This window comes from Bradyrhizobium sp. NBAIM08 (assembly GCF_020193935.1).
Taxonomy (GTDB): domain Bacteria; phylum Pseudomonadota; class Alphaproteobacteria; order Rhizobiales; family Xanthobacteraceae; genus Bradyrhizobium; species Bradyrhizobium yuanmingense.
Genome location: NZ_JADYVR010000001.1, coordinates 282,717 through 396,114 on the forward strand (window position 1 = coordinate 282,717; position 113,398 = coordinate 396,114).

The following is a 113,398-nucleotide window of genomic DNA, read 5'->3' on the forward strand; positions in this document are numbered from 1 at the left end:
CAGTCCGATCCGGCATCCCCCAGCTCGCCGTCGACCGAGAAGCAGAAGGATCTCGGCCGCGTGCTCGCTGCCGAGCTGAAGGCCATGGGCGTTGTGGACGCGCATCTCGACGATTACGGCTACGTCTACGGAACGATCCCGGCCAACACCGACAAGAAGGTGCCGGTGATCTGCTTCTGCTCGCACATGGACACCTCGCCCGACGTCACCGGCAAGGACGTCAAGCCGCAAATCGTGAAGAACTATCGCGGCGGCGACATCACGCTGCCCGGCGACACCAGCCAGGTGATCCGCTTCAATGAGCACCCTTCGCTGAAGAACCAGATCGGCAACGACATCATCACCACCGACGGCACGACGCTATTAGGCGCCGACAACAAGGCCGGCGTCGCCGAGATCATGGATGCCGCGCATTTCTTCATCAACAATCCCGACGTGAAGCACGGCACCATCAAGATCCTGTTCACGCCGGACGAGGAGATCGGCCGCGGCGTCGATAATGTCGACCTGAACAAGCTGGGCGCCGATTTCGGTTACACCATGGACGGCGAGAGCGCCGGCTGCGTCGAGGACGAGACCTTCTCGGCCGACGGCGCCACCATCACCATCAACGGCGTCAGCGCCCATCCCGGCTACGCCAAGGGCAAGATGGAGCACGCGATCAAGATCGCCGCCGCCATCGTCGAGCGTCTGCCGAAGGAGGGCTGCTCGCCCGAGACCACCTCGGGCAAGCAGGGTTTTGTGCATCCGATCGGCATCGACGGCGCGCTCGAACAGGCGACGCTCTCCTTCATCGTCCGCGACTTCACCGAGGAAGGGCTGAAGGAGAAGGAGGCGCTGCTCGAGGGCATCGTCAAGGACGTGATGAAGGACTACCCGCGCTCGACCTACACGTTCGAGGTCAAGGAGCAGTACCGCAACATGAAGCAGGTGATCGATCGTCACCCGCACGTGCTCGAATACGCCATCGAGGCGATCCGCCGCGCCGGCCTGCGCCCGATGCGCACCGCGATCCGCGGCGGCACCGACGGCTCGCGCCTGTCCTTCATGGGCCTGCCCTGCCCCAACATCTTTGCCGGCGAGCACGCGTTCCATTCGCGGCTCGAATGGGTCAGCCGGCAGGACATGGAGAAGGCGGTGCAGACCATCGTGCATCTGGCGATGATCTGGGAAGAGAAGGCCTGACGCTTCCTGAAGAGTCGAATATGGCCGGGCTTGCGCCCGGCCATTTCCATTTGGTTGAGGGGCCTACGGCACCGGCATTGCGCGCGGGTTGCGGTGGAAGCGGTTGGCGCTCGCCATCCAGTTCGGCAACGGCTCTCCATCGCGATGGCGTCCGCCGGCAACCGCCGCGGCCCAGGCCACTGCGGCGCCGATCAGGGTCGCGGCTGCGACCGAGAACGCCACGATGATCGAGTTGCGCCGCGCGCGGTTGATCGCCGTCTTCGCGTCTGCGATCAGGGCGTCAACGCGCTTTTCGGCGTCGGGGGCCGCCAGTCCCGTGACCGCGGCGACCTGCTGCACGAGGTACGTCCGGTCATCGGCGGCGACGCCGCTGTGGCTGGACGACGTCATCAGGATACGTCCGGCTTCGGCGCGCGCTTCCCTTAGGTCGGTGTTCGGAGCGCGGCGCGGCGCGCGGAACAGCTTGTCGAGCTCATAGCTCAACAGGGGCTCGGCGGCCGAGGTGTTGCTCGCCGAGCTGCGCATCGGGGAACGGTCGATCGCGGCAGCGCCGAGAAGGGCCAGCAGCGCGGCGCCGGCCAGGACTGCCAGCGCCCAGGCGGTCAACCCGTGAAGCCCGTCCCGCCGCTCGCCGTCATCCTCGATCGTTGCGAGCGCTGGCTCGGACCGGGTGGTCCGGCCGGCGACGTAACCGCCAAATCCAAAACTGACGATCGCCTGGATGATCAGATAGAGCCCGGAGAGTAGCGCCAGCGCCGCCGACGCATCGCGCCAGCTCGGCGAGGCCGAACTGACACCGAGGCCGACCGCGACACCAAAACCGATCAGGATGAACGACATTGCACTCGCAGCAAGCGCGCCCGCGAACACCGAGCTCCACTGGATGGTTCGAGGCGCCTCAACTGCCAAGCCGCCTTCCATGACCTCTTCCCGCATCAGAGTCTCGACCGTCATCGCGGCGCTCTCAGCGCAGGCCGAAGAACGACAGGATCGCCATGATGACGACGATCAAGCCGATCAGATAAATCAGTCCGTCCATTGTCCGTCCTCCTCAGTCTCTTCTCTCGCTAATCGCGAGGTATGAGGAACGTTCCAAATTGGACAGATCGTATGGAACGAACTTGGAGGATGCGGGTTGTCTGTCCAAGTCCTAGGGATAGAGATTGTGAGCACATGAGGCCTCAGCCGGCTCGTCCGGCTGGGGCCTTTCCGCGTTGCGGCCGGCAGGTTTCCTCCTGTCGTATGTTAACGACGCCGGATCCGGGATCATCAATGATGCGATCGGGGCGGAACCTCCGGATCAGGAGAGGCGCGGTGGACCGCAGAACGGCGTGCCTGCATCAGGCGAATGCATTCCGGGAGAAGGCCCTCGCCGATCCCGAGCACCACGACCAATGGATCGACGAAGCCATCAAATGGCTGGAACGGGCTATGGAGGCGAGCTGTCGGGCGGTCATCACCATGGAAGGTGACAATGGCAGCGACGCTCCGGCCCCCGCGTTCGAAACCATGGCGCCGCATCGGCGCGTCATTATCCGCCAGTGAGAGGCGCTGGCAGCGCATGCACTGCTGCGGCAATTGTTCCAGGGACGTAACAATGTTGCGGGTCGACACTGTTCCCGCACCCATGCTAGGCCGGGCACAGTCCGCAACCAGAGTGAACTCGTGCTCGCAAACCGTCAGCCCTCAGGATCCCGCCGCTCGCGTTTTCCGCGCGGGCTGCTGTCCGTGCTGATCGCGGCGGTCTATCTGCTCGCGGGCGCTCTGCACGGCGCGCACGACATCGACGTCACCACGCCCCGCGGCGGTTCGGAGATCGCCGCGGTCCTCGATGGCGCTACCGGCCATGGCGACCACAAGACCATCGGCGGACATCATTGCCACGGCTGCTTTTCGCTGACCGTGGCACAGCCGGCACCATCGACCGCGGCGATCGCGCTCGTGTCGGCACCGAGCCCGCAACAGGCCCCCCGCCTCGCCGGAATTGTGCCCGATACCGACTCTCCCCCTCCCAGACCTATTGCCTGAACGGATTGGTCGGGCGCGGCGCGCCCATTAGGTTCATCCTTCACAGGTCGATTTTATGTTTTGCAGGGGAATGGCCGCGCGCCTCGCGTGCGCGGCAGCGTGTCTGATTGCAGCATCGGCGCTTGCACCGGCTCACGCCCAGACTTTAACGATGCGAAGCGCGCTGTCGCGCGCGCTGGCGGCGAGCCCGCGCCTGACGGCAGCCGAGCGCGACGTCGGCATCGCCACGGGCCAGCGTATCCAGGCGGGCGCCCTGCTCAATCCGGAACTGTCCTACGAACAGGACGATTCATTCGGCTCCGGCAGATATCGCGGAACGCGCTCGGCGGAGACCACGCTCCAGATCAGCCAGGCCTTCGAGCTGTTCGGCAAGCGCGAGGCGCGGATTGCCGCAGGCGCAGCCGGCGTCGAGGTCGCCGCGATCCAGCGCAAGGCGATCAGGCTGGAGGTGCTGTCGGAGACCGCGATCGCCTTTCTCAGCGTGCTCGGCGCGCAGCGGCGCATCCAGATCCTCGACGAGCAGATCGCCGCGATCGACCGCCTGACGCCGCTTCTGCGCCGCCGTGTCGAGGCCGGTGCCTCCTCGCCGGCCGAGACCGGCCGCGCCGAGGTCGCCTCCGCCCTGGTGAAGGCGGACCGCGAGCGCTTCAAGGCGACGCTGGCGAGCGCCCGGCGCGAGCTTGCGGTGCTGATGGGCGATCCCGCCGCCAAATTCGGCGAGGTGTCCGGCCGGCTCGACACCACCGGGCGGCCGCCGGCGTTCCAGGCCGTGGTTGCCGCCATCGACGCCAATCCGCAGCTGGTGCGCTGGACCGCAGTCTACGCCCAGCGCAATGCCGAGCTGCTACTGGCGCGGCTCAGGCCCTATCCGGACGTGCGGATCGCGGCTGGCTGGCGCCACTTCAACGAAACGGGCGACGATGCGGCGCGGCTGACCGTCTCCGTGCCGATCCCCGTCTTCGACCAGAACCAGGGTAACATCCTCTCGGCCCAGGAAAGCCTCGCCAAGACCAAAGCCGAGCGCGAGGCCAACCGCAACGCGCTGATCGTGATCGCCGGCCGCGCCTATGACTCGCTGCAGGGATCGCTGCGCGAGCTCGCGGTGCTGCGCGAGACCGCAATTCCCAAGGCCGTCGAAGCGTCCGAGGCGATTTCGCAAGGCTATGGCCAGGGCCGCTTCACCCTGCTCGAAGTGCTGGACGCGCAGGCCAGCGTCACCCAGGCGCGGCTGCGCGAGCACGAGGCGCTGCAGAATTTCCACGCCGGCGTGGCCATCATCGAAGGCCTTGTCGGCAATCCCTTTACGCTGGCCCGGGAGAGCGCGCGATGAAGACGTCCTCCACCATCCTTGTAGCCATCGTCGCCGCCGCGCTAGGCGCTTACGGCTATTCCCTGCTCGCAGCGGACAAGCTCGCACACACCGATGATGGCGAGCACGCCGAGCATTCCGAACACAAGAAGCCGAGCGACCATGTCGAGCAGGACGAGCACGGCGCCGACCGCATCCGCATCTCCGACGTCAAGCTGGCGGCCGCGGGCGTCACGCTGGCGGAAGCCGCCAGCGCCACGCTGACCGACACGCTCGCCTTCAACGGCATCCTGCGCGCCAACCAGGAAGCCGTGGTGCAGGTGACGCCGCGCTTTCCGGGCCTCGCCAAATCCATCCAGAAGCGGATCGGCGACAAGGTCGGCAAGGACGACCTGCTCGCCGCGATCGAGAGCAACCAGAGCCTCACCGTCTACGAGCTGAAGGCGCCGATTGCCGGCACCATCATCGAGCGGCAGATCTCGCTCGGCGAATACGCCTCCGAGCAGAAGCCGGCCTTCGTGGTCGCCGACCTCTCCACCATCTGGGTCGACCTGTCGATCTACCGGCAGGACCTCCGCCGCGTCCGCCTCAACGACGAGGTCCTGATCGATCCCGACGACGGCCGCGGCGAGATCAAGGGCACGATCTCCTACATCGCACCGATCGGCTCAAGCGAGACCCAGACCGCGCTGGCGCGCGTGGTGCTGCCAAATCCGGACGGACGGCTGCGGCCCGGCCTGTTCGTCACGGCGCGGCTGATCCTCGCGGCGCGCAATGTCGCGGTTGCCGTGCGCCGCAGCGCGATCCAGACGCTGGAGAACAAGACCATCGTGTTCGTGCGCGAGGACGGCGACAAGATCGAGGCGCGCCCGGTCGAAACAGGCGATTCCGATCCGCGCCATGTCGAGATCAAGGCCGGCCTTTCGGCAGGCGAGCATTACGTCGCGGAGAACAGCTTCGTGGTGAAGGCGGAGATGGGCAAGGGTGAGGCCGAGCATGATTGAGCGCCTCATCGCCCTCTCGCTGCAGCAGCGCTGGCTGGTCCTCCTGCTCGCGCTCGGCGCCGTCGCCTTCGGCGCCTGGAATTTCCAGCGCCTGCCGATCGACGCCGTGCCCGATATCACCAACGTCCAGGTGCAGATCAACACCCGCGCTCCCGGCTATTCGCCGCTCGAGACCGAGCAGCGCATCACCTTCCCGGTCGAGACTGCGATGGGCGGCCTGCCCAAGCTCGACTACACCCGCTCGCTGTCGCGCTACGGACTCAGCCAGGTCACGGTCGTCTTCAAGGACGGCACCGACATCTACTTCGCCCGGCAGCTCGTCGGCGAGCGCATCCAGCAGGTGAAAGACCAGCTGCCGGCGGGTGTCGAGGTCGCGATGAGTCCCATCTCGACCGGCCTCGGCGAAATCTTCATGTACACCGTCGAGGCCAAGGCGGGCGCGAAGACGCAGGGCGACCGCGACTATTCGCTGACCGACTTGCGCACCGTGCAGGACTGGATCATCCGACCGCAGCTTCGCAACGTGCCGGGCGTGATCGAAGTCAACACGATCGGCGGCTTCGAGCGGCAATTCCACGTGCTGCCGGATCCCGGCAAGCTGATGGCCTACCGGCTCGGCTTCCGCGACGTGATGACCGCGCTCGCCGCCAACAACGCCAATGTCGGGGCCGGCTATATCGAGCGCAACGGCGAGCAATATTTGGTTCGCTCGCCGGGCCAGGTCGGCACTGTCAGCGAAATCCAGGACATCGTCATCGGCTCGCGCGGCGGCAATCCGGTCAGGATCAGGGACGTCGCTGCTGTCACCGAGGGGCGCGATTTGCGCACGGGCGCTGCGACCTGGAACGGCGAGGAGACCGTGCTCGGCACCGCCATGCTGCTGATCGGCGAGAACAGCCGGACCGTGGCCCGCCGCGTCGCAGCCCGTCTGGAGGACATCGCCAAATCGCTGCCCGAGGGCGTCGTGACGCGGACCGTCTACGACCGCACCGATCTCGTCGAAGCCACCATCCGCACCGTCCGGAACAACCTGCTGGAAGGCGCGGCGCTGGTGGTCGCCGTGCTGTTCCTGATCCTCGGCAACTTCCGCGCCGCGCTGGTCACGGCCTGCGTCATTCCGCTATCCATGGCGTTGACGATCACCGGCATGGTCGAGACCAAGGTCAGCGCCAACCTGATGAGCTTGGGGGCGATCGACTTCGGCATCATCGTCGACGGCGCCGTGATCATCGTCGAGAACTGCCTGCGCATGCTGGCGGTGGCTCAGCGCGAGAAAGGCGGGCTGCTGACGACGCCCGAACGGCTGCGCGCGATCCTGCGCGGGTCGAGCGAGGTCATCAAGCCGAGCCTGTTCGGAACGCTGATCATCGCCGTGGTCTATTTGCCCGTGCTGACGCTGACCGGCGTCGAGGGCAAGATGTTCACGCCGATGGCGCTGACGGTGCTGATGGCGCTGGGCGCGGCCGTGCTGTTCTCCATCACCTTCGTGCCGGCGGCCGTCGCCATCTTCGTCACCGGCAAGGTGTCCGAGCACGAAAACCTCTTCATGCGCGCGGCGAAGCGCGCCTACCTCCCCCTGCTCCGCTTTGCCATCGATAACCGGCTCGCCGTCGCCCTGTCCGCCGTGCTCATCGTGACCGCGAGCGGCCTCGCCGCCTCGCGCATGGGCGGCGAGTTCATTCCGAGTCTCGACGAAGGCGACGTCGCGCTGGCCTCGATCCGGATTCCAGGTACCAGCCTCACGCAGTCGCTGGACCTGCAGAAGGCGCTGGAAAAGCGCATCATGCAGATTCCGGAGGTGAAGGAGTTCTTCACCCGCATCGGCACCGCGGAGATCGCCACCGACCCGATGTCGCCGGCGCAGACCGATGGCTACGTCATGCTGAAGCCGCGCGCCGAATGGCCCGATCCGGGCAAGTCGAAATCGGAGGTGGTCGAGGCCATCGAGCATGCTGCAGACGAGATTCCCGGCAGCGCCTACGAAATCTCCCAGCCGATCCAGTTCCGCGTCAACGAGCTGATCTCGGGCGTCCGCACCGATGTCGGCGTCAAGATCTTCGGCGACGACCTCGACATCCTGCAAGGCGCCGCCAAGCAGGTGGAGGCCGCGATCCGCGGCATCCGCGGCGCCAGCGACGTCAAGATCGAGCAGGTCTCGGGCTTGCCGATCCTCACCGTCCGCCTCGATCGCCAGGCGCTTGCCCGCTACGGCCTCAGCGTCGCCGAGGTGCAGGGCATCGTCGAGATCGCGGTCGGCGGCAAGTCGGCCGGCAAGCTGTTCGAAGGCGATCGCCGCTTCGACATCGTGGTGCGCCTGCCGGAGCACCTGCGCGGCAATCTCGAGGCGATCCGGGCGATCCCGATCCCACTGCCGCCCGCCGAGGAGGCGGCAACCGGCAGCGCCGTTCGAACGGCGCTGGCCAGCTCTCCCCTCGCCCAGATGCGCTACGTGCCGTTGTCGTCGGTCGCCACCGTCGATGCGACGCCGGGGCCGAACCAGATCAGCCGCGAGAACGGCAAGCGGCGCATCGTCGTCACGGCCAATGTCCGTGCGCGCGACCTCGGCTCTTTCGTCGCGGAGGCCGAGGCGGCCGTTGCCGAGAAAGTCAAGCTGCCGCCGGGTTACTGGATCGGCTGGGGCGGCCAGTTCGAGCAGTTGGTCTCGGCCACCAAGCGGCTGACGATCGTGGTTCCGGTGGCGCTGCTCTTGGTGTTCCTGCTGCTGTTCATGGGCATGGGATCGGCGGCGGATGCGGCGCTGGTGTTCTCCGGCGTGCCGCTGGCGCTGACCGGCGGCGTCGCGGCGCTGCTGCTGCGCGACATTCCGCTATCCATCAGCGCCGGCGTCGGCTTCATCGCGCTATCCGGCGTTGCCGTGCTCAATGGCCTCGTCATCATCGCCTTCATCGAGCGTCTGCGCAGCGAGGGACGCTCGGTCGCGGAGGCCGTGCGCGAAGGCGCGCTGACACGGCTGCGCCCGGTGCTGATGACGGCGCTCGTCGCCTCGCTCGGCTTCGTGCCGATGGCGCTCGCCACCGGCGCCGGCGCCGAGGTGCAGCGGCCGCTCGCAACCGTGGTGATCGGCGGCATTCTCTCCTCGACCGTGCTGACGCTGCTGGTGCTGCCGGCGCTGTACGTGCTCTTCCGCCGTGACGTGGCAGATGAAACGCCTACAATGGCCCCTGATTTGGCGGCGTCTGCGGAGCGCTAGAATTGGGCAGCCACGACCACCACGGTCATCACGACCATGATCATGCGGGCCACTCGCATGCGCATGGCCAAACACACGATCATGGTCATGGACACGGCCATGTCCATGCACCCGCCAATTTCGGCAAGGCGTTCGCGCTCGGCATTACGCTCAACATCGCGCTCGTCGTCGCCGAGGCGGTTTACGGCTATGTCGGCAACTCCACCGCCCTGCTCGCCGATGCCGGCCATAACCTGTCGGACGTGCTCGGCCTCGTCATCGCCTGGGGCGCCTCGATCGCAGCCCGCCGCGCGCCCAAAGGCCGCTTTACCTACGGCTTTCGCGCCTCCACCATCCTGGCGGCGCTGGCCAATGCGGTGTTCCTGCTGGTCGCGACCGGCGCGATCGGCTGGGAGGCGATCCTGCGCCTGCGCGAGCCGGAGCCGGTCGCAGGCGTCACCGTGATGGTGGTCGCCGGCATCGGCATCCTCATCAACGGTTTCACCGCCCTGCTGTTCGCTGGCGGACGCAAGGACGACATCAACATCGAAGGCGCGTATCTGCACATGGCCGCCGACGCCGCGGTCTCGCTCGGCGTCGTGGTCTCGGCCGCGCTGATCATCTGGACCGGCTGGCTCTGGCTCGATCCCATCACCAGCCTCATCATCTGCGCCACCATCCTCTGGAGCACGACCAGCCTCTTGCGCGGCTCCATCGACATGTCGATGGCGGCCGCGCCCAAGGGTACCGACCTCGCCGCAATCAGGGCGTTCCTGCTGGCGCGACCGGGCGTCTCGGCGATTCACGATCTCCACGTCTGGCCAATCTCGACCACCGAGACGGCGCTGACCTGCCACCTCGTTATGCCCGCAGGCAGCGACGACGCATTCCTGATGCAGACGACGGAGCTCCTCAAGACATCCTTCCGCATCGGCCACACCACGCTCCAGGTCGAGACGCATCCCGACAACGGCTGCGCGCTCGCGCCGGATGATGTGGTGTGAGGCGACTCTGCCTCCGCATCGTCATTGCGAGGAGCCGTTGCGACGAAGCAATCTAGATTGTCTCCGCGGAGGGATTCTGGATTGCTTCGCTTCGCTCGCAATGACGGTGGAGAGCGCTGCGCCCTACCCCGCCTTCGCCGTCACGATCCAGATCGCGCCCTGGAGCGCCACGCTCTGCTCCTTCAGGAACGGCGCGAGCGCCTCGCGGATCGAAGCCTTGGCAGCTTCATAAGTCTCGGGCGGATGGCCCTGGAGTGCGCGGCTGGCGGGACCGATCTGGAGAGAGCCGTCGACGGCGGCCTCGAGCCCGCCGCCGATAGCAATGTCCATCGCCAGATTGTGCGGCTCCATCGCGACGTCCGCGAATCCTGCGCCTTTCAGGATGCGCATGACGCGCTCTTCCGAAGCAAAGGCGAACGGGCCCGGCTCCTCCGGCCCAACCGGCGGCATCTTGGGCACGTGCTTGTAGACCGCCATCAGCGGCGTCATCGCCCACGGATTTTCCTTCGGCTCCCGCCAGCAGGCGAAGGCGAGCCGGCCGGCCGGCTTCAGCGCGCGACGCAGATTGGCGAAGGACGCGATCGGATCGGCAAAGAACATCACGCCGAAGCGTGAAGCGAGCAGATCGAAGCTCGCCGGTTCGAACGGATAAACGGTCGCATCCGCCAGCACGAAGTCGAGCGGCAGGCCCTTCGGCGCGAGCGCCCGCGCCTGCGCCAGCATCGGCTCGGAGACGTCGAGGCCAAGCGCGAAGCCATCGGGCGCCACCGCCTTTGCGAAGGCAAACGTCGTCGCGCCGGAGCCGCAGCCGACATCCAGAACGCGCTCGCCCGGCTTCGGCTTGGCGCGGTCGATCAACACGTCGGCAATAGGGCCGAGCAGCTTCTCCTGCGCCGCGTGGCGATCGGCCCAGCGCTGCCCGCTCGGCCCGTTCCAATAGGCGATCTGGTCGGCGTTCTCTGCGTGCCCGGCGGGTCGTTCCATTCAAGGCTCCATCATCTATTCTTGCTCTATCATAGAAGCTTGTTCGGTCGAAAAGCGGACGCCCTAACGTCAGGCACGTGTGAGAGCGCTTTGGAGGTCGCGCGACGGATTGCCGCGTCGGCGCGTACCGGCCCGTCCGGGCCGCGTCCGATCAGAGACTGACTTTCGGAAAACTGTTGATGTCCGCAGCACTGGACTGCACGCGTCGAACCGTCAGAACCCTCTGCTAGCAAAGAGGTTCTTCTGGACGCCATCCGGTCCCTTCGAAGGGCCAAGGCGCGCACCCTCTGCTCCCACGAGACCGACACCAGAAACGCGGTGTCGCGAAAAGCCCGGCTCGCGGCTGGATATGCACAGGCGAGCCGCACACTTTCCGCGATTGTAGCCTTCCTGCAACAGCATTCTGAATCAAACTTCGTATGTTTGTCCCGAGGAGTCGATTGTGGCTTGGCGAGGGGTCGCTTGGCCGCGGTCTGGTGGAATGGGAATGTTTGGAATGAAGCAGGTTGCGCCCGCCCTCGTGGCATTGGTGACGTTTTCCGGATCAGCATTGGCAGCCGACCTTCCGCGCAAATACGCCAAGCCACCGGCTGTCGCCGCAGCTTTCGTCAACTGGACCGGCTGCTATGTCGCGGGCGGCGGCGGCTACGGCATGTGGAATCAGGAAAATTCGACTTTTGTCGACGGTCCGCTCCGCTTTCAGAATGCCGATACGATCACCACCGGTGGCCGCGGGTACTTCGGGACGGTACAGGCGGGATGCGACTATCAGTTTGCGGCGGCCAGCGAGCGCTTCGTGATCGGCGCCTTCGGTGATTATGATTTCGCCAGTCTAACCGGGCGGCTCACTCCCTCCGGCTTCTCGATGGTTGGCGACGAGAAAATGAGCTCGGCCTGGGCGGTCGGCGGCCGTCTCGGCTGGCTGGCGACGCCTAGCCTGCTGACCTATGTCTCGGCGGGTTACACCGAAGCGACCTTCGACCGCACGAACTTCAATCTGAACTTTCCGCCCTTCGGAGTTGCGGCCGGCCTCTATCAGGACAAGCGAACCTACGATGGCTGGTTCATCGGCTCCGGCGCCGAATATGCGCTGGGCTTCCTGCCGGGTCTCTTCTGGAAAACGGAATACCGCTTCTCCGACTTCAATGTCGGCACAAATCCGATCCGGGATACGGCGAGCGGATTGCCGATCGGCTTTTCCGAGGATTCGAAGAAGTACGTCCACACTGTCCGCAGCGAGTTGGTCTACCGCTTCAATTCGAGCGGCCCCGCCGCCGATGTGACGTCCCCTGCCTATCTGAAGGCGCCTCCGGCCCCCACGCCGCTCACGAATTGGACCGGCTGCCACGTCGGCGGCGGCGGAGGCTATGGGCTCTGGAATCAGGACAACACGACCTACATCGATGGCCCCACCAGAACCCGCTTCAGCGATACAGCAACGACCGGAGGCCGCGGCTTCTTCGGGACTGTGCAGGGCGGCTGCGACTACCAGTTTGCGGCAGCGGGCGCGGCCTTCGTCGTCGGCGCATTCGGTGACTACGATATCGGCAGCCTCAAGGGCCAGCTCAGCCCGCCTCGCTTCGGGATCGTGGGTGAAGAGAAGATGAGCTCGGCCTGGGCGGGCGGCGGCCGGCTCGGCTGGCTGGCGACCCCGAGCCTCCTGACCTATTTCTCAGTCGGCTATACCGAAGCCAGCTTTGACCGTACCGATTTCACCCTCAACGCTGCGCCGTTCGGAAGACCAAGCGGCGTGTTCATGGACAAGCGTACCTACAGGGGCTGGTTCATCGGCGCCGGCGAAGAACACGCGCTGAAGATCGTGCCGGGCTTGTTCTGGAAGACCGAATATCGGTTCTCTGAATTCGACACCGCAACGAACGCCGTCCGCGACACGGCAACGGGTCTGTCCGTTGGAGCGTCGATCGATTCCGAGAAATGGGTTCACGCCGTTCGCAGCCAGCTGGTCTATCGCTTCAACTGGGGCGGAGGCCCCGTCGTGGCGAAGTACTGATCACCCCACTGCTGGTCGTCGCTAAGGCAAAGCTCCGGTTCGTCCGGGGCTTTTGCTTTCTGCATTCGGTCAATATGAAAGTCTGGAACAGAGTTGCGCTTTGGGCTCCGGACCCGACGCAAGCGTCTCATCCGCGCGCATTGCGGCCGCATTGTTTCACCGAACGGCCACATCGGAATCAGATGCCAACCAGATTTCCGCGCTAGGTTCGGGCTTCCTCAAACTGGAAAAGGCATGACCATGCGCAGCTTCACGGCATCCGTCCTCGTTGCAGCTCTCTCGCTGGGAACACCTGCCCTGGTGCAGGCACAGGGCGCATCGTCGCAATCCGACACGGAGCAATCGTCCACGCAATCCAGCACTGTGATCCGGAGCATACAGGTTGTGGACGTCAAGGAACTGCAGCCGGCCGTGCGCGCGAAGGTCGATGAACTCGTGGCGCATACGAGCGAGACGGACATCCAGTCGCTTCGGCAGTCCATCGACGCCACACCGCAGGCCGCCTCCGTGCTCAAGGCCAAGGGCTTGAGCTCGGCACAAGTCGTCGCGATCAACATCGTCGACGGTGTCCTGACGATGTTCACCAAGACAGCCTGACACCCGCAGCATGATCGCTGGCTCCTCGGCCTTACGTCGAGATCGCGCTGCGAGAAAGATTGCCCTGCAGCGGACCTGCTGCAGGGTTGGCCGTGTCCGGCATGAAAGCTCTCACCGGGCCGGCAATTGCAGCCGGGTCGGGCGCGCTCGGCCCTTGCTTCGGCCCCCGCCGGGGCGCTAAAGAGGCGCCATTGGGCGGTTAGCTCAGCTGGTTAGAGCATCTCGTTTACACCGAGAGGGTCCGCGGTTCGAATCCGTGACCGCCCACCAGCCTTCGCTCGCTTCGCGAGCTACGGCTCGGCAAGCCAGCACAGCAAGGTCGTAAGCGCGAAGCGATCGAAGGTTGCCGCGCCGAAGCCCAACGGCGAAGGCGGGCTCGGCCAGCCAACTTCAATCCTGCGGCCGCCCCGGCAGCAGCGGCACGGCGTCGATCCACACCGCTGCCGATTGGCACCAGATCTGTCTCACCGGCCGCAGCGCATCCCGCTGGCGGATCGAGCCCCAACGGATGCCCCAATCGTCGGCCTGGTCGCCCTCGCCGCTGGTGAACAGCGGGGAACCGCAATCGGCACAGAAATGCTGAAAGCGCATCCGGCCGTTGTCGCCGCGCTTGCCGTAGATCTTGGGCGAGCCACGGGTCAGGCGGACATCGGCCTTGGTGCAGATGGCCGTCACGCGGAACGGCGAGCCGGTCAGCGTCTGGCAATCGGTGCAGTGACAGACCGAGACTGCCTCCGGATCGACCTCGGCCTCGAACGCGACCTTCCCGCAATGGCATTGCCCATCGACGTGCATTGCCTCCTCCCCTTCCCCAAACAAAAACGGCGCCCGAAGGCGCCGTTTTATCATCATTTTTCGAGCTGCGATCTCAGTGAGCGGTCAGGCCGCCGGCGGCTTCATCGCCGTCCGGCTTCACCGTCACCTTGGTGTCCTCTTCCCAGACGATCGGCGTAGGCTTCTTCACCAGCGCCTTGGCGACGACGTCATCGAGGCGCGAGACCGGGATGATCTCCATGCCGCCCTTGATCGCATCGGAAATCTCCGTGAGATCCTTGGCGTTGTCCTCGGGGATCAGCACCGTCTTGATGCCGCCGCGGGCCGCAGCCAGCAGCTTCTCCTTGAGGCCGCCGATCGGCAGCACGCGGCCGCGCAGCGTGATCTCGCCGGTCATCGCGACATCATGGCGGACCGGGATGCCGGTCATGACCGAGATGATCGCGGTGGCCATCGCAACGCCCGCGGACGGGCCATCCTTCGGCGTCGCGCCTTCCGGCACGTGCACGTGGATGTCGCGCTTGTCGAACAGCGGCGGCTCGACGCCGTAGTTGATCGCGCGCGAGCGGACGTAGGACGCCGCCGCGGAGATCGACTCCTTCATGACGTCGCGCAGATTGCCCGTGACCGTCATCTTGCCCTTGCCGGGCATCATGACGCCTTCGATCGTCAGCAGCTCGCCGCCGACATCGGTCCAGGCAAGCCCGGTGACGATACCGACCTGCGGCTCGCTCTCGATCTCGCCGAAGCGGTACTTCGGCACGCCGAGCAACTCTTCCAGAGTCTTCTCGGTGACCTTGACCGACTTCTTCTTGGAGATCATCAGCTCCTTCACCGCCTTGCGGGCCAGTGTGGAGAGCTCACGCTCCAGGTTACGCACGCCCGCTTCGCGGGTGTAGCGGCGGATCAGAAGCAGCAGCGCCTCGTCGTCGATCGAGAACTCCTTGGAGTCCAGGCCGTGCTTGGACACCGCGTTCGGGATCAGGTGCTTGCGCGAGATCTCGACCTTCTCGTTCTCGGTGTAGCCCGCGATCCGGATGATCTCCATGCGGTCCATCAGGGGCCCCGGAATATTGAGCGTATTCGCGGTGGTGATGAACATCACGTTGGACAGATCGTAGTCGACCTCGAGATAGTGGTCGTTGAAGGTCCCGTTCTGCTCGGGGTCGAGTACCTCGAGCAGCGCCGAGGACGGATCGCCGCGGAAATCGGCGCCCATCTTGTCGATCTCGTCCAAGAGGAACAGCGGATTGGACGACTTCGCCTTGCGCATCGACTGGATGATCTTGCCAGGCATCGAGCCGATATAGGTGCGGCGGTGACCGCGGATCTCGGCCTCGTCGCGCACGCCGCCGAGCGAGACGCGCACGAACTCGCGCCCCGTCGCCTTCGCGATCGACTTGCCGAGCGAGGTCTTGCCGACGCCGGGAGGCCCGACCAGGCACAGGATCGGCCCCGTCAGCTTGTTGGCGCGCGACTGCACCGCGAGGTACTCGACGATACGCTCCTTGACCTTCTCCAGCCCATAGTGATCGGAGTCCAGGATGGCTTGCGCCTGCTCCAGGTCCTTCTTCACCTTGGACTTCTTGTTCCACGGGATCGACAGCAGCCAATCCAGATAGTTGCGCACGACGGTCGCTTCCGCGGACATCGGCGACATCTGGCGCAGCTTCTTCAATTCATGCTGCGCCTTCTCGCGCGCTTCCTTGGAGAGCTTGGTCTTCGAGATCTTCTCTTCGAGATCGGCGAGCTCGTCGCGACCGTCGTCGTCGCCGAGTTCCTTCTGGATCGCCTTCATCTGCTCGTTGAGATAGTACTCGCGCTGGGTCTTCTCCATCTGGCGCTTGACGCGGGACCGGATGCGCTTTTCGACCTGCAGCACCGAGATCTCGCTCTCCATCAGGCCCAGCACCTTCTCCAGGCGCGTGGTGACGGACAGCGTCTCCAGTATGCCCTGGCGATCGGCGATCTTGACCGCGAGATGCGAGGCGACCGTATCAGCCAGCTTGGCGAAATCGGTGATCGCCTGCACGACGCCGACGACCTCGGCCGAGATCTTCTTGTTGAGCTTCACATAGCTCTCGAAGTCGGACACGACCGAGCGCGCCAGCGCTTCCGCCTCGACCGATTTCGCGTCGGTGTCCGCAAGCGCGACGGCGGTCGCCTCATAATAGTCGGCGCGGTCGGTGTACTTCGCCACGCGCGCACGCTCGAGCCCTTCGACCAGCACCTTCACGGTGCCATCGGGAAGCTTCAGGAGCTGCAGCACGCTGGCAAGCGTACCGGTCTCGTAAATCGCATCGGGCGCCGGATCATCGTCGGACGCGTTCTTCTGCGTCGCGAGCATGATCAGCGCGTCGTTCTTCATCACCTCTTCGAGTGCGCGGATCGACTTCTCGCGACCGACGAAGAGCGGAACGATCATGTGCGGGAAGACGACGATGTCGCGCAGCGGCAGCACGGGATAGGCGTGTGCTTCGCCATGAACGATTGTTGGCCGGGGTTTTGGATTGGTCATGGCCTTTTCCTTTTGCTTTGCCCCCTTGCACGCAGCCCGCGATCATGCGCAACCGCCACAAGGTGCCGAGGTGATCCGCAGAACCGGTCGGTCCTCTACAAGTTGGACCGGCTCGCCGGAACGGAACTGAGGCGAATCTTGAAGAGAATTTTCGCTCGCCGCCGACATTAGGTGGCTATCGACCCGGGGGGTGTCAAGTCATTGAAAAACGCGCGCCATCAGGCGCTTACGCAACGCGGCAAGCGACGCAACACCGGCTGCGGAACCACGGCTCCGCAGCCAACTCAAGGAGACGATTGGAGCTTTCCAGCGCCGTCAGATCAGGCGCTGGCGTTCTCGACGGCACGATCGGACCGATCGGCATAGATGTAGAGCGGACGCGCCGTGCCTTCCACGACTTCGCGGGAAATCACGACTTCTTCCACACCTTCCAGGCCCGGCAGGTCGAACATGGTCTCGAGCAGGATCGCCTCGAGGATCGAACGCAGGCCTCGCGCGCCGGTCTTGCGCTCGATCGCCTTGCGGGCGACCGCGCCAAGCGCCTCGTCGGCGAAGGTCAGCTCGATGTTCTCCATCTCGAACAGCCGCTGGTACTGTTTCACCAGCGCGTTCTTCGGCTCCGTCAGGATCTTCTTCAGCGAGGTCTCGTCGAGATCCTCGAGCGTCGCCACGACCGGCAGACGACCGACGAACTCGGGGATGAGGCCGTACTTCAGGAGGTCCTCAGGCTCGACGTGACGGAAGATCTCGCCGGTCCGGCGATCCTCCGGCGCGAGCACCTGGGCGCCGAAGCCGATCGAGGTCGACCGACCGCGCGCCGAGATGATCTTCTCGAGGCCGGCAAAGGCGCCGCCGCAGATGAACAGGATGTTGGTGGTATCCACCTGCAGGAACTCCTGCTGCGGATGCTTGCGGCCGCCCTGCGGCGGGACCGAAGCCACCGTGCCTTCCATGATCTTGAGCAGCGCCTGCTGCACGCCCTCACCCGACACGTCGCGCGTGATCGAGGGGTTGTCGGACTTGCGGCTGATCTTGTCGATTTCGTCGATGTAGACGATGCCGCGCTGGGCGCGCTCGACGTTGTAGTCGGCGGCCTGGAGCAGCTTCAGGATGATGTTCTCGACGTCCTCGCCGACATAGCCGGCTTCGGTCAGCGTCGTCGCATCGGCCATCGTGAACGGCACGTCCAGGATGCGGGCGAGCGTCTGCGCGAGCAGCGTCTTGCCCGAGCCGGTGGGACCGATCAGCAGGATGTTCGACTTCGCGAGCTCGACGTCGTTGTGCTTGGTCTGATGGTTGAGGCGCTTGTAGTGGTTGTGCACCGCGACCGACAGGACCTTCTTCGCATGGCTCTGGCCGATGACGTAATCGTCCAGCACCTTGCAGATTTCCTTCGGCGTCGGAATACCGTCGCGCGACTTGACCAGCGAGGACTTGTTCTCCTCGCGGATGATGTCCATGCAGAGCTCGACGCACTCGTCGCAGATGAAGACCGTAGGACCCGCGATCAGTTTGCGGACTTCGTGCTGGCTCTTGCCGCAGAACGAGCAATATAGCGTGTTCTTGGAGTCGCTCGTGCCGACCTTACTCATTCATGTCTCCGTCCGCGGTTCGATCCCGTTCCGCTCGATCGCCCCATTCCGACACGAGGGTCGGCATGAAGCTTAAGTAGAGCAAATTCCGTACCAAAAAAGACCCTACGCTTTACTACATTCCGTGCGAATCACGGTGGCTCGATTCTCCCGCGATCATAGCCGATCAATCGTAGCCAACCATGCTGTCACCCGACTATCAAGAATTCGCTAATCGGGGGTCGCCAGCTACCCGTGACAATACCGTGATTTCCGGTCTTGGCACGGGCGAAGTGATCGAAAACACCCCGGCGTTGCTGGATTGCCACGAAAAACAAGCACGAAAGCGGAACTTTCTGCTTGTCGCAGGGCGCAAAACCGCGTTTTGCGCCGTGCGCACGCGCACCTAACGTGAACGCCGCCCTGACGGGCTCCACGGCAAACCGAGGGCTCGTCGTGACGCCTCAGTAGTGCTACGGGGCCTTCACCGGCGCCGGCTCCTCGGCGCGCTTGTCGATCACCTTGTCGACCAGGCCGAACTCCTTGGCGTCGTTCGCAGTGAGGAACTTGTCGCGTTCCAAAGCATCCTCGATCGACTTGTAGGTCTGGCCGGTGTGCTTGACGTAGATCTCGTTGAGCCGCTTCTTCAGGTTCAGGATCTCCTGGGCGTGCAGCATGATGTCGGTGGCCTGGCCCTGGAAGCCGCCCGAGGGCTGGTGCACCATGATGCGCGCGTTCGGCAGCGAGAAGCGCATGTCCTTCTCGCCGGCGCAAAGCAGCAGCGAGCCCATCGAAGCCGCCTGACCGGTGCACAGGGTCGAGACCGGCGGGCGGATGAACTGCATGGTGTCGTAGATCGCAAGGCCCGACGTCACCACGCCGCCCGGCGAGTTGATGTACATCGAGATTTCCTTCTTCGGATTTTCCGCCTCGAGGAACAGGAGCTGCGCGACGATCAGCGTCGACATGCCGTCCTCGACCGGGCCGGTCACGAAGATGATGCGCTCCTTCAAGAGGCGCGAGAAAATGTCGTAGGCGCGCTCGCCACGATTGGTCTGCTCGACCACCATGGGCACGAGGTTCATGTAGGTTTCAACCGGATCGCGCATGAGTCACCTAGGGTTTCGGAGACGGACATCGCCGGGCTGGCTTGCCAGCTTGGCTGGATTTGCCGGATGGCGAATGGACGTCCTGTGATGCAGGAACTTGGGTAAGAAGTAGAAAGGCGTAGCGACAGATATAGCCCATTTCGCTTCTGACAAGTGCGCAGCGCATTAAGGCTTAATCCGTGGGGCAGTTGAAGCTGATTCGCACAAAGAGGCCCAGCCGGCCACCTGGCTAGCTGGGCCTCTTCGCTCATCATCCTTAATAGCGGGCTATCTCAAACCCTTCAGGCCGCGGTCTTTTCCGCGTCGTCGTCCTTGTAGAGGTCCTCGCGCGAAACCTTCTTCTCGGTCACGTTGGCGAGCTCGAGGATGAAGTCGACCACCTTGTCCTCGTAGATCGGCGCACGAAGCTGGGCCAACGCCTGGGCGTTGTTGCGGTAGAAGTCCCAGACCTCCTTTTCGCGGCCGGGCATCGAGCGCGCGCGCTCGATCACGGCGCGGCCGACCTCGTCATCGGTCACGGTGATCTTGTTCTTCTCGCCGATCTCGGAGAGCACCAGGCCAAGCCGCACGCGGCGATCGGCGATCTTGCGATACTCCTCCTTTGCCTTGTCCTCGGTGGTGTCCTCGTCGGCAAAGGTCTTGCCGGCGGAGTCCATCTCGGCCTTGACCGAGTTCCACATCAGGCTGAACTCCTCGTCCACCAGCGAGGGCGGCGCCTCGAAGCGATGCGCCTCGTCGAGGCGGTCGAGCAGCGCGCGCTTGACGCGCTGGCGCGTGGCGGTGGCGAACTCGGCAACGAGGCGCTCGCGCGCGGCCTCTTTGAGCTTGTCCAGCGATTCCAGGCCGAGCGACTTGGCGAACTCGTCGTCGATCGCAAGGTCCTGCGGCGCCTCGATCAGCGTCGCGGTGGTCTCGAACTCCGCCGGCTGGCCGGCGAGCTTGTCGTTCATGTAGTTCTTCGGGAACGACACTTTCAGCGTGCGCGTCTCGCCTGCGCCGATGCCGATGAGCTGCTCCTCGAAGCCCGGAATGAAGGTGTTGGAGCCGATCAGGACCTGGATGCCCTCGCCGGTGCCGCCTTCGAAGATTTCGCCGTCGATGCGGCCCGTGAAGTTGATGGTAACGCGGTCGCCCGACTCAGCCTTGGTGCCCTCGCCCTTGGCGGCATAGGTGCGGTTGGAATCGGCGATGCGCTTGATCGCCTCGTCGACATCGGCGTCGGTGACATCAGCAACTGGCTTCTCGACCTGGAAGCTCTTGAAGTCGGCGAGCGCGATCGCCGGCACTACTTCGATGGCGACCGTGTAGGTCAAATCCGTCTTGCCGCTCAGCAGCTCCTCGACCTCGGCCTGTTCGCTCGGCATGGTGATTTTCGGCTCGGTCGCAAGGCGAAAGCCGCGCTCGGAGAACAGCTGCGTGTTGGTGTCGCGGATGGTCTGGTCGATGGTCTCGGCCATGACCGAGCGACCATAGACCTTCTTCAGGTGCGCGACCGGCACCTTGCCCGGACGGAAGCCGTTGATACGGACCTTGTCCTTGAGGTCGACGAGCTTGGCGCCGGCCTTGGCGTCGAGATCAGACGCGGGAACGCTGATCTTGAACTCGTGCTTCAAACCTTCCGAGAGGGTTTCTGTGACCTGCATGGCGTCCAATCTTCTTTTCGTTCGGCCCCGGCACGTCGCGCGTCGGGACGCTGTCGTTAATCGATCCGGCGCGAGGCAAACGCCTCCACGCCGGTGGTTCATCGGACCCGCTCCAGGCGGATGATCATCCGCGCGGAAGCAGGCCTCGTAATCCGTGCAAACGCGATAAGCGCTTGGTGCGGGCGGAGGGACTCGAACCCCCACAACTTTCGTCACTGGAACCTAAATCCAGCGCGTCTACCAGTTCCGCCACGCCCGCGTGAATTCGCATCAAGACCGGCCGCGATGCCGCGGGCGGCCGGGCTTATAGCATGTGCCTGACTGTTCGCAGCAAAAAAATGGCCTGATGGAGGCAAGCTTCAAGTAGGCACTGCGGCTGGACTTATCCAGCACGGCGTGGTCCGGATCGTGCCATGACAACGCGGATCCATGCTCCCCATCGGCGCGAGGTTTTGGCCGGCTTAGGGGCCTCGGCAGCCGGGCTGATCGTGGGCGGTGCAGGCCCATCCGTCACGGCCCAGCTCGCGCTGCAGGCGAGACCGGCAACGCTGGCTTTGAGACCGGGTCAGCCGGCTACACCAATCTGGGAGCTGGCCACCGTAAGCCACCTCAGAGACGTGCGTCTCAAGCGTTTCGATCGCTGCCAGGTGGTCTTCAGCAACAACCTCCCTGTGCCGATTGCGCCAGTCTGGTACAGCCTCCACGCGCCGATGGCCGCCGACCCGCTCCGCGGCCGCGCCCCGGCAGCGCCGGATGCGACAGAAACATCAATTATTTCAGTGCCTAATGCAGGCACCCTGCTGGCCGACTTCCGCCTCTTCGAGCACCGCCTGCAGCAGCCCGCACGCGCGCTTCCGATCATCGTGGCCGAAACCGGCCCGGTCGCCGTTGATCGTGATGAGCTCCTGCTGATCCAGGAATGGCGCCTGCGGCCGGATGGCACCGCGGTCCCGCCGGGCCAGGACCCGAAGGACACCACGCCGCTTTACACAATCAACGGCAAGACTTCATTCGAACTCTCAGCTTCGGCGGGCGAGCGGCTGCGGCTACGCTTCATCAACGGCTCGCAACGCTCTGTTCTCGCAATCAAATTGGAAAACCACGAAGTCCGTGTGATGGCCCTCGACGGCCAGCCGGCCGAGCCGTTCCCCGCGCGCAACGGCGCGTTGGTGCTGGCCCCGGGTGCGCGGACCGACGCTTTCGTGGATGCGGCCAGTTCGGCCCCGTTTATGCTGCATGACGGCAAGGCGGTGCGCCAGGTCGGACACCTGACTGTCTCCGGAAAGCTGGAGCGCGCTCCGCTGCCGCCGCCGCAGCCGCTCCCGCCGAATGATCTGCCCGAGAAGCTCGATCTACGAGCCGCCCTGCGGTTCGATGTCGCGGTCGGTACGGCCGATGCCGGCTGGGCACGGCCCGCGACCTTCTCCACCGCCTCCGCCCCTGCCTTCCGCGCCAAGACCGGCCGCACCGTGGTGCTGGCGCTGCAGAACCCCGCCCCGGTCACCACCGTGTTTCACCTGCACGGCCACCATTTCCGGCTGCTCGACAAGCTCGACGACGGCTGGAAGCCCTATTGGCTCGACACGCTGGCGATCGAGCCTGGCCAGACCCAGCGCATCGCGTTCGCCGCGACCTCGCCCGGACGCTGGCTGATCGAATCCGTCGTGACCGACTGGGCCGCGCCGCGGCTGGTGCGCTGGTACGGGGTGGAGTGAACGTTCAGTATTCGATGCCCAGCGCGTCATAGATCCGCCGGTGCACGGCCGGCAGCGTCTCGGTCAGATCCTCCGCGATCAGGCCCGGCCCAGCTTCGCTTCCCGCCTCGCCGTGCATCCAGACGCCGATGCTGGCGGCCTCGAACGCCGGCACGCCTTGCGCCAGGAGCCCGGCGATGATCCCGGACAGCACGTCGCCGGCGCCGGCAGTGGCGAGCCAGGGTGGCGCATTGGCGGCGATGGTGGCGCGGCCGTCGGGGGCGGCGATTGTGGTGTCCGGGCCCTTCAGCAGCACGACGGCGCCGCAGCGCTCGGCGGCGGCGCGGACGCGCTCGAGCTTGGAGCGGCCGGGATGCTTGTTGCTGAGGTCGGAGAACAGGCGCGGAAACTCGCCTTCGTGCGGGGTCAGCACCACCGCATTGTCCTGCGAGGACTTGATTGATTCAAACAGGCGCTCGGGGGTTGCGGCAAAGCTGGTCAGCGCATCCGCATCGAGCACCAGATGCCGGTGCGCGGTAAGCGCGGTGTGGATGAGATCGCAGGTGCGCTCACCGATGCCCGCACCGGGGCCGATGATACAGGTGTTGTAGCGTTTGTCGCCGAGCAGCTCGCCGAACTCGATCGCGCTGTCGACGGGGCGAACCATCACCGCGGTGAGCGCGGCAGCATTGATTGCGAGCGCATCGCGCGGGCTCGCCAGCGTCACGAGGCCCGCGCCGGCGCGCAGCGCGCCGCGCGCGGCGAGCCGTGCCGCGCCGGTCGCGGCTGCATCGCCCGAGACCGCGAGCACGTGACCGCGCGCATATTTGTGGCCATCGATGCGCGGCACCGGAAAGGCCGCGCCCCAGAGATCCGGATCGTTCTCGAAGGTCTGCGGCGCGATCTCCTCCAGCACCTGCGCATCGATGCCGATGTCGGCAACGCGCACGCGGCCGCAATGCATGCGCCCGGGCAACAGCAGATGCGCCGGCTTCTTTCGGAAGAAGGTGACGGTCTCGGTGGCGTTCACCGCCACGCCCATCACGGCCGCGCTGGTGCCGTTGATGCCGCTCGGCAGGTCGACCGCCAGCACCGGGGCACCGTTGGCGTTGATCGCCTCGATCATGGCGCGCGCTTCGCCATCCACGGTGCGGCTGAGGCCGGCGCCGAACAGCGCATCGATGATCAGCGCAGGCCTGCCGATCGCCTGCGGGTTGAACGGCAGCACCGGGTGCTTCCAGCCGCGCGCGGCCGAGGCGGCATCGCCCTGGAGCTGGTCCCGCTCGCACATCAGGATCACCGAGACCTCGCGCCCCTGCGCGGCGAGCTCGGCCGCGGCCACGAAACCGTCCCCGCCATTGTTGCCGGGGCCGGCGACGATCAGGATCGGCCCCTCCTCCACCAGCGCATGGGCGGCCTCGGCGACCGCCTGGCCGGCGCTGAGCATCAGCTTGAAACCGGGCGTGCCGGCCGCGATGGCAAGCTGGTCGGCTCGCTGCATTTCGGCGTTGGTCAGAACTTCCATGCCACTTCCTAGTACAAACGCCTCTTGAACAGGCATCTTTTGCGCCGATCCGGCGGTGGGAACGTCGAAATGCACATATATTGAACCGTTTGCCTATTTTGCGGTCTTCGGTATTTTGTGCAGGTCGGCACCATCACTCAGAGATGCTCGTTAAAAGGCTGATAACGCTCCGATAATCAGGGCATTTGCAACTTGGCATAGACCCTGCTTTCGAGGAAGCCGCTTCGGTTCGTCGTGCTCACTGACATCTTGAAGGGCGTGGCCGGCCGTTGTTGCCGGACGGGTCAGGGATCCCGGCACAGAGAAGACAAGATCGTGCGTTGAGAAATGCGCGTCCTGACGAAGACGTTGCTATTGGATCGAAAGGCCGGGAGTCGCGCAGTGAAGAAAATCGAAGCCATCATCAAGCCATTCAAGCTCGACGAGGTGAAGGAAGCGCTTCAAGAAGTCGGTCTGCAGGGCATCACCGTCACCGAGGCCAAGGGCTTTGGCCGGCAGAAGGGTCACGCCGAACTTTACCGCGGCGCAGAATACATCGTCGACTTCCTGCCGAAGGTCAAAATCGAGATCGTGATCGGCGACGATCTGGTCGAGCGCGCCATCGACGCGATCCGCCGCGCCGCGCAGACCGGCCGCATCGGCGACGGCAAGATTTTCGTCTCCAACATCGAAGAGGCGATCCGCATCCGAACCGGCGAATCCGGGCTGGACGCTATCTGAACCGGGTGCTATCCCGCATTTTGCGACACTCTGACAAGAAATAAGGCTGCTTCGGCGGCCTGATTTCGTTTGTGCGGTCGCGCGCGAACTCGCCAAAAGCGAGAACAATCTTGCTCACCTGGAAACCGACCCGCAGAGCCATAAGGGGTATGCATGAAGACCGCCAAAGACGTCCTGAAATCGATCAAGGACAACGACGTGAAGTACGTCGACCTGCGCTTCACCGATCCGCGCGGCAAGTGGCAGCACGTCACGTTCGACGTCAGCATGATCGATGAAGACATCTTCGCCGAAGGGACGATGTTCGACGGCTCCTCGATTGCCGGCTGGAAGGCGATCAACGAGTCCGACATGTGCCTGATGCCCGATCCGGTGACCGCGACGATCGACCCGTTCTTCGCCGAGACCACCATGGTCATCACCTGCGACGTGCTCGAGCCGACCACCGGCGAGCCCTATAACCGCGACCCCCGCGGCATCGCCAAGAAGGCCGAGGCGATGGTGAAGTCGATGGGCGTGGGCGACGCCGTGTTCGTCGGCCCCGAAGCCGAGTTCTTCGTGTTCGACGACGTGCGCTTCTCCTCCACCCCCTACAACACCGGTTTCCGCCTCGACTCCTCGGAGCTGCCGACCAACTCCGACACCGAATATGAAGGCGGCAATCTCGGCCACCGCGTCCGCACCAAGGGCGGCTATTTCCCGGTGCCGCCGCAGGACTCGGTGCAGGACATGCGCTCGGAGATGCTGGGCGCCATGGCCAAGATGGGCGTCAAGGTCGAGAAGCATCACCACGAGGTCGCTTCCGCCCAGCACGAGCTCGGCATGAAGTTCGACACGCTGACGCTGATGGCCGACCACATCCAGATCTACAAGTACTGCATCCACCAGGTCGCGCACATCTACGGCAAGACCGCCACCTTCATGCCGAAGCCGGTCTACGGCGACAACGGCTCGGGCATGCACGTGCACCAGTCGATCTGGAAGGACGGCAAGCCGGTGTTTGCTGGCAACAAGTACGCCGACCTGTCGGAGACCTGCCTCCACTATATCGGCGGCATCATCAAGCACGCCAAGGCGATCAACGCCTTCACTAACCCGTCGACCAACTCCTACAAGCGTCTGGTCCCGGGCTATGAGGCCCCCGTGCTGCTCGCCTATTCCGCGCGCAACCGCTCGGCGTCGTGCCGCATCCCCTACACCGCTTCGCCGAAGGCCAAGCGCGTCGAGGTGCGCTTCCCCGATCCGCTCGCCAATCCCTATCTCGGTTTCGCCGCGATGCTGATGGCCGGCCTCGACGGCATCAAGAACAAGATGGATCCGGGTCCGGCGATGGACAAGGACCTCTACGATCTGCCGAAGGAAGAGCTGAAGCAGATCCCGACCGTGTGCGGCTCGCTTCGCGAGGCGCTCGAAAACCTCGACAAGGACCGCGCCTTCCTCAAGGCCGGCGGCGTGTTCGACGACGACTTCATCGACGCCTATATCGAGCTGAAGATGACCGAGGTTGAGCGCTTCGAGATGACCCCGCACCCGGTTGAGTTCGACATGTACTATTCGGGCTAAGCGGTCCGAACTATCCGCGACAAGCAAAAGGCGCTTCCGGAAGGAGGCGCCTTTTCGTTTGAGGGGTCTCGACCGCTACCACGTCGCCGTGAACGCCCGCTGCAGCTCGGCCGGAGCCGTGGCGCCCGCTCGCGATCAGCACCTCGCCGCTTTCTGTTACGGGTTGTCAGGTCGCGGCATCAAATGGTCGAGCAGGCCGGTGGGGAGCGGAAACACCACGGTCGACGAGCGTTCACCGGCGATGTCGTGCAGAGCTGCGAAGTAACGCAGCTGCATTGCCTGAGGCTCTTGCGCCAGGATCCGGCCGGCTTCGACGAGCTTTTCGGCGGCCTGCTGCTCGCCCATCGCATTGATCACCTTGGCTCGCCGCAAGCGCTCCGCCTCGGCCTGTTTGGCGATCGCGCGAACCATGGTTTCGTTGATATCGACGTCCTTGATCTCTATGCCGGTGACCTTGATGCCCCAGACGTCAGTCTGCTTGTCGAGGATCTCCTGGATATCGGCGTTCAACCTGTCGCGCTCGGCAAGCATCTCGTCGAGCTCATGCTTGCCGAGCACCGAACGCAACGTGGTCTGGGCGAGCTGGCTGGTCGCCGCCATGTAGTCGCCGACCTTGATGATGGCGCGCTCGGGGTCGACGATGCGGAAGTACAGGACGGCGTTGACCTTGACGGAGACGTTGTCCCGCGAAATCACGTCCTGCGGCGGCACCACCTGCACCATCACCCGCAGATCGACCTTGACGAGTTGCTGCACGATCGGGATGAGGAGTATCAGGCCCGGGCCCTTCACACCGGTAAAGCGGCCGAGCGTGAAGACGACGCCGCGCTCGTATTCGCGCAGGATTCGAATGGCCTGGGATAGAAACACGATGACAAGCAGCGCAAGCGCCGCATACGTCAGATATTCCAGCGTCATGATGTACCTCCCTCGCCTGTCCGGGCGGGTGTGCGGCGTATCAGCAGCGTCAGGTCGACGACATTGGCGACCTCTACCGTCTCTCCGGGCTTGAAGGTTTCGGCGCCGCGCGCCTGCCAGCGCTCACCATGGGCGAAGACATGACCTTCGTTCCCGTTCCAGTCGAGAACCTCGGCGGGCAAGCCGCGCATGGCCTGTGCGCCGAGCAGCGCAGGAGCTTTGCGGACGCGCCGAAGTGAGCCAAGCACGATCAGAACAAAGCCGCTGAACACGACCGCAGTGGTGCCGATCACCCACCACGACAGTTGGTACCCAGGCGCCTCGCTCCTGAAGAGCATCATTGCTCCCAGCACGAAAGCGATGATCCCGCCGAACCCGACCACCAAGGTCGGGTTGAAGACTTCGACGGTGAGAAGCACAAGTCCCACCAGCATCAGGGCGAGGCCGGCATAGTTGATCGGCAGCAAATTGAGCGCGTAGAGGCCGATCAGCAGGCAGATCGCGCCGATAACTCCGGGGGCGACGGCTCCGGGAGACATGAACTCGAAGATCAGGCCGTAGATGCCGACCATCAGGAGAATGAACGCCACGTTCGGGTTGGTGATGACCGCCAGGAACCGGGATATCTGTCCGGGCTCGATGGCTTCGACGACAGCATCCTTTGTTGCGAGGCGTTGCGTCTTGCCGCCTGCGAGCTCCACCACACGGCCATCAACCTGCCGCAGCAATTCAGCCTGATCGCGCGCGACGAGATCGATGGCATGTGCCTCCAGCGCGCCGTTGGCGGAGAGTGTTGCGGCCTCGCGGACCGCCCTCTCCGCCCACTCCGCATTGCGGTTGCGCAGCTCGGCGAGGCTTCGGATGAAGGCGACGGCATCGTTCGTGGCCTTCGCCGTCATCGCGTCCTTCGGCTCATCCTTCTTGTCTTTGCCATCCTTGTCGGGTGTGCCGCTCGGCAGGCCCGGCAGCGGTCCGCCAATCTGGACCGGCGTCGCCGCACCGATGTTGGTACCTGGTGCCATCGCCGCGATGTGGGTCGCGTAAAGGATATAGGTCCCCGCACTCGCCGCGTGGCCCCGGAGGGAGCGACGTAGCCAATGACCGGGACGTGCGAGGCGAGCACATCCGCGATGATCTCGCGCATGCTGGAATTGAGCCCGCCGGGCGTGTTCATCCTCAGAAGCACGACCTCGGCGCGCCGTTCGCTCGCCGTGGCCAAAGCCTCCCGGACGTAGCTGGCTGACGCCGGGCCAATCGCCCCGTCGATCGAAACAACAAGGGCTACGCGCTTGCTCTCCTCCGCTGAGCTGGGAAGGAGGCAGCAGATCAAAGCCACGACGGTGATCGCCGCAACGAGGGCCGCCTTCATGGTCTGCACGGCACGGGCTCCCTTGCAGAGCATATGGTAATTCTTCTCATGAACCTCAATGCTGCGCGTGGAGATCAACGTTGCGATTGTGCAACGCAATGGGAATGCCCATGCAGGATTGCCGATGCGCTCGGCCTCGGCGAGCGTACGTTGAACCGAAAATTCCAGGACTCACGCACGAGCCGCCGCAATCCTTCATCATGCGCAGCCGTGTCGAGCACGCGCGCACCCTGCTGGAATCGACGACGCAGCCGATCAAGACGATCGCGCGCGCTGCCGGCTATGAGGATGAGAGCAGCTTCCGCAAGCTGACACTGATGTCACGCAATCCTATCGTGCGCGACGGATGGAGCGGGCGGTGTGAGGCTGGTGCCGTTGGCATGACCGATGGACGCAGTCCGGTCGCGGCGCTCTCGCTGGGCACAGCCTGAGCGCATCTACGATTTAACACGGTAGAGAAATCCTGCGCCACGGAGCGGCCATCAGCTTTCGTTCTGCATCTGACTCCAATTCGTTCTCAAAGAACAAATCAGAGCCGCAAAAACCAGGACGGAGCAATTCTACTGATTGGTTTACTCCGTCGGAAATTCGGGATGCACCTTGGATAAACAGTCCTCGTAGGGCGGATTAGCCGAAGGCGTAATCCGCCTACTGCGTGCGACGCTCACGCACGTTCGCCAAAGTTACCATCCGCGTTGCTATCTCCTGCCCAATCCGCCGGAAACAGTCCGGCCTCGACATCTCGGTGAAATGACGAATGCGGCCAATCCAACACGCGGGTCACATATCCGTGCTTGACTGGGTTGATGTAGCAATACTCGATATGGCGTGCATAGTCGGTTTCGTCGCGGATGAGGTGCTCCCAGAACCGGTTCTGCCATACGCCACGCTCCCGTCTTGCGATCTGTACAGCGGTTAAAGGCTCTGTCTTCGGCAGGGACTTCGCGAAGCGCATTTTGATCAATCTCCACCGCATCGAAAAGTCGGCATCGCCGCGGGGAAGCGTCCAGACCGCATGAAGGTGGTCCGTAAGCACGACAAACGCATCGATAGTGAACGAATAGTCCCGACGGGTCGCTGCAACGGCCGCGCGCAGCGCTGCGATGTGCTCGACGAGCAGCCGCTGCCTACGATCATGAAGATTGACCGTGAAGAATCAGCAGCCACCTGGAACAAATGCACGGCGGTAATTCGGCATTGCAGCTGCCCCATGAACTAAAGATGGCGGATTACGCCTTCGGCTAATCCGCCCTACTCAGTCCAAGCCGAGTGCGCAACGTGGCAGAAGCTGGATTCCCGGCTCTGCGCCGCAACGCTCCGCGTTGCAGCTGGTCCGGGACACGACCGCGGCTACGCCTCCGCCTTCTGCCTTGTCACCAGCGCCTCGCCAAAGGCCTCGAACAGCTTGCGGTTGATCGGATTGTGCTGCGGGTCGTACTCCGCGTGCCATTGCACGCCGAGGGCAAAGCTCGGGGCTTCCGCGATGCGGATCGCCTCGATGGTGCCGTCCTCGGCGATGCCTTCGATCAGCACGCGCTTGCCGGGATCGAGAATGCCCTGTCCGTGCAGCGAATTGACCCGGATCTTCTCGCAGCCGAGAATCGTGGCGAAGGCGCCGCCGGGCGTCAGCTCGACGTCGTGGCGGTCGGCGAACACCACGGTCGGATCGGGATGGATCTCGCCGTTCTCGAGCCGGGGCATGCGGTGGTTCATGCGGCCGGGGATCTCGCGGATCTCGGGATGCAGCGAGCCGCCGAAGGCGACGTTCATCTCCTGCAGGCCGCGGCAAATGCCGAACAGCGGAATGCCGCGGGCGACGCAGGCGACCGACAGGGCCAGCGCAACTTCGTCGCGGTGGATGTCGTAGGGTTCGTGCTTCTCGCAGGGATCGACGTTGAAGCGGGTTGGGTGAACGTTGGCCCGGGCCCCGGTCAGGATGATGCCGTCGACGGTATCGAGCAGCGCCGGGATATCCGTGATGTCGGGGGCTCCAGCGAACATCAACGGCAAGCCGCCGGAGACTTCGGCCACGGCGCGCAGGTTTCGCTCGCCAACCATCTGGACCTGAAATCGATTCTCGACGCGATAGGAATTTCCGATCACGCCGACGACCGGCTTTCTCATCTGTCGTTCCGCGCCTCCCGATAAGAAGATTCCCCAAAGATGCCCCTCCGATGGAACAAATTCAACAGAGGGGATCGCGGGACGGCAATGCTATTTTCGCGCAAATGCCTCCCGGGCGTCCAACCCGCCCTCCACGGGCAGACCCGCGGCCCTCAGCGCAATTGCCGCTGTCTCGCCCGGCGCGGTCAGCCAGGGAAGCTTGGCCTCGATTCCGCGCGTCACGGGCTCCCCGAGCACGCCTCCGAAGTCGATCGGCCAGAACCCGTTGGGCACCACCTCGGCGGAGAAGCCGCGGATCGCATAGCCCTCGCCCAGGATTGCCTCTGCCTTGTCGCTGGCGACAAGGCGCGCGGTGTTGGGATCCCCGAGATCGCCAAAGCTCACGAGCGCGGGGATGAGCTCCCCTTGCACCGGGACAACGCCGGACTGCCGGCTCATGTCCTTGAACGACACCCGGTTGCCGCGCGCGGCGCCATAGGCGCGGAGCGCCACATAGTTGATGTCGTCGAGGTCGAGCTTGGCGCCCTGCTGGTGCGCCAGCAAGACCACGATGTTCTTGCCTTGGCCGAGATCGACGAACACGGCCTCCCCGCGCGTCGTGGTGCGGCCGCTGCGGTTATAGTTGCGATCGGGCACGACAGCGAGAATGGCCGACCCGGTCTTGATCCCGGCGGGCGTCGTCACCTCGACCGTTAGGCGGTATTTGTGGTCCGGCCGGTTGATCCGGATCTGGTCGCCGCCGACGAGCAAAGCCAACAGCCCGAGCAGACCGGCCCACTTGCTGATAACGCCCAAGCGCTCCTCACTTCCTTTTCGCCACCGCTCTGCACCGTTCGCGCGGCAGCGTCAAACCGGCGCGTTGCCGCTCTTGATCGCGGGGCTATCGGGGCTTTTCCCTGCAGTCATCCTTCGAGACGCCCGCTTTAGGCGGGCTCCTCAGGATGAGGGCGGAGTGCGTGGCTACAGTTTCAACAGGCACTGATCCAGATTAGCCTCATCCTGAGGAGGCGCGTAAGCGCCGTCTCGAAGGACGAGGCGTGCGCGCAGGCCTCCGCCAAAAGTGATCTGCGATAGCCCTGCTCTTGATCGGAAGCGTGTTTGTCGAAAGAGTGCTCCCATTGCAGCCACCAAAGACAGGATACGATGTGACCTTTCCCGCAGATGAACGATCTCGCTCCCGTGCCGACCTCGCGCGGGATCAGGCCTGGGCGATCGCGGCCGGAGGCATCGGCGTCGTTCTGTTCACCGCGCTGCTCGCCTTCACCTGGTATTTTGCCGCCACCCTGCTGCTGATCTTCACCGGCATGCTGCTCGGCCTCGGTCTCAACGCTCTGGTCAATGCGCTCGGCCGCCGGGTCCAGCTGCCTCACACGATCCGGCTTGCAATCGTCTGCGTTGCGCTCGCTTTGCTGCTCGCGGGCGTCGCCTATCTCGGCGGCGCCACCATTGCCGAACAGGCCTCGCTGCTGAGCAAGACCATCAAGTCGCAGATCACCAATGTCAGGTCCCTGCTCGAGAGCCACGGCATCGACACCAGCTTCTTCGACCTCGGCAACGCTGCCTCGGACCCCGCCGCCAACACCTCCTCGGAGGCAACGCCCGCGCCGGCAACGCCTTCGCGCGCTCCGCTGCCCAGTGCCGGCACGCTCGCCTCCAGCGGCGGGGCGATCGTGAGCCAGACCCTCAAGCTGCTGCTCGGCACCATTCACGGCGTCGGCAACATCTTCATCGTGCTGTTCCTGGGCCTGGCCTTCGCCGCCCAGCCCAGCGTCTATCATGACGGCCTGCTGTTCCTGGCACCGGCGCGGCACTGTACCCGTTTCGCCATCGTCATCGACCGTATCGCTGAAACGCTCGAGCGCTGGCTGATCGCCCAGATCATCGTCATGATCGCGGTCGGTGTCGTAACCTGGATCGGACTTGCCGTCATCGGCATCCCCGGCGCGTTCATCCTAGGAATCCAGGCGGGCCTGCTCGCCTTCATCCCCACGGTGGGAGCCATCATCGCCGGCGTCATCGTGGTGTTGGCGAGCCTCGCCTCCGGCTGGATCCCCGCTTTGTCGGCATTTCTGCTGTTCATGGGCGTGCACGCCATGGAAAGCTACGTGCTGACGCCGATCCTGCAGCGCCAGGCACTCGACATCCCGCCGGCCACGCTGTTCGCGTTCCAGATCCTGCTGGGCGTCGTGTTCGGCATCTGGGGCCTGGCGCTGGCGCTCCCGCTGGTCGCGATCGCCAAGGTCATGATCGACCATGTCAAGACCTACGAGGCGTCGCCTCTCGCGGAGGCGGCCTAGAGCATGATCCGGACCCGGAGGACCGCGTTAGCGGAAAGTGTGGAGCGGTTTTCCGATAAGATCATGCTCCCGAGAAAAAGCCTCAGGTCGTCAGCACGGTCTCGGTGTGCTCGACCTCGGGAGGCGCGGCAAAATACTGGCCGACCAGGCCGCGCCATTCCGTGAAATTCTCCGAGCCGCGGAAGTCCACAGTGTGGTTCTCCAGCGTCGCCCATTTCACCATCAGCCGGTAACGCTGCGGCTTCTCGATCGACTTGTGCAGCTCGAAGCCGTGAAAGCCCTTGGAGCGGCCGAAAGCGGCCTTGGCCTTGGCAACGGCGGCCTCAAAATCCTTCTCGCTGCCCGGCTTGACGTCAATTTGCGCGATCTCGGTGATCATCGGCTTTCCACCCTTTTTGTTGATGGCCGTGTCTACCGCAGATGGCGACAAAGAAAAAGGCGCTGAAGCGGCGCCCTGCCCGGTCTGGAAATGCAGGCCTGTCAGGCGAACAGCAGGACCGTGCCCGCGACGATCAGCGCACAACCCGCGAACAACACGAACGGCCAGTAGCTGCGTTGCTGCGTGTAGCGGCCTTGCGCACGACGCTCGGTGATCAGCGCGCTCTCGTATTCGTCCGCAGTGGAGAACAGACAGGCGAAACCGCCGCGGGCCGAGGCAGCTTCGGCTTCGAGCGACATCAGGGCGGCTTGCGGATTCCGTCGACGGATCGATTCCATGACCACGATGGTAGGGATCGAATGGTAAACAGAGATTTACCGCAAGCCCGCCCTGCATGCTCACGCGGTGACCGGACGCGCCTGCGATGCGCCGGTCCGCGCCGCGCTCTGGCGGCGCCAGTTCTCCAGCGACAGCGGCAGCTCCTCGGCCGCCTCGACGCGGTTGCGGCCGCCGCGCTTGGCCTGGTAGAGCGCGGTGTCCGCCGAGGCCAGCAGCACCTCCAGCTCGGTGCCGGCCGGACCTCCGGCAACGCCGATGCTGACGGTGGTATCGACCGGACCTTCGTCGACCACGACGCCGGAGGTCTCGAACGCCTCGCGCACGCGCTCGGCGACCAGCACGCCCTCCTCCAGTGAGCATGGCAATAGCGCGGCGAACTCCTCGCCGCCGATGCGGCCCGACAGGTCGGAGATGCGCAAATTGCTGACCACGACGGTGGAGAACAGCTTCAGCATCTCGTCGCCGGCGGGATGGCCGAAGCGGTCGTTGATCGATTTGAAATGGTCGATGTCGAAGATCATCACGGTCACCGGCCGCCCGGCCTTGGCCTCGCGCTCGATCACGCGCGCACAAGCCTCCGAGAAGCCGCGCCGGTTGAGCATGCCGGTCAAGGGATCGGTCGATGCCGCCGTCCGGTGCGCGGTGACGGTGCGTTCCGACACCAGCATGAAGATCACGAACACGGTACCGACGGCATAGAGTATGAGCTCGACCGCGAACACGGTGACCCAGATGCTCGAGGAGAAGCCGGCATCATGCGGGCGCAGGAAGCTGCCGATCAGGATCGGCAGCATCAACACGCAGCCGTGCATCACCGGCATCACGAAGGCGGGCCAGCGCCGTTGCACGCTCTTGCGCCGTTCGGTCCAGAGCTCGCTCGCCGTCAGGGCCGCGTACACCGAGACGATGCCGGCACCGACGAGCATGCGCAGCATCGATGAAGCGGGATCGAGCAGCGTCGCAGCCGCGACCCAGGCGAGCGCGCCGAGCACGAGCCCCGGCCAGTTCGGGTTGCGGCCGTGGAAGATGCGCGCTGCGTTCCAGACCATGCCGCAGGCGACGAAACCGACCGCGTTCAGTGCGAGGTAAATGTGCGGCCCCAGCCTGTCGCCCGCCGCGGTCCATAGTGCGACGGATGCGGCACCGAGCAGATAGGCGGTGCCCCACCATTTCAGCGCCGGGCTGTTCTCCTGCTTGCCGAAAAACACCATCATGGCGCCGAGCAGTGCGGCGACCATGGTGGCGACCAAATAGAGCGTGATGCTATCGAGCGACATCATGTCGGCCCCCTCTAGAACATAGCAGTTACGCGATCGGCCCAGCCGATTTGCGCGCCCTTCCGAAGGCGACGCTAGGTCTCGCGGGTTCCATTCAGGTTTTCGCCGGTCCCTAAGTTTTCAGGAAACACGCCATCAATTTGCATACAAACGAACAACAAAAAGGGCGCTGAAATCAGCGCCCTTTTGCATCTCATTGAAGCCGCTTTCGCGGCGAATGCGACAAAAGCGATTAACGCTTCGAGAACTGGAAGGACCGGCGGGCCTTGGCCTTGCCGTACTTCTTGCGCTCGACCACGCGCGAGTCGCGGGTGAGGAAGCCGCCCTTCTTGAGCACGGAGCGCAGCTCCGGCTCGAAATAGGTGAGCGCCTTGGAGATGCCGTGACGGACCGCGCCGGCCTGGCCGGACAGGCCGCCGCCGGCGACGGTGCAGATCACGTCGTACTGGCCCGAACGCTGGGCCACGGAGAACGGCTGCTCGATCATCATGCGCAGCACGGGACGGGCGAAATAGACCTCGACCTCGCGCGAGTTGACGGTGACCTTGCCGGCGCCCGGCTTGATCCAGACGCGGGCGACCGCGTCCTTGCGCTTGCCGGTGGCGTAAGCGCGGTTGAACTTGTCGACCTTCTTCTCGTGCTTGGGCGCCTCGGGCGCGGCCGCCGTCTTGAGCTGCGAGAGCTGGTCGAGCGACTGAATGGATTCGGCCATGTTATGCGGCCCTCGTGTTCTTGCGGTTCAACTTGGCGATATCGATCTTCTCGGGCTGCTGCGCCTCGTGCGGATGATCGGCGCCGCCGTAGACACGGAGGTTACCCATCTGCACGCGGCCGAGCGGACCACGCGGGATCATGCGCTCGACGGCCTTCTCGAGCACGCGCTCGGGATGACGACCCTCGAGGATCTGGCGCGCGGTGCGCTCCTTGACATGGCCGACATAGCCGGTGTGCTTGTAGTAGGTCTTCTGCTCGCGCTTGCGACCGGTGAGGACCGCATGCTGCGCGTTGATGATGATGACGTTGTCGCCGCAATCGACGTGCGGGGTGTAGGTCGGGAGGTGCTTGCCGCGCAGGCGCATGGCGACGATGGTGGCGAGGCGGCCGACGACCAGACCCTTGGCGTCGATCAGCACCCACTTCTTCGTCACCTCAGCCGGCTTTGCCGAAAAGGTTTTCATGTCGGAGTTTCCGTGGACGGGAGATATCGGCGCGAACACCGCACCAGACTGCGCGCGGTTCTAGAGAAGAGCGGCGCAACGGTCAATGCCTCAGAGCCGAAAATAACTAAGCAAACTCAATAACTTAAAAATATGGTGCGATATTACCTGTAAAAAGCTCAAACGTTTGGAATGGAATAGGTCGAGGTGACATGGGCGATCGGATCGGGTGAGGTCCCGGACAAGAGGTTCACCTCCCCGACCGCAAGGCGCTTGCCGAGCTTGAGCAGCCGGGCCTCGGCCAGCACGTCCTGCCCGGGCTGGCCCTTGCGCAGGAAGTTGATGTTGAGATTGGTGGTGACGGCGAGCCCGATCGGCCCGATCGCGGACAGCAGCACCACGTACATCGCGAAATCCGCGAGCGCCATCAGCGTCGGCCCGGACACGGTTCCGCCGGGCCGCAACATCCGTTCGCTGTAGCGCTGGCGCAAGAGGCTGGTCTGGCCGTCCGCGCTCTCGATCGTGATGTCGTCACCGCTGAAGGCCTGGGGAAACTCGTCACGGAGGAACCGCTCGAGCTCCGCCACGCTCATTTTCGCTAACGCCATGCCGTCCCCACCCTCGCTTCGCCTGCCCTGTTACATTAAGTTATCGGTGTGATCCAATTGCAATCATCTAGCGGAAGTCGCGTCAATGTCCGTTCAGGCCGCCCGCGCCCCCACCCCGCAACCGCCGATCCTGCTGCGCGAGATCGTCGGCAGCGTCGCCGTGCTCACGCTGAACCGACCAGCCGCGCGCAACAGCCTTTCCGAGGCGATGATCGGACAGCTGCATGCGAGCCTCAACGCAATCGCGGAAGACAAGCACATCCGCGCGGCCGTCATCGCGGCCAACGGCCCCGCTTTTTCCGCCGGCCACGACATAAAGGAACTGACCGCGCGCCGCACCGATCCGGATCGGGGTCGGGCTTATTTTGCGCAGATCATGACGGCCTGCAGCGCGATGATGCAGGCGGTCGTGCATCTGCCGAAGCCCGTGGTCGCGGCCGTCCAGGGCATCGCGACCGCCGCCGGCTGCCAGCTCGTCGCCAGCTGCGATCTTGCGATCGCATCGCACGAGGCGAAGTTCGCCACACCCGGCGTCGATATCGGCCTGTTCTGCTCGACCCCGATGGTGGCGCTGTCGCGCAACGTGCCGCGCAAACAGGCCATGGAGATGCTGCTGACGGGCGAGCCTGTCACGGCCGAGCGCGCCCGCGACATCGGGCTCATTAACCGTGTCGTTCCCGCCGGCACCGAACTCGGCGCCGCGATCGAGCTCGCGCAACAGGTCGCGTTGAAATCCGCCTACACGATCAAGCTCGGCAAGGAGGCCTTCTACCGCCAGGCCGAGATGAGCCTTGCAGACGCCTATCGCTATGCCGCAGAGGTGATGACCGAGAACATGATGGCGCGCGACGCCGAGGAAGGCATCGGCGCCTTCATCGAGAAGCGCGCGCCGACATGGCGGGATGAATGACCCCCGCCAACAAGAAAAGATAAGTGATGAACCACGACGCCTATCCCGACAATTACATCCGCGGCATCCTCAACAGCGTGAAATCCATCGCGATGGTCGGGGCCTCGCCGGTCAATGTGCGGCCGAGCTATTTCGCGTTCAAATACCTGATGCAGCGCGGCTACGACATGATCCCGGTCAATCCCGGCCATGTCGGCAAGGAGCTGCTCGGAAAGCCGTTCGTCGCATCACTGTCGGATATCGGCCGCCCCGTCGACATGGTCGACATCTTCCGCAACTCCAGCCACATCATGCCCGTCGTCGAGGAGGCGCTCACGCTCGACCCGCTGCCGAAGGTGATCTGGATGCAGCTCGGCGCGCGCGACGATGCGGCGGCCGCGAAAGCGGAATCAGTCGGGATCAAGGTGGTCATGAACCGCTGCCCCAAGATCGAATATGGCCGCCTGTCGTCAGAAATCTCCTGGATGGGCGTGAATTCGCGCACGCTCAGCTCCAAGCGCGCGCCGGCGCCGACGCAGGGCATGAGGCTGTCCCTCAATCGGATGAGTGTCGGCGGTGGCGACACCGCCGCATCGGATCGCGCTGCGAAGAACAAGAGCGAGCAAAGCTGACGCGATTGCGAAGGCTTCGTTTCGCAAACGCGACAATGCGCAGCACGATCGTTCCCAAAATGATTCCGATGTGACGCCGCGCCTTGACGGCGGGCACGGCGCCGATCAGCATGCCGCGCGAATTTCAGGCCACAAGAACAGGACGCCCAAATGAGCGATCGCCTTCCGGGATTTTCAACGCTCGCCGTGCATGCCGGTGCACAGCCCGACCCCACCACCGGCGCGCGCGCGACTCCGATTTATCAAACGACCTCTTTCGTCTTCAACGATGCCGATCACGCCGCCTCGCTGTTCGGCCTGCAGGCGTTCGGCAACATCTATACCCGCATCGGTAATCCTACCAATGCGGTGCTGGAAGAGCGCGTCGCCGCGCTCGAAGGCGGCACGGCCGCGCTCGCGGTCGCTTCCGGCCATGCCGCGCAGGTCGTGGTGCTGCAGCAGCTGCTTCAACCCGGCGACGAATTCATCGCCGCGCGAAAGCTCTATGGCGGCTCGATCAACCAGTTCACGCACGCCTTCAAGAGCTTTGGCTGGAACGTGGTGTGGGCCGATCCCGACGATATCGCGAGCTTCGAGCGTGCGGTGACGCCGCGCACGAAAGCGATCTTCATCGAGTCCATCGCCAACCCCGCCGGCAGCATCACCGACATCGAGGCGATCTCGACCGTGGCGCGCAAGGCGGGCGTGCCGCTGATCGTCGACAACACGCTGGCTTCGCCCTATCTGATCCGTCCGATCGATCATGGCGCTGACATCGTCGTGCACTCGCTGACGAAATTCCTGGGCGGCCACGGCAACTCGCTCGGCGGCATCATCGTCGATGCCGGCACCTTCGACTGGTCCACGGGCGGCAAGTACCCCATGCTCTCGGAGCCGCGCCCGGAATATCACGGCATCCGGCTGCAGGAGACCTTCGGCAATTTCGCCTTCGCGATCGCCTGCCGCGTGCTGGGCCTGCGCGACCTCGGACCGGCGTTGTCGCCCTTCAACGCCTTCATGATCCTGACCGGCATCGAGACTCTGCCGCTGCGCATGCAGAAGCACTGCGACAATGCCAAAGCCGTTGCCGAATACCTCGCGGGACATCCGGCGGTGGCCTCGGTGAGCTATGCCGGGCTGCCGAGCGACAAGTACAATCAGCTCGCGCGCAAATACGCACCAAAGGGCGCCGGCGCGGTGTTCACCTTCAGCCTGAAGGGCGGCTATGACGCCGGCGTCAGCCTGGTGTCGAAGCTGCAGTTGTTCTCGCACCTCGCCAATGTCGGCGACACCCGCTCGCTGGTGATCCATCCGGCCTCGACCACGCACAGCCAGCTCGACGACGCCGCCAAGATCAAGTCCGGCGCCGGCCCGGACGTGGTCCGGATCTCGGTCGGTATCGAGGACAAGGAAGACCTGATCGCGGATCTGGAACAGGCGCTGGGGACGTAGCGCCTGGGAACGACGGCGGCCGTTTTGGCCGCCGTCGGTTAACCCTCATTAACCATATCTGCCTCATACATCGTGCTTGGATCGCCCCTTTGATTCGGAGCCGACGATGCTGCGCTGGATGGTGCCCGCTCTGGCTGTGATGCTGACGGCCTCGGCGGCCATTGCCGCCGATCTGCCGGCGACGCCGAAGCGGCGCGCGGCCGGGCCGCCGCAGGACCCACCTCAGGTCTATGTCGAGACCGATCCGGATGCGCTGATCTCGCCGGCCTACGGCATCGGCAGCTACATCCGCAACCTGCCGGGCACGCCGCTGCTGCCGGGCTCCCACACCTTGCCTGGCTATTACGGCCGCCCCTGGAGCTACGATTATCAGGGCGCCTATTACGGCGGGAAACAGGTCGATTATTTCTGGCGCCTGCCCTATGCGTGCGGCGTCTACGGCTATTGCTGATCAGCCGGGCTGATGGTGATCAGCCGGGCTGACCCACGGGGACCGCGCGCGGCTGCGCCTGCACAGACTGCCGTGACGCCAGCCGCTCCACCTGCATCACTGCCAGCGTCAACACCACGATCGCAACCGCCTGGTGGGTCAGCGCGAGATCGATCGGCACCTGGTTGAGCAGCGTGAGGATGCCGAGCACCGCCTGCACGCTCACCGCCGCGAACAGCCACAACGCGCCGCTCGCGGCCGCACCTGCACGCGAGCGCACCGCGTCGATCGCATGCAGCAGCGCCAGCACGATCAACACGTAGGCGGTCATGCGGTGCTCGAACTGCACCGTCAGCACATTGTCGAACATGTTGCGCCACCACGGCGTCTCGAACCACAGCCGTTCCGCCGAGGGGATGAGCGCCCCATCGATCTCAGGCCAGGTGTTGTAGGCCCGCCCGGCACGCAAGCCCGCGACCAGCGCACCGAAATAGATCTGCACGAAGGTCACCGCGAGCAGCACCGCGCTCGTGAACCGCAGCCGAGCCGGCGCCGCGATCTGCGGCCGCTGCTCGAGCCGCCGCACCGTCCAGACGATCCCCGCGAAAATCAGGAGCGCGAGCGAAAGATGCGTCGCCAGCCGATATTGCGACACCTCGGTGCGTTCCGTCAGGCCCGAGGCCACCATCCACCAGCCGACCGCCCCCTGGAGGCCACCGAGCGCAAACAGCAGCCACAGCCTGCGCTTCAGCTCACCCGACAGTCCGCCGCGCCAGAGGAAGAACAGGAACGGCAGCAGATAGGCGACGCCGATGAAGCGGCCGAGCAGCCGGTGGCTCCACTCCCACCAGAAGATCGTCTTGAACTCGGACAGGCTCATGCCTGAATTCAGCTCGCGATATTGCGGGATCTTCTTGTAGGCCTCGAACGCCTCGGCCCATGCCGCTTCCGACAGCGGCGGAACACTGCCCGTGACCGGCTTCCATTCGACGATCGATAGGCCCGATTCCGTCAGTCGTGTCGCACCGCCAACCAGCACCATCAGTGCGATCAGCGCGGCCACACAGATCAGCCACCAGCGCACGGCGCGATGCGGCTCGGATGGGGCGGAATTCGTCGTCATTTCAAGGACAAAACCAAGCCTGTGGCGAAGAGACTTGAACCCGGTTGAGTGCCCCTTATAGTCCCCCGCTCCCGCAGCGCAAGTAACGCGAAAGCCTTAAAGTTCCCGCCATGACGATCCGCACCCGCAAGTTCCTCGGCGCCATCCTGCTCCTGGTGCTGGCCACCGTTTGGGCCCTGCTCGGCATGGCGGCGGCGCAGATGCCGTGGATCGCCGAATCCGGCTGGCGGCAGGCGATCTACTACGTCGTGGTCGGCATGGGCTGGGTGCTGCCGGCGATGCCGATCGTGAGCTGGATGCAGCGGCCCGATCGCCTCAGGTCTGGCTCGTAGAGCTCCCGGTCGGCCGCACCGGCGCAAAAGCGGCGCCCGACACCAGCACGCGCAGCATCCGCAGCGAGCGCACCCGCCCGTCCCAGGAGATCCGCGGCAGCGCGCGCAAGTTCGTCCGTCCCTCCGCCTCCACGATGCCCGGGATCGTCGAGGCCGCGCTGGCGAAGCCCGCCTGCTCCGCCATCACGACGTGGCTGCGCCGGAACGAAGCGCGGTCGCCGAACGGATAGGCGAAATGCCTGATCTCGCGGTTGAAAGCCGATTCCGCCACGGCCTTGCCCATCGTCATCTCGCGCAGTGCGGCCGCGTCCTTCATGTTGGCCAGCATCGGATAGTTCACCGTTGCGCTGCCGATCGTCACGAGCGGATCGCCGGCGAGCCTGGCGAGGTCCTCCCAATCCATCGACGCCTCGCGCGAGAGCGCGGCGAGGTCGATCCGGTAGCGCGTACAGAGATCGGCGATCGCGGCCGACAGATCCGCCGGCGGCAGCGAGCGCAGCCAGCTCTCCAGATGCGAGAACAGCGCCTGCTTCCCGGCCTTGTCGGCGACCGTGAAGCGCTGCTCCTTGTCGCCCATCATCAGGTCGATGCGGCTCTCGCGCGCGATCACCTGCTCCAGGGCGAGCCACCAGGCCTCGCCGACGCCGTCGGGAAAAGCGGTCGGCACATAGATCGTAAAAGGCACGGCGTGACGCGCCAGCACCGGATAGGCGAAGGTGATGAGATCCTTGCCGGCGCCATCGAAGGTCAGCGCCACGAAGCGACGCTTCTCCGGCAGCATCACCGCGCGCCGGCAGACCTCGTCCATGCCGAGAAAATCGTAGTTCCACCGCTTCAGCGCGCGGATGGCGCGATCGAGGAATTGCGGCGTAATCTCGTGCTCGCGCAGCGGCTGAAATCCGCGCCGCCGAGGCCGCACGTAGCGGAAACGCAGGATGGCGCCGGCACCGCGACTGCGCAGCATGGCCTGGCCGGTGAACCAGGCCAGCTCGAGGCGCAGCCGTTCCAACCATCTGTCGTCGGAAGCCAAAATCCCACCCTTCGCGTGCGCCGGCGGTCAGTTCCCTCGCCCCAGTCATTACCCTTTGTTGACCTTTGTTTGCAAAGGTCGGCCACGGGCCGAAATACGTATTTTCGATTTCTCGACAGGTTTCGCGAATGACCATGGCTGCGGCGATGCAAAGCCGGACGGCAGAAGCGCCAGCGCGGTCGAGAGCGAGCCGTATCGCGCGAGTGGAGATCGTCACGGATCTCGCCGAGGCCGAGGCGGTCTGGCGCGGCTTCGAGGCGAGCGGCCATCTCTTCACGCCCTACCAGCGCTTCGACCTGCTCGACCCCTGGCAGCGGCTGGTCGGCGCCCGTGAAGGTGCCCGGCCGTTCATTGTGATCGCCCGCGACGCCGATCGGCGCCCGCTCCTGCTGCTGCCGCTCTCGCTGCGGCAGGGCCACGGCGTGCGCACCGCCGGCTTCATGGGCGGCAAGCACACCACCTTCAACATGGGCCTGTGGAACGCCGAGTTCGCAGCAGAGGCCGCCAGCGCCGATCTCGATGCACTGCTTGCGCCGCTCGGCGAGCACGCCGACGTGCTCGCACTGACACAGCAGCCCGAGCGCTGGCACGACCAGCAGAACCCATTTGCAGCCCTGCCGCGGCAGCGCCCGATCAACGGCTGTCCGCGACTGGTGATGGAGCCGGGCGGCCCGCCGGCATCGCGGATCAGCAATTCCCTGCGCCGACGCCTCAAGAGCAAGGAGAAGAAGCTTCAGTCCCTCGCCGGCTACCGCTATCACCTGGCGACGTCCGAGGCAGACATCACCCGCCTGCTCGACTGGTTCTTCCGCGTCAAGCCGGCGCGGATGGCGGAGCAGAAGCTGCCGAACGTCTTCGCCGAACCCGGTGTCGAGCAGTTCGTCCGCAGCGCCTGCCTCGCGCCGCGCGGCGAAGGTCATGTCATCGACATCCATGCGCTGGAATGCGACGAGGAGGTGATCGCGATCTTCGCCGGCGTCGCCGACGGCGAGCGCTTCTCGATGATGTTCAACACCTACACGATGTCCGAGCACGCCCGCTACAGCCCCGGCCTGATCCTGATGCGCTACATCATCGACCGCTACGGCGAACGCGGCTACCGCTCGCTCGACCTCGGCATCGGCTCGGACGATTACAAGCGGATGTTCTGCAAGGACGACGAGGCGATCTTCGACAGCTTCGTCCCCCTGACCTCGCGCGGCAAGCTCGCGGCCATGGCGATGTCCTCGCTCAGCCACGGCAAGCGGCTGGTGAAGCAGAACCAGATGCTGTTCGACATGGCCCGCCGGCTACGGCAGGCGTTCGGGTAGCTCTTTCCACTTGCACGGCTGTCTTCCCTTCTCCCCTTGTGGGAGAAGGTGGCGCGAAGCGCCGGATGAGGGGTATGCCTCCGCGAGCTCGAATGGAAAGGTGAACTCGCGGAGAGATACCCCTCAGCCGTCTCGCCGCTAACGCGGCGAGCCACCCTCTCCCACAACGGGAGAGGGTAAGAAAGCCTACGCCGCCACCACGCGCGGCGTCTCGGCGGCATCGGACGGCTGCACCGGCTTGCTCAGCATCGCCACCGCGCTGAAGCCGACGGCTCTAAGCTGCTCGCACATCTGCGCGCGCGCATCCGCCGCCATCGACGCATCGGGCACCACGACGGCGCGGGCATGGGCCGTCAACAGGTCGGCCGGCAGGTCCGAGGCGCTGCCGGCGTCGATCAGCACGTGGTCGTAAGCCCGCAGCAGCGCGTCGATCGCGAGTGCGACGCGCGGCGACTGCAGCAGGCTGCGGTCGAAGCCGGGACGGCCGGCCATCACCAGATGCAGCCGCGACAGCTTGTCCCGGGTGATGACTTGCGCGAACGAGGCTTCGCCCTGCATCAGTTCGGCAAGGCCCGGAGCCTGCGCATCGGCGGAGACTGCGGCAATGGTCGGCGAGGAGGCGGCGAGATCGACCACGACGACGCGTGCATCGCGCGCCAGGTTCCGCGCCAGCGTCAGCGTCGACAGCGTGATGGCCTCGCCGAGCGCCGTGCCGAGCACCGTGACCTTCTTGGCCGCAGTGCCTGCGGCACGCAGATCGTCGGCCAGACGCTCGATCTCGGCGAATTCACTCGTATCCAAATCGGCCGCCATCTCCGGCTGCAGCGGCGCGGGCTCCGCCAACACCGGATCGAGCATTGGTTCGCCGCCCCTTTCGACCACGGGCTCGATGGCCCGCTGAACGACCAGCGGCTCCTCGCGCACCGGCGTCTGCGCGGAGCCCATTGCCGCGCCCGGCGCGGTCTGGCGCAGCAACTCGCCGGTGACGACGACGCCGGACGAGAGCAGCAGCGTTGCGATCGTTGCGATCAGCACGATCGGCAGCTTCTTCGGATAGGCCGGCGTGTTCGAGACGATGGCGCGCGAGATGATGCGGCCGTCAGTCGGCGCGGTGTCGATGGTCTCGCGGGTGTTGGCCTCGCGGTACTTGGCAAGATAGGTCTCGAGCAGATCACGCTGCGCCTTGGCCTCGCGCTCCAGCGCGCGGAGCTGGACGTCCTGGCCGTTGGTGGAGGCCGCCTGCTTCTTGAGCTGCTCGAGGCTCACGGTGAGGCCATCGACCCGACCGCTGGCGATCCGGGCGTCGTTCTCGAGCGAGCGCGAGATCTTGGCGGCTTCATCGCGGATCTGATTGTCGAGGTCGCCGAGCTGAGCCTTCAGCTCCTTGATGCGGGGATGATTGCCGAGCAGCGTCGACGATTGCTCGGCCAGCTGCGCCCGCAGCGTCACCCTCTGCTCCGACAGCCGGCGCATCAATTCGGAGTTCACGACCTCGGACGCCTCGATCGGCTTGCCGCTCTGGAGCATCTCCTTGATCAGCCGTGCCTTGGATTCCGCATCCGCTTTCATCGAGCGCGCATTGTTGAGCTGGGTATTGACCTCGCCCATCTGCTGGTTCGACAGCGTGGTGTTGTTGGTTCCGACGAACAGGCTGGACTTGGAACGGAAGTCCTCGACCCTGGCCTCGGCGTCCGAGACCTTCTTGCGCAAACTCTCGATCTCGCCGGCCAGCCATTGGCTGGCGTTCTTGGCCTGCTCCTGGCGCGCGGCCTGCTGCAGCACGAGATAGCCGTCGGCGATCGAGTTGGCGACGCGCGCGGCGAGCTCGGGATCGGCGGACTGGAATTCGACCACGATCACGCGCGACTTGTCGACGGCGTAGGCCGAAAGTCGCTCGTAATAGGAATCGAGCACGCGCTCTTCCGGCGTCATCGCGAACGGATCGCGGACGATACCGACGAGCGCGGCAAGCGACTTCAGCGGCGAGATGCCCTGCAGCACCGGGTCGAATTCGGGGCGCTCGGCGAGCTTGTTCTTCTTGATGATCTCGCGCGCCAGATCGCGCGACAGCACCAGTTGCACCTGGCTGGTGACGGCCTCGGCATCGAGCGCCTGCCGCTCCTCGGTGCGGTCGCTGTTCGGACGCAGGAACACGTTCTCGCGGCCGTCGATCAGAATCCGGGTTTCAGATTTGTAGCGCGGCGTGACGAGATTGACGATGGCGAGCGAGGCAACGAGCGCCAGCACCGTCGGCACGATGACCCAGCCGCGCTTGCGCGCCAGGGCCGCACCGAGCGCGTGCAGGTCGATGTCGCCGGATTCGACCTGTCCAGGCTTGGCGATGACGGGCGCGGGCTTCGCTTCGGGCTTCGCTTCGATCTTGGCCTCAACCTTGGCTTCGATCTTTTCGGCTTCCGCTTCGCGCTTTTCGGCCTTCGTTTCGCTCTTGGGCGCAGCTTCGCCTTTGGACTTCGCGACGGCCCGCGCGATCACAGCCTTGTCCTTGCCGGCACGCCAGAACGCTAAACGCATCGAACACTCCCGCAGGGCAATGCTGCGACTCTACCTCAACCGGGGCGATTACACTCCATTAAGGTTGCCGCTGGGTTAATCGTGACGACCCGCGCCTTGTGCACGTCGACCCGTCACCGTTTGTTAACCACGAGGCCCCTTAATCCATCTCGATTTTTCACGAGAATTGTTCGGCAAGTCGCCGTCGAGCTGGTTTTGATCATGCCCCCCTCTCCCGACCGGCCGCTTCGCATCCTTCACGCCGTGCGCGCTCCGGTCGGCGGCATCTTCCGCCACATCCTCGACGTCGCCAACGGCCAGGTCGACCGCGGCCATCATGTCGGCATCCTCGCCGACCGCCTCACCGGCGGCGAGCGCGCCGACAAGGCGCTGACCGAGCTTGCGCCGCGCCTGAAGCTCGGCGTCCACCGCATGGCGATCCGCCGCGAGCCGTCGCCCGATGACGTCCTGGTATGGCTCCGCATGCGGCGGCTCATCGCCACGCTCAAGCCCGACGTGCTGCACGGCCACGGCGCCAAGGCCGGTGCCTTCATCCGCATGCGGCGGCGCTCGGACGACACGATCCGGATCTACACCCCGCATGGCGGCTCGCTGCATTATCCGCTCAACACCTTCAAGGGCGAGTTCTACGCGCGGCTCGAACGCGCGCTGATGGGCTCGACGGACCTGTTCCTGTTCGAGAGCGTCTTTGCCCGCGACACCTATCAGCGCATCGTCGGCATGCCCAAGGGCGTGGTGCATTGCGTCTTCAACGGCGTGACGCCGGAGGAATTCGAGCCGGTCATCACCGCCGAGGATGCGACCGACCTCTGCTATGTCGGCGAGTTCAGGCACATCAAGGGCGCCGACCTGCTGGTCGATGCCGTGGCGCGCCTGCACGACGGCGGCAAGAAGGTCACGCTCACGCTCGGCGGCGACGGCGAGGAGACGGCCGCGCTGAAGGCGCAGGTCGAGCGGCTTGGCCTCGCGAACGCCATCCGCTTCATCGGTCACGTCAAGGCGCGCTACGGCTTCTCCAAGGGGCGGCTGCTCGTCGTCCCCTCGCGCGGCGATTCCATGCCTTACGTCGTGATCGAGGCCGGCGCCGCGGGCATTCCTATGATCGCATCCAAGATCGGCGGCATTCCCGAGATCCTGGGCGTCGACAGCCCCGCACTGTTCGGCCCGAGCGATCCCGAGGCCATGGCGGAGGCGATCGCCGCAGCGCTGGACGATCCGCAAACCACCGCGCAACGCGCACTTTCCTTGCGCGAGCGCATCTCGGCGCACTTCTCGCAAGCCGCGATGGTCGAGGGCGTGCTCGCCGGCTATCGCGACGCATTTGCCAATCATTAACCATCCTTAAGTCCAGCTTTAGAGAATCTTCCGATTTGTTCGATAATCGAAGCGCCAGGGTATGCTTGCCCGGGCGCGCAATGCCGTGCCGCGGGTTCTGGAATGGACGTGAACGCCCGTGGAACCGCTCAACGCACGCTCGATGCTCGATGCCGCGGCCAGCGCTGCGGCAAAGCCTGCTGACCAGCCCTTCGTGGAGCGCCGTCGCCGGCTCTCGCCTGCCGCGCTCGACGTCGTCAAGCAGAAGGTCGCCCGCGCCTATTCGCCGATCGTGATCGCCGGCTTCGTACGCCTTACCGATTTCGCGCTGCTGAGCCTCGTCGGCATCGCAATCTATCTCGGCTACGTCATGCCGCTCGCGGGGGCGTTCAGCTGGATCTATCCAGCCGAGGTCATCGCCGTCGCCATCGCCGCCGTGGTCTGCTTCCAGGCTGCCGACATCTACCAGGTGCAGCTGTTCCGTGGTCAGCTCCGGCAGATGACGCGGATGATCTCGTCCTGGTCGTTCGTCTTCCTGCTCTTCATCGGCATCTCCTTCTTCGCCAAGTTCGGCAGCGAAATCTCGCGGCTGTGGCTCGCCGCCTTCTACTTCCTCGGACTCGCCGCGTTGATTGCCGAGCGCCTGGTGCTGCGCGCGCTGGTCCGCGCCTGGGCGCGCCAGGGCCGGCTCGACCGCCGCACCATCATCGTCGGCTCCGACAGCAACGGCGAGCAGCTGGTCGAGGCGCTGAAGGCGCAGGAGGATTCCGACATCCACGTGCTCGGCGTGTTCGACGACCGCAACGACAGCCGCGCGCTCGACACCTGCGCCGGCGCGCGCAAGCTCGGCAAGGTCGACGACATCGTCGAGTTCGCCCGCCGCACCCGCGTCGACCTCGTGCTGTTCGCGCTGCCGATCTCGGCGGAGACCCGCATCCTGGAGATGCTGAAGAAGCTCTGGGTGCTTCCGGTCGATATCCGCCTCTCCGCGCACACCAACAAGCTGCGCTTTCGGCCCCGCTCCTATTCCTATCTCGGCGAGGTGCCGACGCTCGACGTGTTCGAGGCGCCGATCACCGATTGGGACCTGGTGATGAAATGGCTGTTCGACCGTATTGTCGGCAGCCTTGCGCTGCTCGCAGCCCTGCCGGTGATGGCGTTGGTTGCGCTCGCGGTGAAGCTCGACAGCCCCGGCCCGGTGCTGTTCCGACAGAAGCGGTTCGGCTTCAACAACGAGCGCATCGACGTCTACAAGTTCCGCTCGATGTACCACCATCAGGCCGACCCGACCGCCTCGAAGGTGGTGACCAAGAACGATCCGCGCGTCACCCGCGTCGGCCGCTTCATCCGCAAGACCAGCCTGGACGAGCTGCCGCAGCTCTTCAACGTGGTGTTTTCAGGCAATCTGTCGCTGGTCGGCCCGCGCCCGCATGCGGTGCAGGGCAAGCTGCAGAGCCGGCTGTTCGACGAAGCCGTGGACGGCTATTTCGCCCGCCACCGCGTCAAGCCGGGCATCACCGGTTGGGCCCAGATCAACGGCTGGCGCGGCGAGATCGACAACGAAGAGAAGATCCAGAAGCGCGTCGAGTTCGACCTCTATTACATCGAGAACTGGTCGGTGCTGTTCGACTTCGTCATTCTCCTGAAGACGCCGGTCTCGCTGCTGACCAAGAACGAGAACGCGTATTGAGTTTCTCTGTCATGCCCCGCGTAGGCGGGGCATCCAGTACTCCGTAGCGCCAGTGGTTTCCACGATAGGCGCCGCGGAGTACTGGATCGCCCGGTCAAGCCGGGCGATGACGGCTGTGTTGTGGCGCATGAGTTGCGTAAGCGTATGAGCGTGTGATGGCGTATGCGGCGACAGCCGGTGGAGTGAACGTAGCCGCAACGGCCGCGCCCGGCGTGCTGGCGTTGCAGCGCGCGCTGGTGTGGCTGGTCGGCGCCTCTGGCGCCATCGTCTTCATCGAGCCGAGCCCCTACGAGATCGCGACGCTGCTCGCGACCGTCACCTTTTTCGCCACCGGCCTGCGCCTGCGTCTCGTGCTGATGCCGCTGCTGTTGATGCTGATCCTGCTCAATGTCGGCTACACCATCAGCGCGATTCCGCTGTACGAGCGAACGGAGGTGGTGAGCTGGATCGCGACCTCCTGGTACATGGCGGTGACCGTGGTGTTCTTCGCCATGGTCATCTCCGAGGACACCGAGGCCCGGCTCGACATGCTGCGACGCGGCCTCGTGGTCGGCGCGATGATTGCCTCGCTGCTGGCGATCGCCGGTTACTTCCACCTGATTCCCGGCGGCAACGACCTCTTGACGCTCTACGGCCGCGCGCGCGGCACCTTCAAGGACCCGAACGTGCTCGGCGCCTACTTGATCCTGCCGGCGCTGTTCGCGCTTCAGAGCGTGGTCTCCGATAAATTGGCCAAGGCATTCCGCAACGTCATCGCCTTCGGCATCATGTCACTGGCGATCCTGCTCGCCTTCTCGCGTGCGGCCTGGGGCGGCCTGGTGCTGACCTCCGCCTTCATGCTGGCGCTGATGGTGCTGACCAGCCGCACCAATGCGCAACGTTCGCGCATCGTCATCATGGCGATCGTCGCCGCGGTGCTCGGCCTCGCGCTGATCGCCGTGCTGCTGTCGTTCGATTCCACGGCGGAGATGTTCAAGCAGCGCGCGAGCTTCGGCCAGAGCTATGACGAAGGCCGCTTCGGCCGGTTCGGCCGGCACATCCTGGGTGCGGAGATGGCGCTCGATCTGCCGTTCGGCATCGGTCCACTGCAATTCAACCGCTACTTCCCCGAGGACACCCACAACTCCTACCTCAACGCCTTCATGTCCGGCGGCTGGCTCTCCGGCGTGTGCTATCCCGCGCTGGTGTTCACCACCGTCATCATGGGTTTCCGCCACGTCTTCATCCGTGTGCCGTGGCAGCGCGCCTACCTCGCGGTCTTTTCCGCCTTCCTCGGCACCGTCGGCGAAAGCTTCGTGATCGACACCGATCACTGGCGGCACTTCTGGATGATGCTGGGCGCAGTGTGGGGGATGATCGCAGCCGCGCAAGCCTACAAGCTCAGGTCCGGCGAGGACGCTTCTTCAGCTTGAGATCCGGCCGCTTTTCCGGCGGCGTGTCGAGCAGACCTTTCAGTGCCTCGGTCGCCGCGAGCGTGCCCTTGTATGCTTCATTGGAGAAGCGAAGCAGCAGCCGCAATTCCTCGTCGGAATAGCCGTTGCAGACGTTCTCCATCGCCTGCTGCATCGGCACGTAATACTGGCCGAGGCCGGCGATCGCCTCCGGCACGACCGTGATGAAGACCTTGCGACGATCCTTCTCGTCTCTTTCGCGCCGCACCAGGCCCGCCTTTTCGAGCCGGTCGACAACACCGGTGATGGCACCGGTGGTCAGGCCGGTGACCTCGGCGAGCCGCCCTGCCGTGACGCGGCCTTCGAGATACAGGATGTCCATGCATTCGAGATCGGAATTGGCAATTCCGGCAACGTTGGCAACGGTCTGTCCGTAGAGCACGCCCTGCGCGGAGGACCTGCGCATGGCGTCCTCGAGTTCCTGCAGCAGCGCAGCGCGCGCCTTCGTCCTTGACAAGGCCCACCTCATCTCTTAGGCAATATATATCTTAGTAACTAAGATATTTAGTGACCGTAATTTCTCTTAGCACCACGGAAACGTCGGGAGCAAGCCATGGCCCACCGTACCCGCAAGGCGCTGATCATCGGCGCCGGCATCGCCGGCCCCGTCGCCGCGATCCTGCTGCGCCGCGCCGGCATCGAATCCGCGATCTACGAGGCCTGGCCCTATTCGAAAGGGACCGGCGGCGGCCTGCAGATCGCACCGAACGGCATGCATGTCCTGGACGAGATCGGGCTGGCGAAGCAGCTGATCGACCGCGGCTCGGTCGCGGAAGCCTTCAACTTCTATTCGCAGGGCGGCGAGAAGCTCGGCTCGATCAACCGCGACCTGGCGCGGCGCTTCGGCCAGCCGGCCGTCAACATCGCGCGCGCCACGCTGAACGAGATCCTGATCGACAAGGCCTGGTGCGCCTCTGTCTCGCTCTATTTCGAGAAACGCCTGATCAAGATCGAGGATCGCGGCGACCAGCCGATTATCGCCTACTTCGCCGACGGCACCACCGCCGAAGGCGACTTCCTGATCGGCGCCGACGGCGTGCACTCGGTCGTGCGCCGCCAGGTGGTGCCTGACGGCCCGCAGCCGTTCGACACCGGCCTGATCGGCTTCGGCGGCTTCGTGCCGCACGCCGTGCTCGACGGCAGATCCAGCGGCCAGCACGTCGAAACGACCTTCGGCCAGAGCGGCTTCTTCGGCTACGGCTATTGCAGCTCCGATCCGAAAGACGGCGTGATGTGGTGGAGCACGCAGCCGGCGCACGGCATGGACGCGGCGACGTTCCGCGCGCTCGACCATGCGACGCTGAAGCAGCATCTGCACAGCTTCCATCACGGCTGGCATGATCCGATCCCCGCCATCATCGAAACGGCCGAGAACATCGTGGTCACCGACACGCTCGACGTCGCGACCCTGCCGACCTGGTCGCGCAAGCGTTCGCTTCTGATCGGCGATGCCGCGCACGCGACCAGCCCCCATGCCGGCCAGGGCGCCTCGCTGGCGCTGGAGGACGCGTTGCGATTTGCTCGGCTGATGCAGGAGGGCCAGGAGCTCGGCGCCACCTTCCAGGCCTTCGAGGCCGAGCGCCGCCCGCGCACCGAGAAGATCGTCGCGATCGCCCGCCGCAACGGCAACAGCAAGCGCGAGTTCAGCGCCACCGGCGCCTGGATGCGCAATCAGATGCTGAAATGGCTGCTGCCACTGGGTGCCAAAGGCATGGACTTCATGTACGCGTATGATGCCAGGGCGGTGTGACAGAGACGGTGCCGTAGGGTGGGCAAAGCGCAGCGTGCCCACCACCGAGAGATGGTGGGCACGGCGCGTTGCGCCTTTGCCCACCCTACGAGAGCCAACCTAGCTCTCCACTTTGAACGTCAGCCCGGCATTGTCCTGCAGCCGCTTGATCAGCTTGTGCTGCATCGCTGCGCCCGGCGTCCAGAAGCCGGCGGGAACGTCGCTCGCATCGCGCAGCAGGCAGATGGCGCATTCGGAGATCATCTTCGAGGTCGAGCCGTAGCCGGGATCGCGGTCGCCGGTGACGCCGGCGCGGACCATGCGGCCGTCGGGGGCGATCGCGACATAGAGCAGGTTGAACAGGCCGTTCTCCCGCTCCTCCTTCGACGGCCCCTCGCCCGGCTTCGGCGCGTTCGGGCCGGTCTTCTCGGCATTGGCCGCCATCACGCGCTTGGCGTTGGCCTCACCCTTCTCGCCGGGGCCAGTCAGCACCATCTCGTCGTAGACGAAGTCCTTCCCGTAGGGAAAGCCCATCAGCATGTTGGAGCGATGGACGTTGCGGGTGTTGATCAGCGCCATCATGAACGGCGCGGCCCAGGATTGCAGGTCCTCCTCGAAGACCGCCCTGTTGCCCTTGGGCTGCTTCGGGCCGGTGAAATCAGGCGTCAGCGCGAAGTGGTCGTTGAGGATGGCGACGAGGCTGAGATCCTTGGCGACGGCGTCGAAGGTCGCCTTCGCGCTCGCCGCCGTGCCGCCTGACAACGTGCCGCGCATGTCGCGCACGCGGCCCTTCACGCGCGGTGCCGGCGCGCCGAACACGCGCCTGGCTTCCTCCTGCACGAAGAAGGTGCCGAGCTCGAACGGCACGGAATCATAGCCGCAGGAGAACACGATGCGCGCGCCGCTCGCCTTGGCCGCCGCCTCGTACTTGTCGATCATCTGCCGCATCCAGACCGGCTCGCCGCAGAGATCGAAATAATCCACACCCGCAGCGACGCAGGCAGCTAACAGGTCCTCGCCGTAGAACTGGTAGGGGCCGACCGTCGTGATCACCGATTTGGTTTGCGCCACCATCGCCTTCAGCGACGCCGCATCCGACGCATCCGCCACGATCAGCGGCGTGTCGGCCGGCGCGCCGATCGCATCGCGCACCGATTTCAGCTTGTCGAGGCTGCGGCCCGCCATCGCCCATTTCAGCGCCTTGTCGTCCTTGTAATGCGCCGCCAGATATTCGGCGACGAGCTGGCCGGTGAAGCCGGTCGCGCCGTAGACGACGATGTCGAATTTCGCAGAGCTCATGATCGGCCTTTACTTCTTCGCGTAGCTCACGCCCATGCCGGCACGGACGTCGCTTTGAATGCCATAGGGCGGGATCGGGTAGCGCAGGCCGTTCTTCGCCAGCGCCTTCATGCCCTCGATTGCCTTGGCGAGATGCGAGGGCTTCAATGCCATCAGCATCTCCTCGTCCGGCACGCCGCCATAGCGCCGTTCGGCATAGCATGGCAAGGACAGGCTGGGCTCCCCGGTCTTGAGCGCCCGCCCCCAGGAATCCGCGCAGGCGGTCTCGCCGACCACGCCCCATTCGAACTTCTTGTAGCCGGTATATTGCAGCCCGTTGATCAGGATGATCATCTGCCCCGGCGTCGCATAGACGAGGCAGATATCGGGAGGATCGAGCCGGCCGCTCGCGAGTGGGCTGACGGCGAGCGCCTGATAGTGCCCGAACGGAACCACGTCCAGCGCCGCCTGGCGCTTGCGCGCGTCCTCCGCCGTGCCGTGCCAGACCCCGACATAGTTTTCGCCGGCGAGCCATTTCTCGTCCTGCGGCGCAAGACCGATCACCGCGCGGCATTGGGCGCCTACGAGATCGTCGGCGGTGATGCCGACGGTCCAGCCCAGGCGCGCGGCCATGCTGACAATCTGATCGGTGGTGTGAATTGCGTTCGGGCGGCGGATCTTCGGGATCGCCTCCATTTCTGCGACGCTCGCGAACAGCTTCATGCCGATCACGTTCGTCTTCAGCCGCAGCAGGCTGTTGAGATCGGCGACGAGGCCGGCAAGGTCGATCCTGCCCGTACTCTGCTGTTGCATGGCTTCCTCCGCGCCGGCGATGGTGCGCCGCGTATTCTTGTTTTGCGGCTTTGTTCTAGTCCCTGCCCGGTCCCGGAAGCAACTCGGAGATCCTGCCCATCAGACGGTAAGCGGTAAGACCGATCCACTCGCGCACCGCAACTTCGGTTCGTCTCAAGCCGTCCGCGCCCATGTTGGTGAAGGAGAATAGATCCTCACGTCCCCCCATCCGCCAGTCCACCGGATAGGCCTCGACGTCAAATCCGGCCTTGCGGAAGATTCCCATCGAGCGCGGCATATGGAAGGCCGACGTCACCAGGAGCCAGCGCTCGCCGGGCTTTGGCGATACCAATTGCTTGGTGAAGATCGCATTCTCCCAGGTGTTGCGGGAGTTACGCTCGAGGATCAGGCGGTCCTTCGCGATGCCGAGATTCTCCAGGATCGGCGCGGAATAGTCGGCCTCCCTGGCCTCGCTCGACACCAGGTTCGCGGAGCCTCCGGTGAAGACGATGCGCGCATTGGGGTAGCGGCGCGCAAGCTCGGCCGGCGCAAACAGACGATCGGCCGCGTGCGCGACGACCGGCGTGCGATGCGCCGCCGACAGATCGGTGTCGACCGAGCCGCCGAGCACGATGATGCCGTCGGGCGCGCCGCGCGAGGCGTCCCACGCCGGGAAGCGCGACTCCAGCGGGTAGATCAGGAGATTGCCGAGCGGCGAGAACGCTGCGAGCGCCAGCAGCACCAGCGTGGTCACGGCAAGCCGGCGGCCAAACGCGGCAAAGCGCGTCGCCATCAGCACGACAGATACAATTCCGAGCTCGACCAGAAGATTGATCGGCAGCAGCGCGACGCCAATGGTCTTGGAGAGAGCGAAAAACAGAGGAGCCTCGCTGGAATGATCGTGCCTGCCATGCGCGGGCTTGGCCGGCACGGCCTTGTTCGGAAATCCTTCTTGAAAGAGGATCGATCGCCGGGTCAAGCCCGGACCGATCAAACCAACCGGACGCGGCAAATGACCCATCATCACCTGCATTCCAGCCCCGAAACCTGCCATTGGGGCTTCTTCGAAGCCGCACTCGAGCCCGTCCTCACCGTGGCCAGCGGCGACGAGGTGACGGTCGACACCATCAGCGGCGGTCCCGACATGCTGCCTGATCGCGACAGGTTTCACATTCCGCCCGAGATGCACGAGGTTCATGCCAGGAGCGAACGCATGCTGCCGGGCCACATCCTCACCGGTCCGATCGCGATCGAAGGGGCCGAGCCCGGCGACGTGCTCGCGGTCGAGATCCTCGACGTGCAGCTCCGGCAGGATTGGGGCTGGAACATGATCAAGCCGCTGTCCGGCACCCTGCCCGACGATTTCCACGAGACGCGGATCCTGAACATTCCGCTCGACCGTACCACGATGGTCGGCCGCATGCCGTGGGGCCTCGACCTGCCGCTGAAGCCGTTCTTCGGCGTGATGGGCGTATCGCCGCCGCCAGCCTGGGGCCGCATCTCCTCGCTGATCCCGCGCGCGATGGGCGGCAATCTCGACAACAAGGAGCTAGGAGCCGGTGCGACGCTGTATCTGCCGGTGTTCGTGCCGGGGGCGATGTTTTCCTGCGGCGACGGCCATGGCGTGCAGGGCGACGGCGAGGTCTGCGTCACCGCGATCGAGACCGCGCTGCAGGGCCGCTTCCGCCTGACGCTGCGCAAGGACCTGAAGCTCGACTACCCCCGCGCCGAGACGCCGACGCATTACATGACCATGGCGATGGACCCCGATCTCGACCAATGCGTGGTGCGCGCGCTGCGCGACATGATCGCGCTGCTCGGCGAAACGCGAAATCTGTCGCGCGAAGATGCCTACACGCTATGCAGCCTCGCCGCCGATCTCCGGGTGACCCAGACCGTCAACGGCGCCAAAGGCATCCATTGCATGATCGAAAAGGCGATCGTGCACGGCTGAGCCGCCGCGCCCTTTCCTGACCTGCCGACATCACGCCGCCGCCCGGTCTTCCCGGCGGCGCGTCGTGATGTGTCCGATTCTCAAGCGATTCCAATCACGTGAGCTTCCGCCCCAGCGCTGATTTGACTTCCACCCCCGAACCTAAATAGAGTCTTAATCGTTACTTTTATGTACCCGAGTAAGAGGCTAGCGTTCGGGCCATGGCCACCGAAAAAGCCGAGACTGACCGCATTCCCGTAACCTTGGCGCTCTCGACCATCGCGTATCTGGAGAAGCTGGTGAGACAGGGCACCCACGGCACCAGCGTTCCCGGCGTCGCACGGACATTGATCGAGGAAGGCATCCGTCTCGCCATCAAGGACGGTCTTCTGTCGATCCGCGACAATGGCAGGACGTGAGCGCACCCGGTACGTGAGGCGGGCGGATCTCGAGACCGCGGATGGCCGACATCTGCAACCTGGGATCGCCGACAAATGCCTGTTCTCTCACCGACCTGGACCGACGAACGAATCGAACTCCTGAAGCAGCACTTCGAGGCCGGCCTCTCCTGTCGCGAGATCGCCGCCGACATCGGCGTCAGCCGCAACGCGGTGATCGGCAAATTGTCGCGGCTCAATCTGACGCGCGGCCGGACGGTCGACGACCGAAAGGTCCAGGACAAAGGCCTGGCGCCGGCGCGGATGCGCAAGGCCGTGCCGCGGCTGCAATACGAGATGCTCGCCTCGATCTATGGCGAGACCGATGCGCCGGTGTTTGCCGGCCCAATCGACGAGGCCAACCGCTGCTCGTTGCTGGAGCTGTCGGAGAATCGCTGCCGCTGGCCGATCTCGACGCCGGGCGCAGCCGATTTCTGCTTCTGCGGCAACACGGCGCCGGACGGCCAGCCCTATTGCGCCGGCCACAGCCGCCTCGCCTATCGGCCGGCGGCGCGCACCCGCGTGATACGCGGCTGACGTTGCGGGCATCTGGACAACAAAAAACCTCCGGCGGGGCATCGCCGGAGGTTTCTGGAGGCTTAGCATGAAGCTAAGAGCCGCAACTTTCGTATCTGGCTGGCAGTGATATAGCTTAGTAGCTCAAGTAAGTAAATAAGTTTGACGCGACGGAATCGCATGGCTCGCCTTCGTGTTCCGCAACGGCATTCGATTTTCCGAAACTCTTGCCATGAAAAACCCCGGCAGTTTCCCGCCGGGGGTCTCCGATCGATTTGCGGGATCGAGGATCAGAAGTTGCGCTGAGCGCGCAGCAGCATGCTCACCGAGTCCTGGTCCTTCAGCTCGTACACGGCCGCCGGCTTCGCAGCGCTGGCAATGCCCGGGCTCGCGATGAAGCCGGAGTACTTCTGGTCCAGACGCGACCAGCTCAAGTCGGCAGTGAACGCCAGGCCCTTGACCGGGGTCCACACGGTGTTCACACCGACCACCGCGAAGTTGAAGTCCGGATTACAGGTCGAACCGGCCAACCCGATTGCGGCGAAGTTGGTGCAGATCAGGGCCTTGCCCGTGTTGCCGTACTTCAGCTGGGCGTAGCCACCGTAGATGGCGCTGGCCCAGTTCGGGCTCCAGTTGTGGGTATAACCGCCACGGAAGCCCCAGGTCTTGACGGTATCGATGCCGGTACCGGTTCCGAACACGCCGTCGGCGAGACCGGCGAACCCGGTGCTCTGATACGCGCCGGTGCCGCTGCCGCTGAACATGAAGAAGCTCTGCGGGAACAGGCTCTGGAAGTTGTAGCGGGTCGCACCATCGGTGTAGACGGCCTGCAGGTTGATGACGTCACCCGCGCCGGTCGGGATGTTCTTGATCGACAAGGCGCCCTGCACGGCCCAGCCCCACTTGTCGGAGGGATGACCGGTGACTTCGGTCGCGCCGTAATAGGCTGAATGCAGCTCATGGGCCGCGACCGAGATCTGCGCCAGACCCCAGGCCTGGTCGACACGAACCTGACCGATCACCTCGGGCATGCGCGTGCCGCCCCAGGCGCTGGCGCCATAGACGCCGGTCACGAACTGCGCCGCCGTACCCGACGACACGTTCCAGAGGTTCGACTGACCATTGTTCGCCGAGGTCTCGTCCTGCAGCGCGAACGAAGCAGTGATGCCCTGGCCGAAGTCAGCCGTGTAGGCAACCTGGTTCACGCCGTTGACGTGGTTGGAGCCGCCCGGAAGGGTATCGGGGCCGCCGGCCGGATAGCTCTGCCAGGGAGCGTCGAAGATCGAGACCGTGCGGCCGAAGGTGAAGCCCGCGAACTGGATGAACGCATGGTAGAGACCGAGCGAGGCCGAACTGGTCGAGAACGCCGACGGGTTGCTGCCGGTGACGTTCGTGGAGTCGTAGCTGACCACCAGGTCGGCGTAGGTGCGAACAACGCCGTATTCGGTCGCCGTGCGGGTATCGATGTTGAAGTCCAGACGAGCGCGGCTGTAGTAGTAGTTGGTCAGACGGTTGTTGGACCCGCCGTTCACACTGCTCGAGCTGTTCCTGAAGCCATAGTCGCCGCCGCCGCCGAGAAGCATGTCAGCGCGGATGTAACCACCAAACTTGATGCAGGTATCGGTGCCCGGCATGTAGTAGAAACCCGCGCCGTAGAGCGAGCAGATCTTCACGTATTCGACTGCCTTGGCCTTGACCGGAAGATCAGCCGCCTGAGCTCCACCAACGGCGATCAGTCCCGCCGCAGTGCCGAGCAAAAGGCTCTTCACCACTTTCATTTAAAACCTCCAAGTTGCTCATTTCACGGAGACCGGACCGTGAGGCCCCCCAGATCCCCGTCTCTTCATCAAATCCGCTCGGCCGCTTCGCGTTTTCGGACGTACCTGCATTCGCGAGGGACGTGAGCGAACCACCTGCAACGGGACGATCGAGAACCCCCCACCGTCGGGATCAATATGCCCGCGCCGTTCCGTTAATCAAAATAGTTTATTAGATCAGCTTTGTGGTTTCACTAACCCTGTGGCCGCAACGCAACACCGGTGTTGAGCCAAAAAGCCTGATCGGGTCATATTTGTAGTTTTCGTGACACCATTACCCTGCTCTGCACTTGCGTCAGAGCAGAGTTGCGTGGACTATGCCCGCCGAAAATGAGCCGGAAAGAGTATCAGCTTGCGGGAGTGACGCTGTGTCCGCGACGAGGAAGGAAGGCGCGCGCCTGCGCACCATCGGCAACCTGGATATCATCAGGCGATTCACCTGGGAGATATCGTCGATCAACATGTATCTCGAGGAGCTGCGTCAGTTCTGGGCGAGGACGCTCGGCATCAGCGGACCGCAATGGCTGATCCTGATGGCCATCTCGGACCTCGACAAGGACGACGGCATTCCGGTCAACGTCGTGTCCAAGCTCCTCCACGTCGATCCGTCCTTCGTCACCACCCAGTCCAAGCTGCTGGAGAAGAAGGGCCTTTTGCGCCGCCGCCCCTCGCCGACCGACGCGCGCGTGGTCCGGCTATCCCTGACCGAGAAAACGCAGAAGCACCTGGCGAGCCTCAACGAGCAGTACAAGACCATCAAGGAATTCGTCTTCCAGGAGTTCGACGAGGCCGAGCTCGCCGAATTCACCACCAAGCTCGCGACGCTGAAGACCCGGCTGGAAAAGGCCTGCGTCCGCCTCAGCCTGGACCTCTGACGGCTCGCCGCTAGATCCGCCCCGCGCCACGGAGCCGCGATTCCAGCCAGTCGAATATATATTCGTTGGCAAGGCTCGGATTGTCGGCATGGGCCTGCGCGGCGCCGGTCTCCGCCGCGGTGAACACTTTCAGCGTGACATCCGAGCTGCCGAGCCGGGAATTCCGGACGAGCTGACGCGCCCGGTCGGCCTTGAGCCAGCCGTCCTCCCCGAGCGTGATCAGCACCGGGCAGTCGGCGCTGGAGGCCATCAGCGGCGCATGCGGCACAGGGACGATGCTGACGTCGCTCATCGCGAATCGGCTGGCGAAAAAGGCCCGCTCGTGCAGATCCCACAGGCCGCCGTCGCAGACGGCGGCGGCAAGCCGCGGCTCCTGCAGCACCGCGCGCGCCACGAAGGACGAGCCCCAGCCATCGGCGATGATCCCGACCCGCGCGAAATCGACGTCCTGCCGCATCTCCAGATAATCCATGACGCCGGGGATCGCGCTCTCGAGATCCTGGCGCCGCAATAGCGCCTCGAGAAAATCGTCGCGCTGGTCGCCGAACAGGTCGAGCGCCAGCATCGAGAAGCCACGCTCGCGCGCGTGCGGCACGAGCTTGAACAGAAATTCTTCCTTGCGGTGGCCGGGCTCGCCGATGCAGATCACGGTCGGCGCCGGCTCCTTCCCCGATGGCGCAGGCAGGAAGTATCCCTGCAGCGAGTGCCCGTCGAGCCAGGGTATCGTCACCACCTCGCCGGCCGGGCTGCGCGCGGCGAGATAGCGGCGCGCGCATTCCTGCATGGCCAGCACGGCGACCCAGCGGCGCTCGTCGGCGGGATCGAGCGGCATCGCTGCGGCACCATAATAGTTCATGGCGCGCAGCCAATTGCGCTGCGCACTGGCGCGGTGGCCCTCCGCGAACGCGGTCTCCGCGCGCTGCCGATTGGTCTGCGCCAGCTTCTTCCACTCGCGGTGCCAGGAGCGGTCGTCGCCGCGCTTCAGCTGCCGCGCGATCATCAGGCATTCCGCGATCGTGGCGCCGCCCTCCTGGGCCGCCGCGAGCAGCCGCGTGAACTCAGCTGAAATGTCCTCTCGCTCCGGGCAAAAGGTCCAGTCGTCGGAGAGGCAGGCGGGCATCATTGGGAGCTACGCTCTAATCGTCGCGTTACCCCGATTGACTAAACCATTTTAAGTCGCCGACCAAGCCGGCGCGCGTGTCATTACAGGCATGTGAGATCAACATCGCTTGAACATCGTCATGACGGATGGGTGACATTCCAACAGCTCATAGTGCGCGACGAACATTGGCAGCAGCTGACACATAGAATTGTCCGAGCATCTCTTGCCATGACGACCATCATAGCCATATTAGCGCGCCTCGTTGGCGCGCTAACGAATATGACCCCTGGCGGCGGCGTGCGCGCACGCCTCTCCTTCGAGACGGCGCTGACGTGCCTCCTCGGGTGCGATGGGTGGGCGCCCCGGCAGCGGCCTCAACCAAGCCGCCAGCCGACCTCCTGCGTAAAACTTTCGAAGAAGGCGCGGTCATAGGCCTGCTCCGGCGCGGCGCGCACGCGCTCGTCGAGAAGCTTGGCGTCCTCGCCGACCAGAATGCGCCACCGCTCCGCCTTGACCCCGTCGAGGATGATCTTGGCGGCTTCTGCCGCCGTCGTCGGCGCATCCTCCAGGAAGCTGCGGGCGCGCTCGGCGAACGCCGCCTGGATGTCCTCGTCCGACATCCCGTCGGCATCCGGCACGCCGGCCGCGACCATGCGCTTGCGGGTCAGCGCGACCTCATCGGCATTGAGCCGCTCCGAGCCGTCGGCGCTCTGCACCTTGCGCGAGTTGGAGACGATCGAGGTGCCGATATGGCCGGGCATCACCACCGAGCATTTGACGTGCGGCGCATGCAGGCGCAAATCGTTGATCAGCGCTTCGGTGAATCCCTTCACTGCGAATTTGGCCGCACTGTAGGCGGTGTGCGCCTGGTTCATGCCGATCGAGGCCCAGAAGCCGTTGACGCTGGCGGTGTTGACGATGTGGGCTTCGTCCGCGGCCACCAGCATCGGCAGGAAGGTGCGCACGCCGAGATAGACGCCGCCCCAGCAGATGTTGAAGGTGCGCTCCCATTGCTCGCGGGTGTTGGTGAACAGGCTGCCGCCGCCGCCAATGCCGGCATTGTTGAACAACAGATGGATCCTGTCGGTCTGCTGCTGCTCGGCGAGCTCATCGCGAAAACGCTTCAGATGGTCCTCGATCGCGACGTCGGCGACGTGCGTCGTGACGCGCAGCCCCTGCGGCAGCTTCTCGGCCTCGCACAGCCGCTTGGTCTCGGCCATCGCGGCCTCCGAGACGTCGCACATGGCGACGTTGCAGCCCTCGGCCACGAGCTGCCGCGCGAGCTCGCGCCCCATGCCCGTGCCGCCGCCGGTGATGACTGCGATCTTTCCAGCAAAATCCTTCATGGGACTTCGGTCCCTCCCCTTGTCGGTGTGTTTCTTGGTCACGGCGCCGCTGACCGCGGCGCGCGCAAAACTGTAGCAGCGCGACATCCGCGGGTAAAAGCCGTGCGCTGCCCTCTTCGCCTTCGGTAATTTCGGCGGGCGGACTACGCGCGATGTTGCGCGCGGGCCTTGTGAAGTGGCTCATAGGCGACACGGCCCGGATAATCGATCATTCCTGAGTATTTTCCAGCGGGTTCCCCGTATTTGTCCGGCTTCGGGTTAATGGCAATTTTTCTACAATCCGAATCGCCAAATGGGGGTGGACGCTGGATTGAGTCGGCCAGGCCAGCGTGTTGTTTGCGTGTCACAGGCTCTGGCACTCCGCTTGCATCCTCTTCGTGGTCAGAAACAACCAACGAGGTGATAGGAATGTTCGTGACCGTCGTTGCCGTGCTTTGCCGGCTGGGCGCAGCCAGCTCAGGCAGTTGCGTCGAGGAAATCGTGACCGACAGCAACATGACACCCGAAATTTCGCTGATGCAGTGCGCGATCGGCGCACAAGCGCCTCTCGCGAAGTGGATGGGTGAGCATCCGATCTATCACGCGAACTGGCGCCTCGAGCGCTACAAATGCGTGCCGGGTCACTATGAGATCAAGGGCCACGCCTAAGGCCCCGCAAAACCACTGGTACCGAGACCACGGATACCAGAACGTTCAATCCAAGAGGAAACGCCCGGGGGCCGCTTATTCCCTCCGCGCGGACACAGCGCCAGACCGATCACGGCAGCGCTCTGTGACAATGATCACGCCCCCTCTAAGCCACTTCACGCAAGATGATCGCGCGTGCCCGCCGTCCTTCCGGCGTCGGCATCAGCGCGAAGTTGTGCGGCTGCTCGCGCAATAGATGCAGCTCGACCGGCACGCCCACCGCCCTCGCCCTTGCGGCAAGATCGACGCTGTCGGGATAGAGAAGATCGCGGGTGCCCGAAAAGATCGTCATCGGTGCGAGCGCGTGGAAGCCGCCGTTGAGCGGGCTGACGAAGGGATGGCCGACTTCGAGCTCGCCGGCATAGAGCCGCGCGGCCTCGACGATGCCCGGAATATCCTGGATCGGATCGCGCGCCGCGATCGCAACCTGCTCCGGACGGCCGACCGAGGCATCGGCCGCGGGCGAGATCAGCAGCAACCGGCTCGGCTGCCGATGACCGCGATCGCGCAGCCATTGGCAGGCGGCGAGCGCAAGCCCAGCGCCGGCCGAATTGCCGACGACCGTCACTTTTGCATCGCCAGCGTCTTCCAGCAGCATGCGCAGCAGCTCGGCCGTCGCCGGCACGACGTCCTTGGCGGTCGCCCGCGGCGCCAGCGGGTAGATCGGCACGACGCAGCAGATTCGCGCCTTGCGCGTCATCTCACCGATGAAGCGCCAATGCGCCGGCGCGATCTCGTTGATGTAGCCGCCGCCATGCAGGAACATGACGTAGTTGCAGCCCTCGTGGCCTGACGCCGGCTCGGTGTAGTAGACCGGCCAGCCGCCCATCTTGGTCAGCGTCACCTCGACGTTGCCGACCCCGATCGGCTCGTGAGAGGCCGGCGCCAGCGCCAGCTTCTGCACACGCGCCAGCACCGCCTCGGCGGATGCGAGCTGCTGCTTGTAGGGAAGCTGCCGCAGCAGCAGGTTGAGGGCCCGGCTTTGCAGGCTTGGTGCTGGATCGCGCGGCGCCCGCGCGCCGAATACGCAGCCGCCCGGACAGAATTGGAAGGCCGATACAAGTCTCGCAACGCTCATCGCCACATCCCCATCCGGCTGTTTCGACCCGGCGACGAAGAGGGTTGCCGACCCGCCGCCATTGGTCGATATAATGCGAGCATTGACTCGCTTTTCCTACTCGCATTCAGATCACAAGTCCGTGGCCCGCAAACCGTCCACAACACCCCGGAAAAATGCCTCGCAGGAGCGATCCCGTGCCACCGTCGACGCGCTGGTCGAGGCAACTGCTCGCATTCTGGTCAAGGAAGGCTTCGAGAAGGCCAGTACCAACCGCATCGCCGAGATCGCCGGCGTCAGCGTCGGCTCGCTCTACCAATATTTTCCCAGCAAGGAGGCACTCGTCGCCGCCGTGATCGATCGCCACAATGATGCGATCATGAATGTCGTCCGCGCCGCCTTCGCGGAGGTCGCCGACCTGCCGATCGAGATGGCCGTGCACCGCCTCGTCACCGTCGCGATCGAGGCCCATCACATCGACCCGAACCTGCATCGCGTCCTCGCCGAGCAGATCCCCCGCTCCGGTCACCTCGCGGAAGTCGAAGCCTACAGCCACGAAATCCACGCCCTCGTGCGCACCTATCTCGAACGCCACCGCAGGGAGATGCGCAAGATCGATCCCGCGCTCGCAGCATTCATGTGCGTGAGCGCGATCGAAGCCATCGCGCACAACACGGTGCTGAACGGAGAGATGCTGTCGGAGAAGATGGTGAAGGTGCTGGTGGACGAGACGACGCGGATGGTGGTGGGGTATTTGAGGTAGCGGAGCCTGAGATTACGGAAATCGGCGACAGCGCGCCCATTTGGATGAGGCAGCGTCCTGCGCCCTGAGAGGCGCCAGAATGCAGTCCAGCACTGTCACCGTAATGTCCGAACACGACGGATCGAGGAAGCGCCCACTTCGCCAGGCCCGATGACACAAAGCGCACGCGTTTGTTCGGGACCAAGTTACCATGCATAGTACCGGGGCTCTCGGCGGGCCGCTTGACTCAGGTCAATATCCCGCTGGCCTCAGCGCGCCAACATTGTCGTATGGGTGTTGTATTGCCTGCCATCTAGCGTGAGCGATCCCGGCGGAGTGCCGGGGCGCGGACATCGATCGTGAATCGTGACACGACGGAAAGCAGAATGAAGCTCGCGCTTGCGCTGCCACCACCGCAACGTGATTTGCGTCTCGACCTGTTTCGCGGCCTCGCCAACTGGGCGATGTTTCTCGGCCATGTGCCCGGCACAGTGCTGGTGTGGTGTTCGTTCCGAAATTATGGATTCAGCGACGGGGCCGACCTGTTCGTGTTCATCTCCGGCTACACCTCGGCGCTCGTTTATACCCGAAAAATGGAGCGAGGCTTTGTGTTCGGAACGAGCAGGCTCTTCAGGCGCGTATGGCAAATCTACACCGCCCATATCGTGCTATTCATGATCTACCTGGCTTTCATCCATTTCCTGTCGGAGAGGTTCAACGCGCCTGATCTGATCGATCTGTTCAACGCCGGACCGGTCACCAGCGCGCCGATCGAGATGATGACGCAGGGGCTTTTGCTGCGATACAAGCCTCTGAATTTGGACGTGCTGCCGCTGTACGTCGTCTTGATGGGCCTGTTTCCTCCGATCCTCTGGTTGATGTTGAGATTTCCCGACGCCGCCATGATCGGGTCGGTGCTGTTATATCTGGCTGCGCGGCAATTCCATTGGAACCTGCCTTCCTATCCGTCGGGAAGCTGGTACTTCAATCCGCTGGCGTGGCAGCTTCTGTTTGTTACGGGCGCATGGCTCGCGTTGACCGGTGCGGGGCGTCTGCATTTCTTGCTGCGGTCCAGGTTCGTGCTGGTTGTTGCGGTTGCCTATTTGATTTTTGCGGCGATCATGACGTTAGCTGCTCACCAGCCTCGGCTCCGGACCTTGTTTGCGCCTGCCTTGTTCGAGCTTTTCAATCCCAACGACAAGACCAATCTGGCGCCCTACCGCTATCTTCATTTGATGGTACTGATTATCCTTGGTGCCCGGTTCATACCGATCGATGCGCGCGGGCTACAAGCCACCATCTTGCGCCCCCTGGTAAAGTGCGGCCAGCAGTCCCTCGAAGTGTTCTGTGTGGGCATTCTCCTGGCCTTCATCGGGTACTTCATCCTGCAGTTGGCAGGGAACGGCATCCTCGCTCAACTGCTCGTCGGAGCTGCGGGAATCGCGATCATGACGGCGGTTGCCTACTACAGATCCTGGTCAAAGCGAGTAGAGAAACCTTCACATGAGAGTCCGGTGGATGGAAAGAGGGCGCCGGAAAGCACCGGCCCCCTCGAGCATCTTGTAGTGCGCGCCGCCGGAACGGTGCCGCAGGTCGCTTGCGGGACGGGTACGCAGCAGCAGCCGTTAAGGGAAGTTTGACAACCGCGCCGGCCGTCAAGATCGCGATCGAGGCCCATTCCATCGACCCGAATCTGCACCGCGTCCTCGCCGAGCAGATCCCCCGCTCCGGCCACCTCGCCGAGGTCGAGGCCTACAGCCACGAAATCCACGCCCTCGTGCGCGCCTATCTCGAACGTCACCGGAAGGAGATGCGCAAGCTCGACCCCGCGCTCGCAGCGTTGCGTGAGCACGATCGAAGCCATCGCGCACAACACGGCGCTGAACGCAGCCGAGATGCTGTCGGAGAAAATGGTGAAGGTGCTGGTGGACGAGACGACAAGGATGGTGGTGGGGTATTTGAGCTGGGTGGGCGACAAGCCAGGGCACTTGCGATCTAGCTCCGCACGATGCTTCTTGAGCTTCGCATCTGGCCTGATGACGATCGCACTGCCCGCGTCCAAAGCTGATCGTATTTGCGCGACTCATCCTCCGCCGGGACGCGACCGCGTCAGTCGTCGCGCGGTAACTCGCCTCGTCAATTTAAATATTTAAGCATATTTAATTTCGACAAATTAAATCATTATTCTTTAAGGTCAGGGAGAGCCGGAGCGTGGTCAACCTCAGTCCGGCACGCTCTTGCTCCGCGATGTCGGTATGTCATCACCGTTTTGCGCGTCTTGAGGAACGCGACCTCTGAGCTTGCATTGTCGGCTTGATCTTCAATCGTTCACGAGGCCGACAATGCATCTTCTCGTCAGAATGGCGGCGATTGCGACAGTCCCTGCTTGGATCGGATTGAACGCGAACGGCGCTGCAGCACAGGATTTCCATGACCGGTGGTCCATCATTCCGAAGGCTCAGGCAGAGCCGGCGCCTGCTGGACCCGAACAGCCGAAGAAGGATCAGATTGAGGCGCCACCTCCAACCGCACAAGAGCCATCGGCTGATCGCTCGGGCATGCGATCTTTCAATCGAGTCTTTTCGGGAAAGGCCTCCTATTATTCATATTCCAAAGGCAAGACAGCGAGCGGTTCGACATTCAATCGGAATCACCTCACGGCGGCGCATCGCAGCCTGCCGTTCGGCACCAAGGTCCGCGTGACCCATGGAGGAAGCAGCGTCATCGTCACCATCAACGACAGAGGCCCGTTCATTCGTGGCCGCGTCCTCGATCTCTCGCTCGCTGCCGCGCGCAGCTTGGGGATTACGAATCGCGGCGTAGCTCAGGTTCGTGCCGAGGTGTTGTAGCGGATGACCTTTGAAGGGCGGTGATATTGTAAACCCGACGCGCTTGTGGATATGACCCCTCAAGTACTCGCCGCGGCGATGGAGCGGACGCGGGTGGGCGAAACCACGCGGATGGCGGGTAGTTGAGGTAGGTGGCGCAACCTCAGCGAATGTGCCCTTTGGGAAGCCTGCGGAAACCTCGCAGGATAACAAGTAGTCTATCGCCGATGCTGCGCAACGCCGACATGTCGGCGGGCAGACCAAGGCCGTCAGGCTTCCTTCTTTTTCACGCTGATATTGCCGTCGCCCTCGATATAGGCCTCTATCACGTCCGCGGGGCTCGCTATGCCCTCCTCGCGAAGTTTGCTCATCAACTCATCCATTGTCACCAGCTCCTGCCGCATGTGGCGGCGGAGGACCTGCCCGTCTTTGATGAGGAGGAGCGGCGCCGGGTGAGCAAGCCGCTCCACGAAAGGCACGTGATACCCGATCCAGTCGATGGCAAGATTCCAGAAAATGATGGTGGCAACGAGCACGATACCTTCTGTGATCGAGTGGTATTCACCCGCCATGCCATTCTGCGCCGCGTCCGCCAGCAGCACGACGAGAAGCAGATCGGGGATGCTGAGCCCGCCGGTTTGTCGCTTCAAAACGAAGCGCATCAGGGTGAAGACGCCGAGGTACATGATGGTGCCCCGCACGACCATTTCCATGATGGAATGCGTCGGGACGAAGATCTCGTTCCACGATAGCTGAAACATGTGTTGCCCTCGCACCTAAATGGAAGCGTCCTGATACCACGTATCGATGGTCCGCCATGAGGCGGCTGATCGTAGCGTCTTCTGGAAGGCTGAACCGTACTGGCGTGATGGCACGGAGATGGTTGCGGACGCTGTTGGGCGAGACGACGCGGGTATTTGAGGTCGGTGGGCCCTTAGGGCACGATCTGCTCAAAAGGTCAAAAATGATAGTTCACGCCGACTCGGGCGACGTGGAAATCTGCCCGGCCGAAATTTGCGGTGTATCTGGACAAGTTCGGACCAATGCCCGTTGCGAGTGCGTTGGCCGTCACTGACGATTTGCCGAGGTCAACGTAGAGATATTCGGCCTTGAAGCTCCAACCAGGCGCAAAGCGCCATTCACCGCCTCCGCCGACCGTCCAGCCAGTCTGAATGCGGGAATCGTTCCCCGTGAAGCAAGTCGATCCGATCGTACAGCTGAATGAAGTGCCGGTGACGGAGACGCTCAAAGCGCCCCCCGGTCCGTTCACGATGTAGTCGTCAAATGTCGCTACTCGACCAAAAGCAAAGCCGCCGGTCCCATACAGAAGAACGCTAGGCGTGACCAGCGCCCCCAGACGCCCACGAACGCTCCCCCACCAGTCGATCTTTTGCTCAGCCGAGATGGTCTGTGTGAAGGCTGGGGGTAGAATCGGCGTTGTTTCACGACCGCCGCCGCGCAAGCTGGATCCGCTCAAGTCAGCTTCTACGCCGACTAACCACTTGCTATCGAGTTGCCAATTGTAGCCGGCTTGCAAGCCTCCCGTTACACCACTCATCGAAAAATCGTGAGGGCTGGGAGCAACCTGCCCCGCAAACGGAGGCAGAATCGGAACTCCAGGATTGAAGATGAAAGCGGAGGCCGCGTCACTCGTAAAATTGACGGACCGGTCTGCCCATGCGCCGCCAACGTTGCCGCCAGCATAAAATCCCGTCCAGCTTGGGCTGGAGTCAGCCGTGCGCGCTTTCGTGAAAATTGCAGGGCTTTGGTCAGCAGCTTCCGCCCCCGAAGCGACACTCGCCAAGACTGCTACAGCAGCCAGTGCTCTTCTCACGGGACGCCCCTCCGCGATTCCAAAGTGCCCAAATTCTTAAATCATGTTGACGCTGGATGCTGTGACGCGAGGGCAACACCTGCGGAACGTTGCAAATCAACCGCAAACGGCCGGCCCGCGGTCAACCGACGGCCCGGAAAGGAATTCCGTTCTTGAGGAATTTGGTCGGAGCGAGAGGATTTGAACCTCCGACCCCTAGTCTCCCAGACTAGTGCGCTAACCGGGCTGCGCCACGCTCCGAATGCCGTTCCATTAGCTAGGATCGCCGCTTTGCGCAAGGCGAGGCCGCAGCATTTTGGTGTATCCGCCCAAAGCTCCCGGAACTGCCCCGCAAAGCCGGGGACCGCCCTAGCCCTCCTTCAGGGCCTGATCCAGCATCTCGCGGCAGGCGATGAGGTCGCCGAGGACCCGCTCCAGCCGCTCGCGGTCGAGCGCGCTGGGGCCGGCGGGCACGGCGGCGCCGCCTTTGCGGAAGGTGGTGAGGATCTCCTCGTCGTCGACCTCGGTGAAGCGGAAGTCAATGCCTTCCTCTTCATCGCCCTGATAGTCGTCATCGTCGGTGTCGGTGATGCCCTTGATGGGGGCCTCGTCCTCGGGCTCCATCAGGCTCGCGCCGATCGCGTCCTCGATGGCGCCAAAGGAGACCGTGGCCGCGCTGTCGGCGAGGCCCTGCACCGATTTGACGCCGTGCTCTTTCAGGATCCGCTGCACCCCGCGGATGGTATAGCCTTCGCCGTAGAGCAGCCGGCGGATGCCTTTGAGCAGGTCGACGTCGTCGGGGCGATAATAGCGGCGGCCGCCGCTGCGCTTCATCGGCTTGATCTGGGAGAAGCGGGTCTCCCAGAACCGCAGCACGTGCTGCGGAATGTCGAGTTCCTGCGCTACTTCGCTGATGGTTCGGAACGCATCCGGCGCCTTGTCCAAAGGCCAGTCCTTTCCGAAAGGCGGTTACGCCTCTTCTTGAGCCGGGGTGGCGTCCCCGTTGGTGCGGTGCTGGGCGTTGATCCGCTGCTTCAGGATCGCCGACGGCTTGAACACCATGACGCGGCGCGGCGAGATCGGCACCTCGGTGCCGGTCTTCGGGTTGCGGCCGATGCGCTGGCCCTTCTTGCGCACCATGAAGGAGCCGAACGAGGACAATTTCACCGTCTCGCCCTTCTCCAGGCAGTCGGTGATCTCCTTCAGCACGAGTTCCACGAAGGCAGACGATTCCGTGCGCGACAGGCCCACCTTCTGGTAGACGGCTTCGCACAGATCGACACGCGTTACGGTTTTGCTGGTCTCGCTCATCGCCCTGCCCCACCTCACGGCGAACAATTCTTGTCTGAAATTATGAGCTTACGATACGGCGGTCAACACCGCACATCAATGCAGACGTCGCGATAATCGGCGGTGATTCCGGCAAAATTTTATCGGTGTGGCTTACCAGCGCACCAGCGCGGAGCCCCAGGTAAAGCCGCCACCCATGGCCTCCAGCAGGACCATGTCGCCCTTCTTGATGCGGCCGTCCTTGCGCGCCACCGAGAGCGCCAGCGGGATGGAGGCCGCCGAGGTGTTGCCGTGACGGTCCACCGTCAGCACCACCTTTTCCGGCGCGATGTGCAGCTTGTGCGCGGAAGCGTCGATGATTCGCTTGTTGGCCTGGTGCGGCACGAACCAGTCGATGCCGTCGGCATTGAGCCCTGTCGCCGCAAAGGCATCGACGATGACGTCGGTGATCATGCCGACCGCGTGCTTGAAGACCTCGCGGCCCTCCATGCGCAGATGGCCGACGGTCTGGGTCGAGGACGGCCCGCCGTCCACGAACAGCTTTGCCTTGTGGCGGCCGTCGGATCGTAAGTGAGTGGTGACGATGCCGCGATCGGTCGCGGCATTGCCGGGCTGCTCCTGCGCCTCCAGCACCACGGCGCCGGCGCCGTCGCCGAACAGCACACAGGTGCCGCGATCGTTCCAGTCGAGGATGCGCGAGAAGGTCTCCGCGCCGATCACCAGCGCGCGCTTGTAGGCCCCGGTGCGCAGGAAATTGTCGGCGGTGGCGAGCGCGAACACGAAGCCCGAGCACACTGCCTGCAGATCGAAGGCCGCGCCATGATTGATGCCGAGGCCGTGCTGCACGGCGACGGCGGTCGCGGGGAAGGTGTTGTCGGGCGTCGAGGTCGCCAGCACGATCAGCTCGATCGATTGCGCGTCAACGCCGGCATCGCGGAGCGCCGCCTGTGCCGCCTTGATGGCGAGGTGCGAGGTGAACTCGCCCTCGGCCGCGATGTGCCGCTCGCGAATGCCGGTGCGCTGCACGATCCACTCGTCGGAGGTATCGATGCGCGCCGCCAATTGGGCGTTGGTCACCACCTGCTCCGGCAGATAAGAGCCGCAGCCCAGCACGACCGAACGAATCTGAGTCACGAAACATCCTCCGGCGCGGGCTGCACGAATTTGAGTGCACCACCCTCGCGGTTGAGCATCTGATTGATCTTGTTCAGGAGATCGTAGTGAGCCATCTCATAGCCAACATCGATCGCATAGGCAAAGCCTTCGGCGTTGGTTCCGCCGTGGCTCTTGACCACCACCCCGTTCAGTCCCAGCAGCACGCCACCATTGGACTTGTTGGGGTCCATTTTGTCGCGCAGGGCCTGGAAGGCGCTGCGCGCGAAGAGGTAGCCGAGCTTGGACATCCAGCTCCGCTGCATCTCGTGACGAAGCAATTCCGCCATCTGCCGTGCGGTTCCCTCGGCCGCCTTCAGCGCGATGTTGCCGCTGAAGCCTTCGGTGACGATCACGTCGGCGAGCCCCTTGCCAATGCCGTCGCCCTCGACGAAACCGATATAGTCGAGCTCCGGCAGGTTCCGCGCCCGCAGGATCTCGCTGGCCTCGCGGATCTCCTCGTGGCCCTTGATCTCCTCGGCGCCGATATTGAGCAGCCCGACCGTGGGCCGGGTCTTGTTGAACAGCACGCTCGCCTTGGCCGCGCCCATCACCGCCATCGACACCAGATGGTGGGCATCGCCGCCGAGGGTGGCGCCGAGGTCGAGCACGACGGACTCCCCGCGCAGGGTCGGCCAGATCGCCGAGATCGCCGGCCGGTCGATGCCCGGCAGGGTGCGCAGATGGAAGCGCGCCATCGCCATCAGCGCGCCGGTGTTGCCGGCGGAGATCGCGACGTCCGCCTCGCCCTTCTTGACCGCGTCGATCGCGAGCCACATCGAGGAGGTCTTGCGGCCGCGCCGCAGCGCCTGGCTCGGCTTGTCCTTCATGCTGACGGCGACGTCGGTATGGACGATCTTGGAGGCGGCCTTCAGCTTCGGGTGCTGGTCGAGCTCGGGCTCGATCCTGGCGCGGTCGCCGACCAGCAGGAACTCGGTGTCGCGATGCCGGCCAAGCGAGATGGCGGCGCCCGGAATGACCACGGCGGGGCCGACATCGCCCCCCATGGCGTCCAGCGCGATGCGAACCTTGCTTGGCATGTAAGTCCTGGAAACCTGGTCTGGTGCGGTCTTGGGATCAGCGGGGCCGCAAAATGGGTACGCCACCGGTACGGCGGCCGGCCAAGCGCCACGCCGCACCCGGACCGGGGCGCGACAATAGCGTTTTGTACCCCCGAAACAACCTCTTGCCCCCAGCCTTTTGCATTCGGGGCAATCCGGCCGCCGGGCGCGGATTTCGCGAGAAATCCATTGAAATCAGACAGATAAACAGCTGTCTCAAACCATCAGGGCAAATGGCTCGCGTCCCCTGGCAAGGCAGCCGCGAGCCAAAATGCCCCTCATTGGCCCTTCTTCTTGTCCTGCAATGCCTTCAGCACGGCGAAGGGATGGTCTTCGGGGCCGGGAGCGGTGACCTCCGCCTCGAACACGGCCCCCTCCTTGCGCGGATAGGGATCGATCGCCAGGAACAGGACGTCGGTGGCGAGCCGGCCGAGGTCGATGATGCCGCCCGTGATCGGCTCGGGCCGGTCGGCAACCTCGGGCGGCGCCTCGTCGTCCTGCCCCTCCTCGATCAGATCGGCCAGGCGGCGCGCCTCGGCCTCGGGGGCGAACATCAGGTCCACCTCCTCCTCGATCTCGCTCTCGATCGGATCCAGCGTGACGACGCAGGTCTGGCCGATCCGGCCACGAACCACGCCCGTGACCTGGACCCGCCCGCCGCTTTTCGGCACGACATCGAAGCTGGCATGGGCGGACAGGATCTCGCGCAAGCCCGCGACCTCCGCCATCGCCTGCCGCTCGGCCACTGAGGCCTCGAGCTCGCGATGCAACCCGCCGTCCGGGATTTGCGCAACGATGACGGGCGCCCGCCAGGGATCGCGCTCGGTATCTGGTCGGCTCATGGCGTGACATCCTCTGACGGCGCCCGGGGAAACTTGAAGGACGCGCGCAGCAGCGCGGCCTCGTCGGTCCGGCCAAGATCGGCCTCGCTGGCCCTCGCATAGGCCGCGAGCCGCTCCGCCTGGTCGAAGCCGGTCCCATTCAAGATATTCTTGCAGATCGCCGCTGCCAGCGCCTCGCCGCCGGCTTCCATCGCCTGGTCGTAGGCCTGGACGCGGCCGTAGAATGCCTCGCCGAAGGCCCGCATCCGCTTCGGCACGGTCTGGTCGCCCACCCCCATCTCGCGCAGATTGTCGTCCATGTCCTCGCAGAAGCGGTCGAACAGCGCCTGCGACAGCTCCGCGGCGCCCTGAACCGCGCGCAGACGGCGCAGCAGCAGCCAGAGATGCAGCAGCAACAGGTCGAAACGCCCGTTAACCGTATCGGGCACACCCAAGACCCGGTAAAACAGGGGTTCTCGCGCCTGCGTCACGATCATGCCATAGATGGCCTCAATGGTGCCAGGCGGGGTTCGCCGGGGTTTCCTGAAGTGATTGAACGGCCAAAGCATTGTGGTTTCCGCAAGCGGGCGCGCGCGAGTTGCATTCAGACGCCCAGCCCGGTACTTCAGCGCCTCGCGCGACGCAAGGGGACGGAATCAGTTCCGCTATGACGACAACGAACCAGATCAGCCTGCGCGCGGACATGCGGCGCGGCCTTCATGCCTGTTGGCGCGGCCTGCGCATGCTCGCGGCCACCGCCGTGATCGGCGTGGCCCTTGCAGCTTGCACCGGCGAGCAGTTCCAGAAAGGCTACATCCTGCCGCCCGGCGCGCTCGAGCAGATTCCGATCGGCGCGAGCCAGGATCAGGTGCTGATCGTGATGGGCACGCCTTCGACGGTCGCGACCCTCGACGGTGAAGTGTTCTACTACATCTCGCAGCGCTCGGAGCGCCCGGTCGCCTTCATGAACCAGAAGGTGGTCGATCAGCGTGTCATCGCAGTCTATTTCGACAAGACCCGGCGCGTGCGCCGGCTTGCGAATTACGGTCTCCAGGACGGCAAGATCTTCGACTTCATCAGCCGCACCACGCCGACGTCGGGTCAGGAGATGAGCTACCTTACCCCGCTGTTCAAGCTGCTCAGCTTCAACTGAGGCCGTCGAAGGATTCGATCGAAGCGGCTTGTCGCTTCGCGTCGAAAATGCGCGTCGAACGAGGCTCCTGAAGCCGCTTAATTCCATCGCAAGGTATATGGGCTTACGCCTGCGTCGTCGTGCCGCTCTCTGCGCGGCACTTGTCGTCGCGCGCGACTTGCGGTCGCACGTGCCGTTCCCTACGGTTCCCGCAAAGCAAAAAGCAGGAGTGGATTCGTGCATAAGCCTTTGTTGTCCCGCCGTCGTGTGCTCGCCGGTGCTGCCGGCCTTTCGGCCGCAGCGATTCTACCGCGATCGAGCCTTGCCGACTGGAAGCCCACTGAAAACGTTCGTCTCATCGTGCCGGCCGCGGCCGGCGGCTCGACGGACGTGATGGGCCGCCTCCTGGCCGCGCATCTGCAAACCGCCTGGGGTCAGTCGACTGTGGTGGAAAACCGCTCCGGCGGCGGCGGCACGATCGGCACCGCCGAGGCCGTGCGCGCCAAGCCGGATGGTCACACCATCCTGGTCGGCAACCCCGGCCCGAACGCGATCGCCTACAGCATCTTCAAGAACCTCAGCTACAAGCCGGACCAGCTTCAGCCGGTCTCGAACATGATCCGGATTCCGAACATCGTCTCGGCGCATCCGAAGACCGGCATCAAAACGATTCCCGAGCTGATCGCGTATCTGAAGGCCAATCCGGACAAGCTCAGCTACGCCTCCTCCGGCGTCGGCCAGAGCCCCCACCTCACCGGCGCCTGGTTTCTCCAGCTCACCGGCCTGAAGATGACGCACATCCCGTTCCGCGGCGCCGGCCCCGCGCTCCAGGCCGCCCTTGCCGGCGACATCCAGATCCTGTTCGACAATCTCTATCCGACCCTGCCTCAGGTGCAGAGCGGCACGCTCAACGGTCTCTGCGTCACCACGCCCGAGCGCAGCGACCTCGCCAAAGACCTGCCGACCATGCGCGAGAGCGCGCCGGAGCTGGCGAATTTCGACGTGTCCTCCTGGTTCGCGGTCTTCCTGCCGAAGGGCGCTTCGCCCGAGGTGCTGGGCGCGCTCAATCTCCAGGTCAAGGCGATGCTGGAGCGCGAGGACGTCAAGAAGCAGATCGCCGCCATGGGCGCCCGCGCCGACTACGGCACGCCCGAGCAGTTCGCCGCCTTCGTGGACGCCGAGACGAAGAAGTTCGCCGGCATCATCCAGAAGGAAGGCCTGCAGATGGACGTGCAGTAGGTCTCTCTCACGTCATTGCGAGAGAAGCGAAGCAATCCAGGCTGTCTCTGCGGAACGATGCTGGATTGCTTCGTCGCAAGAGCTCCTCGCAATGACGTCGGGAGAGCGCCGCCTCGCCAAATCAAAAACCCCGCGGCTCACGCCGCGGGGTTTTCTCTTGTCGCGTCAGCGCCGCTCAGTGCGCCAGGATCGCCAGCAGCAGCAGGGCCACGATATTGGTGATCTTGATCATCGGGTTCACCGCAGGTCCCGCCGTGTCCTTGTAGGGATCGCCGACGGTATCGCCGGTCACCGCGGACTTATGGGCATCAGAGCCCTTGCCGCCGAAATGACCGTCCTCGATGTACTTCTTGGCGTTGTCCCAGGCGCCGCCGCCCGAGGTCATGGAGATCGCGACGAACAGGCCCGTCACGATGACGCCGAGCAGCATGGCGCCGACGGCCGAGAATGCCGCCGACTTGCCGGCCGCGCCGCCGCCCGCGATCGCATAGATCAGGAAGTAGACGACGATCGGCGACAGCACCGGCAGCAGCGAGGGGATGATCATCTCCTTGATTGCCGCGCGCGTGAGCAAGTCGACCGCCTTGCCGTAATCAGGCTTGTCGGTGCCCTGCATGATGCCCGGCTTCTCGCGGAATTGGCGACGGACCTCCTCGACGATCGCACCGGCCGCACGGCCGACCGCGGTCATGCCCATCGCGCCGAACAGGTACGGCAACAGACCGCCGAACAGCAGGCCCACCACGACGTAGGGATTGTTCAGTGAGAAGTCCGGATTGACGCCGGCGAAGTAGGGATGCTGCGCGGAGCGGGCCACGAAGAACTTGAGGTCCTCGTTGTAGGCCGCGAACAGCACCAGGGCGCCGAGACCAGCGGAGCCGATCGCGTAGCCTTTGGTGACCGCCTTGGTGGTGTTGCCGACCGCGTCGAGCGCGTCGGTCGACTTGCGCACCTCCTTCGGCAGTCCCGCCATTTCGGCAATACCGCCGGCATTGTCGGTGACGGGGCCGAAGGCGTCGAGGGCGACGATCATGCCGGCCAGCGCCAGCATGGTGGCGGTCGCGATCGCGATGCCGAACAGCCCGGCGAGGCTGTAGGTGACCAGGATGCCGGCGATGATGACGATCGCAGGCAATGCGGTCGCTTCCATCGAGATGGCGAGGCCCTGGATCACGTTGGTGCCGTGGCCGGTGACCGAGGACTGGGCGATCGACTTCACCGGACGATAGTCGGTCCCGGTGTAGTATTCGGTGATCCAGATGATCAGGGCGGTGACGACGAGACCGACCACGCCGCACTCGAACAGCGCCAGGCCGGTGTAGTTGACGCCCTCGAGTTTGCCGAAGCCGATCAGGTAGTAGATCACCAGGGCGATGCCGATCAGCGACAGGATGCCCGTTGCGATCAGGCCCTTGTAGAGCGCGCCCATGATCGACTGGCTCGGCCCGAGCTTGACGAAGAAGGTGCCGATGATCGAGGTGATGATGCAGATGCCGCCGATCGCGAGCGGCAGCGTCATCATGTTGGCGAGGATCGGCGTCTTGGCGAAGAAGATCGCCGCCAGGACCATGGTGGCGACCGCGGTCACCGCATAGGTCTCGAACAGGTCGGCGGCCATGCCGGCGCAGTCGCCGACGTTGTCGCCGACGTTGTCGGCGATGGTCGCAGGGTTGCGCGGGTCATCCTCGGGAATGCCGGCCTCGACCTTGCCGACAAGGTCGCCGCCGACGTCCGCACCCTTGGTGAAGATGCCGCCGCCGAGACGGGCGAAGATCGAGATCAGCGAGGCGCCGAAGCCGAGCGCCACCAGGGCGTCGACGACGACGCGGCTATCCGGCGCGAGCTTCAGCGAATGGACCAGGAAGCCGAAATAGAGCGTCACGCCGAGCAGCGCCAGACCCGCCACCAGAAGGCCGGTGATGGCGCCCGCCTTGAAGGCGAGCTCCAGGCCGCCGGCCAGCGACGTCGTCGCGGCCTGGGCGGTGCGCACATTGGCGCGGACCGAGACGTTCATGCCGATGAAGCCCGCAGCGCCGGACAGGATCGCGCCGATGGCGAAACCGATCGCGACATAGAGCCCGAGGAAATAGGCAAGCAGCACGAAGATGACGATGCCGACGATACCGATCGTGGTGTATTGCCGCCGGAGATAGGCTTGTGCGCCTTCGCGCACCGCCCCTGCGATCTCCTGCATGCGCGGCGACCCCGCATCCGCGCCCAAGACCGAAGACGTCGCCCAAATCGCGTAGGCGACGGAAAGCGCTCCGCAGAGCACTATCAACCATAATGCTGTCATGTGATGTTTGCCTCAGATCCTTGATGTACCCCCGGCGCCTTTTGTTGTCCGTCGTGCGGTGAAGCGCCTTGATTTTGAACAAAGCCGCCCCCTTGCCCTTAAGGGACGGCTCCAGTCGGCCGCGAGCTTGCCAAAATCACATTGAGGGTGCAACGCCGGATCAGCCCGAAAAGGCCGATCTTGGCAGGTATTTAGGACCAAGCGCTGAGAACTCAGATGCCGGTTTGGAGCAATTCCTAGAAGTGGCTGTAGGACAGCCGCGTCAAAAGCAGATCCTGGCCCTGCCCGTCCAGGAAGCGCAGCGGCTTCTGCCCCTCCGTGATGGTACCGATTGCAGTCACGGCAACGCCGAGGGACTGCCCCGCGGCAATCAGCGTCTCGCATTGTGCCGGCGGAACGGTGCAGAGCACCTCGTAGTCGTCGCCCCCGGCAAGCAGCGTCTCGACAGACGCGACGTTGCGGGCGCGAAGGCTGGCTGCCGCGGCAGAGAGTGGCAGGCTCGTCACGTCGACCGAGGCCGAGACCCCGGAGGCGGCGCAGAGCTTGGTCAGATCGCCGGCGAGCCCGTCGGAGACGTCCATCGCCGCGGTGGCATGATCGCGCAGGGCCGGCGCCAGCACGTTGCGTGGCTGCGGCACCCGATAGCGCGAGACCAGAAAATCCCGTGCCGCGGGATCGGAGGTCAGCGCGCTGGCGGCAGCCCCGCCTTTGAGCACGTCGAGGCCGAGCGCGGCATCGCCGATCGTGCCCGTGACCAGGACGCGGTCGCCCGGCCTTGCGCCGGTGCGGCCGATCATCCGCCCCTGAGGCACACGGCCGAAGGCGGTGATCGAGATCATCTGCGGGCCCGGCGTCGACACCGTGTCGCCACCGAGCAGAGGACAAGCGAAGGTCTTCGCATCCTCGCCCAGCGCGTCCGCAAAGGGACGCAGCCAGGCATCCTCCTTGCTGCGCAGCGCCAGCGTCAGCACGAAGCCTGCCGGCGTCGCTCCTTTCGCCGCGAGATCGGACAGGTTCACCCGCAGCGCCTTGCGCGCTATGTTGTCAAGCGGATCGCCGGCAAGATAATGCACGCCCTCCACCACCGCGTCGGTGGTGACGACGATGTCCTCGCCGGACGAGGACAGCACCGCCGCGTCGTCGACCAACCCGAACGCGCCGGGATCGGTCGCCAGCGGTTTGAAATAGCGCGCGATGAGGGAGTCTTCGCCGGAGGGATTTTGTGTGGTTTCCATCGGCGTCAGCCCCATCCACCGCTGTCATCGCCCGGCTTGACCGGGCGATCCAGTATTCGAGAGACAGTCGTGTTAGCCCGATAGGCCGCGGCGTACTGGATCACCCGCCTTCGCGGGTGATGACGACGGAGAATGGGGCAGTCGTCTCGCATCACTTCACCGCCCTCGCGGGAAACTACCCCCGCCCGAACTCGTCGCCGCGAAACTGGCGGCCGATCTGGTCGAGCACGGCGTTGACCATGCCGGTTTCCTCGCGGTCGACGAAAGCATTGGCGACGTCGACATATTCGGAGACCACCACCCGGCCCGGCACGTCCTTGCGATGCTGGAGCTCATAGGCTCCTGCCCGCAGCACTGCCCGCAGGATCGCCTCGATCCGCTTGAGCGGCCAGCCCTTCGACAGCGCCTCGTCGATCAGAGGATCGAGCTTCTTCTGGTCGCGGACGACGCCGGAGACGACGTCGCGGAAAAAGGCGGCTTCCGCCGGCAGATACGTCTCGCCCTCGACCTCGTTGCCGAGCCAATGGCTTTCGAATTCGGCAAAGATGTCGTTGATGCCCGCACCGGCGATGTCCATCTGGTACAGTGCCTGCACGGCTGCGAGCCGTGCCGCACCGCGCCGGTTCGCCTTCTTCTCGACAACGCCGGTCGGCTTCTTGGTGTTATCGGCCATGGCTTCAGGCCCGCGCCAGGCGGCGTTTAATGCGCAGCATCGCAAGCGCGGCGCGCGCGGCATCGCCGCCCTTGTTGAGCTCGCTGGCACGCGCCCGCGCCCAGGCCTGCGCCTCGGTGTTGACGGTGAGGATGCCGTTGCCGAGCGGCAGCTTCCGCGCCACGGCGAGGTCCATCAGCGCGCGCGAGGATTCCTGCGAGACGATCTCGAAATGAATGGTGTCGCCGCGGATCACGCAGCCGAGCGCGATCACCGCATCATAGGGCCTGCCGTTCGCCGCCGCGGCATCGACCGCGATGGCGACTGCCGCGGGGATCTCCAGCGCACCGGGAACCGTAATGACGTCGTGGGTCAGGCCGGCCGCCTTCAGCTCGGCCACCGCGCCGTCCAGCAGCGCATCCTGGAGATCGTCATAGAACCGCGCCTCGACAATCAGCGCGCGCGCGCCGGAAATGTCGGTCTGGTCCTTCAGGGGTGCGCGCCGCGCGTCTGCCATCGTTCAATCCGTTTCGAAAGGGGTCGGCGCTATGTAGTCGCCGGAAGCATGTAAGCCAAGTTCTAAGAGACCGTCATTTCCGTCAGCCGCGCCGCGTAGCGGGCCATCAGGTCGACCTCGATATTAACCTCATCCCCCGCCTTCCAGCTGCCGATCGTCGTAACATCAAGCGTGTGCGGAATGATCAGCACCGAAAAGGTCACGTCTGCAACCGTATTGATCGTCAGCGAGACGCCGTCGAGCGTGATCGAGCCCTTGGTGGCGATGAACCGTGCCAGCTCCCGCGTCGTCGAGAGCACGAACCGCGCCATATCCGGCAAGTCCTCCCGGCTGACAATGGTTGCAATGCCATCGGCGTGGCCGGCGACGATATGGCCGCCGAGCTCATCGCCGATCTTCAGCGCGCGCTCGAGGTTGAGCCTGGTGCCGACCTTCCAGTGCTTGGCCGTCGTCAGCGCCAGCGTCTCGGCCGCGGTGTCAACGTCGAACCAGGTCCTTTGCTTGGAGTCCCTGCCATCCGCAACGCCCGAGGCAACCACGGTCAGGCACACACCGTTGCAGGCGATCGAGGCGCCGTCCGCAATCGTGCTCTGATCGTAGCGGCAGGCGATCCGCAGCCGGTGCAGCTGCCCCGGCGCCGTTGGCGTGAAGCTGACGATCTCGCCGATATCGGTGACAATGCCGGTGAACATTACGCGCGCTCGTAGATGGTGAGGTTATCCTTGCCGCAGGTCTCGCTAGCATGAACCTTGTAGGCCGGCGACTGCGTGATTTTCGACAGGGGCAATGCATCGAGCGCATCGACGCCGCCTTCGCCGACCGCTTCCGCTCCGCGGAACAGCCAGACCTCGTCGACGAGATCGGCCGCGACAAACGATGCCGCAACGCGGCTGCCGCCCTCGACCATCAGCCGTGTGATGCCCTTGTCCGCCAGCGCATGCAGCACGGCCGAAAGATCGAGCCCGGATGCACTCCCCGGAGGCATGCGCATGATTTGCGCACCGGCCGCGCCAAGGCGCGTCGCGGCGGCCGCTTCCGCAAGCTCAGACGCGATCACCCAAAGCGGCGTCTCGCGCGCGGACCGAACCAGCTGGCTCGATGCGGGAATGCGCAGGCTCCGGTCGAGCACCACACGCACCGGCGAGCGCGCCGCCATGCCCGGCAGGCGGCAGTTGAGCTGCGGATCATCCGCCAGCACCGTGCCGATGCCGACCAGGATGGCATCGCTTTGCGCGCGGAGCAGATGCACGCGGTTGCGTGCCGCCTCCCCCGTGATCGCAAGGGGCTTGCCGCCGGCCGCACCGATCTTGCCGTCAGGCGAGACCGCGAGCTTCAGGATCACATGAGGACGCTGGTCCCGGATGCGGCGGAAATGGCCGGCATGGTCGAACGCGGCCTCCGCCGCGCACAGACCGACGTCCACATTGATGCCGGCGGCGCGCAGGCGCGCATGGCCCTGGCCCGCAACTTCCGGATTGGGGTCCTCGATCGCCGCCACCACGCGCTTGATGCCGGCGGCGATCACAGCATCGGCGCAAGGCGGCGACTTGCCGAAATGAGAGCACGGCTCCAGCGTGACGTAGAGCGTGGCACCCCGCGCTGCTTCGCCCGCCCGCCGCAACGCCTCGGGCTCACCGTGCGGACGTCCGCCTGCTTGCGTCCAGCCGCGGCCGACGATGACGCCGTCCTTGACGATGACGGCGCCCACGGCCGGATTGGGCCAGGTCCGGCCCTGCCCGCGCCGACCGAGCGCAAGCGCCAGCTCCATGAAACGGCGATCAGCATCCTTGGCCTCGCGGGCCTTCTGCGCGAACTGGTCTTCCAGAATGCGGAAGATCATTTGCGGATCGCGGCGAGCCGCGCTTCCTCCTCGCCGGAGAGCTCGCCGAGCACGTCGGCGAAATCCTTGGCCTCGCGGAAATTGCGGTAGACCGAGGCAAAGCGCACATAGGCGACGTCGTCGAGCGTGCGCAGATGCTCCATCACGGTCTCGCCGATCACCTCCGAGGAGATCTCGGCCTCGCCTCCGGTCTCGAGCTCGCGCACGATGGTGGAGACCATCTTCTCGACGCGCTCCGGCTCGACCTGCCGCTTGCGAAGTGAGATCTGCACCGAGCGCATCAGCTTGTCGCGATCGAACGGCACGCGGCGGCCGTTGCGTTTGATCACCGTGAGCTCGCGCAGCTGTACGCGCTCGAAGGTGGTGAAGCGGAAATTGCAGGCGACGCACACGCGCCGCCTGCGGATCACGGACGAGTCCTCGGTCGGACGCGAGTCCTTTACCTGCGTATCGAGACTGTTGCAGTTCGGGCAGCGCATCCGTGTGACCTTTATTTTCGCATGATCTCTTCGGAAAATCGGTATCCACTTTTCCGGATCATGCGGCGCCTTTACTGGTAGATCGGGAACCGGTCGGTGAGCGCCTTGACCCGTTCCTTGATCGCAGCCTCCACCAGCGGCGCCTTGCCGTCGGAGGATTGCGCGATCGCATTGAGGACCTCGGCGATCATGCCGCCGACCTGCTGGAATTCGGCCACGCCGAAGCCGCGGCTGGTCGCAGCCGGCGTGCCGAGCCGAATGCCCGAGGTCACAAAGGGCGATTCCGGGTCGAACGGAATGCCGTTCTTGTTGCAGGTGATGGCGGCGCGAACCAGCGCCTTCTCCGAGACGTTGCCCTTCAGGCCCTTCGGCCGGAGATCGACCAGCATCAGATGATTGTCGGTGCCGCCGGAGACGATATCGAGACCATGGCCCTTCAACGTCTCGGCCAAGGCCTTGGCGTTCTCGACGATGTTCTTGGCGTAGACCTTGAAATCCGGACGCAGCGCCTCGCCGAAGGCGACCGCCTTGGCTGCAATCACGTGCATCAAAGGACCGCCCTGCAGGCCCGGGAAGATCGCCGAGTTGAGCTTCTTGGTCAGCGTCTCGTCATTCCACAGCATCAGGCCGCCGCGCGGACCACGCAGCGACTTGTGCGTCGTGGTGGTGGTGACGTGCGCATACGGCACCGGGGAAGCATGCACGCCGCCGGCGACGAGCCCAGCGAAATGCGCCATGTCGACCAGCAGGTAAGCGCCGACGCTGTCGGCGATCTCGCGGAAACGCTTGAAGTCCCAGGCGCGCGAATAGGCCGAGCCGCCGGCGATGATCAGCTTCGGCTTGACCTCTTCGGCCTGCTTGGCCACCGCATCCATGTCGATGATCTGGTCCTCGCGGCGGACGGTGTAATGCGCGGCCTTGAACCACTTGCCGCTCATGTTCACGGGCGAGCCATGGGTGAGATGGCCGCCGGCGGCGAGATCGAGACCCATGAAGGTGTCGCCCGGCTGCAGCAGCGCCAGGAACACCGCCTGGTTCATTTGGCTGCCGGAGTTCGGCTGCACGTTGGCAAAACTGGCGCCGAACAGCTTCTTGGCACGATCGATCGCAAGGTTCTCGGCGACGTCGACCCACTCACAACCGCCGTAATAGCGCGCGCCCGGATAACCTTCCGCGTATTTGTTGGTCATGACCGAACCCTGCGCTTCCAGCACGGCCCGGCTGACGATGTTCTCGGAGGCGATCAGTTCGACCTCGTGGCGCTGCCGACCGAGCTCACCCTTGATGGCGGCAGCGATTTCCGGATCGGCCTGCTCGAGCGAGGCGGTGAAAAACGAATCGGGCGCGGAGGCGGACTTGGGTGCGGTCATCTTGCGAATATCTCCACCGCCGCAGCCTTTTGGCGGGCTACGGGCGGGTCTGGTGTGGCGGTCGGAAGCACGCGCGATCTACCACATCGGCCGACCGCGGCCAAGCATTTGCGGGTCGGGCCTGATATTTATGCAAGATATGGTGGGATTGGAGGTTTTCAGCCCGGGAGCGGTCTTGCGAGATCCGCTCCCCGTCAATATCCGGGTGGGGCCGCTTTGGGCCTTATTTCTTGCCAGCTGCCGCCGGGGCAGCCGGCGTCGTTTTACAGCCCGGTATACCCCGCCTTCACGGGGTCGACGCTGCCGTCGAGCTGGCGCAGATAGGTCAGGCCGCAGACCGTCAACCTATGGGTGTCGGTCTCGCCGGCTTCCATCAGGATGTTGAGGTAGTTCGTGACCTTTTCACGCGCCTCGGCGCTGGCCGCCGCGGTGCGGTTGGCGAGCAGGTCGTAGGTCTGCATGATGCGGTCGATGGCAGCTTCCATGGCATCCTCTGGTTGGTCGGGATCTTGGGGGTTTTGATCAGGCAACCGCTCTGGCCTCGGTCTGCGCCTGGAACCGGGCGATCGCCCTGTTGGCCAGCCTGATCTTGTTGAATTCGCCCTGCTGGAGCAGCTTGACGATCAGGTGAAGCAGGCGGTCGTCGGTGACGAGAGTGTCCGGGATTGCGCCGGAGCGGCGAAGGTAGTTCGCGGCGATGGCGTAGGCCTCGCTGACGAGTTCCACGTTCATCACCCGAAGCCCGCGCTCGACCAGCATCGCCGTTTCTCCGATCCGAAGAAGATAAGCGCCGAGCCCGGAACTGGTTCCTGGCTGCCGGGGGATTTTTTCGCAGGTGCAAAAAAATATCAACGCACCGGTCCGGGGCAACTCCGGACCAGCGCGCTTGGGGAAGTCAGGCACGTTCGGGAGGGCTGCCGGTCTTGTTGCGGGCCGGCTTCGCCCAGATCCCTTTAGAACTCAGAGGCGATAGAGGATCTGGTCGGTCCAGAACCGCTCCAGGCGGTGCAGCGACTTGTTGAGGGTCGCAAACTCGTCGCCGGAGATGCCGCCGACCTGCTCCACCGTCTTGACGTGCTTCTGGTAGAGCGCATCGACGATGCGGCGGACTTCCTGGCCCTGCGGGGTCAGGCGGATGCGCACCGAGCGGCGATCGACGCGCGAGCGCTGATGATCGAGGAAGCCGAGCTCGACGAGCTTCTTCAGATTGTAGGAGACGTTGGAGCCGAGATAGTAACCGCGCGTGCGCAATTCGCCCGCGGTCAGCTCCTTGTCGCCGATGTTGTAGAGCAAGAGCGCCTGGACCGAGTTGATGTCCGCGCGGCCGCGGCGATCGAATTCGTCCTTGATCACGTCGAGGAGCCGGCGATGCAGCCGCTCCACCAGAGTCAAAGCTTCCAGATAGAGCGACTGCACCGAACCCTGCTGGCCGGAGACGCGCTCTGCGGTATCTGCCGCAGTTGCGACGGCTTTCATCATGACACTTCCCCTGTTGTCGTTTTTATCGACACTTATTCGACGAAACTTGTGTCCCGTCTGATAGGTGCAACTTAAGAGGGGCGTTTGAAGATCGGCTTAAATAAGAGAATAAAGAGATCATGAATTTAAGACAGTGAATTGCGCATTAAGCCTGTGCCACAAGTACTTTTTGAAAGCCTCTGTTGACCTTCGCAAGGTCCTGTTCACCCTCCGTCCGCCGCTGTTGTCGCATTCCAGAACAGCCCCGCCCCGTTTCGAAACGCACGCGTAAGAGCTGTGGCGGAACCGGCTGGTCAATGAAAACTTACCGCGAATTTTAGGCAACCAGCGGTCAACCAAACGCAACATTCTCCTGTCCCGGACAAGCGCAGCAAGCGGCGCGCAGACCCGGGATCCCAGAAGCCAAAAGCGAGATATCGGAAAGATGGGCCCCGGCTCTGCAACGCATCACGCCGCAAACTTCGGCGTGCTGCATTGCGTCCGGGGCACGAGAGCGTGAGCGTGAATCTCTGCGCGCTACGGCGGCCGCTCGCGCGCGGCCATCCAGGCGAGCGCAAGATAAGCGGCAAGCATGAAGACCTCGACGCCGACCACGACGAGGCTGCCGCCGTAGATTCCCGGGAACATCAGCTCGATCACGGCCATCGACACCACGGTCGTCAGCCACACCACCGCGCCCCAGGGCGTCGCCAGCCAGAGGCCGACGGCGGCGACGAGCTCGATCACCGCGAAGTAGACCGTCGCGGCCTGCCAGGCCATCGACTGGTTCTCGAACGCCTCGTCCTCGCCGCCGACGAAGCCCGTGACCTGCGCCCAGTGATAGAGGCCTTTCAGGATCGAGAGCAGCGCCATCACCCGCAGGAACAGCACCAGCCGTCGGGTCCAGACATTGTCGTCGGACTCCGAGCGCTCCGAGGAGATCGCCGCCACTGAGAGCGCGCTCTCTCGGGCAGTGTCACGGGCAGCGTCCCTGGCATTGGCGCCGCCTTGGGCCGCATCGCGGGTGGAGATCTCGGACATGGCCCCTTCTGGCTGCTTCGGCCCGCAAAATCAATCGGCTGCCCAAGTCAGGTTCAGATCTGCCTTGCGGCAGGTCAAGCCGCGGTGACGGGAACCATGCGAGCTGGTATAAGAATAATTCCAGCCGGAGGAAGAATGATGGCGATCAAATACGGACGTCCGATCGAATTGCGCGACGTTTCGCGCCGGGACAGCACGGCAGTGCCGCATGCCCTCGATCTGACCGTCCGTCCGCGCCGCAACCGCAAGGCCGAGTGGGCCCGGCGCATGGTGCGCGAGAACGTCCTCACCACCGACGACCTGATCTGGCCGCTGTTCCTGATCGACGGCACCAACAAGCGCGAGCAGGTCGCCTCGATGCCCGGCGTCGACCGCCTCAGCGTCGACCAGGCCGTGCGCGAGGCCGAGCGCGCGATGAAGCTGACCATCCCCTGCATCGCGCTGTTTCCCTACACCGATCCGTCCCTGCGCGACGAGGAAGGCTCGGAAGCCACCAACCCGAACAACCTGGTCTGCCAGGCCGTGCGCGCGATCAAGAAGGAGTTTCCGGAGATCGGTATCCTCTGCGACGTCGCGCTCGATCCCTTCACCAGCCACGGCCATGACGGCCTGATCTCCGACGGCAAGATCCTGAATGACGAGACGGTCGCAGTGCTGGTGCGTCAGGCCTTGGTGCAGGCCGAAGCCGGCTGCGACATCATCGCGCCCTCCGACATGATGGACGGCCGCGTCGCCGCGATCCGCGAGGGGCTGGACCGCGCCGGCCTGCTCGACGTGCAGATCATGGCCTATGCCGCGAAATACGCCTCCGCCTTCTATGGCCCGTTCCGCGACGCCATCGGCTCGGCCAAGACGCTCACCGGCGACAAGCGCACCTATCAGATGGATAGCGCCAACACCGATGAAGCGCTGCGCGAGGTCGAGCTCGACATCGCCGAGGGCGCCGACATGGTGATGGTGAAGCCCGGCATGCCCTATCTCGACGTGGTCCGCCGCGTGAAGGACACGTTTGCGATGCCGACCTTCGCCTATCAGGTCTCCGGCGAATACGCGATGATCGCCGCAGCCGCGAACAACGGCTGGCTCGACGGCGACCGTGCCATGATGGAAAGCCTGCTCGCCTTCAAACGCGCCGGCGCCGACGGTGTGCTGAGCTATTTTGCGCCGAAGGCGGCGGAGAAGCTGCGGGGCCAGACGTAAGCTGTCGTAGGGTGGGCCAAGCGAAGCGGGCCCACCGATTCATCCATCGTGTAAGTCGGCGGGCAATGGTGGGCACGGCGCAAGCGCGCCTTTGCCCACCCTACAGGACCGCCCGATCACCGCCCCCGAATCGCCGGAATATTTCGGCTTGCTGCCGCCCGCGCGCCCTTGGCACGGGCATGGCCTGTTCCCATGTCCTGCGAGGGGAGCTTCGCTGGGAGAACGGACCATGTCGTACAACTCGGGCAATTCAGGCGGCTGGCGCAATGACGGCGCCATGCAACCGCATGCCTACGACCCTGACCTGCATCCGGAACTGTTCCGGGGCGTCGCGACGCGGCGGGTGTTCGCCTTCCTGATCGACATGGTCGTGATCTCGGTGCCGGTGATCCTCGGCTACATCTTCATCGCCTTGTTCGGCGTGGTCACCCTCGGCATCGGCTGGGCGCTGTTCTGGATCGCCTGGCCGGCCTCCGTGATCTGGGCTATCGTCTATTACGGCGCCAGCATCGGCGGTGCGTCCTCCGCCACGGTCGGCATGCGCCTGATGGACCTGGAGCTGCGCACCTGGTACGGCGCGCCCGGCTACTTCGTGCTCGGCGCCACCCATGCCGTGCTGTTCTGGGTGACGGTCTCGTTCCTGTCGCCGTTCGTGGTGCTGGTCGGCCTGTTCAACGGCCGCCGTCGCCTGCTGCACGATTTCGTGCTGGGAACGGTCGTGATCAACAATTCGGTTCGCATACCCACTCCGCAGGCGGCGCGGACGTGGTGAGCTAATCGATTGACCGGGGGCTTTTGGAGCGCGATGCTGATGCCTGTTTCGGAGGCCCACGACGTCCCTTGACCCAGCACTCGCGCGACACCCCCCAGTTTTACCTCACGGCGCCCTCACCCTGCCCGTATTTGCCGGGCCGACATGAGCGCAAGGTGTTCACGCATCTGGTCGGGGACCGCGCCGGTGACCTCAACGACCTGCTCACCCATGGCGGTTTCCGCCGCAGCCAGTCGATCGCCTACCGTCCCGCCTGCGACCAGTGCCGGGCCTGCGTCTCGGTCCGGGTCATCGCCAACGAGTTCCGCCCCTCGCGCAACTTCCGCAAGGTGATGGCCCGTAACGCCGACATCATCGGCGAGCAGCGCAGCGCGGTGCCGACCTCCGAGCAATATTCGGTGTTCCGCGCCTATCTCGACGCCCGCCACCGCCACGGCGGGATGGCCGACATGACCGTGCTCGACTACGCTATGATGGTCGAGGACAGCCACGTCGAGACCCGCATCATCGAATACCGCAAGCGCGGCCCCGACAGCGGCATCACCGGCCGCGGCGAGGAGCTGATCGCAGTGGCGCTCACCGACGTTCTCAGCGACGGCCTGTCGATGGTCTATTCGTTCTTCGAGCCTGGCCAGGTCAGCCGCTCGATGGGCACCTTCATGATCCTCGACCATATCGCCCGTGCGCGACGGCAAGGGCTGCCTTACGTCTATCTCGGCTACTGGATCGAAGGCTCCAAGAAGATGGACTACAAGGCCCGCTTCCTGCCGCAGCAGCGCCTCGCCCCCTCAGGCTGGCTGCGCATCGACGCGCAGGGCGACACGGCGTCCGAGCCGCAGGATTAGTGAATGGCGAGTAGCGAATAGGAGAACGCCCCCACTCGCTACTCGCCATTCGCCACTCACCCAAAGAACGTATCTGCCAGCAACTTCAGATTCAAAATCACGATGATGCCCGCGACGATCCAGGCGACCGCGGCAACCGACATCGGGATCGCGAACTTGCCCATCTTGCGGCGGTCGGAGACGAAGCGGACCAGCGGAATCACCGCGAAAGGCAGCTGCATCGACAGCACGACCTGGCTGAACACCAGCAAATCCGCAGTGCCGCGCTCGCCGTAGATCGCGGTGACGATGATCACGGGAATGATGGCGATGCCGCGGGTCAAGAGGCGGCGCGCCCAGCTGGGCAGGCGCAGATCGAGAAAGCCCTCCATCACGATCTGGCCGGCGAGCGTCGCAGTGACCGTCGAGTTGAGGCCCGAGGCGAGCAGCGCCACCGCGAACAGCGTCGAGGCGATGCCGAGACCGAGCAGCGGCGACAGCAGCTCGAACGCCTGCTCAATCCCGGCCACGTCGGAATGGCCGCTCTTGTGGAAGGTCGCAGCAGCGACGACGAGGATCGCGGCGTTGATGAACAGCGCCAGCATCAGCGCGATGGTCGAGTCCGTCGTCGCCCATTTGATCGCTTCGCGCCGGCCGGTGTCGTTGCGTTCATAAGCGCGCGTCTGCACGATCGAGGAGTGCAGGTAGAGATTGTGCGGCATCACGGTGGCGCCGATGATGCCGATCGCGATGTAGAGCATGTCGGAATTGGTGAAGATCTCGCTCTTGGGCACGAAGCCCCGCAAGACCTCTGCCACCGGCGGAGCCGCCGCCGCGATCTGCACCGCGAAGCAAACGGCGATCACCACCAGCAGCGCGATGACGAAAGCCTCCAGGAAGCGGAAGCCCCGGTTCATCAGCAGCAGCAGCAGGAAGGCGTCGAGGGCTGCAATCAATGCGCCGCCAATCAGGGGAATGCCGAACAGCAGCTTCAGCGCGATCGCCGTGCCGATCACCTCGGCGAGATCGCAGGCGATGATGGCCGCCTCGCAGGCGAGCCAGAGCAGGAAGTTCACCACCCGGGGATAGGAGGCGCGGCAGGCCTGCGCGAGATCGCGGTCGGTGACGATGCCGAGCCGAGCCGCCAGCGACTGGAGCAGGATCGCCATCAAGTTCGAGATCAGGATGACGGAGAGCAGCGTGTAGCCGAACTTCGACCCGCCGGCGAGATCGGTCGCCCAATTGCCGGGGTCCATATAGCCGACCGAGACGAGGTAGCCCGGCCCGACGAAGGCCAGCAGCCGGCGCCACCAGCGGCCCGCGGCGGGAATGGCAACGGTGGAATTAACCTCAGCGAGGCTTTTGGTGGTGGGCGCATCAGCGCGCCAGCCGGCGAGGTCGGGAGTTATGTGGGGTGATCGGGCATCCATATCGGCAGAATACCCAAGTTCATTCTTATTGCAACTCATTTGCAACTGCATCTAGCGGCGGGCATTCCCGCCGCCGATCGCGGAAATCGCCTCTTGTCGGGAAGCGGGTGGGTTTGGTGGTCATCGGGGGCCAACATTGGCGCAAATTCGCCTCTACGGGATATGCGCCATGTCAACGCCGCCTCGCCTTCCTGACACTTTCAACCGCCTCGCCTGGTCCAATCTCGCAGCGCAGTCGGCCGAGCAGATCGCGCTCGCGGCAGCGCCCATCGTCGCCGTGCTGACGCTGGGGGTGGCCGAAGGCCAGACCGGCCTGCTGCAGACCGCGCTCACCCTGCCCTTCGTCCTGTTCGCCATCCCCGCCGGCGTGTTTGCAGACCGAATTTCCCGCCGCAGGCTGATGGCGAGCGCCGAGGCACTGCGGGCGGTGGCGCTCGCGGCCGTCGTGCTGCTGCTCACGCTGGGAGCCCTCAACCTGCCGCTGCTGGCCCTGCTCGGCTTCGCCGCCGTGTGCGGCACCGTCGTTTACAGCGTGGCAGCACCGGCGCTGGTGCCCTCGCTGGTGAGCTCCAACCTGTTGCCGGCGGCGAATGCGCGCATCGAGCTGGCGCGCACCATCGCCTTCGCCAGCGGGCCTGCACTCGGCGGTGCGCTGGTTGGGTGGTGGGGCGCGAGCCCGGCGTTCGGCTTTGCCGCGGCGCTCTCGGCCATCGCGGTCGTGCTGCTCTCCGGCATCTACGAGCCCGCACGTGCGCCGGCGCCCCGGCGGCATCCGCTCCAAGAGATCCGCGAGGGCGCGGCCTTCGTGTTTCACCATCCGCTGCTGCGGCCGGTCTTCATCACCCAGTTCATCTTCAACACCGGCTGGTTCCTGCAGATCGCGGTGTTCGTGCCCTACGCCGTGCGCCATCTCGGTCTGAGCGCCGCCGGTGTCGGCACGGTGCTGACGATGTACGGCGTCGGCATGGTGATCGGCGCGCTCCTCGCCACGCGCGTGATGAAGCGCATCGCCTTTGGCACCGTGGTGGGGCTCGGCCCCGTCACCGGCTTTGTCGCCGCCTTGGTGATGGCGCTGACGGTGCTGGTCCCCTCGCCCTGGCTCGCGGGCTTGAGCTTCTTCCTGCTCGGCGTCGGCCCGATCCTATGGGTGATCTCGACCACGACGCTGCGCCAGTCCGTGACGCCGCCGCGCCTGCTCGGCCGCGTCTCCGCCATCAACATCATGAGCTACGGCGCCCGCCCGCTCGGTTCAGTGCTGGGCGCGCTCGTCGGCGGCCTCTGGAGCGCGGAGGCATGCCTCTATCTCGCCGCGGCGTTATTCGGCGTGCAGGCGCTGGTGATCCTGCTGTCACCGGCAGTGGGACTGGACCGGCAGCCGGACATGGTGGGAGATGAGGTGGCGGCGCGGTGCTGACCACAAGTGCATTGCGAGGAGCGTAGCGACGACGCAATCCAAGGTCCCTTCGTTGAGGGACCCTCGATTGCTTCGCTGCGCTCGCAATGACGGCGTCGGTTGAGGCCGCGGAGACTAACCCGCCAGATAGCGCTCGTAGCTGCCCCTGACCGGCTCGCTCGCGTCGACTTCCGGATCGAGCGTGTAGAGATCCTGCGCGCGGCCGATGCCGCGCAGCGCGTAGCGGCCGGTGGAGACGAGGTAGCGGCGGCCGGCGGCATCTAGGCCCTTGTAGAATTCGGACGAGGCCAAGAGCTCGCGATCCACCGAGCGGCTCATCGAGGCGATGCGGCTGACCTCGTTGACGGTCGGGCCGACCACGGTGAAATCAAGCCGGTCCTCGCTGCCGATATTGCCGTAGAAGACCTCGCCGACATGCAGGCCGATATAGGCTGACGTGGTCGGACGGCCCTCCGCCGCCCGCCGTTCGTTCAGCGCAGCGACATTCTTGCGGAACAGGTGCTCGGCGCGGAGCGCGGCCCGCCGCGCATCCGCCATGTCCTCGCCCCAGAACATCGCGAGCACGCCGTCGCCGATCAGCTTCAGTACGTCGCCGCCGGCTTCGTGGATCGGATCGATCACGGCCTGCGCATAGTCGTTGAGGAACGGGATGATCTCGTCGGGACCGATGCTCTCGCTGATGCCAGTCGAGCCGCGCAGGTCCGAATACCAAAGCACGGCATTGATGCGCTCGGTGACGCCGCGCGAGATGCGCCCGCGCAGCACCTGCTCGGAGGCGTCGCGGCCGAGATAGACCCGGCCGAGCGTGCGCGCGATGTCGACCTGCTGCGCCGACTTGATCGCGAGCCCCAACACCGGAACCAGATCGCGCAGCGCTTCCAGCTCCAGTCCGGAGAACCCGCTCGCGCGGCGGGTGGTCCAGCAGGAATAGAGGCAATCCATCAGGCCGAGCGCCCCGTTCTCGCCGAAGCGGTGGACGAAGGCGAGATAGTGCTTGTGGCCCTTCTCGGCGAGCTCGCCGATCTGCGAGAAATCCATCGACGGCGCATCGGCGAGATCGATCACCATCTCGTCGTGGCCATTCTCGAGCATGTGGAAGAACACCGAGCGGCGCCAGCTCTTGGCGGCGTCGCCGTCGGCGGTCGAGCCGTATTCGAAGGCATCGCTCTCGTTGCTGGGACGATCGCTCCAGCGGAAGCCGCGGCCTTCATAGATCGGATGCAGCGTGTCGATGACGACGAGGCCACGCGACAGTTCCAGCCCCTCGGCGCAGCAACGCTCGCAGAAGCCGCGGAGCAGTTCAATTTCAGGCAGGCCCGTGAGCCCCTGGCCGGTCAGCCAGTTCATCAGCGTAAGGCGCGAGGTCAATTGCATGCGCCATTATGGCGTGCATTCGTGACGAGCGGAAGCGGGGTATCTGCATACAACCCAAAGGCTCCCCGCGGGCAGCAGGTCGAATATGCCGCAGACCCGGTTGACGCGCTCTCGCCGCGAGCTGCAAATGCGCCGATGACACGGCCGATCAGAAATACGGGGACATGACCCGGCACCAGCTCCCGATCATCCTGGCGCTCGGCACCACGCAGACCCTCGCCTGGGCCTCCAGCTATTATCTACCGGCGCTACTCGCCGATCCCATGGGACGCGAGCTCGGTGTCTCCTCCAACTGGATCTTCGGTGCGTTTTCGGCCGCGCTGGTGATCTCCGCAATGCTGGGACCGGGCATTGGACGGCAGATCGATCTCGTCGGCGGCCGTCAGGTGCTGTCGGCGTCCAACGTGACCATTGCCGCCGGCCTCGTGCTGCTTGGCATCTCGCAGTCGGTGATGGTGATGGCGATCGCCTGGCTGGTGCTTGGCATCGGCATGGCAATGGGGCTCTACGATGCCGCCTTCGCCGCTTTGGGGCGCATCTACGGCACCGAGGCGCGCAGGCCGATCACCGGCATCACGCTGATGGCGGGCTTCGCCTCCACCGTCGGCTGGCCGCTCACCGCCTGGGGCCTGTCGCATATCGGCTGGCGCGAAACCTGTTTTGCCTGGGCCGCCGCCAATATCCTGATCGGCCTGCCGCTCAATTTCTTCATGCTGCCGGTCATCAAGGGCGCCAAGCAGGCGGCAGCCGCGGCCGCGAAGCCGCATGTGCCGCTCGACCGCACCATGATGTTGCTGGCCTTCATCTTCGCGGCGGTCTGGACTGTCACCGGCGCGATGGCCGCGCATTTCCCGCGCATCCTGGAAACGATGGGGGCAACGCCAGCCGAGGCGATCGCGGCCGGCGCATTGATCGGGCCGGCGCAAGTTGGTGCCCGCATGCTGGAGGCCGGCTTCCTCAGCCGTTTCCATCCGCTGTGGTCGACGCGGCTCGCCAGCCTCACCCACCCGCTCGGCGCCGTGATCGTTGCGATTTTCGGTGGCGCTGCGGCGAGCGCGTTCGCGTTGTTCCACGGCTCCGGCAACGGCATTCTGACGATCGCCCGCGGCACCCTGCCGCTGTCGATCTTCGGCCCGAAGGATTTCGGCTATCGCCTCGGCATCATCGGCGCGCCGGCACGGATGGCGCAGGCGGTGGCGCCGCTCGCCTTTGGCCTGCTCATCGACCTCATGGGCGCCAAGGTGCTGATCGTCTCATCCGCGCTCAGCCTCTCGGCGCTGGCCGCGCTGTTCCTGATCCGCGCCGGCCGGCGGCCGGATTGACCAGACCTGAGCTTTCGCGCACAAGCGGGCCATGAGCGACGACGACAGCCCGCCCCGCACGTTTAACGGCCTCCTGCGCTGGGCGACCAGGCCGCCGCAGGCCTGGGGCGTTTATCTGCTCGCGATTCTCCTGGTCTGGCTGATCTCGTTCTATGCCGGCACGCTGAAACCGAAGAAGACGCCGGAGGCGAGCCCGCCGACAGCAACCGCGCCGAAGGGCTAAGCCACCTTCGACTCGCTGGTCGCAATCCCGATGCCGGCGAACACTGCGACCAGCCCCGCTAGAAGATTGGGCGTGATCGGCTCGCCGATCAGCAGCGCCGCCAACAGAGCGGCGGCGATCGGATTGACCGTCATCGTATTGGCGACCCTGGTCGGCGTCGCCCGCGCCAGCGCCATGACCCAGAGGATGAAGGCGAGCGCGCCGCCGCCGATGCCGAGATAAACGCCGGCAATCCATTGCGCCGCCGTGAAGTGCTCGAGCGCTGCAAAGCTGCCTTTCGCCAACCCCGCCAGCACCAGTACGACGGCGCCCACGCCCATGCCGACGGTGAGAAAACCGAGCGCGCTCGAGCGCTGCATCAGCGGTCGCGACAGCACGTTGTAGAACGCCATGCAGAACACCGCACCGGTCATGATCAACTCGCCGCGCCATGCGCCCGGTGGGCTTTGCGCGAGGCCAGCCGCCAGCGCCGCCGACACGCCGAGCACAGCGATACCCACGCCCGTCATCTTGCGCGCCGTCAATCGCTCCACGCCGAGGACTGCGCCCACCAACATGGTGTGCAGCGGCAGCGTCGCGAGCGCGAGACTGGCGCGGGCGGCCGTCGTGTAGGACAGCGCAATGTTGTAGAGGGTGAAGAACAAGCCGAAGAAGCAGATGCCGAGCAGCGCCACGGCGGGCCAGTCCGGCCGCTGCGGCCAGCGCACGCGGAGCAGAAACGCGCAAGGCAACAGGCAGAGAAAGCCGATCCCCCAACGCAGGGCCGCGAGCAGGACGGGATCGGCGCCGCCGATGAGGTAGCGGGTGACGGCCGCGGCAGTCCCGCCGAAGCTGCTCGAGACAAGCGCGATCGTAACTCCGCCCCACTCGCCCACGACCTTCTCCTGTCACGGAGCTTTCGCGGGCCCTAGCATGATGCTGTTGCCACCCTTGTGGCAGCGGCCTCAGGGAAAGGTCAGTCGGTAAAACTCCGGCGCCATCCTCTGGCTGTCGCGCTGGGCGGTTGTCGTGGTTGATCCAGAGCTGCGCCTTCTCCTTGGCGAGCGTGTCTGCGATCTTCTGCATCGAGGCCGGCGGCGGCCGGAAGCTTGCCCCGACCGGATGCCCTTCCAGCTGGCGCGCTCTTCGCCCACATCACGGCGGATAGAGATCGCCATCACCTCGCTTCTCGTCCGGAGGACTGGCTGGAGCATCGTGCACCGTCAACGGTCGCCGATCCGCAACCAATCGCGCCAGCTGCGGCGCGGCGGCACTGGTACCGATGAGCCGAAACACCACGCCGCTTCGATTGCCCCCGGCACGTACACCCTGCAGAGCATCTGACTCGTCGCAGAACAGCGCATAGTCGGGACCAACTCGCCGTGGGAGCGGCCCGGTTCGTGCGGGGCCCGCCGACGAATAAGGCGACTTGCGTTTCGGCGCCGACAGAATGTAGCCGCCGGCCACCTGCACACCCGCGACGCTGTCCGTACCGATCCCGTTGAGGGTGCCCAGGCGAGAAACAAGCGAGCCGGTCTTGTCAAATTCCCCACCGGCATACGTGCAGCCGGCCTCGGCCGCGCGGCCCGCCTCCCATCCGGCGTCGATGAAGTACGAACGCTTCGCACCCGTGCGCATGTTCATGTTCGGATCGGTACGTGCCACATAGGCATGAACCTCGCTCCCCAACTCGATGCCCTCCACCTTGATCTTCCAATTCCCATGCTCGGGCACCATGCCGGCTCCCGCGATGGTGGGCTCGACCGCAATCAGCCACACCCTATTGTCACCCCAGTCAACGGGGGCATACGCACCGGTATAGGGCGGAAGCGCCGGTGCAGCGGGCGGCGGGGGTGGGGGACCGGGAGGCGCTGGACCGGCAGTCGACGAGGAGCTACGACCGCCGGGCGAGGTGAGCGTAACAATGACATTGTCCGTGCAGTTCTTCTTCATCCAGACTTCGGCAAAGCAGAGCACGGTATTGTCGGGGGGAAGGCGCCACGTCCATTCGACATGGTCGGGCTCTGCCATGGTTTGCCTGACGAAATGGATGTGCCCATCGCTCAGATAGTTGTTGCCGGCAGGCAGGAAGACGTCGAGCTTTGGACTTACGGAAACGCCGTCATAGTGGGTGACAAGCTCCCTCAGCTTGCCCTCGAGCTCCGACGTGCCGTTGTGAGGTCCGGTTGTCGGCCCGTAGCTGACATTGATCACCACGTTCGTTGTGCCAGAATCGACAAATGACATGATGTAATCGACTGCATCGGCGACGTAACCCTTCAGCCAGACGCCGGTCGCGTCACGAAGGCAGCTCTCGGGAAACTGCACGAACACGATATCTGCTTCGCAAGCGGGATCGGTCAGGGGATCTCCGGGCTGCCAACTTGGCGGATCGCGGCGCGCGATGCGTGCCGAGAGCGGAATGCGTCCGGCGAGGACATCCATTACATGTGCACCATGCGAGGCCTGATGCTTGAGGGTCTTGAAACCTCCACGCGCGTAGCAGCCATCCTCGTCGATCGTGTTTGCCCTCTTGTGCAACTGGATCCAGTCGTTGAGCCCAACCACGCCGGATATGGAGTCTCGAAGGAACTCGAGGCCGTAATTGAAATCGAACGGCTTCTCGCCAAAGACGTCGGCACCTACCGGGATCGGGACTCGGCCTGCGTGCTCGTTCTGATCCCAGACACCGCGCACGCGTGTCCCGGATGCGACACCCGCGATCCTTTTGACAAACTGAGCGGCCGCGAACGGACAGCCATCGTCGATCACGCCGATGAGGAGAGGAGTCGGTGGTTGTTCGCTCGCGGACCTGTTGCGCTGCGCACCCTTTTGTATGGCCGTCGGCTTCAACGGGAGGGACAGCTCGACCCGGGATACGTTGTCGTCCCACGCCCGGAAACTGTCCTTCTCGACAGCCCTTATGTAAGCCCGCATGGTCAGATATCGCGAGTTCGGGCTGGTCAGCCCGAATTCGGCGCCGAAGTCACTAGGACTCATGGCTCTCACAAAATTATCGGCCAGCCCGGCGTGCTTAAGCTCCACGAACAGGAATAGCTTGGACTCCTGCTCGTCGAAAAAATCGAAGTTCTTAAATTCGCTCGCGATTGCGTACCGGAGGTACGGGTCGAAGCATCTCGGCAATTCCTCGGCCATGGAATGCTCTCCACTTCGGTTGCAGGGACGTGTTTCCTACGGAAATCTTGTCGAAACTTCGTAGTAGGCCTTGTCCCATAGTTCCTTCATCAGGAGGGACTGCGTAACAGTCCCTCCTGTGGTTTCCGAATAGAACTTGTTGGCATTGAGCGCCTGGTCAGCGTGGAAGGGATTGAAATCCGTGCGAGAGTTACTGTCGGCGTGGCTGGCGTTGAATTTGCGGCTCTTGGTTGCCGTGCTCCCGAGACAACGGCCGACGAAGTACTCGCCCAAGGCGATACCCAGCATCCGCCCTGCCATGCTGTCGACTGGAAAATGGACTCCGGCCACGACCCGATTGGTTGCGATTCGTGCGGCCTGCCGGTCGAGCTGCTCGACGATCTCCGGGAATCCGGATGTCGTCTTGTGCAGGCTCAATAGCCGTTTCAGCACGTAGGCTACCGCGTAAGCCTGCGTCGCATGTCCGCTCGGGAAACTTCCGTGTCCCGGCGTCGTGATCATCGGCTGAACCTGGGCGTTGTATTCCACGGGACGCGAGCACCCCAGCGCATGCTTGAAGCGCATTTCCACGTAAACGCAGAATTGCAGGACCATGTTGATGAGCTCGAATGTCCGCCTGGTCCTCTCGGGATGCAGGTAGACGATCGAGGACCAGAAGGCATACTGGGGATCGATCTGCGCTATGATTTCTGTGGCGCGTTCGTTGCGCAGCTCGGCCCAGCTCACGACCATCTCAATCTGGTCTTGAAACGTCGATTGGACCGGACGCCCTAACTCCGCAATCACGTATGCGGGCGAGCGAACCAGGAATGCGTTCGGATCGGCGCCCGACACCTGAAGGGTGATGCCCTGCAGCATCTCCCCGACCGCCGTGTAGGCGCGCACCCACGGCTCCCAGCGATCCAATTGGGCTGGGTCTTCGATCGCCGGCAAGGCCGGCGCGTAGTAGTAAAAATACGGAGAGGTCGGTCGCTCCGGAACAACGATTGTCCCTTCGCGAGCGTGGATGAGTGCATCCACCATGATGGGATTGGCCCAGACGTCGCCGAGCGTGCCAATTATCGCCCCACCGGCCCCTCCAGCGCCGCCCGCTCCGCCTGCACCTCCTGCCCCCCCTGCGCCGCCGGCTCCGCCAGCACCACCTGCACCGCCTGCTCCTCCCGCCCCGCCTAGTTGAGCCATTGCCTGCCTCCTTATGAAAACAAGTCGGTATGAGGTTAGTCAGCCTGTCGTCGGTAGTCCTGCCACTTCGAGGCAGCGAGCCCAGTGCCTGCCTGTTTCGAGATCCGCATTGGGGAGGCGCCCGATGTATCGATCTAGGGTCAAATGCGGCTCGAGCTCGCGCATCTTGCCCAAGGCTTCGCGGGCCTCCGCGACCCGTCCTTGCGAAACGAGTGCGATAGCGAGGACCCGCCACGTAGACGGATGCATGCGATTGAGAATGAGAGATGAGCGCGCGAGCTCTTCCGCCTCGTCGTATCGATGCGCCGATAGAAGCGCCGTGGCGCCCAGGGACTCGAAATAATACCGCTGCGGATCGAGCGGGGAGAGTTTCAGAGCGCGCCGCGTTGCGTCCACGGCTGCCTCGCCGTCGCCTTTGAAGGCGTCGACGGTGCCCCGGTAGAGCCAGCCCAACGCGTGGCTGGGGTTGGCATCGACGGCCTGCTCGCACCGCTTTCGGGCAGCGTCCAGGTCCTTCAACATGTGACAATAGACGAAGCCTTCGGTCGCAAGCGCAAGCGCGTCGGACGGGTCACGGTCGAGCGCCGCGCGAGTGGCGCTCAAGGCCTCGGCGGCCTCGCGTTTGCGGTCCTCGGACCAGCCGCGCGTCATGCGCAGGATGTACCAGTTGGCGAGCCAGGCGCGCGGGGCAGCTATTCGGCCGTGGCGATTGATCAGTTCCTCCAGCACCGTCCGGGTCTGGAGAAACTCCTCCCTGCTCGACCGGTGCATCAGGCGGATGCTGCCAAGCAGCAGCGAGTAGCTTTCTAGCGTCGGTAACGGCTGGGTCAGGATATGCTCGACCTCGGCATCGAAGACCGACAGATGCACTGCAGCGGCGATGCGGTGAGCCAGTTCGCTCTCCGGCTGCAGCAGATCGCCGATATTGCCGCTCAGGCGGTCGGTCCAGACGACTTGATTGGTTCGCGCCGCGGACAGCTCCGCCGTCACCAGAATCCGGTCCGCATCGACCACATAGCTGCCGCTGAGAATGTAGGTGGCACCGAGATGCGCCGATACTTCCGCCACATCGCTGACCCTGCCGCGAAATATGTTGGTCGACAGACGCGAGATCACCTTGAGGTTCGCCGATCTGGAGAGGCACCAGATCACGCTGTCCGCGATCAGGTTACCAACGTCGAGATGCTCCTCCGCGTCCTTGCGCGCGTCGAAGGGGATGACGGCGATCGTCGGCTCCATGGGAGTTCCATAGTCTCGCCGAGCTGCGAGGCTTGGGTGTGGACTGGCCGGACCAACGCGGTAGGCGCGAACCGGCTTGTCAAAGTGCTTGAGGATACAGTCGCCCAAATCTTCGCACAGCGCATCCACTCCGTGCGTCAGCTCGTCGCGCGCCGCAGCGCTGCCAATCGTCTCCCCCGGACTGGCCAGGCTGGCAAGAGCTGTCGCCAGTTGCTCATGCGCGGCCTCGCTGGCGATGGTTTCACCGGGACCGGCAAGAGTTGCGAGCCGGGCTGCGAGGTTGATGCCGGTGCCATAGATGTCAGTGCCGTCACTCCAGGCGGTGGAGGAGTTGATCCCCGCACGAAGCTGGAAGTGTTGATCTTCAGGCCGCCCGGTGTTCTGAACGGCGATACTCCGGTGCATTTCGGCGGCGGCATTGACGGCATCACGCACGGATTCGAAGCGGGCCATGAGCCCGTCTCCGAGGCTCTTCACGAGGCCGCCGCGATAACGCGGCAGAATTTGGCCGGTGGCAAGTTGGACGAAGTCGGTCCATCGACGCACCGCGGACGCCTCATGCTCCCGCATCAGACGCACGGACTCGACGAGGTCGACCAAGAGGACCACGGTGTCCTGCTGCACGAGGCCCATTGCTCGTCTCTCCGAAGCCCGGCCTCCGCTGACCGAGCTCTCAGGTGAATGGCCCTTAAGGCCGGTACTGCTTCACTACCTTGATGTTGACCGGACCTTGCCCGGCAGTTGCGAACTCAGCGCACGCACGTCCTCATCGAGCGCACGTCAATCCATACTGCGCAGCTGGCCGCTCGGTTATGAACCAGATCACGATTTGCGAAACGCCCGGGTGGGTCGCAATCGCGACAACTCAAAATGAAAACGCAAACTTCTTCTCGTCATGCGCGAAGTCACGTTCACTCACCGCTAATGCGGGCAGGTCTCGACCTCGACCGTGACGTGGCTGAGGCCCTTCAGCCCGGCGAGCCGCCGCTTGTAGACGGCCGGCTGCTTCGGCTTGTCCGACACCACCGAGAGCAGCACGGCACAATGGCCGGGGCCGACCTGCCAGAGATGCAGGTCGGTGACGCGATCCTCACCGACCTCCATGCGGGCGCGGATCACCCGCTCCAGCTTCTCGTCGGCGCGCACGTCGAGCAGCACCGCACCCGATGATTTGATCAGGCCGAATGCCCAGCTCGCGATCACGGCGCTGCCGATCAGACCCACCGCCGGGTCGGCCCAGACCCAGCCGGAATACATGGCAAGGCCGAGCGCTGCGATCGCCAGCACCGAGGTTGCGGCATCGGTCATGACATGGACATAGGCCGCGCGGAGGTTGTTGTCGTGCTGATGGTGGTGATGATCGCGCTCGTGGTCATGCTCGGCGTGGTCATCATGCGCATGGCCATGGCCGTGGTGATGATCGTGGCTGTCGCGCAGCAGCCACACGCTGGCGAGATTGACGCCCAAGCCGAGAGCAGCCACGGCCATGGCCTCGCCGTAGACGATCGGCACCGGATTGACCAAGCGCAGCACGCTCTCATAGGCGATCTCGACCGCGATCAGGCCGAGGATGATCGCGCTGGCGAAGGCGGCAAGATCGCCGAACTTGCCGGTGCCGAAGGTGAAATGCGCATTCCCCAGATGCCGCCGCGCGAAGCGATAGGCGAAGGCGGCAATGCCGAGCGCCGCCGCATGGGTGCCCATGTGCCAGCCGTCGGCGAGCAGCGCCATCGAACCGAACAGCGAGCCGGCGACGATCTCGCCGACCATCATGACCAGCGTCAGCACGACCACGAACCAGGTGCGGCGCTCGTTGTCGTCGTGCTTCTCGCCCAGGAAGGCGTGGTCATGGGTCCATTGTTCGATGGAATGGGAATGCATCGAATTCTCCAGAAGATTCAGCTCTGTTGGCCTCCAATATAGACGGCAGGCACCAATTTTCTAAGGACCAATCGTCCCGCGGATTGACAGTGCTTCTTAGTTTCGCTGTAATCTGCGCCATGGGGATTTGAGCGATCTCCCCACGAGGCGACAGGCCCAAGCATCGCGTCCCGTTTGGTTCTCGAGGACGCATCATGTCTACATTCACGACCATCTCATCCGACAAAATGGCACGGCTGATCGGCACGGCGAATGCGCCTGTTCTGATCGATGTGCGCACCGAGCAGGATTTCGCCGCCGACCGGCGGCTGATTCCCGGCTCCATCAAGCTCGGCCACGACAACGTGGCGGACTGGGGCGGCGCCTTCGCCGGCCGCCGCGCCGTAGTCTCCTGCCTCCGCGGCGAGAAGCTCGCGCAAGGCACCGCGGCCTGGTTACGCCAGCTCGGCGCGCAGGCCGAAACGCTGGAGGGCGGCTTCGAGGGCTGGAAGGCGGCCAAGCTGCCGCTGGTCGACGCCCGCAAGCTGCCGCCGCGCGATGCCAAGGGGCGCACCGTCTGGGTGACGCGGGCGCGGCCGAAGGTCGACCGCATCGCCTGCCCGTGGCTGATCCGCCGCTTCGTCGATCCGGGCGCAGTGTTCCTCTATGTCGCGCCGTCCGAGGTGGTCGCCGTCGGCGAGCGGTTCGGCGCAGCGCCCTTCGACATCGAGAACGTGTTCTGGAGCCACCGCGGCGAGCTCTGCACCTTCGACGTGATGATCGAGGAGTTCGGCATCGCGACCGCGCCCCTGCTGCGTCTCGCGACGCTGGTGCGGGGCGCCGACACCGCGCGACCCGACCTCGCGCAGGAGGCGCCCGGCCTGCTCGCGGCCTCGCTCGGGCTGTCGCGCATGTATGACGACGACCTCGAGCAGCTCGAGGCCGGCATGCTGCTCTATGATGCCTTCTACCGCTGGTGCCGCGACGCCACCACCGAGACTCACAACTGGCCGACCAACAAGGTGAAGGCGTAATGGACGTTCGCGCCGATCAAGCGGGAGCTGGTGCCGGTCACGGCATCAGCTTCAAGGAAGCTTTTCGCGTCTGGCTCCGTGTCGCCTGCCTGAGCTTTGGCGGCCCCGCGGGCCAGATCGCGGTGATGCACCGCATCCTGGTCGAGGAGAAGAAGTGGATCTCCGAAGGCCGTTTCCTGCACGCACTGAACTATTGCATGCTGCTGCCGGGACCTGAGGCGCAGCAGCTCGCGACCTATGTCGGCTGGCTGATGCATCGCACCGCCGGCGGGCTGATGGCGGGCGGGCTGTTCATCCTGCCCGGCATCATCGCCATCATGGGCCTCAGCTACATCTATGCCGCCTTCGGCAATGTCAGCTTCGTCGAGGCGCTGTTCTTCGGGCTCAAGGCGGCCGTGCTCGCCATCGTCGTCGAGGCGGTAGTGCGCGTCGGCAAGCGCGCGCTGAAGAACCGCATCATGATCGCGCTCGCGGCCGCGGCCTTCGTCGCCATCTTCTTCTTCGCGGTCCCCTTCCCGATCATCATCATCGCCGCCGGCCTCATCGGTTATGCCGGCGCCCGAAGCGGCCGTCCGGAATTCGCGCCGGCCGGTCACGCCCATGGCGGCGGCGCCGCGATCGACAGCATGCTCGGCGAGGCCGTGCCCGATCACGTCCGGCCCAACACGGCGCGCGCGATCCGCGTCGGTGCACTGTGGCTGGCGCTTTGGCTGGTGCCGGTGATCGCACTGCTGATGGCCCTGGGTCAGGCCAATGTGTTCAGCCAGATCGCGCTGTTCTTCTCGAAGATGGCGCTGGTTACGTTCGGCGGCGCCTATGCGGTGCTGGCCTATGTCGCCCAGCAGGCGGTCGAGCATTATCATTGGCTCAAGCCGCATGAGATGCTCGACGGTCTCGGCATGGCCGAGACCACGCCGGGCCCGCTGATCATGGTGCTGCAATTCGTGGGCTTCATGGCGGCCTATCGCGACCCTAGCGGCCTGTCGCCGATGCTCGCGGCCACGCTCGGCGGCCTGCTCGCGACCTGGGTTACCTTCATGCCCTGCTTCCTCTGGATTTTCGTCGGCGCGCCCTACATCGAGCGCCTGCGCGGCAACGCGGGCCTCGCCGGCGCGCTCAGCGCGATCACCGCCGCCGTGGTCGGCGTGATCCTCAACCTGTCGATTTGGTTCGCGCTGCACATCCTGTTCCGCGAGACCGTGCCGGTGCATGCGTTTCCGCTGAACTTCGACATGCCGGTGCTGAGGAGCGTCGACGTGCCGGCGCTGGTGCTGGCGATCGCGGCGGCCACCGCGATCTTCCGGTTCAAGCTCGGCATGCTGACGGTGCTGGCGGGCAGCTGCGCGGCGGGCGTGGCGTTGCGGATGGCCGGGATGATCTGATGCCAGGGACGTGACTAATCATGAGTCCAGGATGAGTTGGAACGCCGCGGCCGAACGCCACCTAGGCAGGGGGCGTTTGGAGAAACAGCGATGCGTTTCCTTCTGGTTTTCAGTTTTCTGATCACCTTGGTCGGCGTTGCCGACGCCGCACAGGCGCGTCATCCACACCGGCGGCACGCGATTGTCCATTCCGGTCAGGGTATGATCCTGTCCGGTCCAGCTTCGGGCTTCGCCTACGCGCCGCCGCCGGAAACCTCAGCTTATCCTGGCGCCACTGAACCTTATTTCGGCGCTTCTCAAGGTTATGCGCCCGGCGAAAAGGAGCGGTTTCTTCGCAGCTTGTTCAGTCCATAGACCCGTTCCACCTTGGGCCGGCTCGCTGATGCCGCGGGAAAGCTGCTGAGTCGAACCCTGCAGCCTTCCCTTATTCACGTCGTAAGCGCCGACGTTTGTTAGCGTCGGGTTGGATCGTTTGTGCCGCCCGGACGGATGGTCTGAGGACCGCCCTGGCCGGAACCTGCGCCACTGCCGCCGCCGGCGCCTACGCTGGACCCCGTCGAACTGCCGGTACCTGCATCGCCCGCTCCTGTTCCACCCGCCGCGCCGCTCGTTCCGCCGCTGGTTCCTCCGGCCCCGGCGCTAGCGCCCGCACCCGCGCCGCCCGCTCCACCTGCGCCTGCCCCGCCTCCGGCACCTCCGCCCGCCTGCGCATGGGCGAACCCGATCGACGCGCCAGCAAGCAACGCACACATGGCCACTGAGAAGATTGTCTTTCGCATTGTTCAAACTCCGATTGACGATGACATGCCAATCGAAGCCGCGCGCAAACGTTCCTGATGATATTCGTCGGAGGCTTTCAACATTGGTAGGAACGATGTCGCGCAACGTTGAATTGAATCTGGTCCCGCCACTCGCCCATCTTCCGCGACGCGCGCGTGACTCAACACAATGCGCCTTGAATCCCGGCTGCCGGCTACCGCATCATCATCCGCGAGATCGCTTCCCCGATCACCACCGTCGTGAAATGCGTGTTGGCGCGGCAATCGGACGGCATGATCGAGGCGTCGGCTACACGCAGGCCGCCGATCCCTTTCACGGTGCCGTCGGGGTTGACCACGCCATCCGGGTCGTCCAAGCCGCTCATACGGCAGCTGCCGGCGGCATGCTGGATGTCGCCCGTCTCGCGGCGCAGCACCGCTTCGAGCTCGTGATCGGGCAGGCTGGCGGCCTGCGGCAGCGTCAGATCCGTGTCAGCGAGCCTGATCCAGTCGGCGATGCCTGACAGCGCCGGCTGCGATGTGATGACCGCGAGGCGTTTCACCGCATCGATCATGCGCAGCATGTCGCGCGGATCGGCCAGCATGTTCTCCTCGACGACCGGATCGATTGCAGGATCGGTCGAGGCCAGCTTGAGCGTCCCGCGCGAATAGGCGTTGAACAGCCCTGCACCGATCGCTCCGGGGTTCCCGATGCCGCGATGATTGAAGGCGATCAGGATCATGTCGCGCTTGCCGCCATTGGCGAGGCCCGAGGAATAGGTCACGCAGCAATTGGTGTGGCGCGTATCGGGATCAGTAGGGCGAAGCTCCTCCCGGAGCTGTATGGTGGCGCGAAACAGCGGGTGATCGAAGAAATGGCGGCCGACCGGCAGATCGCGCTCGACCGCGATCCCCATCGCCTTCAACTCCTCAGCCGGCCCGATGCCCGAGCGCAGCAGGATCGCCGGACTGTGGATGGCGCCGGCGCACAGCACGATCTGACGTGCGCTGATCTCGTCGGTGCCCTGCCCCTGGATATGGACGCGGACACCCGTTGCCCGTCCGTCGCTGATCAGCACACGATCGACCAGCGCATGCCCGCGGATCTCCAGATTGGCGCGCCCGCGCGCGGGCTCGAGATAGCCCTCGTTGGTGGTGATGCGGCGCAAGTCGCGGCTGTTGATGGGGTAGCACGCAACGCCCTCGCCGTCCGGACCATTGACGTCGGCGCACCAGGGATAGCCGCTCGCAAGTGCCGCATCGCGCAAGCCGCGGTCGATCGGACCCCACTTTTGCAAAGGCGCGCGGTAGACCGGCAGTGGCCCGCCGCGGCCGTGGTCCTCGACATCGCCGAATTCCAGATCGTCCTCGATCACCGAAAACAGCGGCATCACCTCTTTCGCCGACCAGCCGGTGCAGCCATTGGCCGCCCATTCGTCGAACGCATCGGCAACGCCGCGGATCGCGATCTGGCCGTTCATCATCGACGAGCCGCCGAGCCCCTTGCCGCGCCAGTAGAAGCGCGGCTCCTGCCCAGCGACGCGGCGCGTCAGAAGATCGGGCCATTGCCATTTCTCCTGGTACTCGCGCTTGTGGATGATCGGGATCGGATTCGGCGTCCGCACCTCCCAGGGCGCCTCGTCGGCGCGCCAGTCGAGCCCCGCCTCGAGCAGCAGGACGCGCCGTGCGGGATCTTCGGAGAGCCTTGCGGCCACGGCGGCGCCGGCGGAGCCGCCGCCGACAACAATGACATCGTACATCGCGCTACTTCTCAACGTTCCAGAACACCGGGATGGCGGACGGTATCAGACCGCGCAAAGTCGCGCGATGGGCGGCCGGCTGCGCGAACTGGCCCCACGGGATTCCGGGCGCCTGATCGTACATGACGGCCTGGATCTCGCCCGCGATCTTCTTCCGGTCCGCCTCGGCCGGCGCCTTGCCGAAGGCTTCCATCAGAGGGGTGATACGCGCATCGCATTGCCAGCCGGTGAAGTCGGCACAGTTGAAGGCAACCATGACATTGGTCAGCGGCGAGCCGAGGTCGAAGCCGCCGGCGTGGACGCCATAGACGCTCCAGCCCTCCTTCTTGGCGCGGCGCGCCAGCACGCTCGCCCAGTCCATCACCTGCAGATCGACATTGAAGCCGGCCGCCTTCAGCCGCTCGGCGAGCACCTGCGCCGAAACGCGCGGGGCTTCGAGATCGTTGGCCTGCATCACGATGACGGACTCGCCGGCATATTTGGTCGCCTTCAGTGCAGCCTTCGCCGCTTCGATCGAGGGCTTGGCCGCCGCTTCCGTGCCGGCCTTGCTCTCGTATGTGGTGCCGCAGGTGAAGTAGGTCGCGCAAGGCGTGGCGTATTTGGCGTCGAGCCCGAGCGCATCCAGCACTTCGCGCTGGTCGACCAGCTTCCACAGCACGCGGCGGATTTCCGGATCATCGAACGGCTTCGAGGCCGCGTTGAGACGGTAGGCGCCGGCGAACATGTTGCCGCCGGTGAAGTTGACGAGCTTGACGCGCGTGTTCTTCTCCAGCTGCGGCAGCAGATCGAACGGCGCGTACTGCAGGAAATCAATTTCGCCGGCCTGCAGCGCAGAGGCGGCAGTCGCACCATCGGGAATGACGCGGACCTCGAGCGTGTCGACATTGACGCGCTTGCCGCCGGCCAGGAAGTCCGCGGGCTCGGGACGCGGCACATAGTCGCCGAACTTCTTCAGGATCATGCGGTCGCCGGTGCGGTGGTCGGCCTTGCTGTAGACGAACGGGCCGGAGCCGACGATCTCGGTGATGCGCTGGTCGCCGGGCGTCTTCGCGATGCGCTCGGGCATCATGAAAGCGACCGGGCTGACGGGATTGCCGAGCGCGTCGATGACGAGGCCGGACGGCTCCTTCAGCGTCAGCACGAAGGTTTTCGCATCGACCGGCTCGAGCGAAGCCGTGATCGCGAAAATGCGGCGGCCGAGTGCGCTGCGGGTGCCCCAGCGACGCAGCGAGGCCACGCAATCGGCTGCCGCGACGGGCTGGCCGTCGTGCCATTTCAGGCCGTCGCGCAGCGTGAACGTATAGGTCAAGCCATCGGGCGAGACTTTCCAGTCCTGCACCATTTGCGGCTTGATGTCGCCCTTGGCATCCTTCGCAAACAGCGTGTCGAACACCATGTAGCCGAACGTGCGCGAAATATAGGCCGTGGAGAAATGCGGATCGAGCGTGACAATCTCCGCCTCGAGCACCGCGACGAGATTGCCCGCCGCATGCGCCGGCGCCGCCACCAGCGCAAGGCCGAACAGCGCGGGAATGAAAGTCTTCAGTTTGAGCATTGGGGTGTTTTTGCCTTTTGACCAGCCGTTTGCGTTCAGCAGGAAAAAGCAATGTTCGTGCCCACACGTATGCGCTCATAGCTAGCTGCCACGCGTTTGCAGGATGCACATACTTAGAGTTGGAGAGCGAGGCTGTCGCAGCTCGTCATTGCGAGCGCAGCGAAGCAATCCAGAGTCTTTCCGCGGTGGGATTCTGGATTGCTTCGCTGCGCTCGCAATGACGGTGGAGCAGAGAGCACAACACGCGCTGTCGCCGCCCGGCTTGATCGGGCGACCCAGTATTCCAGAGACAGCTGATGGATACGGAGAAGCCGCGGCGTACTGGATGCCCCGCCCCCGTGCGCAATTGCGCACTAGGCGGGGGATGACAGCGTCGTTGTGGCGACAGTTGGGGCCAGTGCCCTACCCGATCACTCGACCGAACTTGTTCGACTTCGGGAAACCCTTCGGCGGCAGGCGGCCGGCGTCGGCGCGGGTGCCCTGCCATTCCGCCAGCTCCTTCATGGTCGCGGAGAATTCGCGTCCTGCGGAATCCTTCCAGGTCAGGCCCGCCTTGGCGTCGAATACCGCAACGTCGGACAGGCCGCCGTGCTTGTATTTCTGCAGGCGCACGCCGCGGCCGCGGGCCATCTCCGGCACCTGGTCGAGCGGGAAGACCAGCATCTTGCGGTTCTCGCCGATGACGGCGACGGTGTCGCCCGTCACCTCGGTGATCGCGCGGGCCTCGTTCGGCATGTCCACGTTGAGGACCTGCTTGCCCTTCTTGGTGGTGCCAACGCAATCGTCCTCGTTGACCACAAAACCCTGGCCCTCGTGGCTGGCGACCAGGAATTTGCGGCCGCCCTTGTTGACGAACAGCGCGACGGGCGCGGCCTCCTGCTCGAGGTCGATGAACAATCGGATCGGCTCGCCATGGCCGCGGCCGCCCGGCAGCTTGGCGACGTCGAGCGAGTAGAACTTGCCGTTGGTGGCGAACAGCAGGAGCTTCGAGGTCGTCTCGGCGAAGAAGGCGAAGCCGAGCTTGTCGTCCTGCTTGAAGGCAAGGCCCGAGAGATCCTCGACATGCCCCTTCATGGTTCGGATCCAGCCCTTGTCGGAGACGACCACCGTCACCGGCTCGCGCTCGACGAAGGCCTCCTCGATCGCGGCGAGATCGTGCTCGGGCGCATCCGCGAAGGTGGTGCGACGCTTGCCGAGCGGTGTCTTCGGTCCGAACATGTCGCGGACCTTGCCGACCTGCTCGCCGACCTTCTTCCACTGCTCGGTTTCGGAGGCGAGCACCGCATTGATGCCCTTGAGCTCGGCGCGGAGGTTCTTGTCCTCGGTGCGGATCTCCATCTCCTCGAGCTTGCGCAAGGAGCGCAGGCGCATGTTGAGGATGGCTTCCGCCTGCACCTCGGTGAGCTTGAACGCCTTCATCAGCTCAGGCTTCGGCTCGTCCTCGGTGCGGATGATCCTGATCACCTTGTCGATGTTCAGGTATGCGATCAGGAAGCCGCCGAGCACTTCCAGCCGGTGCTCGATCTGCGCCTTGCGGTAGTTGCTGCGGCGGATCAGCACGTCGCGCAGATGGTCGAGCCATTCGCGCAAGCACTCCGCGAGCCCCACGACCTTGGGGATGCGCCCCTTGATCAGGACGTTGAGGTTCAGCGGAATCTTGTTTTCGAGCTCGGTGAGGCGGAACAGCGATTCCATCATCAGCGCCGGATCGACGTTCTTCGACTTCGGCTCGATCACGATGCGGACGTCTTCGGCCGATTCGTCCCTGATGTCGCCGACCAGCGGCAGCTTCTTCTGGTCCAGCAGCTCGGCGACCTTCTCGATCAGACGCGACTTCTGCACCAGGAACGGAATCTCTGTGACGACGACGGCCCAGGTGCCGCGTGCGCCCTCCTCCTGCGTCCACCGCGCTCGGACGCGGAACGAGCCGCGGCCGGTGGTGTAGGCTTCCGCAATCGCCTGCTTGGAATCGACGATGATGCCGCCGGTCGGGAAATCCGGGCCCTTGACCCACTTCAAGAGCGCCTTCGACTTTGCGTCGGGCTTCTCGATCAGGTGCAGCGCGGCATCGCACAGCTCGGCGGCGTTGTGCGGCGGGATCGAGGTCGCCATGCCGACCGCGATGCCCTGCGCGCCGTTGGCGAGCAGGTTCGGGAAGCCGCCCGGCAGCACGATGGGCTCTTTCGATTGGCCGTCGTAGTTGGCGCGGAATTCGACCCCGTCCTCGTCGATGCCCTCGAGCAGAAGCCGCGCGACGTCGGTCATGCGCGCTTCGGTGTAGCGGTAGGCGGCGGGGTTATCGCCGTCGATATTGCCGAAATTGCCTTGGCCGTCGACCAGCGGATATCGTGAGGAGAAATCCTGCGCGAGGCGGACCATGGCGTCGTAGATCGCCTGGTCGCCGTGCGGATGGAACGAGCCCATCACGTCGCCGACGATCTTGGCCGACTTCTTGAAGGCCGTGCCGGGGTCGAGCCTGAGCAGGCGCATGCCGTAGAGGATGCGCCGGTGCACCGGCTTCAGGCCGTCGCGCGCGTCCGGCAGCGCACGGTGCATGATGGTGGAGAGGGCATAAGCGAGATAGCGCTCTTCCAGCGCCTCACGCAGCGGCACCTCGTGGATTTCAGCCGGTTCTTCCGGCGGAACGATTCGTTTTCCCATGCCGCCCGGTTAAACCGTGGAAGCGAATCGGGCAAGGATCGAATGGTTCCCTGTGGGCGACGTACTAGCCTGCCCAGCCGGCTGTGACGGTCTGGGTTGGGGCTGGACCAGGTGTTTGCGCAGGCGCCGGCGCATTGGTCAGGCAACGGCGGGCGGCCTCGATCTCGGCGTCGGTCGCGCCCCGCGACCGCGCCCATGTCTCTGCAGCGGCAGCGGAATATTTCGCCACATAGTACCGCACCACCGTGCACGAGGCCCGGCGAAACGCCCCGGGCTGCGGCTCGCCAGCCATGGCGTCGGGCGCGAGCGCAAGCAGCGTCGCGGACAAAGCGAGTCCCTTGATCAACATTTGGGCTGTCCCCCCCGATGTGGAACCTCAAGCCCCAAGTCCGCGTGGGCCGATTTCGTTCCAGGGAACTGAATGCTGCTGGGCAAGGCTGGGTAGCCATTACGTCATGGCGCCGGGATCGCCGCCCTCGCCTGCTGCCGCATCAGGGCGTTGATGAAGCCGGCCCGCGCATCGGAATGGCCCTGGCCGCGCGGCTCCAGCACGTGGCGGAGCAGGAACAGGCCGGTGAGCCGGAAGCCGTCCTGGAGATCCTGTTCGGTGAGATCGCCCGCGGTTTCGCCCTGGCGCAGGAACGGCGGCAGGCGCAACAGCCGGTCGCGCCACGGCT

The 113,398-nt window shown here is 64.6% G+C and carries 105 protein-coding genes, 3 tRNA genes and 2 pseudogenes (2 of these 110 only partly in view); 46 read left to right on the forward strand and 64 right to left on the reverse strand.

Translation table 11 applies throughout. From position 1 onward, the window contains the following. Positions 1–1,185, forward strand: partial view of a peptidase T gene (gene pepT, locus I6F37_RS01335; RefSeq protein ID WP_036010215.1) — the 3' portion only. It extends 66 nt beyond the left edge of the window; 1,185 of the gene's 1,251 nt are visible here — the last part of the coding sequence; its start codon lies off the left edge, out of view; the stop codon is at positions 1,183–1,185. A 63-nt stretch (positions 1,186–1,248) separates the two neighbouring features. On the opposite strand, the gene I6F37_RS01340 is transcribed toward pepT, so the two are convergent. Further along, positions 1,249–2,139, reverse strand: a complete 891-nt coding sequence (locus I6F37_RS01340) for a hypothetical protein (protein ID WP_036010217.1) — start codon at positions 2,137–2,139, stop codon at positions 1,249–1,251. Between the two features lie 360 nt (positions 2,140–2,499). Here I6F37_RS01340 and I6F37_RS01345 point away from each other — a divergent pair, with 360 nt between their 5' ends. The 6 genes from I6F37_RS01345 (at position 2,500) to I6F37_RS01370 (ending at position 9,720) form a co-directional block, all read left to right on the forward strand. Next, on the forward strand, positions 2,500–2,730 hold the full coding sequence (locus I6F37_RS01345) for a hypothetical protein (RefSeq protein WP_051057014.1): 231 nt from the start codon (positions 2,500–2,502) through the stop codon (positions 2,728–2,730). Positions 2,731–2,850: 120 nt separating this feature from the next. Continuing rightward, positions 2,851–3,213 (forward strand): hypothetical protein, encoded by a 363-nt coding sequence (locus I6F37_RS01350; RefSeq protein WP_036010221.1) that lies wholly within the window; start codon positions 2,851–2,853, stop codon positions 3,211–3,213. 55 nt (positions 3,214–3,268) lie between these two features. Beyond that, positions 3,269–4,543: a divalent metal ion exporter subunit IhpA gene (gene ihpA, locus I6F37_RS01355; RefSeq protein WP_225150078.1), complete on the forward strand. Its 1,275-nt coding sequence runs from the start codon at positions 3,269–3,271 to the stop codon at positions 4,541–4,543. Next, positions 4,540–5,526 carry a divalent metal ion exporter adaptor subunit IhpB gene (ihpB, locus tag I6F37_RS01360; protein ID WP_225150079.1) on the forward strand — a complete coding sequence of 329 codons (987 nt, stop codon included), beginning with the start codon at positions 4,540–4,542 and terminating at the stop codon, positions 5,524–5,526. Before ihpA ends, ihpB begins: the two co-directional genes overlap by 4 nt. Beyond that, on the forward strand, positions 5,519–8,737 hold the full coding sequence (locus tag I6F37_RS01365; RefSeq protein ID WP_225150080.1) for an efflux RND transporter permease subunit: 3,219 nt from the start codon (positions 5,519–5,521) through the stop codon (positions 8,735–8,737). The genes ihpB and I6F37_RS01365 overlap by 8 nt, the downstream gene beginning before the upstream one ends. A 2-nt stretch (positions 8,738–8,739) precedes the next feature. Then, positions 8,740–9,720, forward strand: coding sequence for a cation diffusion facilitator family transporter (locus I6F37_RS01370; RefSeq protein WP_225150081.1), 981 nt, complete (start codon positions 8,740–8,742; stop codon positions 9,718–9,720). 123 nt (positions 9,721–9,843) lie between these two features. Here the strand turns inward: I6F37_RS01370 and I6F37_RS01375 are convergent, their stop codons facing one another. Beyond that, positions 9,844–10,704 carry a class I SAM-dependent methyltransferase gene (locus tag I6F37_RS01375; RefSeq protein ID WP_225147176.1) on the reverse strand — a complete coding sequence of 287 codons (861 nt, stop codon included), beginning with the start codon at positions 10,702–10,704 and terminating at the stop codon, positions 9,844–9,846. A gap of 496 nt (positions 10,705–11,200) precedes the next feature. Here I6F37_RS01375 and I6F37_RS01380 point away from each other — a divergent pair, with 496 nt between their 5' ends. From I6F37_RS01380 to I6F37_RS01390, 3 genes are all read left to right on the forward strand, one after another. Next, positions 11,201–12,715 (forward strand): outer membrane protein, encoded by a 1,515-nt coding sequence (locus tag I6F37_RS01380; protein ID WP_225150082.1) that lies wholly within the window; start codon positions 11,201–11,203, stop codon positions 12,713–12,715. Positions 12,716–12,949: 234 nt separating this feature from the next. Further along, positions 12,950–13,312, forward strand: coding sequence for a hypothetical protein (locus tag I6F37_RS01385; RefSeq protein ID WP_051057016.1), 363 nt, complete (start codon positions 12,950–12,952; stop codon positions 13,310–13,312). 193 nt (positions 13,313–13,505) lie between these two features. Next, a tRNA-Val gene (locus I6F37_RS01390) sits at positions 13,506–13,582 on the forward strand. A gap of 120 nt (positions 13,583–13,702) precedes the next feature. Here the strand turns inward: I6F37_RS01390 and I6F37_RS01395 are convergent. The 3 genes from I6F37_RS01395 to clpX form a co-directional block, all read right to left on the reverse strand. Continuing rightward, entirely contained in the window at positions 13,703–14,107 is a 405-nt protein-coding gene (locus I6F37_RS01395; RefSeq protein WP_036025378.1) for a GFA family protein, read from the reverse strand. A gap of 73 nt (positions 14,108–14,180) precedes the next feature. Then, positions 14,181–16,604 (reverse strand): endopeptidase La, encoded by a 2,424-nt coding sequence (gene lon, locus I6F37_RS01400; RefSeq protein WP_036010279.1) that lies wholly within the window; start codon positions 16,602–16,604, stop codon positions 14,181–14,183. A 320-nt stretch (positions 16,605–16,924) separates the two neighbouring features. Next, a complete protein-coding gene (gene clpX / locus I6F37_RS01405) occupies positions 16,925–18,196 on the reverse strand; it encodes an ATP-dependent Clp protease ATP-binding subunit ClpX (RefSeq protein ID WP_008547851.1) in 1,272 nt (423 codons plus the stop codon). A 182-nt stretch (positions 18,197–18,378) separates the two neighbouring features. Here clpX and I6F37_RS01410 point away from each other — a divergent pair, with 182 nt between their 5' ends. Then, on the forward strand, positions 18,379–18,585 hold the full coding sequence (locus I6F37_RS01410) for a hypothetical protein (RefSeq protein ID WP_225150083.1): 207 nt from the start codon (positions 18,379–18,381) through the stop codon (positions 18,583–18,585). Positions 18,586–18,648: 63 nt separating this feature from the next. On the opposite strand, the gene I6F37_RS01415 is transcribed toward I6F37_RS01410, so the two are convergent. The 3 genes from I6F37_RS01415 to I6F37_RS01425 all read right to left on the reverse strand — a co-directional run bounded on the left by I6F37_RS01415 (position 18,649) and on the right by I6F37_RS01425 (position 21,186). After that, the gene (locus I6F37_RS01415) at positions 18,649–19,284 is read right to left on the reverse strand and encodes an ATP-dependent Clp protease proteolytic subunit (RefSeq protein WP_225150084.1); all 636 of its coding nucleotides are present in this window, start codon (positions 19,282–19,284) and stop codon (positions 18,649–18,651) included. 281 nt (positions 19,285–19,565) lie between these two features. Continuing rightward, positions 19,566–20,927, reverse strand: a complete 1,362-nt coding sequence (tig, locus tag I6F37_RS01420; RefSeq protein ID WP_225150085.1) for a trigger factor — start codon at positions 20,925–20,927, stop codon at positions 19,566–19,568. Between the two features lie 174 nt (positions 20,928–21,101). After that, positions 21,102–21,186, reverse strand: a tRNA-Leu gene (locus I6F37_RS01425). A gap of 154 nt (positions 21,187–21,340) precedes the next feature. Here I6F37_RS01425 and I6F37_RS01430 point away from each other — a divergent pair. Continuing rightward, complete coding sequence (locus I6F37_RS01430) at positions 21,341–22,642, forward strand: multicopper oxidase family protein (protein WP_225150086.1); 1,302 nt, start codon at positions 21,341–21,343, stop codon at positions 22,640–22,642. A 4-nt stretch (positions 22,643–22,646) separates the two neighbouring features. Here I6F37_RS01430 and I6F37_RS01435 read toward each other — a convergent pair whose 3' ends face one another. Continuing rightward, complete coding sequence (locus I6F37_RS01435; RefSeq protein ID WP_225125151.1) at positions 22,647–24,146, reverse strand: NAD(P)H-hydrate dehydratase; 1,500 nt, start codon at positions 24,144–24,146, stop codon at positions 22,647–22,649. 381 nt (positions 24,147–24,527) lie between these two features. Here I6F37_RS01435 and I6F37_RS01440 point away from each other — a divergent pair, with 381 nt between their 5' ends. Further along, positions 24,528–24,866: a P-II family nitrogen regulator gene (locus tag I6F37_RS01440; RefSeq protein WP_007603495.1), complete on the forward strand. Its 339-nt coding sequence runs from the start codon at positions 24,528–24,530 to the stop codon at positions 24,864–24,866. A gap of 153 nt (positions 24,867–25,019) precedes the next feature. Continuing rightward, complete coding sequence (glnA, locus tag I6F37_RS01445; RefSeq protein ID WP_036010292.1) at positions 25,020–26,429, forward strand: type I glutamate--ammonia ligase; 1,410 nt, start codon at positions 25,020–25,022, stop codon at positions 26,427–26,429. Between the two features lie 156 nt (positions 26,430–26,585). On the opposite strand, the gene I6F37_RS01450 is transcribed toward glnA, so the two are convergent. Together I6F37_RS01450 and I6F37_RS01455 are read right to left on the reverse strand one after the other, a co-directional pair. Then, positions 26,586–27,347: a slipin family protein gene (locus tag I6F37_RS01450; RefSeq protein ID WP_036010294.1), complete on the reverse strand. Its 762-nt coding sequence runs from the start codon at positions 27,345–27,347 to the stop codon at positions 26,586–26,588. Beyond that, positions 27,344–28,725, reverse strand: a pseudogene (locus tag I6F37_RS01455) (nodulation protein NfeD). Before I6F37_RS01455 ends, I6F37_RS01450 begins: the two are co-directional and overlap by 4 nt. Positions 28,726–28,916: 191 nt before the next feature. Between I6F37_RS01455 and I6F37_RS01460 the strand changes: the two are divergent. Beyond that, positions 28,917–29,147, forward strand: coding sequence for a hypothetical protein (locus I6F37_RS01460; protein WP_249786448.1), 231 nt, complete (start codon positions 28,917–28,919; stop codon positions 29,145–29,147). Positions 29,148–29,380: 233 nt separating this feature from the next. Here I6F37_RS01460 and I6F37_RS01465 read toward each other — a convergent pair. The 3 genes and pseudogenes from I6F37_RS01465 to I6F37_RS01475 form a co-directional block, all read right to left on the reverse strand. Continuing rightward, a pseudogene (locus tag I6F37_RS01465) lies at positions 29,381–29,914 on the reverse strand (transposase). A gap of 152 nt (positions 29,915–30,066) precedes the next feature. Next, positions 30,067–30,840 carry a gamma-glutamyl-gamma-aminobutyrate hydrolase family protein gene (locus tag I6F37_RS01470; RefSeq protein WP_036025392.1) on the reverse strand — a complete coding sequence of 258 codons (774 nt, stop codon included), beginning with the start codon at positions 30,838–30,840 and terminating at the stop codon, positions 30,067–30,069. A 90-nt stretch (positions 30,841–30,930) separates the two neighbouring features. Further along, positions 30,931–31,635 (reverse strand): hypothetical protein, encoded by a 705-nt coding sequence (locus I6F37_RS01475; RefSeq protein WP_225150088.1) that lies wholly within the window; start codon positions 31,633–31,635, stop codon positions 30,931–30,933. Positions 31,636–31,985: 350 nt separating this feature from the next. Between I6F37_RS01475 and I6F37_RS01480 the strand changes: the two genes are divergently transcribed. Beyond that, on the forward strand, positions 31,986–33,137 hold the full coding sequence (locus I6F37_RS01480) for an AI-2E family transporter (protein ID WP_225143271.1): 1,152 nt from the start codon (positions 31,986–31,988) through the stop codon (positions 33,135–33,137). An 82-nt stretch (positions 33,138–33,219) separates the two neighbouring features. Here the strand turns inward: I6F37_RS01480 and I6F37_RS01485 are convergent, their stop codons facing one another. The 6 genes from I6F37_RS01485 to I6F37_RS01510 form a co-directional block, all read right to left on the reverse strand. Beyond that, entirely contained in the window at positions 33,220–33,516 is a 297-nt protein-coding gene (locus tag I6F37_RS01485; protein ID WP_025036647.1) for an antibiotic biosynthesis monooxygenase, read from the reverse strand. Between the two features lie 101 nt (positions 33,517–33,617). After that, positions 33,618–33,854, reverse strand: a complete 237-nt coding sequence (locus I6F37_RS01490; protein ID WP_036010312.1) for a hypothetical protein — start codon at positions 33,852–33,854, stop codon at positions 33,618–33,620. Positions 33,855–33,914: 60 nt separating this feature from the next. Further along, a complete protein-coding gene (locus tag I6F37_RS01495) occupies positions 33,915–35,135 on the reverse strand; it encodes a diguanylate cyclase (RefSeq protein WP_225143269.1) in 1,221 nt (406 codons plus the stop codon). 229 nt (positions 35,136–35,364) lie between these two features. Beyond that, a complete protein-coding gene (rpsI, locus tag I6F37_RS01500) occupies positions 35,365–35,844 on the reverse strand; it encodes a 30S ribosomal protein S9 (protein ID WP_018642439.1) in 480 nt (159 codons plus the stop codon). A gap of 1 nt (position 35,845) precedes the next feature. Next, positions 35,846–36,310, reverse strand: a complete 465-nt coding sequence (gene rplM, locus I6F37_RS01505; RefSeq protein WP_018642440.1) for a 50S ribosomal protein L13 — start codon at positions 36,308–36,310, stop codon at positions 35,846–35,848. A 158-nt stretch (positions 36,311–36,468) separates the two neighbouring features. Next, on the reverse strand, positions 36,469–36,897 hold the full coding sequence (locus tag I6F37_RS01510) for a PaaI family thioesterase (RefSeq protein WP_024341189.1): 429 nt from the start codon (positions 36,895–36,897) through the stop codon (positions 36,469–36,471). Positions 36,898–36,982: 85 nt separating this feature from the next. Between I6F37_RS01510 and I6F37_RS01515 the strand changes: the two genes are divergently transcribed. From I6F37_RS01515 to I6F37_RS01530, 4 genes are all read left to right on the forward strand, one after another. Further along, the gene (locus tag I6F37_RS01515) at positions 36,983–37,807 is read left to right on the forward strand and encodes an enoyl-CoA hydratase (RefSeq protein WP_225150090.1); all 825 of its coding nucleotides are present in this window, start codon (positions 36,983–36,985) and stop codon (positions 37,805–37,807) included. Positions 37,808–37,833: 26 nt separating this feature from the next. Further along, positions 37,834–38,418, forward strand: coding sequence for a CoA-binding protein (locus I6F37_RS01520; protein ID WP_036010322.1), 585 nt, complete (start codon positions 37,834–37,836; stop codon positions 38,416–38,418). 150 nt (positions 38,419–38,568) lie between these two features. Continuing rightward, positions 38,569–39,849: an O-acetylhomoserine aminocarboxypropyltransferase gene (locus I6F37_RS01525; RefSeq protein ID WP_036010324.1), complete on the forward strand. Its 1,281-nt coding sequence runs from the start codon at positions 38,569–38,571 to the stop codon at positions 39,847–39,849. A gap of 106 nt (positions 39,850–39,955) precedes the next feature. Further along, a complete protein-coding gene (locus tag I6F37_RS01530; protein ID WP_036025406.1) occupies positions 39,956–40,300 on the forward strand; it encodes a hypothetical protein in 345 nt (114 codons plus the stop codon). A gap of 19 nt (positions 40,301–40,319) precedes the next feature. On the opposite strand, the gene I6F37_RS01535 is transcribed toward I6F37_RS01530, so the two are convergent. Continuing rightward, positions 40,320–41,402: a COX15/CtaA family protein gene (locus tag I6F37_RS01535; protein ID WP_109143558.1), complete on the reverse strand. Its 1,083-nt coding sequence runs from the start codon at positions 41,400–41,402 to the stop codon at positions 40,320–40,322. A gap of 110 nt (positions 41,403–41,512) precedes the next feature. Between I6F37_RS01535 and I6F37_RS01540 the strand changes: the two genes are divergently transcribed. Next, positions 41,513–41,734 (forward strand): DUF2842 domain-containing protein, encoded by a 222-nt coding sequence (locus I6F37_RS01540; RefSeq protein ID WP_036010340.1) that lies wholly within the window; start codon positions 41,513–41,515, stop codon positions 41,732–41,734. Here I6F37_RS01540 and I6F37_RS01545 read toward each other — a convergent pair. Then, positions 41,718–42,764: a polysaccharide deacetylase family protein gene (locus I6F37_RS01545; RefSeq protein WP_036025412.1), complete on the reverse strand. Its 1,047-nt coding sequence runs from the start codon at positions 42,762–42,764 to the stop codon at positions 41,718–41,720. The genes I6F37_RS01540 and I6F37_RS01545 overlap by 17 nt on opposite strands. Positions 42,765–42,892: 128 nt before the next feature. Here I6F37_RS01545 and I6F37_RS01550 point away from each other — a divergent pair, with 128 nt between their 5' ends. After that, positions 42,893–44,074: a GNAT family N-acetyltransferase gene (locus I6F37_RS01550; protein ID WP_225150092.1), complete on the forward strand. Its 1,182-nt coding sequence runs from the start codon at positions 42,893–42,895 to the stop codon at positions 44,072–44,074. A 186-nt stretch (positions 44,075–44,260) separates the two neighbouring features. Here the strand turns inward: I6F37_RS01550 and I6F37_RS01555 are convergent, their stop codons facing one another. Then, positions 44,261–46,606, reverse strand: a complete 2,346-nt coding sequence (locus I6F37_RS01555; RefSeq protein ID WP_225150094.1) for an exopolysaccharide transport family protein — start codon at positions 46,604–46,606, stop codon at positions 44,261–44,263. Between the two features lie 201 nt (positions 46,607–46,807). Here I6F37_RS01555 and I6F37_RS01560 point away from each other — a divergent pair, with 201 nt between their 5' ends. The 3 genes from I6F37_RS01560 to I6F37_RS01570 all read left to right on the forward strand — a co-directional run bounded on the left by I6F37_RS01560 (position 46,808) and on the right by I6F37_RS01570 (position 51,022). After that, positions 46,808–47,941: a glycosyltransferase family 4 protein gene (locus I6F37_RS01560; protein WP_225150096.1), complete on the forward strand. Its 1,134-nt coding sequence runs from the start codon at positions 46,808–46,810 to the stop codon at positions 47,939–47,941. A gap of 118 nt (positions 47,942–48,059) precedes the next feature. Then, positions 48,060–49,610, forward strand: coding sequence for an undecaprenyl-phosphate glucose phosphotransferase (locus I6F37_RS01565; RefSeq protein ID WP_225150098.1), 1,551 nt, complete (start codon positions 48,060–48,062; stop codon positions 49,608–49,610). Positions 49,611–49,765: 155 nt separating this feature from the next. Continuing rightward, positions 49,766–51,022 carry an O-antigen ligase gene (locus I6F37_RS01570; RefSeq protein ID WP_225150100.1) on the forward strand — a complete coding sequence of 419 codons (1,257 nt, stop codon included), beginning with the start codon at positions 49,766–49,768 and terminating at the stop codon, positions 51,020–51,022. On the opposite strand, the gene I6F37_RS01575 is transcribed toward I6F37_RS01570, so the two are convergent. Beyond that, on the reverse strand, positions 50,991–51,467 hold the full coding sequence (locus I6F37_RS01575) for a MarR family transcriptional regulator (protein ID WP_050995948.1): 477 nt from the start codon (positions 51,465–51,467) through the stop codon (positions 50,991–50,993). The genes I6F37_RS01570 and I6F37_RS01575 overlap by 32 nt on opposite strands. 147 nt (positions 51,468–51,614) lie before the next feature. Here I6F37_RS01575 and I6F37_RS01580 point away from each other — a divergent pair, with 147 nt between their 5' ends. After that, positions 51,615–52,811 carry an FAD-dependent monooxygenase gene (locus I6F37_RS01580; RefSeq protein WP_225150102.1) on the forward strand — a complete coding sequence of 399 codons (1,197 nt, stop codon included), beginning with the start codon at positions 51,615–51,617 and terminating at the stop codon, positions 52,809–52,811. 99 nt (positions 52,812–52,910) lie between these two features. On the opposite strand, the gene I6F37_RS01585 is transcribed toward I6F37_RS01580, so the two are convergent. Genes I6F37_RS01585 through I6F37_RS01595 form a run of 3 tightly spaced genes read right to left on the reverse strand, consistent with a single transcriptional unit; the run spans position 52,911 to position 55,704 of the window. Next, positions 52,911–54,089 (reverse strand): trans-acting enoyl reductase family protein, encoded by a 1,179-nt coding sequence (locus tag I6F37_RS01585; RefSeq protein WP_225125136.1) that lies wholly within the window; start codon positions 54,087–54,089, stop codon positions 52,911–52,913. A gap of 9 nt (positions 54,090–54,098) precedes the next feature. Further along, positions 54,099–54,881 carry a DUF169 domain-containing protein gene (locus I6F37_RS01590; RefSeq protein WP_225113075.1) on the reverse strand — a complete coding sequence of 261 codons (783 nt, stop codon included), beginning with the start codon at positions 54,879–54,881 and terminating at the stop codon, positions 54,099–54,101. A 55-nt stretch (positions 54,882–54,936) separates the two neighbouring features. Then, a complete protein-coding gene (locus I6F37_RS01595) occupies positions 54,937–55,704 on the reverse strand; it encodes a YdcF family protein (protein ID WP_036010382.1) in 768 nt (255 codons plus the stop codon). 168 nt (positions 55,705–55,872) lie between these two features. On the opposite strand from I6F37_RS01595, the gene I6F37_RS01600 reads away from it, so the two are divergent. The 3 genes from I6F37_RS01600 (at position 55,873) to I6F37_RS01610 (ending at position 57,767) form a co-directional block, all read left to right on the forward strand. Beyond that, entirely contained in the window at positions 55,873–56,814 is a 942-nt protein-coding gene (locus I6F37_RS01600) for an acetamidase/formamidase family protein (protein ID WP_225143247.1), read from the forward strand. Between the two features lie 200 nt (positions 56,815–57,014). Further along, positions 57,015–57,212 carry a hypothetical protein gene (locus I6F37_RS01605; protein ID WP_024341172.1) on the forward strand — a complete coding sequence of 66 codons (198 nt, stop codon included), beginning with the start codon at positions 57,015–57,017 and terminating at the stop codon, positions 57,210–57,212. A gap of 75 nt (positions 57,213–57,287) precedes the next feature. Beyond that, positions 57,288–57,767, forward strand: coding sequence for a GcrA family cell cycle regulator (locus I6F37_RS01610; protein WP_225147196.1), 480 nt, complete (start codon positions 57,288–57,290; stop codon positions 57,765–57,767). Positions 57,768–58,036: 269 nt separating this feature from the next. On the opposite strand, the gene I6F37_RS01615 is transcribed toward I6F37_RS01610, so the two are convergent. Then, on the reverse strand, positions 58,037–59,524 hold the full coding sequence (locus tag I6F37_RS01615; protein ID WP_225150104.1) for a porin: 1,488 nt from the start codon (positions 59,522–59,524) through the stop codon (positions 58,037–58,039). 407 nt (positions 59,525–59,931) lie between these two features. Here I6F37_RS01615 and I6F37_RS01620 point away from each other — a divergent pair, with 407 nt between their 5' ends. Further along, positions 59,932–60,438 (forward strand): MarR family winged helix-turn-helix transcriptional regulator, encoded by a 507-nt coding sequence (locus I6F37_RS01620; RefSeq protein WP_036010395.1) that lies wholly within the window; start codon positions 59,932–59,934, stop codon positions 60,436–60,438. A gap of 10 nt (positions 60,439–60,448) precedes the next feature. Here I6F37_RS01620 and I6F37_RS01625 read toward each other — a convergent pair whose 3' ends face one another. Then, positions 60,449–61,561 (reverse strand): S9 family peptidase, encoded by a 1,113-nt coding sequence (locus I6F37_RS01625; protein ID WP_036010398.1) that lies wholly within the window; start codon positions 61,559–61,561, stop codon positions 60,449–60,451. 353 nt (positions 61,562–61,914) lie between these two features. Continuing rightward, on the reverse strand, positions 61,915–62,886 hold the full coding sequence (locus I6F37_RS01630) for an SDR family oxidoreductase (RefSeq protein WP_036010412.1): 972 nt from the start codon (positions 62,884–62,886) through the stop codon (positions 61,915–61,917). 408 nt (positions 62,887–63,294) lie between these two features. Here I6F37_RS01630 and I6F37_RS01635 point away from each other — a divergent pair, with 408 nt between their 5' ends. Continuing rightward, positions 63,295–63,534: a hypothetical protein gene (locus tag I6F37_RS01635; protein WP_025036674.1), complete on the forward strand. Its 240-nt coding sequence runs from the start codon at positions 63,295–63,297 to the stop codon at positions 63,532–63,534. Positions 63,535–63,679: 145 nt separating this feature from the next. Here the strand turns inward: I6F37_RS01635 and I6F37_RS01640 are convergent, their stop codons facing one another. Further along, on the reverse strand, positions 63,680–64,651 hold the full coding sequence (locus I6F37_RS01640; RefSeq protein ID WP_225150106.1) for an alpha/beta fold hydrolase: 972 nt from the start codon (positions 64,649–64,651) through the stop codon (positions 63,680–63,682). Positions 64,652–64,772: 121 nt separating this feature from the next. On the opposite strand from I6F37_RS01640, the gene I6F37_RS01645 reads away from it, so the two are divergent. From I6F37_RS01645 to I6F37_RS01660, 4 genes are all read left to right on the forward strand, one after another. Next, positions 64,773–65,393 (forward strand): TetR/AcrR family transcriptional regulator, encoded by a 621-nt coding sequence (locus tag I6F37_RS01645; RefSeq protein WP_225150107.1) that lies wholly within the window; start codon positions 64,773–64,775, stop codon positions 65,391–65,393. A 365-nt stretch (positions 65,394–65,758) separates the two neighbouring features. Continuing rightward, positions 65,759–67,012 (forward strand): OpgC domain-containing protein, encoded by a 1,254-nt coding sequence (locus I6F37_RS01650; protein WP_225150109.1) that lies wholly within the window; start codon positions 65,759–65,761, stop codon positions 67,010–67,012. Further along, the gene (locus I6F37_RS01655; RefSeq protein ID WP_225150111.1) at positions 67,009–67,371 is read left to right on the forward strand and encodes a hypothetical protein; all 363 of its coding nucleotides are present in this window, start codon (positions 67,009–67,011) and stop codon (positions 67,369–67,371) included. Before I6F37_RS01650 ends, I6F37_RS01655 begins: the two co-directional genes overlap by 4 nt. Before the next feature lie 343 nt (positions 67,372–67,714). Beyond that, entirely contained in the window at positions 67,715–68,221 is a 507-nt protein-coding gene (locus I6F37_RS01660; RefSeq protein WP_036010404.1) for a septal ring lytic transglycosylase RlpA family protein, read from the forward strand. Positions 68,222–68,469: 248 nt separating this feature from the next. Here the strand turns inward: I6F37_RS01660 and I6F37_RS01665 are convergent, their stop codons facing one another. From I6F37_RS01665 to I6F37_RS01705, 9 genes are all read right to left on the reverse strand, one after another. Continuing rightward, on the reverse strand, positions 68,470–68,961 hold the full coding sequence (locus I6F37_RS01665) for a DUF421 domain-containing protein (RefSeq protein WP_225150112.1): 492 nt from the start codon (positions 68,959–68,961) through the stop codon (positions 68,470–68,472). A 197-nt stretch (positions 68,962–69,158) separates the two neighbouring features. After that, positions 69,159–70,034 (reverse strand): outer membrane protein, encoded by an 876-nt coding sequence (locus tag I6F37_RS01670; protein WP_197424475.1) that lies wholly within the window; start codon positions 70,032–70,034, stop codon positions 69,159–69,161. A gap of 162 nt (positions 70,035–70,196) precedes the next feature. Beyond that, a tRNA-Pro gene (locus tag I6F37_RS01675) sits at positions 70,197–70,274 on the reverse strand. 108 nt (positions 70,275–70,382) lie between these two features. After that, positions 70,383–70,958 carry a MerR family transcriptional regulator gene (locus I6F37_RS01680; protein WP_225150113.1) on the reverse strand — a complete coding sequence of 192 codons (576 nt, stop codon included), beginning with the start codon at positions 70,956–70,958 and terminating at the stop codon, positions 70,383–70,385. 24 nt (positions 70,959–70,982) lie between these two features. Continuing rightward, positions 70,983–71,324 (reverse strand): integration host factor subunit alpha, encoded by a 342-nt coding sequence (locus I6F37_RS01685; RefSeq protein WP_225140090.1) that lies wholly within the window; start codon positions 71,322–71,324, stop codon positions 70,983–70,985. Positions 71,325–71,456: 132 nt separating this feature from the next. Continuing rightward, entirely contained in the window at positions 71,457–72,437 is a 981-nt protein-coding gene (locus I6F37_RS01690; RefSeq protein ID WP_036025462.1) for a beta-ketoacyl-ACP synthase III, read from the reverse strand. After that, positions 72,434–73,495: a phosphate acyltransferase PlsX gene (gene plsX, locus I6F37_RS01695; protein WP_225150114.1), complete on the reverse strand. Its 1,062-nt coding sequence runs from the start codon at positions 73,493–73,495 to the stop codon at positions 72,434–72,436. The genes I6F37_RS01690 and plsX overlap by 4 nt, the downstream gene beginning before the upstream one ends. A gap of 299 nt (positions 73,496–73,794) precedes the next feature. Continuing rightward, positions 73,795–74,358 carry a DUF177 domain-containing protein gene (locus I6F37_RS01700; RefSeq protein WP_225150115.1) on the reverse strand — a complete coding sequence of 188 codons (564 nt, stop codon included), beginning with the start codon at positions 74,356–74,358 and terminating at the stop codon, positions 73,795–73,797. Next, on the reverse strand, positions 74,355–74,906 hold the full coding sequence (locus tag I6F37_RS01705; RefSeq protein ID WP_225150116.1) for a ubiquinol-cytochrome C chaperone family protein: 552 nt from the start codon (positions 74,904–74,906) through the stop codon (positions 74,355–74,357). The genes I6F37_RS01700 and I6F37_RS01705 overlap by 4 nt, the downstream gene beginning before the upstream one ends. Before the next feature lie 98 nt (positions 74,907–75,004). Between I6F37_RS01705 and I6F37_RS01710 the strand changes: the two genes are divergently transcribed. Beyond that, a complete protein-coding gene (locus I6F37_RS01710; RefSeq protein ID WP_036010444.1) occupies positions 75,005–75,490 on the forward strand; it encodes an outer membrane protein assembly factor BamE in 486 nt (161 codons plus the stop codon). Positions 75,491–75,706: 216 nt separating this feature from the next. Continuing rightward, positions 75,707–76,708: a tripartite tricarboxylate transporter substrate binding protein gene (locus I6F37_RS01715; RefSeq protein ID WP_036010447.1), complete on the forward strand. Its 1,002-nt coding sequence runs from the start codon at positions 75,707–75,709 to the stop codon at positions 76,706–76,708. Positions 76,709–76,883: 175 nt separating this feature from the next. Here I6F37_RS01715 and I6F37_RS01720 read toward each other — a convergent pair whose 3' ends face one another. From I6F37_RS01720 to I6F37_RS01775, 12 genes are all read right to left on the reverse strand, one after another. After that, positions 76,884–79,004: a sodium-translocating pyrophosphatase gene (locus I6F37_RS01720; protein ID WP_109143543.1), complete on the reverse strand. Its 2,121-nt coding sequence runs from the start codon at positions 79,002–79,004 to the stop codon at positions 76,884–76,886. Between the two features lie 236 nt (positions 79,005–79,240). After that, on the reverse strand, positions 79,241–80,239 hold the full coding sequence (thiL, locus tag I6F37_RS01725; RefSeq protein ID WP_225150117.1) for a thiamine-phosphate kinase: 999 nt from the start codon (positions 80,237–80,239) through the stop codon (positions 79,241–79,243). Between the two features lie 175 nt (positions 80,240–80,414). Then, on the reverse strand, positions 80,415–80,912 hold the full coding sequence (gene nusB, locus I6F37_RS01730; protein WP_036010453.1) for a transcription antitermination factor NusB: 498 nt from the start codon (positions 80,910–80,912) through the stop codon (positions 80,415–80,417). A 4-nt stretch (positions 80,913–80,916) separates the two neighbouring features. Further along, positions 80,917–81,408, reverse strand: a complete 492-nt coding sequence (gene ribH, locus I6F37_RS01735; protein ID WP_036010456.1) for a 6,7-dimethyl-8-ribityllumazine synthase — start codon at positions 81,406–81,408, stop codon at positions 80,917–80,919. A gap of 62 nt (positions 81,409–81,470) precedes the next feature. Further along, positions 81,471–82,100: a riboflavin synthase gene (locus I6F37_RS01740; protein WP_057029743.1), complete on the reverse strand. Its 630-nt coding sequence runs from the start codon at positions 82,098–82,100 to the stop codon at positions 81,471–81,473. Further along, positions 82,100–83,248, reverse strand: a complete 1,149-nt coding sequence (ribD, locus tag I6F37_RS01745; RefSeq protein ID WP_036010471.1) for a bifunctional diaminohydroxyphosphoribosylaminopyrimidine deaminase/5-amino-6-(5-phosphoribosylamino)uracil reductase RibD — start codon at positions 83,246–83,248, stop codon at positions 82,100–82,102. Before ribD ends, I6F37_RS01740 begins: the two co-directional genes overlap by 1 nt. Then, positions 83,245–83,727 carry a transcriptional regulator NrdR gene (nrdR, locus tag I6F37_RS01750; RefSeq protein WP_011087793.1) on the reverse strand — a complete coding sequence of 161 codons (483 nt, stop codon included), beginning with the start codon at positions 83,725–83,727 and terminating at the stop codon, positions 83,245–83,247. The genes ribD and nrdR overlap by 4 nt, the downstream gene beginning before the upstream one ends. Positions 83,728–83,798: 71 nt before the next feature. Next, positions 83,799–85,097, reverse strand: a complete 1,299-nt coding sequence (gene glyA, locus I6F37_RS01755) for a serine hydroxymethyltransferase (protein WP_036010474.1) — start codon at positions 85,095–85,097, stop codon at positions 83,799–83,801. 263 nt (positions 85,098–85,360) lie between these two features. Then, entirely contained in the window at positions 85,361–85,582 is a 222-nt protein-coding gene (locus I6F37_RS01760; RefSeq protein ID WP_025036694.1) for a hypothetical protein, read from the reverse strand. A gap of 37 nt (positions 85,583–85,619) precedes the next feature. Further along, positions 85,620–85,856, reverse strand: coding sequence for a hypothetical protein (locus tag I6F37_RS01765; RefSeq protein ID WP_036010478.1), 237 nt, complete (start codon positions 85,854–85,856; stop codon positions 85,620–85,622). A gap of 201 nt (positions 85,857–86,057) precedes the next feature. Further along, the gene (locus I6F37_RS01770; protein ID WP_025036696.1) at positions 86,058–86,576 is read right to left on the reverse strand and encodes a MarR family winged helix-turn-helix transcriptional regulator; all 519 of its coding nucleotides are present in this window, start codon (positions 86,574–86,576) and stop codon (positions 86,058–86,060) included. Positions 86,577–87,092: 516 nt separating this feature from the next. Then, positions 87,093–87,596 carry a DUF6163 family protein gene (locus tag I6F37_RS01775; RefSeq protein WP_025036697.1) on the reverse strand — a complete coding sequence of 168 codons (504 nt, stop codon included), beginning with the start codon at positions 87,594–87,596 and terminating at the stop codon, positions 87,093–87,095. Positions 87,597–87,734: 138 nt separating this feature from the next. On the opposite strand from I6F37_RS01775, the gene hemB reads away from it, so the two are divergent. The 3 genes from hemB to I6F37_RS01790 all read left to right on the forward strand — a co-directional run bounded on the left by hemB (position 87,735) and on the right by I6F37_RS01790 (position 90,413). Further along, complete coding sequence (gene hemB / locus I6F37_RS01780) at positions 87,735–88,796, forward strand: porphobilinogen synthase (RefSeq protein WP_036025484.1); 1,062 nt, start codon at positions 87,735–87,737, stop codon at positions 88,794–88,796. A gap of 229 nt (positions 88,797–89,025) precedes the next feature. Further along, entirely contained in the window at positions 89,026–89,568 is a 543-nt protein-coding gene (locus I6F37_RS01785) for an RDD family protein (protein WP_036014977.1), read from the forward strand. A 68-nt stretch (positions 89,569–89,636) separates the two neighbouring features. After that, positions 89,637–90,413, forward strand: a complete 777-nt coding sequence (locus tag I6F37_RS01790; RefSeq protein ID WP_036014979.1) for an arginyltransferase — start codon at positions 89,637–89,639, stop codon at positions 90,411–90,413. A gap of 56 nt (positions 90,414–90,469) precedes the next feature. On the opposite strand, the gene I6F37_RS01795 is transcribed toward I6F37_RS01790, so the two are convergent. Then, a complete protein-coding gene (locus I6F37_RS01795; protein WP_036014980.1) occupies positions 90,470–91,822 on the reverse strand; it encodes an Nramp family divalent metal transporter in 1,353 nt (450 codons plus the stop codon). Between the two features lie 169 nt (positions 91,823–91,991). Between I6F37_RS01795 and I6F37_RS01800 the strand changes: the two genes are divergently transcribed. Beyond that, entirely contained in the window at positions 91,992–93,236 is a 1,245-nt protein-coding gene (locus tag I6F37_RS01800; protein ID WP_036014982.1) for an MFS transporter, read from the forward strand. A 114-nt stretch (positions 93,237–93,350) separates the two neighbouring features. Here I6F37_RS01800 and I6F37_RS01805 read toward each other — a convergent pair whose 3' ends face one another. Then, positions 93,351–94,610, reverse strand: coding sequence for an adenylate/guanylate cyclase domain-containing protein (locus I6F37_RS01805; RefSeq protein WP_036014983.1), 1,260 nt, complete (start codon positions 94,608–94,610; stop codon positions 93,351–93,353). A 164-nt stretch (positions 94,611–94,774) separates the two neighbouring features. Here I6F37_RS01805 and I6F37_RS01810 point away from each other — a divergent pair, with 164 nt between their 5' ends. Together I6F37_RS01810 and I6F37_RS01815 are read left to right on the forward strand one after the other, a co-directional pair. Then, on the forward strand, positions 94,775–95,932 hold the full coding sequence (locus I6F37_RS01810; RefSeq protein WP_036014984.1) for an MFS transporter: 1,158 nt from the start codon (positions 94,775–94,777) through the stop codon (positions 95,930–95,932). A 31-nt stretch (positions 95,933–95,963) separates the two neighbouring features. After that, positions 95,964–96,155 carry a hypothetical protein gene (locus I6F37_RS01815; protein WP_225113058.1) on the forward strand — a complete coding sequence of 64 codons (192 nt, stop codon included), beginning with the start codon at positions 95,964–95,966 and terminating at the stop codon, positions 96,153–96,155. Here I6F37_RS01815 and I6F37_RS01820 read toward each other — a convergent pair. The 5 genes from I6F37_RS01820 to dmeF all read right to left on the reverse strand — a co-directional run bounded on the left by I6F37_RS01820 (position 96,152) and on the right by dmeF (position 103,592). Then, entirely contained in the window at positions 96,152–97,030 is an 879-nt protein-coding gene (locus tag I6F37_RS01820; RefSeq protein ID WP_036014986.1) for a DMT family transporter, read from the reverse strand. The two genes, I6F37_RS01815 and I6F37_RS01820, sit on opposite strands and share 4 nt — an antisense overlap. 259 nt (positions 97,031–97,289) lie before the next feature. Beyond that, positions 97,290–99,290 (reverse strand): hypothetical protein, encoded by a 2,001-nt coding sequence (locus I6F37_RS01825; protein ID WP_036014987.1) that lies wholly within the window; start codon positions 99,288–99,290, stop codon positions 97,290–97,292. A 36-nt stretch (positions 99,291–99,326) separates the two neighbouring features. Further along, a complete protein-coding gene (locus I6F37_RS01830; protein ID WP_202801507.1) occupies positions 99,327–100,472 on the reverse strand; it encodes a phosphatase PAP2 family protein in 1,146 nt (381 codons plus the stop codon). Between the two features lie 39 nt (positions 100,473–100,511). Further along, positions 100,512–102,344 (reverse strand): adenylate/guanylate cyclase domain-containing protein, encoded by a 1,833-nt coding sequence (locus I6F37_RS01835; protein WP_036014989.1) that lies wholly within the window; start codon positions 102,342–102,344, stop codon positions 100,512–100,514. 288 nt (positions 102,345–102,632) lie between these two features. Then, positions 102,633–103,592 (reverse strand): CDF family Co(II)/Ni(II) efflux transporter DmeF, encoded by a 960-nt coding sequence (dmeF, locus tag I6F37_RS01840; RefSeq protein ID WP_225113875.1) that lies wholly within the window; start codon positions 103,590–103,592, stop codon positions 102,633–102,635. 194 nt (positions 103,593–103,786) lie between these two features. Between dmeF and I6F37_RS01845 the strand changes: the two genes are divergently transcribed. From I6F37_RS01845 to I6F37_RS01855, 3 genes are all read left to right on the forward strand, one after another. Continuing rightward, positions 103,787–104,605 carry a chromate resistance protein ChrB domain-containing protein gene (locus I6F37_RS01845; RefSeq protein ID WP_225113874.1) on the forward strand — a complete coding sequence of 273 codons (819 nt, stop codon included), beginning with the start codon at positions 103,787–103,789 and terminating at the stop codon, positions 104,603–104,605. Then, on the forward strand, positions 104,605–105,987 hold the full coding sequence (gene chrA, locus I6F37_RS01850; RefSeq protein WP_225132038.1) for a chromate efflux transporter: 1,383 nt from the start codon (positions 104,605–104,607) through the stop codon (positions 105,985–105,987). The genes I6F37_RS01845 and chrA overlap by 1 nt, the downstream gene beginning before the upstream one ends. Positions 105,988–106,077: 90 nt before the next feature. Continuing rightward, positions 106,078–106,341, forward strand: coding sequence for a hypothetical protein (locus I6F37_RS01855; RefSeq protein WP_225132037.1), 264 nt, complete (start codon positions 106,078–106,080; stop codon positions 106,339–106,341). A gap of 619 nt (positions 106,342–106,960) precedes the next feature. Here I6F37_RS01855 and I6F37_RS01860 read toward each other — a convergent pair. From I6F37_RS01860 to recO, 5 genes are all read right to left on the reverse strand, one after another. Beyond that, positions 106,961–108,505 carry a GMC family oxidoreductase gene (locus I6F37_RS01860; RefSeq protein ID WP_225132036.1) on the reverse strand — a complete coding sequence of 515 codons (1,545 nt, stop codon included), beginning with the start codon at positions 108,503–108,505 and terminating at the stop codon, positions 106,961–106,963. A gap of 4 nt (positions 108,506–108,509) precedes the next feature. Then, positions 108,510–110,060, reverse strand: coding sequence for an ABC transporter substrate-binding protein (locus I6F37_RS01865; protein WP_225150118.1), 1,551 nt, complete (start codon positions 110,058–110,060; stop codon positions 108,510–108,512). A gap of 402 nt (positions 110,061–110,462) precedes the next feature. Then, positions 110,463–112,721 (reverse strand): DNA topoisomerase IV subunit A, encoded by a 2,259-nt coding sequence (parC, locus tag I6F37_RS01870; protein ID WP_225150119.1) that lies wholly within the window; start codon positions 112,719–112,721, stop codon positions 110,463–110,465. 64 nt (positions 112,722–112,785) lie between these two features. After that, a complete protein-coding gene (locus tag I6F37_RS01875; protein WP_225150120.1) occupies positions 112,786–113,070 on the reverse strand; it encodes a hypothetical protein in 285 nt (94 codons plus the stop codon). A gap of 104 nt (positions 113,071–113,174) precedes the next feature. Beyond that, positions 113,175–113,398, reverse strand: partial view of a DNA repair protein RecO gene (gene recO / locus I6F37_RS01880; RefSeq protein ID WP_225150121.1) — the 3' portion only. Its footprint extends 529 nt past the window's final position; 224 of the gene's 753 nt are visible here — the last part of the coding sequence; the start codon falls outside the window, past its right edge — the gene reads right to left on this strand; its stop codon occupies positions 113,175–113,177.

Excerpts from the sequence above, each read along its gene's own strand:
- I6F37_RS01340 (WP_036010217.1), bottom strand. The coding sequence starts at position 2,139 with ATGACGGTCGAGACTCTGATGCGGGAAGAGGTCATGGAAGGCGGCTTG.
- ihpA (WP_225150078.1), top strand. The coding sequence starts at position 3,269 with ATGTTTTGCAGGGGAATGGCCGCGCGCCTCGCGTGCGCGGCAGCGTGT.
- ihpB (WP_225150079.1), top strand. The coding sequence starts at position 4,540 with ATGAAGACGTCCTCCACCATCCTTGTAGCCATCGTCGCCGCCGCGCTA.
- I6F37_RS01365 (WP_225150080.1), top strand. The coding sequence starts at position 5,519 with ATGATTGAGCGCCTCATCGCCCTCTCGCTGCAGCAGCGCTGGCTGGTC.
- I6F37_RS01375 (WP_225147176.1), bottom strand. The coding sequence starts at position 10,704 with ATGGAACGACCCGCCGGGCACGCAGAGAACGCCGACCAGATCGCCTAT.
- I6F37_RS01380 (WP_225150082.1), top strand. The coding sequence starts at position 11,201 with ATGAAGCAGGTTGCGCCCGCCCTCGTGGCATTGGTGACGTTTTCCGGA.
- I6F37_RS01385 (WP_051057016.1), top strand. The coding sequence starts at position 12,950 with ATGACCATGCGCAGCTTCACGGCATCCGTCCTCGTTGCAGCTCTCTCG.
- I6F37_RS01395 (WP_036025378.1), bottom strand. The coding sequence starts at position 14,107 with ATGCACGTCGATGGGCAATGCCATTGCGGGAAGGTCGCGTTCGAGGCC.
- lon (WP_036010279.1), bottom strand. The coding sequence starts at position 16,604 with ATGACCAATCCAAAACCCCGGCCAACAATCGTTCATGGCGAAGCACAC.
- clpX (WP_008547851.1), bottom strand. The coding sequence starts at position 18,196 with ATGAGTAAGGTCGGCACGAGCGACTCCAAGAACACGCTATATTGCTCG.
- I6F37_RS01410 (WP_225150083.1), top strand. The coding sequence starts at position 18,379 with ATGCTGTCACCCGACTATCAAGAATTCGCTAATCGGGGGTCGCCAGCT.
- I6F37_RS01415 (WP_225150084.1), bottom strand. The coding sequence starts at position 19,284 with ATGCGCGATCCGGTTGAAACCTACATGAACCTCGTGCCCATGGTGGTC.
- tig (WP_225150085.1), bottom strand. The coding sequence starts at position 20,927 with ATGCAGGTCACAGAAACCCTCTCGGAAGGTTTGAAGCACGAGTTCAAG.
- I6F37_RS01430 (WP_225150086.1), top strand. The coding sequence starts at position 21,341 with ATGACAACGCGGATCCATGCTCCCCATCGGCGCGAGGTTTTGGCCGGC.
- I6F37_RS01435 (WP_225125151.1), bottom strand. The coding sequence starts at position 24,146 with ATGGAAGTTCTGACCAACGCCGAAATGCAGCGAGCCGACCAGCTTGCC.
- glnA (WP_036010292.1), top strand. The coding sequence starts at position 25,020 with ATGAAGACCGCCAAAGACGTCCTGAAATCGATCAAGGACAACGACGTG.
- I6F37_RS01450 (WP_036010294.1), bottom strand. The coding sequence starts at position 27,347 with ATGACGCTGGAATATCTGACGTATGCGGCGCTTGCGCTGCTTGTCATC.
- I6F37_RS01460 (WP_249786448.1), top strand. The coding sequence starts at position 28,917 with ATGCGCAGCCGTGTCGAGCACGCGCGCACCCTGCTGGAATCGACGACG.
- I6F37_RS01470 (WP_036025392.1), bottom strand. The coding sequence starts at position 30,840 with ATGAGAAAGCCGGTCGTCGGCGTGATCGGAAATTCCTATCGCGTCGAG.
- I6F37_RS01485 (WP_025036647.1), bottom strand. The coding sequence starts at position 33,516 with ATGATCACCGAGATCGCGCAAATTGACGTCAAGCCGGGCAGCGAGAAG.
- I6F37_RS01490 (WP_036010312.1), bottom strand. The coding sequence starts at position 33,854 with ATGGAATCGATCCGTCGACGGAATCCGCAAGCCGCCCTGATGTCGCTC.
- I6F37_RS01495 (WP_225143269.1), bottom strand. The coding sequence starts at position 35,135 with ATGATGTCGCTCGATAGCATCACGCTCTATTTGGTCGCCACCATGGTC.
- rpsI (WP_018642439.1), bottom strand. The coding sequence starts at position 35,844 with ATGGCCGAATCCATTCAGTCGCTCGACCAGCTCTCGCAGCTCAAGACG.
- rplM (WP_018642440.1), bottom strand. The coding sequence starts at position 36,310 with ATGAAAACCTTTTCGGCAAAGCCGGCTGAGGTGACGAAGAAGTGGGTG.
- I6F37_RS01510 (WP_024341189.1), bottom strand. The coding sequence starts at position 36,897 with ATGGCGTTAGCGAAAATGAGCGTGGCGGAGCTCGAGCGGTTCCTCCGT.
- I6F37_RS01515 (WP_225150090.1), top strand. The coding sequence starts at position 36,983 with ATGTCCGTTCAGGCCGCCCGCGCCCCCACCCCGCAACCGCCGATCCTG.
- I6F37_RS01520 (WP_036010322.1), top strand. The coding sequence starts at position 37,834 with ATGAACCACGACGCCTATCCCGACAATTACATCCGCGGCATCCTCAAC.
- I6F37_RS01525 (WP_036010324.1), top strand. The coding sequence starts at position 38,569 with ATGAGCGATCGCCTTCCGGGATTTTCAACGCTCGCCGTGCATGCCGGT.
- I6F37_RS01530 (WP_036025406.1), top strand. The coding sequence starts at position 39,956 with ATGCTGCGCTGGATGGTGCCCGCTCTGGCTGTGATGCTGACGGCCTCG.
- I6F37_RS01535 (WP_109143558.1), bottom strand. The coding sequence starts at position 41,402 with ATGACGACGAATTCCGCCCCATCCGAGCCGCATCGCGCCGTGCGCTGG.
- I6F37_RS01540 (WP_036010340.1), top strand. The coding sequence starts at position 41,513 with ATGACGATCCGCACCCGCAAGTTCCTCGGCGCCATCCTGCTCCTGGTG.
- I6F37_RS01550 (WP_225150092.1), top strand. The coding sequence starts at position 42,893 with ATGACCATGGCTGCGGCGATGCAAAGCCGGACGGCAGAAGCGCCAGCG.
- I6F37_RS01555 (WP_225150094.1), bottom strand. The coding sequence starts at position 46,606 with ATGCGTTTAGCGTTCTGGCGTGCCGGCAAGGACAAGGCTGTGATCGCG.
- I6F37_RS01560 (WP_225150096.1), top strand. The coding sequence starts at position 46,808 with ATGCCCCCCTCTCCCGACCGGCCGCTTCGCATCCTTCACGCCGTGCGC.
- I6F37_RS01570 (WP_225150100.1), top strand. The coding sequence starts at position 49,766 with ATGGCGTATGCGGCGACAGCCGGTGGAGTGAACGTAGCCGCAACGGCC.
- I6F37_RS01575 (WP_050995948.1), bottom strand. The coding sequence starts at position 51,467 with ATGCGCAGGTCCTCCGCGCAGGGCGTGCTCTACGGACAGACCGTTGCC.
- I6F37_RS01580 (WP_225150102.1), top strand. The coding sequence starts at position 51,615 with ATGGCCCACCGTACCCGCAAGGCGCTGATCATCGGCGCCGGCATCGCC.
- I6F37_RS01585 (WP_225125136.1), bottom strand. The coding sequence starts at position 54,089 with ATGAGCTCTGCGAAATTCGACATCGTCGTCTACGGCGCGACCGGCTTC.
- I6F37_RS01590 (WP_225113075.1), bottom strand. The coding sequence starts at position 54,881 with ATGCAACAGCAGAGTACGGGCAGGATCGACCTTGCCGGCCTCGTCGCC.
- I6F37_RS01600 (WP_225143247.1), top strand. The coding sequence starts at position 55,873 with ATGACCCATCATCACCTGCATTCCAGCCCCGAAACCTGCCATTGGGGC.
- I6F37_RS01605 (WP_024341172.1), top strand. The coding sequence starts at position 57,015 with ATGGCCACCGAAAAAGCCGAGACTGACCGCATTCCCGTAACCTTGGCG.
- I6F37_RS01610 (WP_225147196.1), top strand. The coding sequence starts at position 57,288 with ATGCCTGTTCTCTCACCGACCTGGACCGACGAACGAATCGAACTCCTG.
- I6F37_RS01615 (WP_225150104.1), bottom strand. The coding sequence starts at position 59,524 with ATGAAAGTGGTGAAGAGCCTTTTGCTCGGCACTGCGGCGGGACTGATC.
- I6F37_RS01625 (WP_036010398.1), bottom strand. The coding sequence starts at position 61,561 with ATGATGCCCGCCTGCCTCTCCGACGACTGGACCTTTTGCCCGGAGCGA.
- I6F37_RS01630 (WP_036010412.1), bottom strand. The coding sequence starts at position 62,886 with ATGAAGGATTTTGCTGGAAAGATCGCAGTCATCACCGGCGGCGGCACG.
- I6F37_RS01635 (WP_025036674.1), top strand. The coding sequence starts at position 63,295 with ATGTTCGTGACCGTCGTTGCCGTGCTTTGCCGGCTGGGCGCAGCCAGC.
- I6F37_RS01640 (WP_225150106.1), bottom strand. The coding sequence starts at position 64,651 with ATGAGCGTTGCGAGACTTGTATCGGCCTTCCAATTCTGTCCGGGCGGC.
- I6F37_RS01650 (WP_225150109.1), top strand. The coding sequence starts at position 65,759 with ATGAAGCTCGCGCTTGCGCTGCCACCACCGCAACGTGATTTGCGTCTC.
- I6F37_RS01660 (WP_036010404.1), top strand. The coding sequence starts at position 67,715 with ATGCATCTTCTCGTCAGAATGGCGGCGATTGCGACAGTCCCTGCTTGG.
- I6F37_RS01665 (WP_225150112.1), bottom strand. The coding sequence starts at position 68,961 with ATGTTTCAGCTATCGTGGAACGAGATCTTCGTCCCGACGCATTCCATC.
- I6F37_RS01685 (WP_225140090.1), bottom strand. The coding sequence starts at position 71,324 with ATGAGCGAGACCAGCAAAACCGTAACGCGTGTCGATCTGTGCGAAGCC.
- plsX (WP_225150114.1), bottom strand. The coding sequence starts at position 73,495 with ATGCCAAGCAAGGTTCGCATCGCGCTGGACGCCATGGGGGGCGATGTC.
- I6F37_RS01700 (WP_225150115.1), bottom strand. The coding sequence starts at position 74,358 with ATGAGCCGACCAGATACCGAGCGCGATCCCTGGCGGGCGCCCGTCATC.
- I6F37_RS01705 (WP_225150116.1), bottom strand. The coding sequence starts at position 74,906 with ATGCTTTGGCCGTTCAATCACTTCAGGAAACCCCGGCGAACCCCGCCT.
- I6F37_RS01710 (WP_036010444.1), top strand. The coding sequence starts at position 75,005 with ATGACGACAACGAACCAGATCAGCCTGCGCGCGGACATGCGGCGCGGC.
- I6F37_RS01720 (WP_109143543.1), bottom strand. The coding sequence starts at position 79,004 with ATGACAGCATTATGGTTGATAGTGCTCTGCGGAGCGCTTTCCGTCGCC.
- thiL (WP_225150117.1), bottom strand. The coding sequence starts at position 80,239 with ATGGAAACCACACAAAATCCCTCCGGCGAAGACTCCCTCATCGCGCGC.
- nusB (WP_036010453.1), bottom strand. The coding sequence starts at position 80,912 with ATGGCCGATAACACCAAGAAGCCGACCGGCGTTGTCGAGAAGAAGGCG.
- ribH (WP_036010456.1), bottom strand. The coding sequence starts at position 81,408 with ATGGCAGACGCGCGGCGCGCACCCCTGAAGGACCAGACCGACATTTCC.
- I6F37_RS01740 (WP_057029743.1), bottom strand. The coding sequence starts at position 82,100 with ATGTTCACCGGCATTGTCACCGATATCGGCGAGATCGTCAGCTTCACG.
- ribD (WP_036010471.1), bottom strand. The coding sequence starts at position 83,248 with ATGATCTTCCGCATTCTGGAAGACCAGTTCGCGCAGAAGGCCCGCGAG.
- nrdR (WP_011087793.1), bottom strand. The coding sequence starts at position 83,727 with ATGCGCTGCCCGAACTGCAACAGTCTCGATACGCAGGTAAAGGACTCG.
- glyA (WP_036010474.1), bottom strand. The coding sequence starts at position 85,097 with ATGACCGCACCCAAGTCCGCCTCCGCGCCCGATTCGTTTTTCACCGCC.
- I6F37_RS01760 (WP_025036694.1), bottom strand. The coding sequence starts at position 85,582 with ATGGAAGCTGCCATCGACCGCATCATGCAGACCTACGACCTGCTCGCC.
- I6F37_RS01765 (WP_036010478.1), bottom strand. The coding sequence starts at position 85,856 with ATGCTGGTCGAGCGCGGGCTTCGGGTGATGAACGTGGAACTCGTCAGC.
- I6F37_RS01770 (WP_025036696.1), bottom strand. The coding sequence starts at position 86,576 with ATGATGAAAGCCGTCGCAACTGCGGCAGATACCGCAGAGCGCGTCTCC.
- I6F37_RS01775 (WP_025036697.1), bottom strand. The coding sequence starts at position 87,596 with ATGTCCGAGATCTCCACCCGCGATGCGGCCCAAGGCGGCGCCAATGCC.
- hemB (WP_036025484.1), top strand. The coding sequence starts at position 87,735 with ATGGCGATCAAATACGGACGTCCGATCGAATTGCGCGACGTTTCGCGC.
- I6F37_RS01785 (WP_036014977.1), top strand. The coding sequence starts at position 89,026 with ATGTCGTACAACTCGGGCAATTCAGGCGGCTGGCGCAATGACGGCGCC.
- I6F37_RS01795 (WP_036014980.1), bottom strand. The coding sequence starts at position 91,822 with ATGGATGCCCGATCACCCCACATAACTCCCGACCTCGCCGGCTGGCGC.
- I6F37_RS01800 (WP_036014982.1), top strand. The coding sequence starts at position 91,992 with ATGTCAACGCCGCCTCGCCTTCCTGACACTTTCAACCGCCTCGCCTGG.
- I6F37_RS01805 (WP_036014983.1), bottom strand. The coding sequence starts at position 94,610 with ATGCAATTGACCTCGCGCCTTACGCTGATGAACTGGCTGACCGGCCAG.
- I6F37_RS01810 (WP_036014984.1), top strand. The coding sequence starts at position 94,775 with ATGACCCGGCACCAGCTCCCGATCATCCTGGCGCTCGGCACCACGCAG.
- I6F37_RS01815 (WP_225113058.1), top strand. The coding sequence starts at position 95,964 with ATGAGCGACGACGACAGCCCGCCCCGCACGTTTAACGGCCTCCTGCGC.
- I6F37_RS01825 (WP_036014987.1), bottom strand. The coding sequence starts at position 99,290 with ATGGCCGAGGAATTGCCGAGATGCTTCGACCCGTACCTCCGGTACGCA.
- I6F37_RS01830 (WP_202801507.1), bottom strand. The coding sequence starts at position 100,472 with ATGGCTCAACTAGGCGGGGCGGGAGGAGCAGGCGGTGCAGGTGGTGCT.
- I6F37_RS01835 (WP_036014989.1), bottom strand. The coding sequence starts at position 102,344 with ATGGGCCTCGTGCAGCAGGACACCGTGGTCCTCTTGGTCGACCTCGTC.
- dmeF (WP_225113875.1), bottom strand. The coding sequence starts at position 103,592 with ATGCATTCCCATTCCATCGAACAATGGACCCATGACCACGCCTTCCTG.
- I6F37_RS01845 (WP_225113874.1), top strand. The coding sequence starts at position 103,787 with ATGTCTACATTCACGACCATCTCATCCGACAAAATGGCACGGCTGATC.
- chrA (WP_225132038.1), top strand. The coding sequence starts at position 104,605 with ATGGACGTTCGCGCCGATCAAGCGGGAGCTGGTGCCGGTCACGGCATC.
- I6F37_RS01855 (WP_225132037.1), top strand. The coding sequence starts at position 106,078 with ATGCGTTTCCTTCTGGTTTTCAGTTTTCTGATCACCTTGGTCGGCGTT.
- I6F37_RS01860 (WP_225132036.1), bottom strand. The coding sequence starts at position 108,505 with ATGTACGATGTCATTGTTGTCGGCGGCGGCTCCGCCGGCGCCGCCGTG.
- I6F37_RS01865 (WP_225150118.1), bottom strand. The coding sequence starts at position 110,060 with ATGCTCAAACTGAAGACTTTCATTCCCGCGCTGTTCGGCCTTGCGCTG.
- parC (WP_225150119.1), bottom strand. The coding sequence starts at position 112,721 with ATGGGAAAACGAATCGTTCCGCCGGAAGAACCGGCTGAAATCCACGAG.
- I6F37_RS01875 (WP_225150120.1), bottom strand. The coding sequence starts at position 113,070 with ATGTTGATCAAGGGACTCGCTTTGTCCGCGACGCTGCTTGCGCTCGCG.